This window comes from Thioalkalivibrio thiocyanoxidans ARh2, assembly GCF_000385215.1.
GTDB classification, from domain to species: Bacteria; Pseudomonadota; Gammaproteobacteria; order Ectothiorhodospirales; family Ectothiorhodospiraceae; genus Thioalkalivibrio; species Thioalkalivibrio thiocyanoxidans.
In genome coordinates this window covers 1-113980 of the sequence record NZ_ARQK01000060.1, presented here as the reverse complement: position 1 = coordinate 113980, position 113980 = coordinate 1, and the positions used below count along the sequence as shown (strand labels likewise).

106 protein-coding genes and 1 riboswitch are annotated in these 113980 nt (G+C 65.9%); of the genes, 32 read left to right on the top strand and 74 right to left on the bottom strand.

Translation table 11 applies throughout. The features are described 5' to 3' along the window. Positions 1-529: 529 nt before the first annotated feature. Positions 530-1987, top strand: a complete 1458-nt coding sequence (locus G372_RS14100; RefSeq protein WP_081621277.1) for an SH3 domain-containing protein — start codon at positions 530-532, stop codon at positions 1985-1987. 279 nt (positions 1988-2266) lie between these two features. On the opposite strand, the gene G372_RS14510 is transcribed toward G372_RS14100, so the two are convergent. The 4 genes from G372_RS14510 to G372_RS0112265 form a co-directional block, all read right to left on the bottom strand. Beyond that, positions 2267-2473 (bottom strand): hypothetical protein, encoded by a 207-nt coding sequence (locus tag G372_RS14510; RefSeq protein WP_019624327.1) that lies wholly within the window; start codon positions 2471-2473, stop codon positions 2267-2269. A 76-nt stretch (positions 2474-2549) separates the two neighbouring features. Further along, a complete protein-coding gene (locus G372_RS14505) occupies positions 2550-2738 on the bottom strand; it encodes a hypothetical protein (RefSeq protein ID WP_244263207.1) in 189 nt (62 codons plus the stop codon). A 15-nt stretch (positions 2739-2753) separates the two neighbouring features. Further along, entirely contained in the window at positions 2754-3860 is a 1107-nt protein-coding gene (locus G372_RS0112270) for a replication initiation protein (protein ID WP_019624328.1), read from the bottom strand. A 457-nt stretch (positions 3861-4317) separates the two neighbouring features. Next, a complete protein-coding gene (locus tag G372_RS0112265) occupies positions 4318-4554 on the bottom strand; it encodes a type II toxin-antitoxin system HicB family antitoxin (protein ID WP_019624329.1) in 237 nt (78 codons plus the stop codon). Between the two features lie 188 nt (positions 4555-4742). On the opposite strand from G372_RS0112265, the gene G372_RS0112260 reads away from it, so the two are divergent. After that, positions 4743-5177 carry a carbon storage regulator gene (locus tag G372_RS0112260; protein ID WP_019624330.1) on the top strand — a complete coding sequence of 145 codons (435 nt, stop codon included), beginning with the start codon at positions 4743-4745 and terminating at the stop codon, positions 5175-5177. 2724 nt (positions 5178-7901) lie between these two features. On the opposite strand, the gene G372_RS0112255 is transcribed toward G372_RS0112260, so the two are convergent. The 7 genes from G372_RS0112255 to G372_RS0112220 all read right to left on the bottom strand — a co-directional run bounded on the left by G372_RS0112255 (position 7902) and on the right by G372_RS0112220 (position 16755). Beyond that, entirely contained in the window at positions 7902-9743 is a 1842-nt protein-coding gene (locus G372_RS0112255; protein ID WP_019624332.1) for a UvrD-helicase domain-containing protein, read from the bottom strand. Further along, entirely contained in the window at positions 9740-11728 is a 1989-nt protein-coding gene (locus G372_RS0112250; RefSeq protein ID WP_026340391.1) for an ATP-dependent nuclease, read from the bottom strand. Before G372_RS0112250 ends, G372_RS0112255 begins: the two co-directional genes overlap by 4 nt. Positions 11729-12093: 365 nt before the next feature. Then, positions 12094-13338, bottom strand: a complete 1245-nt coding sequence (locus G372_RS0112245; protein ID WP_019624334.1) for a type II restriction endonuclease — start codon at positions 13336-13338, stop codon at positions 12094-12096. Beyond that, complete coding sequence (locus G372_RS0112240; RefSeq protein ID WP_019624335.1) at positions 13335-13841, bottom strand: very short patch repair endonuclease; 507 nt, start codon at positions 13839-13841, stop codon at positions 13335-13337. Before G372_RS0112240 ends, G372_RS0112245 begins: the two co-directional genes overlap by 4 nt. Beyond that, a complete protein-coding gene (gene dcm / locus G372_RS0112235) occupies positions 13838-15148 on the bottom strand; it encodes a DNA (cytosine-5-)-methyltransferase (RefSeq protein WP_019624336.1) in 1311 nt (436 codons plus the stop codon). Before dcm ends, G372_RS0112240 begins: the two co-directional genes overlap by 4 nt. A 129-nt stretch (positions 15149-15277) precedes the next feature. Further along, positions 15278-15490, bottom strand: coding sequence for a hypothetical protein (locus G372_RS0112230; RefSeq protein WP_020008873.1), 213 nt, complete (start codon positions 15488-15490; stop codon positions 15278-15280). A gap of 236 nt (positions 15491-15726) precedes the next feature. After that, on the bottom strand, positions 15727-16755 hold the full coding sequence (locus G372_RS0112220) for a tyrosine-type recombinase/integrase (protein WP_019624339.1): 1029 nt from the start codon (positions 16753-16755) through the stop codon (positions 15727-15729). 203 nt (positions 16756-16958) lie between these two features. Here G372_RS0112220 and G372_RS0112215 point away from each other — a divergent pair, with 203 nt between their 5' ends. Continuing rightward, positions 16959-17285, top strand: a complete 327-nt coding sequence (locus G372_RS0112215; RefSeq protein WP_020008872.1) for a hypothetical protein — start codon at positions 16959-16961, stop codon at positions 17283-17285. On the opposite strand, the gene G372_RS0112210 is transcribed toward G372_RS0112215, so the two are convergent. Further along, positions 17193-17960: an arylesterase gene (locus G372_RS0112210; RefSeq protein ID WP_019624340.1), complete on the bottom strand. Its 768-nt coding sequence runs from the start codon at positions 17958-17960 to the stop codon at positions 17193-17195. The two genes, G372_RS0112215 and G372_RS0112210, sit on opposite strands and share 93 nt — an antisense overlap. Here G372_RS0112210 and G372_RS0112205 point away from each other — a divergent pair. Further along, positions 17959-18669, top strand: a complete 711-nt coding sequence (locus tag G372_RS0112205; protein ID WP_018864434.1) for an ABC transporter ATP-binding protein — start codon at positions 17959-17961, stop codon at positions 18667-18669. The two genes, G372_RS0112210 and G372_RS0112205, sit on opposite strands and share 2 nt — an antisense overlap. Next, positions 18666-21188: an ABC transporter permease gene (locus tag G372_RS0112200; protein ID WP_026340392.1), complete on the top strand. Its 2523-nt coding sequence runs from the start codon at positions 18666-18668 to the stop codon at positions 21186-21188. Before G372_RS0112205 ends, G372_RS0112200 begins: the two co-directional genes overlap by 4 nt. Positions 21189-21213: 25 nt before the next feature. On the opposite strand, the gene G372_RS0112195 is transcribed toward G372_RS0112200, so the two are convergent. Next, positions 21214-22095: an undecaprenyl-diphosphate phosphatase gene (locus tag G372_RS0112195; RefSeq protein ID WP_019624342.1), complete on the bottom strand. Its 882-nt coding sequence runs from the start codon at positions 22093-22095 to the stop codon at positions 21214-21216. A 257-nt stretch (positions 22096-22352) separates the two neighbouring features. Here G372_RS0112195 and G372_RS0112190 point away from each other — a divergent pair, with 257 nt between their 5' ends. Together G372_RS0112190 and G372_RS0112185 are read left to right on the top strand one after the other, a co-directional pair. Next, positions 22353-22784, top strand: coding sequence for an Rrf2 family transcriptional regulator (locus tag G372_RS0112190; protein ID WP_018864437.1), 432 nt, complete (start codon positions 22353-22355; stop codon positions 22782-22784). Positions 22785-22807: 23 nt separating this feature from the next. After that, positions 22808-24481, top strand: a complete 1674-nt coding sequence (locus G372_RS0112185; RefSeq protein WP_019624343.1) for an ExeM/NucH family extracellular endonuclease — start codon at positions 22808-22810, stop codon at positions 24479-24481. Here the strand turns inward: G372_RS0112185 and G372_RS0112180 are convergent. The 11 genes from G372_RS0112180 to G372_RS0112130 form a co-directional block, all read right to left on the bottom strand. Further along, positions 24478-25422, bottom strand: a complete 945-nt coding sequence (locus G372_RS0112180; RefSeq protein ID WP_019624344.1) for a mechanosensitive ion channel family protein — start codon at positions 25420-25422, stop codon at positions 24478-24480. The genes G372_RS0112185 and G372_RS0112180 overlap by 4 nt on opposite strands. 9 nt (positions 25423-25431) lie before the next feature. After that, complete coding sequence (locus G372_RS0112175; RefSeq protein ID WP_018864440.1) at positions 25432-26238, bottom strand: hypothetical protein; 807 nt, start codon at positions 26236-26238, stop codon at positions 25432-25434. A 57-nt stretch (positions 26239-26295) separates the two neighbouring features. Then, positions 26296-27381, bottom strand: a complete 1086-nt coding sequence (locus tag G372_RS0112170; protein WP_019624345.1) for a PA0069 family radical SAM protein — start codon at positions 27379-27381, stop codon at positions 26296-26298. Continuing rightward, positions 27378-27740, bottom strand: coding sequence for a DnaJ family domain-containing protein (locus G372_RS0112165; protein ID WP_019624346.1), 363 nt, complete (start codon positions 27738-27740; stop codon positions 27378-27380). The genes G372_RS0112170 and G372_RS0112165 overlap by 4 nt, the downstream gene beginning before the upstream one ends. A gap of 3 nt (positions 27741-27743) precedes the next feature. Then, positions 27744-28235 carry an O-acetyl-ADP-ribose deacetylase gene (locus tag G372_RS0112160; protein WP_019624347.1) on the bottom strand — a complete coding sequence of 164 codons (492 nt, stop codon included), beginning with the start codon at positions 28233-28235 and terminating at the stop codon, positions 27744-27746. A gap of 7 nt (positions 28236-28242) precedes the next feature. Further along, entirely contained in the window at positions 28243-28707 is a 465-nt protein-coding gene (locus G372_RS0112155; protein ID WP_018864444.1) for a hypothetical protein, read from the bottom strand. Positions 28708-28831: 124 nt separating this feature from the next. Then, positions 28832-29869, bottom strand: coding sequence for a dihydroorotase (gene pyrC / locus G372_RS0112150; RefSeq protein WP_019624348.1), 1038 nt, complete (start codon positions 29867-29869; stop codon positions 28832-28834). A 52-nt stretch (positions 29870-29921) separates the two neighbouring features. Beyond that, positions 29922-30191 (bottom strand): DUF167 domain-containing protein, encoded by a 270-nt coding sequence (locus tag G372_RS0112145; protein ID WP_018864446.1) that lies wholly within the window; start codon positions 30189-30191, stop codon positions 29922-29924. A 5-nt stretch (positions 30192-30196) separates the two neighbouring features. Then, positions 30197-30943, bottom strand: coding sequence for a class I SAM-dependent methyltransferase (locus G372_RS0112140; RefSeq protein ID WP_018864447.1), 747 nt, complete (start codon positions 30941-30943; stop codon positions 30197-30199). Between the two features lie 72 nt (positions 30944-31015). Beyond that, complete coding sequence (locus tag G372_RS0112135) at positions 31016-32017, bottom strand: chorismate transformation FkbO/Hyg5 family protein (RefSeq protein ID WP_019624349.1); 1002 nt, start codon at positions 32015-32017, stop codon at positions 31016-31018. 56 nt (positions 32018-32073) lie between these two features. After that, a complete protein-coding gene (locus G372_RS0112130) occupies positions 32074-32931 on the bottom strand; it encodes an alpha/beta hydrolase (RefSeq protein ID WP_019624350.1) in 858 nt (285 codons plus the stop codon). Positions 32932-33049: 118 nt separating this feature from the next. Between G372_RS0112130 and G372_RS0112125 the strand changes: the two genes are divergently transcribed. Both G372_RS0112125 and G372_RS0112120 read left to right on the top strand, forming a co-directional pair. After that, entirely contained in the window at positions 33050-35251 is a 2202-nt protein-coding gene (locus G372_RS0112125) for a RelA/SpoT family protein (RefSeq protein WP_019624351.1), read from the top strand. A 289-nt stretch (positions 35252-35540) separates the two neighbouring features. Then, entirely contained in the window at positions 35541-35831 is a 291-nt protein-coding gene (locus G372_RS0112120; RefSeq protein WP_019624352.1) for a GIY-YIG nuclease family protein, read from the top strand. Positions 35832-36078: 247 nt separating this feature from the next. Here the strand turns inward: G372_RS0112120 and G372_RS0112115 are convergent, their stop codons facing one another. The 6 genes from G372_RS0112115 to G372_RS0112085 form a co-directional block, all read right to left on the bottom strand. Then, a complete protein-coding gene (locus G372_RS0112115; RefSeq protein WP_019624353.1) occupies positions 36079-36462 on the bottom strand; it encodes a flagellar protein FliT in 384 nt (127 codons plus the stop codon). 49 nt (positions 36463-36511) lie between these two features. Further along, positions 36512-36925 carry a flagellar export chaperone FliS gene (fliS, locus tag G372_RS0112110; RefSeq protein WP_019624354.1) on the bottom strand — a complete coding sequence of 138 codons (414 nt, stop codon included), beginning with the start codon at positions 36923-36925 and terminating at the stop codon, positions 36512-36514. Between the two features lie 41 nt (positions 36926-36966). Next, positions 36967-38316: a flagellar filament capping protein FliD gene (fliD, locus tag G372_RS0112105; RefSeq protein WP_019624355.1), complete on the bottom strand. Its 1350-nt coding sequence runs from the start codon at positions 38314-38316 to the stop codon at positions 36967-36969. A 458-nt stretch (positions 38317-38774) separates the two neighbouring features. Continuing rightward, complete coding sequence (locus G372_RS0112095) at positions 38775-39011, bottom strand: flagellar protein FlaG (protein WP_019624357.1); 237 nt, start codon at positions 39009-39011, stop codon at positions 38775-38777. 263 nt (positions 39012-39274) lie between these two features. Then, on the bottom strand, positions 39275-40690 hold the full coding sequence (locus G372_RS0112090; protein WP_019624358.1) for a flagellin: 1416 nt from the start codon (positions 40688-40690) through the stop codon (positions 39275-39277). A 529-nt stretch (positions 40691-41219) separates the two neighbouring features. Next, the gene (locus G372_RS0112085; RefSeq protein ID WP_026340394.1) at positions 41220-41843 is read right to left on the bottom strand and encodes a YIP1 family protein; all 624 of its coding nucleotides are present in this window, start codon (positions 41841-41843) and stop codon (positions 41220-41222) included. Between the two features lie 83 nt (positions 41844-41926). On the opposite strand from G372_RS0112085, the gene G372_RS0112080 reads away from it, so the two are divergent. Continuing rightward, positions 41927-42322, top strand: a complete 396-nt coding sequence (locus tag G372_RS0112080) for a PIN domain-containing protein (RefSeq protein ID WP_026340395.1) — start codon at positions 41927-41929, stop codon at positions 42320-42322. Positions 42323-42339: 17 nt separating this feature from the next. After that, positions 42340-42549, top strand: a complete 210-nt coding sequence (locus G372_RS0112075; protein ID WP_018864461.1) for a hypothetical protein — start codon at positions 42340-42342, stop codon at positions 42547-42549. Here G372_RS0112075 and cobS read toward each other — a convergent pair. The 8 genes from cobS to bluB all read right to left on the bottom strand — a co-directional run bounded on the left by cobS (position 42546) and on the right by bluB (position 49935). Continuing rightward, positions 42546-43316 (bottom strand): adenosylcobinamide-GDP ribazoletransferase, encoded by a 771-nt coding sequence (gene cobS, locus G372_RS0112070; RefSeq protein WP_019624361.1) that lies wholly within the window; start codon positions 43314-43316, stop codon positions 42546-42548. The two genes, G372_RS0112075 and cobS, sit on opposite strands and share 4 nt — an antisense overlap. A 211-nt stretch (positions 43317-43527) precedes the next feature. After that, positions 43528-44100, bottom strand: a complete 573-nt coding sequence (locus G372_RS0112065; protein WP_019624362.1) for a histidine phosphatase family protein — start codon at positions 44098-44100, stop codon at positions 43528-43530. Beyond that, entirely contained in the window at positions 44097-45158 is a 1062-nt protein-coding gene (gene cobT / locus G372_RS0112060; RefSeq protein ID WP_019624363.1) for a nicotinate-nucleotide--dimethylbenzimidazole phosphoribosyltransferase, read from the bottom strand. The genes G372_RS0112065 and cobT overlap by 4 nt, the downstream gene beginning before the upstream one ends. A gap of 144 nt (positions 45159-45302) precedes the next feature. Beyond that, positions 45303-45824: a bifunctional adenosylcobinamide kinase/adenosylcobinamide-phosphate guanylyltransferase gene (cobU, locus tag G372_RS0112055; RefSeq protein WP_019624364.1), complete on the bottom strand. Its 522-nt coding sequence runs from the start codon at positions 45822-45824 to the stop codon at positions 45303-45305. Continuing rightward, positions 45821-47308 carry a cobyric acid synthase gene (locus tag G372_RS0112050; RefSeq protein WP_019624365.1) on the bottom strand — a complete coding sequence of 496 codons (1488 nt, stop codon included), beginning with the start codon at positions 47306-47308 and terminating at the stop codon, positions 45821-45823. Before G372_RS0112050 ends, cobU begins: the two co-directional genes overlap by 4 nt. Further along, positions 47305-48264, bottom strand: coding sequence for a threonine-phosphate decarboxylase CobD (gene cobD, locus G372_RS0112045; protein ID WP_019624366.1), 960 nt, complete (start codon positions 48262-48264; stop codon positions 47305-47307). Before cobD ends, G372_RS0112050 begins: the two co-directional genes overlap by 4 nt. Before the next feature lie 52 nt (positions 48265-48316). Continuing rightward, positions 48317-49219 carry an adenosylcobinamide-phosphate synthase CbiB gene (cbiB, locus tag G372_RS0112040; protein WP_019624367.1) on the bottom strand — a complete coding sequence of 301 codons (903 nt, stop codon included), beginning with the start codon at positions 49217-49219 and terminating at the stop codon, positions 48317-48319. After that, positions 49216-49935, bottom strand: a complete 720-nt coding sequence (bluB, locus tag G372_RS0112035; RefSeq protein WP_019624368.1) for a 5,6-dimethylbenzimidazole synthase — start codon at positions 49933-49935, stop codon at positions 49216-49218. Before bluB ends, cbiB begins: the two co-directional genes overlap by 4 nt. A gap of 96 nt (positions 49936-50031) precedes the next feature. Beyond that, positions 50032-50233, bottom strand: a riboswitch (cobalamin riboswitch). Between the two features lie 155 nt (positions 50234-50388). Between bluB and G372_RS0112030 the strand changes: the two genes are divergently transcribed. The 5 genes from G372_RS0112030 to G372_RS0112010 are packed head-to-tail and all read left to right on the top strand — an operon-like array spanning position 50389 to position 54424. After that, positions 50389-51282: a cobalamin-binding protein gene (locus G372_RS0112030; RefSeq protein ID WP_425274054.1), complete on the top strand. Its 894-nt coding sequence runs from the start codon at positions 50389-50391 to the stop codon at positions 51280-51282. 6 nt (positions 51283-51288) lie between these two features. Then, positions 51289-52260: a FecCD family ABC transporter permease gene (locus tag G372_RS0112025; protein WP_019624370.1), complete on the top strand. Its 972-nt coding sequence runs from the start codon at positions 51289-51291 to the stop codon at positions 52258-52260. After that, a complete protein-coding gene (locus G372_RS0112020) occupies positions 52260-53114 on the top strand; it encodes an ABC transporter ATP-binding protein (RefSeq protein WP_019624371.1) in 855 nt (284 codons plus the stop codon). Before G372_RS0112025 ends, G372_RS0112020 begins: the two co-directional genes overlap by 1 nt. Positions 53115-53126: 12 nt before the next feature. Continuing rightward, the gene (locus tag G372_RS0112015; RefSeq protein WP_019624372.1) at positions 53127-53516 is read left to right on the top strand and encodes a hypothetical protein; all 390 of its coding nucleotides are present in this window, start codon (positions 53127-53129) and stop codon (positions 53514-53516) included. Positions 53517-53575: 59 nt separating this feature from the next. After that, positions 53576-54424 carry a pirin family protein gene (locus tag G372_RS0112010; protein WP_019624373.1) on the top strand — a complete coding sequence of 283 codons (849 nt, stop codon included), beginning with the start codon at positions 53576-53578 and terminating at the stop codon, positions 54422-54424. A 157-nt stretch (positions 54425-54581) separates the two neighbouring features. Here the strand turns inward: G372_RS0112010 and glpK are convergent, their stop codons facing one another. The 17 genes from glpK to rnhB form a co-directional block, all read right to left on the bottom strand. Continuing rightward, a complete protein-coding gene (gene glpK, locus G372_RS0112005) occupies positions 54582-56099 on the bottom strand; it encodes a glycerol kinase GlpK (protein ID WP_019624374.1) in 1518 nt (505 codons plus the stop codon). 49 nt (positions 56100-56148) lie between these two features. After that, positions 56149-56535: a VOC family protein gene (locus G372_RS0112000; RefSeq protein ID WP_026340397.1), complete on the bottom strand. Its 387-nt coding sequence runs from the start codon at positions 56533-56535 to the stop codon at positions 56149-56151. Next, positions 56532-57032, bottom strand: a complete 501-nt coding sequence (ispF, locus tag G372_RS0111995) for a 2-C-methyl-D-erythritol 2,4-cyclodiphosphate synthase (RefSeq protein WP_026340398.1) — start codon at positions 57030-57032, stop codon at positions 56532-56534. Before ispF ends, G372_RS0112000 begins: the two co-directional genes overlap by 4 nt. After that, positions 57029-57778, bottom strand: a complete 750-nt coding sequence (gene ispD / locus G372_RS0111990) for a 2-C-methyl-D-erythritol 4-phosphate cytidylyltransferase (RefSeq protein WP_019624377.1) — start codon at positions 57776-57778, stop codon at positions 57029-57031. Before ispD ends, ispF begins: the two co-directional genes overlap by 4 nt. Continuing rightward, positions 57771-58178 carry a cell division protein FtsB gene (ftsB, locus tag G372_RS0111985; RefSeq protein WP_018864479.1) on the bottom strand — a complete coding sequence of 136 codons (408 nt, stop codon included), beginning with the start codon at positions 58176-58178 and terminating at the stop codon, positions 57771-57773. The genes ispD and ftsB overlap by 8 nt, the downstream gene beginning before the upstream one ends. Positions 58179-58328: 150 nt before the next feature. Then, positions 58329-59606 carry a phosphopyruvate hydratase gene (eno, locus tag G372_RS0111980; protein ID WP_018864480.1) on the bottom strand — a complete coding sequence of 426 codons (1278 nt, stop codon included), beginning with the start codon at positions 59604-59606 and terminating at the stop codon, positions 58329-58331. Positions 59607-59689: 83 nt separating this feature from the next. Continuing rightward, complete coding sequence (gene kdsA / locus G372_RS0111975) at positions 59690-60532, bottom strand: 3-deoxy-8-phosphooctulonate synthase (protein WP_018864481.1); 843 nt, start codon at positions 60530-60532, stop codon at positions 59690-59692. Positions 60533-60625: 93 nt separating this feature from the next. Further along, complete coding sequence (locus G372_RS0111970) at positions 60626-62293, bottom strand: CTP synthase (protein WP_018864482.1); 1668 nt, start codon at positions 62291-62293, stop codon at positions 60626-60628. 95 nt (positions 62294-62388) lie between these two features. Continuing rightward, a complete protein-coding gene (locus G372_RS0111965) occupies positions 62389-64065 on the bottom strand; it encodes a PP2C family protein-serine/threonine phosphatase (protein WP_018864483.1) in 1677 nt (558 codons plus the stop codon). Beyond that, on the bottom strand, positions 64062-64934 hold the full coding sequence (locus G372_RS0111960; RefSeq protein WP_019624378.1) for a GGDEF domain-containing protein: 873 nt from the start codon (positions 64932-64934) through the stop codon (positions 64062-64064). Before G372_RS0111960 ends, G372_RS0111965 begins: the two co-directional genes overlap by 4 nt. Continuing rightward, the gene (locus tag G372_RS0111955; RefSeq protein WP_019624379.1) at positions 64931-65323 is read right to left on the bottom strand and encodes a DUF1987 domain-containing protein; all 393 of its coding nucleotides are present in this window, start codon (positions 65321-65323) and stop codon (positions 64931-64933) included. The genes G372_RS0111960 and G372_RS0111955 overlap by 4 nt, the downstream gene beginning before the upstream one ends. Continuing rightward, positions 65323-65916, bottom strand: coding sequence for a SiaB family protein kinase (locus G372_RS0111950; RefSeq protein WP_018864486.1), 594 nt, complete (start codon positions 65914-65916; stop codon positions 65323-65325). Before G372_RS0111950 ends, G372_RS0111955 begins: the two co-directional genes overlap by 1 nt. Continuing rightward, positions 65909-66613, bottom strand: coding sequence for a substrate-binding periplasmic protein (locus tag G372_RS0111945; protein ID WP_018864487.1), 705 nt, complete (start codon positions 66611-66613; stop codon positions 65909-65911). Before G372_RS0111945 ends, G372_RS0111950 begins: the two co-directional genes overlap by 8 nt. A 169-nt stretch (positions 66614-66782) precedes the next feature. Next, positions 66783-68015 (bottom strand): tRNA lysidine(34) synthetase TilS, encoded by a 1233-nt coding sequence (tilS, locus tag G372_RS0111940; RefSeq protein WP_196800078.1) that lies wholly within the window; start codon positions 68013-68015, stop codon positions 66783-66785. A 34-nt stretch (positions 68016-68049) separates the two neighbouring features. Further along, the gene (locus G372_RS0111935; protein ID WP_018864489.1) at positions 68050-69015 is read right to left on the bottom strand and encodes an acetyl-CoA carboxylase carboxyltransferase subunit alpha; all 966 of its coding nucleotides are present in this window, start codon (positions 69013-69015) and stop codon (positions 68050-68052) included. Between the two features lie 154 nt (positions 69016-69169). Next, positions 69170-72649 (bottom strand): DNA polymerase III subunit alpha, encoded by a 3480-nt coding sequence (dnaE, locus tag G372_RS0111930; protein WP_018864490.1) that lies wholly within the window; start codon positions 72647-72649, stop codon positions 69170-69172. Beyond that, positions 72646-73251, bottom strand: a complete 606-nt coding sequence (gene rnhB / locus G372_RS0111925) for a ribonuclease HII (RefSeq protein WP_018864491.1) — start codon at positions 73249-73251, stop codon at positions 72646-72648. Before rnhB ends, dnaE begins: the two co-directional genes overlap by 4 nt. Positions 73252-73399: 148 nt before the next feature. Between rnhB and G372_RS0111920 the strand changes: the two genes are divergently transcribed. From G372_RS0111920 to lpxB, 3 genes are read left to right on the top strand one after another with little or no spacing between them, the layout of a single operon-like run. Continuing rightward, positions 73400-74413: a Gfo/Idh/MocA family protein gene (locus tag G372_RS0111920; RefSeq protein ID WP_018864492.1), complete on the top strand. Its 1014-nt coding sequence runs from the start codon at positions 73400-73402 to the stop codon at positions 74411-74413. Continuing rightward, positions 74410-75507: a DegT/DnrJ/EryC1/StrS family aminotransferase gene (locus G372_RS0111915; protein WP_018864493.1), complete on the top strand. Its 1098-nt coding sequence runs from the start codon at positions 74410-74412 to the stop codon at positions 75505-75507. The genes G372_RS0111920 and G372_RS0111915 overlap by 4 nt, the downstream gene beginning before the upstream one ends. A gap of 21 nt (positions 75508-75528) precedes the next feature. After that, positions 75529-76683, top strand: coding sequence for a lipid-A-disaccharide synthase (gene lpxB / locus G372_RS0111910; protein WP_019624381.1), 1155 nt, complete (start codon positions 75529-75531; stop codon positions 76681-76683). An 11-nt stretch (positions 76684-76694) separates the two neighbouring features. Here lpxB and lpxA read toward each other — a convergent pair whose 3' ends face one another. From lpxA to rpsB, 13 genes are all read right to left on the bottom strand, one after another. Further along, entirely contained in the window at positions 76695-77477 is a 783-nt protein-coding gene (gene lpxA, locus G372_RS0111905) for an acyl-ACP--UDP-N-acetylglucosamine O-acyltransferase (RefSeq protein WP_019624382.1), read from the bottom strand. Further along, on the bottom strand, positions 77474-77932 hold the full coding sequence (gene fabZ, locus G372_RS0111900) for a 3-hydroxyacyl-ACP dehydratase FabZ (RefSeq protein WP_018864496.1): 459 nt from the start codon (positions 77930-77932) through the stop codon (positions 77474-77476). Before fabZ ends, lpxA begins: the two co-directional genes overlap by 4 nt. Before the next feature lie 54 nt (positions 77933-77986). After that, on the bottom strand, positions 77987-79018 hold the full coding sequence (lpxD, locus tag G372_RS0111895; protein WP_019624383.1) for a UDP-3-O-(3-hydroxymyristoyl)glucosamine N-acyltransferase: 1032 nt from the start codon (positions 79016-79018) through the stop codon (positions 77987-77989). After that, entirely contained in the window at positions 78993-79532 is a 540-nt protein-coding gene (locus tag G372_RS0111890; protein ID WP_018864498.1) for an OmpH/Skp family outer membrane protein, read from the bottom strand. The genes lpxD and G372_RS0111890 overlap by 26 nt, the downstream gene beginning before the upstream one ends. Positions 79533-79549: 17 nt before the next feature. Beyond that, positions 79550-81892: an outer membrane protein assembly factor BamA gene (gene bamA, locus G372_RS0111885; RefSeq protein ID WP_038070587.1), complete on the bottom strand. Its 2343-nt coding sequence runs from the start codon at positions 81890-81892 to the stop codon at positions 79550-79552. A 32-nt stretch (positions 81893-81924) separates the two neighbouring features. Continuing rightward, the gene (gene rseP, locus G372_RS0111880; RefSeq protein ID WP_018864500.1) at positions 81925-83286 is read right to left on the bottom strand and encodes an RIP metalloprotease RseP; all 1362 of its coding nucleotides are present in this window, start codon (positions 83284-83286) and stop codon (positions 81925-81927) included. Then, positions 83283-84488: a 1-deoxy-D-xylulose-5-phosphate reductoisomerase gene (gene ispC / locus G372_RS0111875; protein WP_019624385.1), complete on the bottom strand. Its 1206-nt coding sequence runs from the start codon at positions 84486-84488 to the stop codon at positions 83283-83285. The genes rseP and ispC overlap by 4 nt, the downstream gene beginning before the upstream one ends. A gap of 22 nt (positions 84489-84510) precedes the next feature. Next, positions 84511-85344, bottom strand: coding sequence for a phosphatidate cytidylyltransferase (locus tag G372_RS0111870; RefSeq protein WP_026340399.1), 834 nt, complete (start codon positions 85342-85344; stop codon positions 84511-84513). Then, a complete protein-coding gene (uppS, locus tag G372_RS0111865) occupies positions 85337-86089 on the bottom strand; it encodes a polyprenyl diphosphate synthase (protein WP_019624387.1) in 753 nt (250 codons plus the stop codon). The genes G372_RS0111870 and uppS overlap by 8 nt, the downstream gene beginning before the upstream one ends. A 14-nt stretch (positions 86090-86103) precedes the next feature. Further along, on the bottom strand, positions 86104-86661 hold the full coding sequence (gene frr / locus G372_RS0111860) for a ribosome recycling factor (RefSeq protein ID WP_019624388.1): 558 nt from the start codon (positions 86659-86661) through the stop codon (positions 86104-86106). Beyond that, entirely contained in the window at positions 86654-87391 is a 738-nt protein-coding gene (gene pyrH, locus G372_RS0111855) for a UMP kinase (protein ID WP_019624389.1), read from the bottom strand. The genes frr and pyrH overlap by 8 nt, the downstream gene beginning before the upstream one ends. 122 nt (positions 87392-87513) lie before the next feature. Beyond that, the gene (tsf, locus tag G372_RS0111850; RefSeq protein ID WP_026279036.1) at positions 87514-88383 is read right to left on the bottom strand and encodes a translation elongation factor Ts; all 870 of its coding nucleotides are present in this window, start codon (positions 88381-88383) and stop codon (positions 87514-87516) included. Positions 88384-88495: 112 nt separating this feature from the next. Then, positions 88496-89278, bottom strand: coding sequence for a 30S ribosomal protein S2 (rpsB, locus tag G372_RS0111845; protein WP_019624390.1), 783 nt, complete (start codon positions 89276-89278; stop codon positions 88496-88498). A 294-nt stretch (positions 89279-89572) separates the two neighbouring features. On the opposite strand from rpsB, the gene map reads away from it, so the two are divergent. Together map and glnD are read left to right on the top strand one after the other, a co-directional pair. Then, entirely contained in the window at positions 89573-90358 is a 786-nt protein-coding gene (gene map, locus G372_RS0111840) for a type I methionyl aminopeptidase (RefSeq protein ID WP_018864508.1), read from the top strand. A 4-nt stretch (positions 90359-90362) separates the two neighbouring features. Next, on the top strand, positions 90363-93044 hold the full coding sequence (gene glnD, locus G372_RS0111835) for a [protein-PII] uridylyltransferase (RefSeq protein WP_019624391.1): 2682 nt from the start codon (positions 90363-90365) through the stop codon (positions 93042-93044). Between the two features lie 34 nt (positions 93045-93078). On the opposite strand, the gene G372_RS0111830 is transcribed toward glnD, so the two are convergent. Beyond that, on the bottom strand, positions 93079-93840 hold the full coding sequence (locus G372_RS0111830) for an OmpA family protein (protein ID WP_019624392.1): 762 nt from the start codon (positions 93838-93840) through the stop codon (positions 93079-93081). Next, positions 93837-94940 carry a hypothetical protein gene (locus G372_RS0111825; RefSeq protein ID WP_019624393.1) on the bottom strand — a complete coding sequence of 368 codons (1104 nt, stop codon included), beginning with the start codon at positions 94938-94940 and terminating at the stop codon, positions 93837-93839. Before G372_RS0111825 ends, G372_RS0111830 begins: the two co-directional genes overlap by 4 nt. Before the next feature lie 278 nt (positions 94941-95218). Here G372_RS0111825 and G372_RS0111820 point away from each other — a divergent pair, with 278 nt between their 5' ends. From G372_RS0111820 to hpnC, 8 genes are all read left to right on the top strand, one after another. After that, on the top strand, positions 95219-95611 hold the full coding sequence (locus G372_RS0111820) for a DoxX family protein (RefSeq protein WP_018864512.1): 393 nt from the start codon (positions 95219-95221) through the stop codon (positions 95609-95611). 242 nt (positions 95612-95853) lie between these two features. Further along, complete coding sequence (locus tag G372_RS0111815; RefSeq protein WP_019624394.1) at positions 95854-98664, top strand: bifunctional diguanylate cyclase/phosphodiesterase; 2811 nt, start codon at positions 95854-95856, stop codon at positions 98662-98664. Between the two features lie 88 nt (positions 98665-98752). Continuing rightward, the gene (gene wrbA, locus G372_RS0111810) at positions 98753-99373 is read left to right on the top strand and encodes an NAD(P)H:quinone oxidoreductase (protein ID WP_019624395.1); all 621 of its coding nucleotides are present in this window, start codon (positions 98753-98755) and stop codon (positions 99371-99373) included. Positions 99374-99480: 107 nt separating this feature from the next. Beyond that, on the top strand, positions 99481-100818 hold the full coding sequence (locus G372_RS0111805) for a TRZ/ATZ family hydrolase (RefSeq protein WP_019624396.1): 1338 nt from the start codon (positions 99481-99483) through the stop codon (positions 100816-100818). Positions 100819-100829: 11 nt separating this feature from the next. Continuing rightward, positions 100830-101573 (top strand): bifunctional 2-polyprenyl-6-hydroxyphenol methylase/3-demethylubiquinol 3-O-methyltransferase UbiG, encoded by a 744-nt coding sequence (gene ubiG / locus G372_RS0111800; protein ID WP_425274053.1) that lies wholly within the window; start codon positions 100830-100832, stop codon positions 101571-101573. Continuing rightward, the gene (gene gph, locus G372_RS0111795; RefSeq protein ID WP_019624398.1) at positions 101570-102256 is read left to right on the top strand and encodes a phosphoglycolate phosphatase; all 687 of its coding nucleotides are present in this window, start codon (positions 101570-101572) and stop codon (positions 102254-102256) included. The genes ubiG and gph overlap by 4 nt, the downstream gene beginning before the upstream one ends. Then, entirely contained in the window at positions 102241-103578 is a 1338-nt protein-coding gene (locus G372_RS0111790) for a DNA recombination protein RmuC (protein WP_019624399.1), read from the top strand. The genes gph and G372_RS0111790 overlap by 16 nt, the downstream gene beginning before the upstream one ends. Before the next feature lie 5 nt (positions 103579-103583). Further along, positions 103584-104462 (top strand): squalene synthase HpnC, encoded by an 879-nt coding sequence (gene hpnC, locus G372_RS0111785; protein ID WP_019624400.1) that lies wholly within the window; start codon positions 103584-103586, stop codon positions 104460-104462. Here the strand turns inward: hpnC and hemN are convergent. Continuing rightward, complete coding sequence (gene hemN, locus G372_RS0111780; RefSeq protein WP_019624401.1) at positions 104459-105844, bottom strand: oxygen-independent coproporphyrinogen III oxidase; 1386 nt, start codon at positions 105842-105844, stop codon at positions 104459-104461. The genes hpnC and hemN overlap by 4 nt on opposite strands. 182 nt (positions 105845-106026) lie before the next feature. Between hemN and hpnD the strand changes: the two genes are divergently transcribed. Genes hpnD through G372_RS0111765 form a run of 3 tightly spaced genes read left to right on the top strand, consistent with a single transcriptional unit; the run spans position 106027 to position 109038 of the window. Beyond that, the gene (gene hpnD, locus G372_RS0111775) at positions 106027-106884 is read left to right on the top strand and encodes a presqualene diphosphate synthase HpnD (RefSeq protein WP_019624402.1); all 858 of its coding nucleotides are present in this window, start codon (positions 106027-106029) and stop codon (positions 106882-106884) included. A gap of 13 nt (positions 106885-106897) precedes the next feature. Further along, positions 106898-108232 (top strand): hydroxysqualene dehydroxylase HpnE, encoded by a 1335-nt coding sequence (gene hpnE / locus G372_RS0111770; protein ID WP_019624403.1) that lies wholly within the window; start codon positions 106898-106900, stop codon positions 108230-108232. Further along, entirely contained in the window at positions 108229-109038 is an 810-nt protein-coding gene (locus G372_RS0111765) for an SDR family NAD(P)-dependent oxidoreductase (RefSeq protein ID WP_019624404.1), read from the top strand. Before hpnE ends, G372_RS0111765 begins: the two co-directional genes overlap by 4 nt. Positions 109039-109185: 147 nt before the next feature. Here G372_RS0111765 and G372_RS0111760 read toward each other — a convergent pair whose 3' ends face one another. The 3 genes from G372_RS0111760 to G372_RS0111750 form a co-directional block, all read right to left on the bottom strand. Further along, positions 109186-111462 carry a YgiQ family radical SAM protein gene (locus G372_RS0111760; protein ID WP_026340401.1) on the bottom strand — a complete coding sequence of 759 codons (2277 nt, stop codon included), beginning with the start codon at positions 111460-111462 and terminating at the stop codon, positions 109186-109188. A gap of 260 nt (positions 111463-111722) precedes the next feature. Beyond that, positions 111723-112121 carry a globin gene (locus G372_RS0111755; protein ID WP_018864526.1) on the bottom strand — a complete coding sequence of 133 codons (399 nt, stop codon included), beginning with the start codon at positions 112119-112121 and terminating at the stop codon, positions 111723-111725. A 113-nt stretch (positions 112122-112234) separates the two neighbouring features. Continuing rightward, the gene (locus tag G372_RS0111750; RefSeq protein ID WP_019624406.1) at positions 112235-113791 is read right to left on the bottom strand and encodes a glutamate synthase-related protein; all 1557 of its coding nucleotides are present in this window, start codon (positions 113789-113791) and stop codon (positions 112235-112237) included. Positions 113792-113980: the final 189 nt, after the last annotated feature.

Below are 113980 nucleotides of genomic sequence, written 5' to 3'. Positions count from 1 at the left end.
TACTAGAAGCCCCGGGGCCGCTCCCACGATTAACACCACTCATTTCGCGGTAGCTCATGCGAGCTCGTTTGCGAATCTACACACCGGTTCCACTCCGTGTAGCTCCCTATCTCGGCACCGAGCAGCCGCGTGCGACCCCCAGGACGCTTAGGCCCGGCGAGCGAGCGGCGGGCGGAGAGCACGGTCAACCTAGATGCTGACCGGAATGAGGCGGCCCTAATGGCCTCAACCGTCACAACCCAACGCAAAGCCAGCACTCAAGGACCGCAGACCCAATCCGCGACGCACCCCCGCTCGGCGCATCCTCCGTCTTGCGACCCACACCCTCCTTTGGAACAATACCCCCTGACCCAACCGCTAACGGGTTCTCAAAAACGACCGACGGGGACCCGACTCAGGACCAGACACACAATCTCGTCCTGCTCACCAACCTCTAAAGCCTTTAGCGCGGACTGCCTTCCCAAGCCAGACAGTCTCTTGCACTCAGGGGCGCGGATGCCCGTCTAAACCTATCTCACGGACGAAACCAATGAAACGACTTTACATCCTCACAATTGCGCTTCTGCTCCCAGGAGTCGGCCACTCCACCTACTTCCAAGCACTCGCCGCCTACAACCAAGGGGATTACGAGTCTGCCTACGCACTTTACAAGGAAGGTGCCGAACAAGGTATCGTATCGCCTCAACGAAAACTCGCAGAACTATACCGAGACGGGAAAGGCGTCGAGCGTAATTACTCGCGTGCGGCCTATTGGTTCACCAATGCGGCTGAACAGGGCAGCACGCAAGCTCAATATCAACTGGGCCTCCTATACGCTCGCGGTGATGGAGTGGATAGAAATGATCAGACTGCCGTGCATTGGTTTAGGAAGGCTGCAAACGAAGGGCTTGCAGATGCTCAGTTTCACCTCGGGCTCGCGTACGACTTGGGGTTTGGAGTTGATGAAGACGCTTCCGAGGCCATGAACTGGTATCGACGCTCCGCGGAGAATAGGTTCGTCGACGCAAAATACAACCTCGCGCACGGCTATCAACACGGAAAAGGCGTGACCCAAGACCTGTCTAGGGCCATCTACTGGTACGAAAAAGCCGCAGAACGCGGGCACACGAGCTCACAACTGAACTTAGGCATTTTATACGACAACAATGACCACCTCGAAGACCATTACGCGCGCGCTGCGACTTGGTATCTGAAAGCTGCTGAGCAGGGCGACCCTTCTGCCCAGAACAAGCTTGGCGAGGCCTATTTTTTCGGCCGCGGCGTCGAAGAAAATCACTCCGAAGCAGCTCGCTGGTTCCTTAGTTCAGCTAACAAAGGGAACACCGCCTCACAATATAACCTTGGTGTCATGTACAGCCGTGGCATCGGCGTCCGCGAGGATCCCGAAGAGGCCGCTCGCTGGTATAACCTCGCAGCCAAAGAGGGCCAACCGGAAGCGAAAAACAATCTTGGAGTGGCATATTTAAATGGGGTCGGAGTCGAACAGAATTCGGCTTGGGCCTTATATTGGTTCGCCTTGGCGGCGCAAGCTGGAAATCAAAATGCAGAGACAAATATCGAACGACATCTACGGTCTTTTGATGAAAATCTCGCTGTTAGACAGATCTCACCATCCGCAGCCAACATACGAGCGGGGGGATCCACGTCTTATGAAGTGATAGCCCAAGCGGCCAGAGGAACCAAGGTACGTATACTGGATACAGTTGACGGGTGGCATGAAGTTTACCTGAGAAGCGGGCACACGATTGGGTGGGTCTCTCCTTCAGTGCTCGAAGCCCTGCCACGCTCACAGCCTCGGCAAACCTCACAATCTCCGAATTTTCCACCCAGACCTGCCTCGCAACCAGGCAGAACGGTATGCAACACACGCTGCAACAATGGAGATTGCTTTCGTACTTACGATGATGGTCGGCAAGTTCGATTCCAGGCTGAACGTCGCTATAACGCGATGACCAGGCAGTGGGAATGGGATTCGGGAAGTTGCTGAGCGCGATTAGACCATGTTTCACGCTAGCTGAATTGTCGATAGTCTTTGCGCGTGGATTCGAGGAAGTAGGTGCAAGAAGAGCCGACAATCTCCTCCTCAAATGAAGCGGTCACCCCCATTCACGCTGGGATAGTCGTGGAAGCCGTGGTGCATCAGCCCGCGATCGAAGGCGTTGTACGGCGGACCCGGATTTTCTGCGAGATCGTAGGGCGGGGGGTGTCCGGCATCAGGGGGGCGAGATTTCGGTTGCTTCTGATCCTTGGCATTCTACGTTTGTGCCTAAGCCAAGCTCCCGAGCCTGAGGGCCCTTGGATCCATCCGCGCGGCGGCGGCCAGGTCGTATTCGATTAACTCGTGGATGTAGGAGGCGTCGGCCGCGCTCTCAACGGGGATACCATGCCCCGGAGTATCCGTAAAGTCGTCGATGTCCGGGCTGCGCTGGGTCAGGTCCAATGCCTGGTGCGCCTGGCGCAGACCGTCCAGCACCTCGTAACGATCCGGGACGTACAGGAGGCCCAGGGCAGCCCCTGCGGCTAGAACGATCCGTTGGCGCAGGGGTAGCTCATCCGGGCTGGCGTGCGTCTCTACACGGCCGTCCTCGCAAGGCGTAGTACCCCATCGGCACCAGGCGGCCACGGGTGAATGCCACGACGCCCAACAGCGGCGGGCGACGGGTGCGGTCAACTTGGATGCTGACCGGGATGCGGCGGCCTTGATGGCCCGCCAGGGTTTCGGTGTATTGCAGCTTCATGGCTGTGTCCTCCACTCATTGCTCCGGGCGGGATCGGTGGCCAAAAACAGCCGCACGCAGGTCTTCGGGCTCGTTTTCTCGCTGCTCCGCCATCTGATTAGCCGTCCTGACCGCACTCACCCGGCCTTCCGGTTTCTGCGATCCCGCACCTCCGAATCGGCCGGCTCGCTCCTTCTTCCATTGCAGCTCACGGCGAACCCAGTTCCGCCAGGTTGCGAGCCAATCCACTTTCCGCGCCTCCTCACCCGCTTCGCTGCGCCAGTGATCCGCGAACATCTCACCCATCTCCTCAATGTCGGCGTCACTCAGGCGGATTCGTTTGGCCTTGCCCTGCTCGGCTGCCCACTCCCGCCACTCAGCGGGCAGCACCCAGTCGTCCGGCAGGTAGGTTGCCGCTGGCAAGAGAGACGGCGAGGAGACTCTGCTGTCGGATTTCGATTCCTTCCTGCGGAACTCGAACAGGAAATGGGTGATCCGACGTCCCGACTTCCGCTGATCCCAGCAAACCCACAGCGGCGAGTGCTCGTTGATTTGGTCGACGGCTGGCTGGATCACCCATCGTTTGAGGTCCTTGGTCGCTGGGTACCTGCCCTCCAGCTGGAAGGCCTCGCGTAGCCAGTCGATGGAGACCTCGCGTTTGCCCGCAGTCCGCCACTGACACAGCAACTCGTACAGCCGGATCGCGTAGGCACTGTTCAGCTTCGCGACATCGCCAAGGGCGTAGCGGGTGAACTGCTCAGTGAGCTGCGTCAAGTAGGGCAGGATCGGCCTGCTGAAGCGCAGCGATACGGTGCCTTGAGCCTCCTGATAGACCACTTCCTGGACCCAGCGGGTCAGACGCACCTTCGCGGCGCCCCCTCCGTTGGGAGCGTCGTGCAGGGTGACCTCCCGGCGGTACAGCCGTCCTGACGCGGCTCGGAGGTGCTGATAGGCGCGGCCAACGCTCACTCCGGCATCCTGGGCGACTTGCTGGGCGCTGATCGTGTAGAGCCGCTCATCAGTCAGCGGCTCGTCCCGCCGCACCTGAGCGATACACCCGAGGATGATGCGCTGCTCGTATACGCTCAGGCGGTAGGACGCCTCCACCAGGGCGTTGCTTTTATAGACCAGTCTTTCGTCCATGCGGCCTCGTATTTAGGGAGCAATTATTCCTCCTCCCTTTATACCACCCATCCCTCCCTATCTTCACCACCGTTCCCTCCCCTTTAACCACCTTTTTCTCCCCTACTTAACTGGCAATACCCGTTAATTCAAATACCTATACGCATTAAAAAGGGAAAAGGACATAAAGCGTTAATGCGCGCTCTCGCTCCACATCATCCGGCGTACGGAGGGTGTTTTTGTCCACCTATCGACGGTGTATCTGCCTACCACAAGCGGAGCGGCTGTCCAGGGCCGCAGCGCAGCGAGGACACGGGCTGCCCGGAGGGCGCAGCGGACCCTGTACTGGCACGCAGCGACCTTACGCTACCCAGTGGGGTGCGGGACTTGGCCCGCACCCCTGCCTCGCGGCGAGCGGCTCCCTCGCCCTGCGGCGAGGGCGGGGGGAGTGGGTGGAGATGGCTCGGATCGCACGGTGTCAGTCCACGTCCACCTCCACGATGGTCTCGCCATCGCGTGTGAGGCTGGGTGTAGGGATCGGACGACCCTCCGTGACGTAGCCCGCGAGGGCCACGCGGAGGGCATCCCCCATCTCGCGCAGCGCCTCCTCTTGGGATTCTCCGTCCGTCAGGGCCTCCGGCACGTCCCGGCAGGTCACTAGGTAGCGCCCCGCCTCGTCGCGGCTTAGGCGTACGCCGTAGCTCATGTAGCGCATGTGGTGTCCTCCCCGCTGTCTCGGCCATCACCGAACCACTCGCGACGGATCGGCGCGACAAGGATGAAACTTCATCCTAGAATCCGATATTTATACTAAATCTGTACCTTGATGCCCGCGCCCGCAGACGATAGCGTAGTGCCGTGGATGCAGTAGCCCACGACAGATGATCACACGGAGATAGTGACATGACGGCTAACCAGCAATCCGGCCGTACTGACGGCCGCACCACCCTCACCTTGACCCGCCGCGCAGGCGAAGGCTTTTGGATCGGCCCGGACGTGCACGTGACCTATGCCCCAGTCGGCTCCTCTCCCCGCCTCGGAATCGAAGCGCCGCGCGATATGCCGATCGTCCGCGCCTCGATCCTGTCGCAATCCGACCAGGATGGGGAGGCCATCGCCGGCGGCGAGGCCCAGGCCGGGCCGCCCTGCTACACCGATTGTGCCGGGTATCTCGTGCTGGGTATGTCGCGTGGTGAGTCCGCTGTGATCGGTCGGCCTGGACTCGACTACGACGTGAGCGTCCTTCGGGTCTCGGGCGGCACAGCACGGATCACGGTCACTGCGCCGGCGGAAGTGACGATCCTGCGCGATGAGCTGGTCGACGACAGGGCTGCATAGCCCCACCGCAGCCAGAAGAAGGCCCCAGCCTTTTCCGGTTGGGGTCTTTTCTTGCATAACGGAAACGCAGGCCATCCCTCGATTTTATCCATGACTCGGCCTGCGCGTTAAGAATTCGATATATCCCACTCCAGGCAATGCCTGGAGTGGGAGAACGGCCCGCAGTCAATGGCTACGGGCGTGGTCGTCATGTGCAATCGCACATCTATGTCGTATCGACGTCGTACATCATGGTATATCCTCCATATCGGTCACATTGGAAAAAATAAGGCCGCCAAGCCTCACTACACTCTTGTTGAGATCGGGGGCCAACCCGATCCCAATGCTCACCACACGTCACGCTCGAATACGGAACGTGACACCCATCCGCCAGGATGGGGTACTACACCATCGTGCTACCTCTCGCTTTCGGCCTCCGGGTGCCAACCCGGAGTGTTTTACTTTCCTCTCGGGAAAGTAAAACTCCCACGCTCCTTTCGGGAACGCGGTTCATTGCCTGATCGCGGAACGCTCTCGGGGCGTCGGGGATTTTCGGAGTCGTAAGCTCCGCGCCGGTGTATGCCACTACACCGACCCCCTCGGCCCTTTGCCCGGTTATCCCGGGGCGTCAGTACTGCCACCGCCTAGATCCTCGTCATCTGATGTCTACCATCTCCGGGCGCATCCCCCGGATTTCCCTGGCCCAATGCTCCACAACGGCTCAGGTACGTACATCAGACTTTGAATCGCCGCAGGTCACTACCCTAGTCGGCTGTGACAGCTCCACACAGCGCCTGTACGGCGCAGTTACACGTTTACGCTCCCGCCTGCCCCCAATGCTCCCCGGAGCGACCCGGATCACATTGAGGTACACCGCCGCCCCTACGACACTCGTCGTATGGCGGCGACGCCAGCATCACTACTGGCGTGGACGGCCCACGTGTGTGGCACTCGTTGCGCGGTTTCCCGCACCCCGAGGAGAGGACTGATTACCTCTTTTCGCCCCGGGCAGGGTCACGCGGCATTTCCTCCGCGCGCCCGTGTCCCGGTCGCCCAACATCGGTACATCGATGTCACGGATGGGATAGACCAGTGGGGTTACTCCGGCTGGCAGGCCGGGATTAGTCCACTGGGCCTCCCTCGCACCCGGCGAGCCCAATTACGGGCAAACGGGCGCTAAGTAGCACTGGACACCGGTTGGCGGCCGACGTCCTGGGGATTGGCAGTCCCCGGGGGCCATACGGCCCGTGATGTATGTGTGGCGTGGCTGGCGTGGTGAGGTTGGCGGCCTCCTCCACCGCTCCCTATGGGAGCCGCCGAGGAGACCGCCAACGCTCTGCCAGCCGCGCGGTGCCTTGCCAATATCGCGGTCGCCCACCGAGTCCCGGTGGCCGACTCTGGCTGCGGCGAATGCGCAGCCTCCGTGTACTTGGTGTTGGCGGACAAAAAGAACCCGCCAACCGTCGTACATAGGAACATTAACTGCATAATGCTGTTGCCGTGCTACATTGTTTTTGCATCAATACCTTAGCCCGATCCAATCCAACCATCGGTGAATTACAATGCACAACGCACTTCCTCTCCCAATGAAAACGGAAACAGTAGTCAGACCATCGGCCAAGACCCTAGAGGAACTACGCAAGTCACTCCTCCAACGACAGTCGAAGTAACTGTTAAAGTTACAGTTACAGTTACAGTTACAGTTACCGTTACATAAACTGTGACCGCCTCAATGACCGGCAGCGCAAGCGATCGACCACTGAAATACAATGTAATTAGTTAGGTAATAAACTAGGTGATGAATCCGCCAATAACGCTGATAGAATCCTAGAAACACACCCGAACAGCCGGAGGCATGATGCGTCACCTATATCCATCTCAGGCCGAGGCCCAGCGGGCCATCCTGCGATCCATCGGCAGGGGGTATCCGCTGTACACCACGGGCGTGGTGCGCGAGGACAAATGGGATCGACTAGTCGCGAAGTTCCGGCGCCTCTACGAGGTCGATATATCCCCTGCTGCCCGTCAGCACCGCAAACGACGAGGCCGATGCGCCGCACTCCTGATCGGAGCTGGGCTGCCGCCGGATGATCGGGGCGAGATGATCCGCTGGGTGCTGCTGGTCACCGAGGCCGGAACCGGCCGGGTGAAGGACGAAGAAACACTGTGTGACGCTCGCTCAGAGCGTCTGACGTGGGGCGATTATGTGTGCATGTACCTGACCCGGCCCCGACAGCATGGCGGCGGAGCCCGCTGGACGTGGTGCCTCACGCCACAGGCCGAACGTGACTGCGCTAACTACCTGGCCGAGCTTGCCCAAGCCGCTGGGCGCAACGGCGACCCCAAGCGTCTACGTGCCTACGTGGACACCCTACTCCGCCGCCCAATGCACTCAGGCGTACGAACGCAGGCAGCTAAGATGCTGAGGCGTGCGCGGAAGGTATGGGCAAAGCACTCTGGCGCTGTGCCCTGGCCCTGCCATACACCAGAGGACCTGCCGTGTTTTGGGCGATTCCGCACGACAGACGTGTGAGGGACGCTAGGGTCCAAGGGACATTCCAGCATCTAAGGAAGGCCTGAATGAAATCATCTAGGCTTACTTAACGCCGGCGTAGCAACTGGCGAGGTTCCCAGATTGCTTCGGAGTCCACTACCGACGGTGGCCGGTTCCAACAGCACATAGATGCACCGCCGCCAAACGCCGATAGATCTGCATTCCCCTAACTCGAATTAACGGCCGCCGGATCAAAAGCGCACTCTCCGAACTCCACCGGGGAGGAGGATTCTCTCCAACCACCCAATGGGTTGGCCACGCTCAGCGCACAGAGTAAAGAATGCCCTTTGCTTCGCGCGCGTGAAGGCCACAAAGAACGATTTTAGCTCTTCAGGGCGATCAGGCGTAAGGCTCCACCACGTCCGGTTGTCAAGGCCGTAGAAGATGATCGTGTGGAACTCGAGGCCCTTGCTCTTGTGGATCGTCATCAGGGAGATTTGACCGAAACCCTCGAATTCATCAAGAGCGCCTGACCACGTCTCGGCGTGCTGCAGGGAATCCTCTAGGAGCAGCCTAAACCCATTCCAGACGCGATAGAAATCGGGTTGCCTCTTATAAGAGGGAAAGGCCCGCCGCAGGACCTCGGCCCCAACGAAATCAAGAGCCGACTGCGCGACCTCACCTGCGGCGCCAGGGACAGGATCACGGCCTCTCAGGGTTCGCCGCATCTCGCGTACGAATGTCTGTAGACGCTCTTGAAGGAGTTGCTGTCCCGCTTCATCGCCGTGGTCGACCGCTTCGAGATGTTGCAAGTCCAGCAGCGAAGCGTTCCAGCTTTCGGGGCTCCGCCCACTAGCGCCAAGGCGTATAAGCCGCAGGAGGATTTGCGTCATATCCTCGCCAAGCAGGTCCTGAATGGCGATATCGCCAACGTTGCGAGCGACATTCCGCAACCTTAGCCCCCGGTTCGCAAATGCTTGGGAAAGCTCGCCCTCAACTTGGTCGGCGCGCATGCGGACAAGAATGGCGACATCGTGGGCCTCGACATGGCCTGCCTGCACCTCGCGTTCGACCCAATGTGCGAGGTAATCGCTTTCTTGCTCCTTCGTCGCAAATTCCCAGATGGCGCAAACGTCGCCATCCACCCGCCGGTTGCCTCGTGCTTCCGGCTCCTCAACAGTCGGATCAATCCTGCTCGCGACGAGATGTTGAATCTGAACGAGGTCCGCGTGCGATCGCCAGTTGCAGATCAGAGATATGCGCTGCGCCGCAAAGCCCTCTTCGAACTTCGCGAAGGCTTCTGGCATCGCTCCGGCCCAACCCATAATCCGCTGCTTGTCGTCGCCAACCGCCGTGAAGACGGCTTCGCTACCACCAAATGCTGTGTACAGGAGTTCAAACTGCGCGAAGGTGGTGTCCTGAAACTCATCAAGAAAAATGACGGGATAGGTGAGCTGTAGCGCCTTCAGTATCGAGTGGTTCTTCCGGAGCAACAATTCCACAAGGCGGTTGATCATCGGAAACGAGAGCCGAACACCGTTCTGTTCATCATACTGAGCCTGCCAGTAGGTTGCGACAGCTCGTTGCAACTGAGAGCCTTCATTGGCGATCGGCAGTCGCTCCCTAGCTATCGCATGCTCGAACTTGTCAGTCCTCACGCCATGGAACCCATGCGAAGTCAGAAAATCGCTGTAATCCCGCCCGTATGGCATCACAATTCGGTAGTCCGAAGGAGGACGATACGCATCGGGAACCGCCGCACGAAACCGGTCCAAAAGGCTCTTCGCGAATGCGTCGAAGGTGTAGGAGTTGAAGCGCCGCGCCTGTTCAGGTGGACATCGCGTGGCTACCCTCTCCGCGAGATTGCCTGCCGCATCACGCTTGAAGCTGATCGCAAGTATGCGTTTGGGCGCAGGGCAGAGCCCTGTCTGGAGAAGGTAAGTTGCTTTCTGCGCGAGAAACTCTGTCTTCCCCGCGCCCGCGCCTGCCGTTACCAGCACGCTCCTCTCGGTCTCCCGCAACGCTTCCCATGCGCGCGGCTCGAGGTACTCAACGCCTTGCGCACTCCAGTCTCCGGGGCGCACTCCACTCATGTATCATTGCCCTCAAGCCCGAGCCTTTCCTTCACATGCTCGATGAGTGCCTTGAGCTCGGCGGGTGCATCCTTGGAAAGTTCGTCTGGCTCGATCCGAGCAAGGGCCGCAATATGGGTCTCGGGCTTGCTCCTGCTCAGGAATAGGTAGGGGTACCATTTGAACCTATCATCATATGTCTCATCGTAAAGATCAGGATTGCCGCCAGTCTTGAGCGTCACGGCCTTCTTGTCACTAGTAGCAGCGCGGCCGCTGCGCGGCCCGCAGCCTCCAGGATGCGGGTGCTGATAGGCTTCCGGGAACGCACTAAGCATCGCAAAATCGATATCCAGCGGAAACGAAAGGAATACGCCCTCTTCTCTTAGGGCCTGAAGCCAGGCGTGCCCCCCGCCCTCGTCCAGCAAATCGCCGTCCGCCACATTATCCAACTCATCAGGATCGATATTTCCAGCCTCGGCCAGCGAATTCGAGATAAGGTCGTTGCCGAGTCCCTTCAGCTTTTCAACAATATCAGCCAAAAGGCGAGCACCGCCGTGTGAACGGCCACTATCGAGGTCCAGCAGGGTCGCATGGGGGATGTCGAGATCATTGAGAAGCCGCCAGAAGTGGCTGACATAACGCCCGCCTAGGGGGACGATCGGCACAAATGAGGGGTCGAGCTGAACACCCATGGCATCCGCAACGCGCGGGATCACAAGGCGCTCGGAATCTCCTTCGCCAAGGATGACGAAGCGGGCGAAGTAAAGCTCCGGATAGGCCCTGATGGCAAGCCGGACATACTGCCTTGCTTCGTCCTCGCCTCCCGGCATCGTGAGCCGACGGACATTGGACGATCGGCGCAGCCGGTTTAAGCGGAAATAGCGTACCTCCTCCGGTTCAATGCGGCTGAGAATGGCTGGCGAATGGCTAGACAGGGCTACTTGGGCGGACGGGAGCACGCCGATCTCCCGAGCCAGCGTGACGATGCGTGAGAGAAAGAACGGAGACAGGCTGTTCTCTGGCTCTTCGATCGCAAGGAAGGTAAGACTCGTCCGCCTGAGCTTATCCTGATGGAACGCGCCTTCGCCGGCAGTTGACGCGAAAAGGTCCTTCTCGACTTCCAGAGTCGCCGCGGTAAGAGCGATATGAAAAAGCGAACGCTGCCCGTCACTGAGTTCACTGAGGGCGCGCTCCTGTCCGGACTCGTCGGGAGCAAGCGCAAACTCCGCTTTGCGAACCAGTTCCTCGAACCGGCTCTCGACTAAGCGCAGGGTCGGTTGAGTGTCGGTATCCGCCTCATGCACCTGCCGCCAACGTTTTGTGAGCTTATCTAGGACAGCGCGTGCGGGCTCCTCGCGCTCGAACCGCTCCTGAATCGCTTGGACGCTTTCTGCGCTGCGGTTGCGGAATTCCCCAGACCATCTTGCGGCCTGCCACAACCGCCCCTTTAGCAATGCCGTCACCTGCGTCTCCGCATCCCGGACAGCCGGGACATAGATGAGCTGGATCGAGCTCCGCTCCACAGCCTGCACTCGCTTGCATTCATCCCATTCAAATTGGTCATCGAGCGCAGTGATCCAACGAAGGTCCTCGTCTATGCTGCCCTCCGGCGTGCCGTCGTCCGTCCATGTCGCATGAAGCCTCATCCTCGCCTTGAGAGGAGCACTTGGTCCGGAAGCCGCCATTTGCAGGAAGAACTCTGGAACGGCGTCCTCAACATCGCCATCGTCCAGACCCTCCAGCTCGGGGAACGCTAACAATACGTCAATCGACAGGGTTGCTCCCGACTGGAGCTCCTGCTGATCTTCGGTAATATGAAAATCCTCCCTCCGAACCCTTCGACCTGCGTTCGTAACACCAAAAAGACGTGAGATTGCTTGGAAGGCGGCTGTCTTGCCGGAACCATTGCCACCGACAAATGCAGTGGCGCAACCCTCCAGAGCTATCTTTGTGCCTGAAGGACCAAAACACCGGAAATTGTGTATCCAGATTTCTTCAATTTTCATCCATACCCCCTCAAATCTATACAAAACCGGAAGACAGAGATCGATACTGGCCCCAAATCGCCACTGAGCCCCAGCTCCCGCTACGTGTCGGTAGAGTTCGTAGCCCGCATGCGCGGGCCGTTAGCGAGGCACAGTTGCATCTACGAATAGTGGCGTGCGGGCGCTGCTTGGCCACTCAAGGGGTTGAGGGGCCGTTTTCGGCGATCCGCTTAAGGAAACCGTCCCCTACCACTCGCTCGCGGTTTTCTATCGACCTAGGAAAGGATGCGGTCGTTGATGCGCGTCTGAGCGGTGACAGCAGTGATATCCATGCCCGGCTCGATTTCCGTCGCATGGAAACACGATCTCGTCAACAGCTCGCCACATCACCCTATAGTCCCGCCGCGCTCACCAGCAGACTTGACGCGATCGATAAACTCCCGCAGCTCAATAATCTGATCTCGCTGGGCTACCGAATAAGACGAGTGGACAGCTTCTGGAACCACGAGCTGCAGGTTGTGAGCCAGCATCTCATCCGTATGCGTCTTGGTGATCCCCGGTTCAAGGGTGGCAAGGTACTTTGTCCTCAGTCGTTTCCCCTCCGCCAAGACCTGCCGCCAACGTTCCTTGCAGGTGGTCTTCGCTCCAAGCAGGAAAAGCCGGGACGCCGGAAAAGCAGGGTCGTGGTATTCGGAAAACCCCGGAAAGAGGAAATCCGGCCGGGACTTATTCTCAGTAACCCGCTTGGCGCCGCCCTTCTCGAACCGCAGGCAGTGTGCCGTGAAGAGTGCCGAGAGATGGTTCTCGAACGCATGCCCCATTCGTGACTTTCGGCGGTTATGGACACTTAGGGAGAACCTGACGAATTCGTCAACGTCCCCGTGGAAACCCTGCTCCAACCGCTCCAGAACAACCTCGCGCTCATAGGCCCGAAAGAGGGCTTCTTCGCGCTCCATCCACGCGAGGAGCGTGTCATCAGGCTGTCCCAGTGGGTCGCCACGACTGAGCTCCCTAGCCAGCGATGAGAATTCCGCCGTCGAGGGGAACCGGTCGGGAAAACGCTCGAGGACGATTTCTAGATCCCCAGTGGCGTCGTCCGGTTGGATCGAGGCGACGCCGATCTCCTCGAGGAGTAGCTTAAGCGGCAGGGTCAGCGCTGACGCCGGCATCGATGCGGCCTGGAACCGCTCGCCCAAGTCCCCGAATCCGAACACGTGCCGGATCTGCGATTCGACTTCCGACTCACCGGGCGCGAATACGATCAGCAGGGACCCATCACGCGCCTTGGCAATGACCATGAGGTCGCCCTCGGCGATCCGGTCCGTAACGGCATTGCTCCGGTAATAGAGCCGGTATTCGGGGGTGCGACTGGGGTTCTTCCATCGGCAGTCGTACCAGGATACCGTGTCCTCCACGATCTCGGGGGGCGTGTCTTCATCGTCCTCGAGATAGGCCATGACCGTATCGAACCGGAGCACCTCATCCTTCGCCGGCTCGCCCAGATAGCGCCTGAAGCCAGCGCTCGGCAGGCCTCCGATCTCATGCTGGTTCGATTTGTCCGGCTCGGCGTCCACGGCACTCAGCCATTTGGCCGCGGCCCCCTCGAAAAGCTCCGATATCGAATCGATCACCCTGCGTCCTCCCTGCGGGCATCACTTCCTGTACCGCGTTCCGTTAAGCGCGAAAGCCCTCGGATCTCGTGTCGGCCGGATCTCCCATTCAGCCATTCCGTCACCTGCTGCAGCAGGTCTTCCGCCGCGAGCCGGTCGCGGCCCCGCATCGCACATTCCCAGACCTCGAGCACGCGCCACCCCATGTCGAGAAGCGTGGTCCTGTTTCTCCGGTCCCGCTCTCGGTTCTTTGCGATTTTCTCTCGCCAGAACTCCTCGCGCGTTGACGGCATCTGGAAGAGGTGACAGTCGTGGCCATGCCAGAAGCAGCCATGAACGAATATGACCGCTGAATATCGAGGGAAAACCAGGTCGGGGCGGCCCGGAAGCTCTTTAGCGTGCAGCCGGTAACGAAAACCCTTCGCATGCAGCGCACGCCGTAGCCAAAGTTCCGGCTTGGTGTCGCTCCCCCGCACCCGGCTCATCAGCCGGCTGCGTGCCTCCGTCGTGAGCCGGTCGGTCACGCCGTATCCCGGAACTCCATGGGCAATTCGGCCTGCTCGCTCTCCTCTTCGGAACGGATGTCCGCAAGGATATGGGGAACCATCGCGGAGGCGATCTCGCGGATGACGGGCACCACCACGGAGTTCCCGAACTGACGGTACGCCTGGGTGTCACTGACCGGGATCTGGAAGTCGTCCCCGAAGCCCATCAGGCGCGCGCACTCCCGTGGTGTGAGACGGCGCGGTCGGGCTTTGCGCCCCCGGTCCACCAGAATCTCGGACCCGTCCTTGTGATAGCGAGCGGAGAGCGTGCGCGCGGTGTCGCCCGGACCGACCTTGCTGTAACCAAAACCGTTGCCGGCGCGTTCATGCTTGGCGCGGTAATCCTGCAGATACTTCCAAAGCTTCTCGCTGAGCGTGTATTTGGAGCCGACCTTCGCCTTCGGGCCCTCCGTATAGGGTGGTTCCGCAGCTTCCGACCCATCCTCCGGATGCAGGATCTCCCGGAGCGTCCTGGCATCAGGCCGAGGGAAATCCAGCTGGTTCCAAGTAAAGGGAGTGTCCTTCCGGAAACCGACCATATAGATCCGCTCACGATGCTGCGGAACGAACCCCTTGCCATCAATGATCCGGTCGTGGACCTGATAGCCCAGCTCGTCCAGCACCTTGCGGATTACTTCATAGGTCCGCCCACCATCGTGACTGCGCAGGTTCTTCACGTTCTCGAGCAGAAAGGCTCGGGGCCGCTTGACCTCGATAATCCGCGCAACGTCGAAGAACAGTGTCCCCTGCGCCTCGCACAGGAAACCATGATCCCGACCGAGACTGTTCTTCTTGGAGACGCCCGCGAGCGAGAACGGCTGACAGGGAAAACCGGCGAGCAGAACGTCATGTTCCGGAATCTGCTCCCCAATTGACCGACTGTTCTGCTCCGCGTCGTCGGATACCGCAGTAATCTCCCGGATATCGGTCTGGATCTTCTCGTCCTCATTTCCGAAATTGGCCCGGTAGGTCTGCAGTGCGAATTTGTCCCATTCACTGGAGAAGACACAGTGGCCACCGGCCCCTTCGAATCCTTGACGGATGCCGCCGATGCCAGCAAACAGATCGATGAAGGTGAACTGCCCACCGGAAGAAGCGCGTAATGGGGCCCGCTGTCTGAGAACCTGACTCAGAGCCGGTTCCCAATGGGCCGGCATGGGAACCTCTCCCCTTTCCCAACGACGAACGGTCCGCTCATCTACCCCGAGTTCACGGGCCACATCCGCCCGCGTGGTCAGGTCAAGCGCAGAGCGGAGCAGGTTTGTTGGGGTATCGGAGGAGTGCATGGCGGGCCTCTCTGGGAATCATTCCGGACATCATGCCCGGTTACCGTCCCGCCTGTCTAGCGGGATTACACCTGCAAGCGGAGCTGAATCCCGCAGCTTCGAGCACCGCTCGAGATCAGGGCACTGGCTTCAGTGCCGGGTACCCTGAAACAAAGTCGCCCGCTCGTCTTCGCTCAGAACGAAGAAATCCTCAATCCTGCCATTGAGCGTGATGCCATCCGCCCACGTCAGACCAACCTGGCCCGGCCCCTGACCAATGAAGTATTGCCCCAGGTGATCCTTGTGGACTGGGTAGGAGAGTGTTTGCCAGAAAACCCACTCACCGCGATCCACGGCGTCCATTACTTCCTTCCCCGACCTGAACAGCCCGTATCTGAATGGCACCGCCCTATCCTCCACCTCAATCCCTGCGGAGCCTCCCACGCCCCGGGGCACACAAATCAAGTCTTCACTTGCTGCCAACCAGCCTCTCGGCCACCCATCCCACCACCATGAACACCCCGTACGCAGCCACTACGGCCAGCGTGGTCCATATGATGGCGATCGATAATGGTGACATGGCAAACCTCCCTGCCCGCCTAGCCAAGCCGCTCCACCAAGTCGTCAGCCCGCAGGTGCGTGTAGCGGCGCAGCATCGCGAGGTCAGTGTGTCCGGTGATTGCAGAGACCTCAACGATCGACAGGCCCCGCTCGAACAGGCGTGAGGTCGCCTCGTGGCGGAGGTCGTGGAAGCGCACACCTACGAGCCAATCCGCCTCGGGGGTGGCTCCAGCCGCCTCCTGCGTCTCGACATGGCGCGCCCGTGCCGTCTGCACCGCGCGGGCGAACGCCCGGCTGGCCGCGTCAGGTGTCAGGCCCCAGACCCGCCCTGACAGTCTGCGCGGTATCGCAGCGAGCTCATCCCGCGCTCTCGTCGAGAGGGGGACATCGCGGGCTTGGCCGTTTTTGGTGTCCGGCAGGTGGACCACCCGTCGGCGAAGATCAACGCGCTCCCAGGTCAGGCCGGTCAGCTCGCCGCGCCGCATGGCCGTCTCGACGGCCACGCGGCAGAGGCTCGGCAGCTCCCGTGACCCGGTAACGGCCAGGATCGCATCCAGTTCGGCGTCCGACACCCTGCGCTCGCGACCGCGCCCCGCCGGGGGAAGACGCACACGATCCATCGGTGCGCCATGGGGTATATGGATGCCCCAGTCGGTCATCGCCACCCGATAAATACGCCCCAGCAGCCCCAGCTCCTTTCTCACTTGGTCGCCAGAGACGGTCTGTAGCCGACGGTCCCGGTACGCCGCGATCCGGTCGGGCGTGAGCGCGATGAGCGAGTGCGGCCCCCACTCGTCGATCAGGCGCGTGAGGTCGGAGGCGATCTGCCGACGGGACTTTTTCGTGGGGAGGATCTCGCGCGCGTAGCGCTCGCACGCATCGGCCACCGTGGTCCGTTCCCCGTCGGTGCGCGGCAGGAACTGGCCGGTATCCATCTCACGCTCGGTCGCCCTCGCCCACTTCGCGGCGTCCTCGCGGGCGCTGAAGGTCTTCGTGATCGAGGGCTGACCCAGACGGCGTATCTGGGCCTCCCATTTGCCGGTCGAGCGTCGTCGGATGGTGGCCATTTTTCGGCCTCACTGTGGCAGGATTGTGGCAAGAGCCTACAGATTGCCCGATATACCCTGCTATTGCTAGACACCCCTCCCCCCTCCTAAGGGGCAGGTCGCAGGTTCGAATCCTGCCGGGGACACCACCCTTCTCTCTACGCCTCTCTGTGGCCAGGCCGAGCGGGCTGGTGTCGGCAGGGAATCCGCCGTAAGGTAGTCCAATGGCGACACTGACCATGGAACAGACCGAGCAGCTGGTCCATCTCCTGGCTCCGCTGATCGGGGTGCAGGGGGAAGTGGACGGCCGCATGGTGGAACTGGTCGAGGTCCTCGACGAAGGCCCCCGCGGCGAGCCCGGTGTTGCGCTGATGGAGACCGGCCTGGACCGCCCGATTCAGACCAACCAGTACGGCGACCCGCTGTCACGGCACTCGCTTGTTCGCACCCTGCCGCTGCTATCCGAGGTCGAGCGCGATGTTCATCCGGTACTGCGTCAGCTCCTCCCCGAGGACGTCCTGACGGATCTGCGCCGGGCGCTCGGAGACTGAAACCGCGTCGTCCAGACAGGCCTCTATCCCGCGCATCATGGGCTCCAGATGGGGCCATACGGCCTCCAGCATGTAGGGCTGCGCCTCGGGCGTCGGGTGAATCCCGTCATCCATAATCATCCCGTCGCGCAAGGCGATTTCGTGCAGGAAGAACGGCTCGAACACCAGCCCGCGTTCCCGAGCCAGATCGGTGAAGACGGCCTCGAAGCGCTGGGTGTACTGCGGGCCGTAATTGGGCGGGATGCGGATCCCGAGCAGCAGGGCCTGGGCGCCCGCCGTGTCGATCACCTCCAGCATCGCCTCCAGGTTGTCGCGCATGGCACGTGGCGAGAGCCCGCGCAGGCCGTCGTTGCCCCCCAGCGCCAGAATCACGAGATCGGGATTCTCCCGTTCCAGGACCTCCGGCAGGCGTTCGCGTCCCCCGGCCGTCGTCTCGCCACTGATCGAGGCATTCGCGACGCGCCAGGGATGGTTGCGCTCGCTCAGACGCTCCTCCAGGAGCCCCACCCAGCTTTCGGTGTCACTCATGCCGTAGGCCGCGCTCAGGGAATCGCCGAACACCAGCACCTTCGCGGGTTCTTCCCCCGAATTTTCCGCACTGATGGAATTCGCAAGGCCAAGCGGACTCCATAGCAACGCGAGCCACGCAATAATGACCAGGGAATAACGCCACATGGATGCATCCTCATCTTCGGTTCTGGAAGCCCGTGACCTGCAACAGCGGATCGCCGGGCCCAGCGGTGTACTCGATATCCTGCGCGGGATCTCGCTGTCGGTTCAGGCCGGCGAGACCGTCGCGATCCTGGGTGCATCCGGGTCCGGCAAATCCACGCTGCTCGGACTTCTTGCAGGTCTGGACGCTCCAAGCGCCGGAGAAGTTCGCCTGCTGGGGCAAACGATCAGCGAACTGGACGAGGATGGCCGCGCGGCCTTGCGCGCCGGCCGTGTCGGCTTTGTATTCCAGTCCTTCCAGCTGCTCCCGGCGCTGACCGCCTTCGAGAATGTGCTCCTGCCGCTGGAGTTGAACCCCGAGCACGAAGGGCGCTCGCAAGTCGAGATCTCGGCGTGGGCCCGGGATGCGCTGAAACGCGTGGGACTGAGCGAGCGAGAAGCCCATTACCCGCACCAGCTCTCGGGAGGCGAACAGCAGCGCGTCGCCATCGCCCGCGCCATCGTCGACCGACCCGCCGTGCTGTTTGCCGACGAGCCCACAGGCAACCTCGACGGCCAGACCGGTGGACGCATTATCGACCTCTTGTTCAGCCTCGCGCGGGACCCCGACCACGAGGACCGGCGCACGGCGCTGATCCTGGTGACGCATGACGCCGATCTCGCGCAGCAATGCGATCGTATCCTCCACATCCAGGACGGCATGCTCGCATGACAGGTCTGTTCGGGCGAGGCGGAATGCGCACATGGGTTCGTGGCGTCTGGCGCGAATGGCGCAGTGCCGAGCTGCGTGTGCTCGCGACAGCCCTGGTCGTCGCCGTGGCCGCCGTGGCAGCGGTCGGCTTCTTTACCGACCGCGTGGACCGGGGCATGGCGCAGCAGGCCACCCTGCTGCTGGGGGGTGACATGGCCGTGGTCGGCAATGACCCGATACCCGAGGAATGGCTGGCCGAGGCCGAGCGTCAAGGCCTTCAGACCGCCCGTACCGCTGCGCTTCCCAGCGTCCTGTTCACGCCCGATGATGACTCCCGCCTGTCCGCCCTGCGCGCGGTGGATCGGGACTGGCCCCTGCTGGGCGAGGCCCTCGTACGCAGCACCGCAGACCGGGATCCCGAGCCGTACACGCGGGGGCCGGAACCCGGCACCGCATGGCTCGAGGGTGCCCTCCTGCAGGCCCTGGAGCTTGAGGTCGGCGATACCGTCGAGGTTGGCGAACTGGAACTGGAGATAGCCGGCGAGATCGTGCGTGAGCCGGATCGCGGGAGTTACCTGCTGGATATTGCCCCTCGGCTGATGCTCGCCTTTGACGATCTCGAGATCAGCGGGCTGATCGCGCCTGGTAGCCGGGTGCGCTACGAACTCTTTGTGACCGGGCCGGCAACCCAGCTTGAGCGCTACCGTGACTGGATCGAGGAACGCCTGGAGCCGGGCCAGCGCCTGCGCGGCCTTGATGACGCCAGCCCGGAGTTGCAGGTCGCGATCGAACGGGCGGAACGCTTCCTCGGCCTGGCCTCGTTGATGGCCGTCCTCCTGGCAGGGGCCGCGATCGCGGTCGCGGCCCACCATTTTGCCCAACGCCGGGCCGACCCCGCCGCTGTCATGCGCGCGCTGGGGGCCAGCGGACGAAGGATCCTCCGACTCTACTTCGGCCATGTCCTGCTCATTGCCCTGGTCGCGAGCAGCGTAGGGCTGATCATCGGGTTCGGGGCGCAATTTGTCCTGTCCGCACTGCTTGGGGAATGGCTTGCGGGGGACCTGCCACCCCCGGGGGCGCGGCCGGTCGCGGCTGGCTTCGGTGTCGGTCTGATCACCGCCATCGGCTTCGCCCTGCCCGCGTTGCTGCGCATTGGCCGCGTGCCGCCCCTGCGGGTACTGCGCCGCGACCTGGGGCTCCCGCCCGCTTCCGTCTGGCTGTCCGGACTCCTCGCCCTGCTGACCTTCGGCGCGCTGCTGTACTGGCAAGCGGCCGACCCGCAGCTGGCCGCGTGGGTCCTGCTCGGGACCGCAGGCGCCTTGCTCGTACTCGGGGCGCTGGGGCTGCTGATGGTGCTGGCCCTGCGCCCGCTGCGCGACCACGGGGGCATGGCACTGCGTTTCGGGCTTGCCAACCTCTCCCGGCGGGGCGGACTGAGCGCCGTGCAACTCGTGGCCTTCAGCATCGGCATCCTCGCGCTGCTGCTGCTGGCAATCGTGCGCGTGGATCTGCTCTCCGCCTGGGATGCGAGCATCCCCGAGGACGCCCCGAACCAGTTCTTCGTCAATATCCAGCCCGGACAGGAAGAGGCTTTCGCCGACCGGATCGAGGCCTCCGGGCTCGAACGTCCACAAATGGACCCGATGATTCGCGGGCGCCTGATCGCGATCAACGACCAGCCGGTCCAGCCCGATGACTTTGACGACGACCAGACCCGGCGCCTGGTCGATCGCGAGTTCAACCTCTCCTACGCGGAGGAGCCGCCGGCGCACAACCGCGTGATCGAAGGCCACTGGTTCCATCACGGCCCGACCGGCGAGGCGGCCGACGATGTGTGGTCGGTCGAGGCCGGACTGATGGAGCGCTTTGGCCTGGAGACCGGCGACAGCCTCACCTTCCGGGTGGGCGGGCAGCCCGTGCGCGGGGTCATCGCCAATGTCCGCGAGGTCGACTGGGACAGCTTCCGGGTCAATTTCTTTGTGATCGGGCCACCCGCCCTGCTGGGCGACCAGCCGCGCACCTACATCACCGCGCTGCATGTGCCGGAGGGCATGGGGGCGGAGCAGAACCGCTGGCTGCGCGAATTCCCGGCCGTCTCGGCGATCGACGTCAGCGCGATCATCGAGCAGGTCCGCGATGTGATGGATCAGGCCACACGCGCGGTCGAGTATGTCTTCCTGTTCACGCTGCTCGCGGGGCTCACCGTACTGCTCGCGGCCGTGCAGGCCACCCGCGACGTCCGCCGTCGCGAGACCGCCCTGTTACGTGCACTGGGGGCCCGACGCCACCACATCCGCCGGGCGTTGCTGGCCGAGTTCGGCAGCCTGGGCTTTCTGGCCGGGTTGCTGGCCGCCATCATCGCCACCGCCGTCGGGGCCCTGCTGGCCTGGCAGGTGTTCGAGTTCGACTACCGCATCAACCCCATGACGTTCGTCTTCGGGATCGTCGGGGGGACCCTGGGCATCGCGCTGGCCGGCTGGCTGGGCACACGCAGCGTACTGCGCCAGGCGCCACTCGGGGTCCTGCGCGGCCCCGAGTGATGCGCCAGCCGACCCGGACAATCCATCAGTGGCCGTACATGATGTCCACGTCGAGGAAGCCGAACAGCACCAGGGCCGCCAGCGCCCAGACATAAAAGGAAAAGACCTTCAGCCGTGCGCGATAGAGGAAGAACAGGACCATCTTCAGGGAGATCACGCCGACCACCGCGGAGACCACGAAACCCACGATCAGCGGGGTCCAGCTCAGATCCCCCAGTCCATTACCGCTGTTCCACACATCCAGCGACTGAACGGCAGTCGCGGCCAGGATCGTCGGGATGGCAAGGAAAAAGCTGTATTCCGCAGCCCAGCGCCGCTTGAGGCCCGAGAACAGCGCAAAGGTGATGGTCATGCCGCTGCGGCTGAGGCCCGGTACCAGCGCGAAGCCCTGGGCCACACCAATGATCGTGGCGATCTTCGGCCCCAGCTTGCGCAGCCCCAGCGGGCGGCGGCTCAACCGATCGGTCCACCACAGCAGGATGCCGGTCAAGGTAAGGGTACCGGCGATCAGCGTCGGATTGGCGAACACGTGCTCGAAGCTCGCCTTCAGCGTTAAGCCGATCACGGCGGTGGCGAACACCGACAAGCCACAAAGCAGCGCCAGGCGCAGGAACAGCATCTCGCGGCCCGCGCTGCCGCCCGCCGAGGCCCATTGCCAGCTCTCGCGGGCGATCCCGCCGCTCAGGCGCCAAAGACTCTGGCGGAACACATAGATGATCGACACCAGCGTGCCGACATGCACGACCAGATCGAACAGGATCATCTCCGGGCTTTCCGGCGGTGGCAGCGGCTCGCCACTGAGGATCAGCCAGTGCTGGGTAAGCACCAGGTGCGCGGTCGAACTGACCGGCAAGAACATGAATATTCCCTGCACGACCCCGAGCAGGGCGGCGACCCAGACTGTCATTCCAATTCCGCTTTCATCCCCAAGGCGGGCGCAGTATACGGAAAAGGCCTGCCAAACGTTGTTACCGGGTTCGCGGTGCGCCACTCCACTGCATACCGGGGCCTTGCTTGTTTTTGCACTACGCCGGCCTTATTGTCCCTTTATCCGTTCACATAACCGTATATCTGGCAGCCGACCAACCGAACCCGTGTTGCACACGAGAACCCACGGGACCTGGCGAGCGCCGACAAGGCCTGCAAACCGCCAACGAGTCACCCATGCAACTAACCCGCTTCACCGACTTTTCCCTGCGCGTCCTGATGTACCTGACGGTCCAGCCCAGCGACCAGCGCGTCACCGTCACCGAGATCTCCGAACGCTTCGGCATCCCGCGCAACCACCTGGTCAAGATCGTCCATCAGCTCGGCCAGAAGGGCTACCTGGTTACCCGCCGCGGCAAGGGAGGCGGCATCTCGCTTGCGCGCGACCCCGAATCGATCAATATCGGGGCCGTCGTCCGCGACATGGAACCCAACCTCAATGTGGTCGACTGCGAGAACCCGATGTGCCCGATCCTGCCCGGCTGCCAGCTGCGCGGGGTGCTGGACGACGCCCGGGACGCCTTTCTCGCCGTGCTCGACCAATACAGCATTCGGGACGTTACCCAGTCACCCGACCACCTGCGGTCCCTGCTACGCTTTAGCGCCTGACCCGCAATATTGAGGACGCCGCCATGGACCGGCACGTGACCTCCATTCGCCGCACACTCGCCAGCGTGGTCCCGCGGGTATTGGTCGTAGCTTTCGCACTGGCCGTGCCATCCGCGCATGCGCTGGCGCCCGCGTGTCCCCCCGACCGCACCAGCCTCACGACGGACGAGTTGCTGGCCGAACCACCGGCGGACGCTACATCCGTCGTGCTGGAGGGCATCGTCACCGGCGTCTTCATGGGCGCCGATGAACTGGGCGGCTTCTACCTGCAGAACGACGTGGCCGACACGCCGACCGGGGTGTTCGTCTACGCCCCCCGCCAGGAGCCGGTAAAACCCGGCGATCGACTGCGTGTCGAGGGCCGCTTTGGCCATCACCACGGCCGCCCCCAGCTCGCCCGCATCGACGACATCGAGACCTGCGGCAGCGGGCGGCTGCCCGAGCCGGTGGCGCTCGAGCTCCCGCGCGACGCCCAGCGCCTGCAGGACTTCGAAGACGTACGCGTGCGCTTCGGTCAGACCCTGACCGTCACGGGACACCATGAGCTTGAGCGCTACGGCAGCCTGACGCTCTCCGCCGAAGGACGCCTGTGGCACCCGGGCCAGACCGGCCAGTTCGACGACCACGACCATGCCGAACGCCGCATCGTGCTGGACGATGGCAGCTACCGCGCCCGCCCGGAGCCGGTCCCCTACCTCGACGACCGGGGCACACGCCGCGTCGGCAGCCAGGTCACCGGCCTGACCGGCATCCTGACGCATGCCTTCGATGCCCACCGCCTGCACCCGACCGAAACGCCACAGTGGGAGGGTGGTAGCCGTCCCGACCCGCCCGATCCGGCGACAGACGGCGCACTGCGCATCGTCACCGCTAACATGGAGAACGACTTCATCACGCTGGGCGAACGCGGCGCGGCCAGTCGCGCCGAACGCCAGCGGCAGGAGGCCAAGCTGAATGCCGCCCTGCTCCCGTTGAAGGCCGACTTGATCACGGCCATCGAGCTGGAAAACCGGCCCGCCGCGCGCGAACGCCTGATCGAACGCCTGAGCCAGCAAGGCGACACCACCTACCAGGCCGTCCGCCATCCCGCGCCGGGGACGGACGCGATCAAGGTCGGCATTACCTACCGTGCCGATCGTCTGGAACTGCTGGATGCCGTCGCCGATCAAGACCGCGTGCATCATCGTCCGCCACTGCTCGCATGGTTCGGCACACCGGAAGGCGAAGCCCTGTTCGGGGTCGTGGCGGTGCACTTCAAGGCCAAGTCCGGATGTCCTTCCAGCGGCGACGTGGATCGTGGACAGGGCTGCTGGAACGAGCGGCGAACGGCCCAGGCCCAACGCCTGGCGCAGTGGATCGAACAGGAACGTCGCGACGAGCTGCCCGTGATCGTCGCCGGCGACCTGAACGCCTACGCCAAGGAAGACCCGATCCGTGTACTACGCGAGGCGGGGAAACGGGATCTGGTACATGCCGAGCCCGACCGGGCCTACAGCTATGTCTTTCGCGGCCAGTCCGGGCAACTGGACTACCTCCTCGGCCCGGAGGGGATCGCCGAACGCGTCGGTGAAGCCGGCTCCTGGGCGATCAACGCCGACGAACCGGCCTTTCTCGGCTTCGACGGGAGCCAGCCCGCCGAGGGGCCATGGCGCGCCTCGGACCACGACCCGGTCTGGATGAACCTGCGGGTCGACTAGTCGCGCGTCGAGTGCCGCTCGGCCTCTGACGCTCCCGCGTCGGTCTCCGCCTCGCCGGCCTTCTCGTCCATCTTCTCGGCGGCCTCGGTCTCCTCGTCGCTCAGGTTGTCCCGGATCACCCGCACGGGGATCGGCCCGCCATCGATATGGCTCAGCGTGCGCTGCGGGAACGGGATCTCGATGCCTGCCTCGTCGAGCGCGGCCTTCACCTGCATGTGCATGCTGTTGCGCAGATCCAGGAAATTCTCCCGCCGCGCCCATACGGACAGCTGAATCTTCAGCGCGGAATCCCCGTACTCGAGGAAGATGAACAGCGGCTTGGGCTCCTCCAGGCAGACCGGGTTGCGGTCCGCCACATCCATCAGGATGTCGCGCAGTACCTTGAGGTCAGTGCGGTAGGCCACCCCGATCTGCATGTCCAGACGACGAATCGGGAAGCGCGTCAGGTTGGTGATCTGCGACTTCACCAGGCTCTCGTTGGGTACTCGCACCAGCAGGTTGTCGAACGTACGCAGCTTCACCGACAGCAGGTCGATGGACAGCACCTCCCCCGTTGCGTCCCCCACCTTGATGAAGTCGCCGACCGAGAAGGGCCGCTCCCCGATCAGGAACAACCCCGAGATCAGGTTGGACGCCGAGGTCTGCGAGGCAAAGCCCAGGGCCACCGTCAGGATGCCGGCCGCCCCCAGCAGCACGGTGAGATCGAAGCCCAGCTCGCGCAGCCCGGAGACCACCGCCAGGACCAGGATCACGTAGAAGCTGATGCGGCGCATCAGCATGATCTGCTGGGCATCCATGTGCCGGCCGAAGGCCCGCGTCAGGCTGCGCGAGACCAGTCGCGCCAGGATCAAACCAACAATGATGTACAGCGAGGCCCGCAGCGCAGCGAGAAAGCCATCGCTGGTCAGGAAGTCCATGGTGCCTTGCATCCAGCCGTCCATCCTGCTCTCCTACTGGAACAGGGCGCTGAACGCCCGCACCATCACATGCCGCCCGCCCACCTCGCGCGGCTCGGCGATCCGCTCCGCCCCCTCGGCCTCGGCGGGCGGCCCGGCGTCGATCTTCATCGCCGCCATGTCCTGGTCTTCCTCGCGCTCCATGCGTACCGCCGGGGTCCACAGGCGGTTGTGCCGATCGGCATAGACCGGGAGACGCGGCACCGGCAGGTTCACCCGCTCCAGGAACAGCGCATCCAGTGCCTTGTTATGGATCGTCAGTGGCGTGACCACGCGATGCGGGCGCTCCGGGACATCCTCCAGTGCGAGCCGCGCCTGAGTGCGCGTGGCATAGCACAACTCTCCTTCGACCGTATTGGGGCCGAACCAGGTATCCGAAGGCACATAGACCGGGAATTCGTGCGCCCGCGCATCGCCCAGGTAGAACTGGACCCAGGCAGGCGAACTGAGGAACAGCGTAACCCGGCCCTGGGCCGGCACATAGAACGGGTTTTCCGGTCGACTGACCATCGGACGGTCGGCCAGCGCGATCCGCAATTCCGGCTGTGTGTCGCCGGTGGCCCCGGCAAAGCGCAGCCGCTCGGACAATGACTCGGGCCACTCGGCATCGGTCGGCACCTGAATGTCCAGGGTGGAATCGGCGGCGTCGCGCGGCCGGTCCAGCCCCAGGCGCCATTCCGCCGGGGTATGCTCAAGCCAGATATCCAGCGGCCCGACGGACCAGCGCCCGATCCGCCCCTGTGGCAACGACCAGCGCCCCCACCAGGTCGGCCGCTTCCCTGTCTGGTCCTTGTCGGTCATCCCTGGTGATGTCCTGTGTCCGCTACCGATGTTCTCCGCGACCACTGTAGCGCACTCCTAAAACAGATCCATCTGCGGACCACGGTCGGCCTCCGGTGCCGCTGGCGGGCGAAAGTGCGTGGTATCCAATTCCGCCAGGCGGCCGGCGAGACCGGCCCGGCGTCGGGCGAGGCGAAAGCGCTGGCGAAGCAGCGTTGCATAGGGGCCCGCCCCGACCATCCGGTGACCAAAGCTCGAATCGTACAACTGGCCGCCGTGCGCTTCGCGCAGGCGCTGCAGCACATGATCCGCCTTCAGCGGGTGATGGGTGCGCAGCCAGTCCTCGAACAACGGCGCCACCTCCCGCGGCAGGCGCAGCAGCACGTAGCCGGCGCTGGTTGCCCCGGCCTCGCGCGCCGCATCCAGCAACGACTCCAGCTCGCCGTCGGTGAGTACCGGGATCAGGGGTGCCACCAGCACCGCCACCGGCACCCCGGCCTCGCTCAGTCTGCGCATGGTCTCCAGACGTCGCTGGGGGGCCGCCGCGCGTGGCTCCAAATGGCGCGAAAGCGCCCGATCCAGCGTGGTCACGGAGATCGCCACCTGCACCAGGCCCCGCTCCGCCATGGGTCCGAGCAGGTCCAGGTCGCGCTCCACCAGCGCGGACTTGGTCACGATGGAGACCGGATGTCGCGCCTCGGCCAGCACCTCGAGGACCTCCCGCGTGATGCGCCACTCGCGCTCCACCGGCTGGTAGGCATCCGTGTTGATGCCCAGCGCCAGGGGCGTCACGCGATGTGCGGGCCGTGCCAGTTCGCGGCGCAGGCAGTCGGCCGCGCCCACCTTGGCAAACAGCCGGCTCTCGAAGTCGAGCCCCGGCGACAGCCCGACATAGGCATGTGCCGGCCGCGCGAAACAGTACGCGCAGCCGTGCTCACAGCCTCGGTAGGGATTCAGGGACAGCTCGAACGGAACATCCGGCGACTGGTTCCAGGACAGCACCTTGCGCGGGTGTTCCGGCGTGACCTCGGTGCGCAGCGGCCGGGGCTCTTCGTCATCGCCCACCCAGCCATCGTCGAACGGTTCGCGGTGCGTGGTCTCGAAGCGCGCAAGGGGCTGGATCGTCGCGCCGCGGCCACGAACCGCTCCATCGCGCTCATTCATCGTAGCCGCTCGCAGAGCTGGCGAAAGTAGCCAGACTCGGAGATCAGGCCGCGCCCCTCGCCCGACTGGTTCAGCCGATCCAGCAGTACGCGCAGCCGCCGGGCGGCCCGGTCACGCGCGGCGGCATCGTCGGCCGCTTGCAGCAGGGCCTCGGCCGAAGCGATCTCGCCGCGCAGGCGCACGGCCTCCGGCACATACCCCGCGTTCTTCATCACCCGGAACGCCATGCGCAGCTCCTCCGGCACATCGCGGTCATCGTCGAGTTCCAGTGGCCGCCCCGCCCCGGGCAGGTCATCGAACTCGCCCCGCCGTGCCGCATCGGCGAGCTTCGCCTCGACTTGCGCCTCGGAGAGCAGCATCCGTCAACGCCCTAGCCGATCGAGGTAGACATCCGCATCGGCCGCACTGAACGCGCAGACCAACAGGCGACGAAACCGGTCCTCCCGCTCCCGCAGCTGTTCCAGCGCGATATCGGCCGCGCGGTCCTTGGGAAACCGGTAGACGCCCGTACTGATCAGCGGAAAGGCCACCTCGCGCAGACCATATTCGATCGCCAGTTCCAGGCTTGAGCGGTAACAGGAGGCGAGCAGGCGGTCCTCGCCCGCCTGGCCGCCCTGCCACACCGGACCGACGGTGTGGATCACGTATTCCGCCGGGAGGCGGAACCCGGGGGTAATGCGCGCCTCGCCGGTGGGGCACCCGCCAATGGCCCGGGTGGCCTCCAGCAGCTCGGGCCCGGCCGCGCGATGAATGGCCCCGTCGACCCCGCCACCGCCCAGCAGGCTCTCGTTGGCGGCGTTGACGATCGCATCCACCTCCAGGGTGGTGATGTCGCCCTGTACGACCGAGATCATGGCTGCCCTATGCCGGCACCATCCAGAGCGTCAGCGACAGCAGGATGGCCGTCATGCTCAGACCAATGATCGGAAGCATCATGACCCCCGCAAGCGCCTCGCGCCGGAACAGGCGGAACGCCATCCCCACAAGCGTCAGGGCCCAGCCGAACGCGACGAAAAACGCCAGCGCAAAGACCTCGGTGCTCCACAGCACGATCAGCGCCACTGGCAACGCCAGGTTCAGGAAGACCACGCCCAGCTCCTGCGACCCGGCGGCACGCCCTGCGGTCAGTGCGTAGCCGTAGGCGGCCCAGACCATCACCATGCCAAACCCCAGTGCGCCTGCGGCCGGCGACGCCAGCGGCGCGCGCAGGATCGCGGCACCATGCGGTTCCAGGTTCACACCCAGTGCAATGATCAGCAGGGCCACACCCACGCTGATCAGCAGCCAGAACCACAGGGTTCCGCGTTGTACATCCGGCTCGGTCATGTACCCTCCTTGGGAGTCGCCGCGCGAGGCAGGCATCAATCGGTTTCTGTACTACGGGGGACCACAGCCAGTCCTGGAGGTTCGCCCCGGCACCCATGCGCACCGGTGCGACCCTGTGGCGCAATCAGTGCCGTGCCAGCTGCCAGGCGACCGACTCGCCCGCACGCAGCGGCACGCCAGGGTCATGGCCGAACAGCACAGCCTCCGGAACGGTCCAGTCCACCCGCTCCAGCGTGATCGTGTCGGTGTTGCGGGGCAGCCCGTAGAAATCCGGCCCGTGGAAGCTGGCAAACCCCTCCAGCCGGTCGAGCGCATCCACCGAGGCGAACGCCTCGGCATAGAACTCGATCGCGGCATGGGCCGAGTAGATACCGGCGCAACCGCAGGCCGATTCCTTCGCATGCCGAGGATGCGGGGCGCTATCCGTGCCCAGGAAAAAACGAGGATTCCCGCTGGTAGCCGCGCGCAACAGCGCCTGACGATGGCGCTCGCGCTTCAGGATTGGCAGGCAGTAGTAGTGCGGGCGGATCCCTCCGGCGAACAGGGCATTGCGGTTGTACAGCATGTGCTGTGGCGTGATGGTCGCCGCGATGTTAGCCGGCCCCGACTCCACGAATGCCACACCGGCCTCGGTCGTGGTGTGTTCCAGGACCACTCGCAGCTCCGGAAATTCGCGGGTGAGCGGCTGCAGATGGCGGTCGATGAACGCGGCCTCGCGGTCGAAGATGTCCACCTCCGGGTCGGTCACCTCGCCATGCACCAGCAGCGGCAGATCCACCCGCTGCATCGCCTCGAACACCGGGTAGCAACGCTGGATGTCGGTCACGCCACTGGCCGCATTGGTCGTCGCCCCGGCCGGATACAGCTTCACACCGTGGATAAACCCGCTGGCCTTGGCGGCCTCAATCATTCCGGGCGTGGTCGCCTCGGTCAGATAAAGCGTCATCAGAGGCTCGAAATCCGCCCCTTCGGGCAAGGCCGCGAGGATACGCTCGCGATACTCGGCAGCCGCCTCCACCGTCGTCACCGGCGGCTTGAGGTTCGGCATGATGATCGCGCGGCAGAACCGCCGGGCAGTATCCGGCAGCACACTGGCGAGCACATCGCCGTCGCGCAGGTGCAGGTGCCAGTCGTCGGGTCGGGTAATCGTCAGTCGATTCATCGGGTCGGACTCGTCTCGAGGCGCCGCTGCCAGCCACCGGCGAGGGCGCTTGTTACGGTGAATGGGATGGTAACGCGCGGCGCAGTTCCGCCTCGCTGTAACCCTCGATCGCCACGGTCTTGTCGCGCGCGGCGGCGCCCGCCACCACGCGTACGTCCCGGGCGGTACAGCCCAGCTGCTTCGCCAGCAAGGCGCAAACGGCCTGGTTGGCTCGCCCCTTCTCGGGCGGGGCCTGGACCTGCAGCTTGAGGGTGTCGCCCATCCACGGGCCGATCGAGTTGCGCTTGCTGCCCGGGGCAACCTTGACCCGCAGACGCGCCACCCGCCTTAATCCTCCGGGCGCGTCGCCAGGTAGGCGCTGAACACACCCAGCTGCACCTCGCGCTGGACATCCATAAAGCCCACGTCCTCCAGCACGCCCATAATCCTTTCCGGCGGGACACACTCATTGATGGTATCCCAGAAATAGCGCATCAGAAGATGCCCGTCCGGATCACGCGTCAGCATGCGACTGAGGAAGGGGATGAAGTCCCGAAAGTAGAATCGGGCCATCTTGAACTGGCGCTCCGTGCTCGGCCGCGAAACCTCCAGAATCATGCAGCGCCCACCCGGCTTGAGCACTCGAAAGTACTCGCCGAACAGCTCGTGCAGGTCGCGCACGTGGCGTAGGCCGTAGCCCATGTACACGCGGTCGAACTGCTTGTCCGGCAGCGGCAGCTGCTCGCCCAGGCCCTCGATAAAGCGCGCCTTGATCGAGCGTCGGGCCACATCAATCATGCCGCGGCTCGGGTCAACGCAGGTGATGTTCTCGTCCCCGACCACCTTGCGCACCTCGCGCGCCACCGGACCCGTCCCCGTGGCCACGTCGAGGATATCCATGCCCGGTTGCAGACCTGATTGCTTCAGTGCGTAGCGGCGATAGGCCTGCCCGGTACCGAGAAACCCCCAGCGCAGGATGCGATCGTAATGCGGCGCGGTACGATCGAACAGGTCATCAACAAAAGCCCGTTTCTCCGACTCGTCGCCGTAATAGTCCTTCAGTACCGGATGCGGCTCGTAGCCCGGCTCACTCATCGATATACCCCCCAAATGCGCGCGCCGCGCGCCTGTTGTTCTTCCCTGCCCGCGCGAGGCGGGTCCTGCGAATTACCCCTGGCGGTACAGCCCCTCGATCTCCACTAGCAGCTCGCTACGGCAGATATCGCCATGCAGCATCAGAATATCGACGTCTTCGCCCAGGCACTGCCGCAAGTGGCCCCACGCGCGCGCGCCGTCGGCGCGATGGCGCAGATAGACCTTCAGCATGGAGAGGTCGCCCGGGTCACGCAGGGCCACGGAACCCTCCTCGGAGGCGGCCTCCAGCAACACCCCGATGTTGCGCAGACTCTCGTCGATCTGCGCCTCGAGGTCGCCGGGATGCCGACTCTCGTGGCCCACGATACTGGCGGTCCCGGAGATAAACAGCTCCGCGGCCCCGCCCTCGTCCTGGCTCATCCGCGCCCTCGCAAACGACGGACTGCGCGGGCCGTATTGTCGCGGATAGCGAAACGCGCTGACCTGGCGCGGGTTCTCGATGCGCAGCGTGGTCTCCCGCGTCGCGATGAAGTAGATCAGCATGCCGTCGACGTGCGTGCCGATGGCGGTCGCCGCCGGCAGGTCGCGTTCGAAGTCCGGCAGGGCCTCGAACACCCGAGCGCGCCCGGCGCAGAAACTTCGATAGCGCTCTTGCCCGTCAACTGACTGGTTGATCGCGGGGAAGTAGTTCCAGGCGCGCACAAGGTGACCGAACCCCCGGTCCCGGCAGGCCTCGAGAATGGCGCGATAGGCCTCCTCGGTAATGGCCTCGGGGTCCTCGTCGGCGCCATGCGGACGATACCAGCAACCGACCAGCCGATCGCCGGCCTGCGCCAGCATCAGCTCGTCCACCTGCTCGGTGCGTACCGCGCCCGCCGCATACCACAGCTCGGGGGCCACCTCGGTGCCCTCCGGGATCTCCATCGGCTCGAGCCCCAGAGCGATATCGATCCCGTCGGGGCGCAAGGTGGCACCGGTGACACCACCGAAGCGCAGCGCGAGCACCGGCGAGGCACCCGGGCCTTCCTGCCGACTGATGGCGAGCCCTGGCGGGCCCAGTTCAAGCTGAGGCATTCACGCGTCCATGCCGTTGGAGACGGGCACAAAAGCCGAGGATTCTAGCACTACGCCTACTCCTCGTCCCCTTCCGTGCGCTCCGACGGGCGCAGCTCCAGCCCGGCGTCCTCCAGGAATTCGCGCAAACCTTCCATGTACCGCTCGCCGGTCGCGCGGTAGGCGTCGTTATGGCCGCCTTCCAGCGCCATCAACCGCGCCCCCTCGCCACTCGCATCCAGCAGACGCTCGGCATGCGCAAACGGCACGATCTCGTCCTCGCGCGCATGGCTGAACAGCAGCGGCGCCTCGATCGCCCCGACCCGGCCCAGCACATCGTATTCATGCCGGATCAGCGCACGCACGGGCAGCCACGGGTACACCTCCGCGCCGAGATCGGCCGCCGAGGTAAAGGCCGCCTCCAGAATCACCGCCGCGGGATTCTTCGTTTCCGCCAGGCGCGCCGCCACGGCTGCCCCCAGCGATCGCCCGAACAGCACGATCTCATCCGGCTCGTATTCCAGGTGATCGCGCAGCCAGTGCCAGGCCGCGCGGGCGTCCTGATGGGTCCCCTCCTCGTCGGGGCGCCCCTGGCTCTTGCCGTAGCCCCGGTAGTCGATGATCAGTACCGCCAGCCCCAGGTGATGGAACTGCTCCAGCGACTCCAGGCGGTGGCCGATATTCCCCGCGTTGCCATGCAAGAAGAGCAACACCGGTGCATCGTCTTCGGGGCCCGGGAGGTACCATCCGTGCAGCCGGACGCCATCCTCGGTGTCCAGCGCTACATCCTCGTAGTCCAGACCAACATTGGCCGGATTGCCGACCACATTGCTGCTCGGCATGTAGATCAGCCGATCCTGCGTCAAGTAGATCAGACCCACCACCAGGGCATATCCGACCAGCAGGATCAGCACCAACTTCAACAGGTTCATCATGCCCCGATCGTGACCGGGCACGCGGGCATTGGCAAGCCAAACCGGACACCGGTCACACAACTTGCCCTCGCGCCTGCGCTTTGCCCCGCCAAAGCCTGGCGTACAATACGCAGCCATCATGCGTCACTCACTGCTCACCACCACCGACCTGCAGGGCCTGGACCGCGCCCAGCTGGTCGCGCATTTCGCCGAGCCCAACGGCGATGCGGCATCGACCCGCAAACTGACCGATGCGCTAGGCCTGGCCATCGCCTCGGTGGATGACTCCGGTCTCGAGGCGCACCCCCTGGATGTCGCCGAGACCCTGCGCCACCTCAATGTGGACCGGCAGACCATCACCGCCGCCCTCCTGGTCAGCGCCTTTCTGGCTCGGCAGATCAACGCACGCGAGCTCCAGGAACGCTTCGGTAGTTCCATCGCGCGCTTGACCGCCAACGTCGCCGAACTGGTCAGCCGTCGCTTCGAGGCCCCTGTGGGGCGCCCGGAACAGGCCGAGCGCCTGCGGCGCATGCTGATGGCGATGGTCGATGACGTGCGCGCGGTGCTGATCAAGCTCGGCTACCGCGTGCAGCACCTGCGCCTGGCCGCCAAGGAACCGGACGACAGCGCCCGCGTGCTCGCGCAGGAGACGCTCGACGTCATCGCGCCACTGGCGAACCGACTGGGTGTGGGACAACTGAAGTGGGAGATGGAGGACCTGTCCCTGCGCATCCTCGAACCCCAGACGTACCGCGAGATTGCCAAGGGTCTGGAGGAGAACCGGACCGAGCGCGAGGCCTACGTCGAACGCTTCGCTCGGAGCCTCCGCGAGCGCCTCGCCGCCGACGGCATCGAGGCGCGCGTGTTCGGGCGGCCCAAGCACATCTACAGCATCTGGAAAAAACTGCAGCGCAAGCAGACCTCGCTGGACGAGCTCTACGACCTGCGCGCCACCCGCGTGATCGTCGACGAACTCGCCACCTGCTATACCGTGCTGGGCATCGTGCACAACGACTGGCGCCACCTGCCCAGCGAGTTCGACGACTACATCGCCAACCCCAAGGACAACGGCTACCAGTCGCTGCACACCGCCGTGGTCGGGCCAGAAGGCAAGGTCGTGGAGGTGCAGATCCGCACCCGCGAGATGGACGACTTCGCCGAACTGGGGGTCGCCGCACACTGGCGCTACAAGGAAGGCGGGCGCGAGGACCAGGCGCTCAACCGTGCGATCAGCAGCCTGCGACAGCTGCTGGAGGCCGCCGACAACTCCGACCAGAACCTGCTCGACGAGATCCAGAGCGAGCCGCTGCACCAGCGCGTGTTCGTGCTCACGCCCCAGGGCGAGGTGATCGACCTGAATCAGGGCGCCACCCCGCTCGACTTCGCCTACGCCGTGCACACCGAGGTGGGCCACCGCTGCCGGGGCGCCAAGGTGGACGGGCACATCGTCCCGCTCACCTACAAGCTGAAATCCGGCGAACGCGTCGAGGTGCTGACCACCCGCGAGGGCGCCCCCAGCCGCGACTGGCTCAACCCCAATCTCGGCTACCTGAACACCGCCCGCGCCCGCTCCAAGGTACGCACCTGGTTCCGACAGCAGCACCAGGACGAACACCTGGCCACCGGCAAGCACCTGCTCGACCGCGAATGCCAGCGCCTCGGCTGCGGCCCCAATCTGGACCGCACCGCCCTCGCCGAGGCCATGAAGTTCCAGACCTTCGACGAGCTGCTGATCGCGCTCGGCGCTGGGGATATCACCACGAACCAGATTGCCGGGCGCATCTCCCAGCAGCTGCGCGAGCAGCGTCAGGCGGAAAAGGCCCGGGCCGAAGAGGCGGCTCCATCCCGACCCACCGAACCGCGCCGGGAAGAACGCATCCAGGACGACGAGATCCGCATCCGCGGCGTCGGCGGCCTGCTGACCTCCCGCGCGCGCTGCTGCAACCCGCAACCGGGCGACCCGATCGTCGGCTTCATCACGCGCGGCGCCGGCGTCTCCGTCCACCGCAGCGACTGCGTCAACATCCTGCGCATGCCGGAGGAGAAGCGCGGCCGCCTGATCCCCGTCTCCTGGGGCGACGAACCCGAACGCGAAGCCATCACCCTCGAACTCGAGGCCCACGACCGCGCCGGCCTGCTGGGCGAGGTCGGCAACGCCTTCTCCGACAGCGGCATCAACCTGCTGCGGGTGAACACCCGCACCGACCCAAGCGACCGCAGCGTGCTGATGGAACTCGAAGCCGAAATCAGCGACCTCGGCGAACTCAGCACCCTGTTCGACCGCCTGCAATCCCTCAGCAGCGTCCTGTCCGTCCGCCGCGTCCCCAACCCATCATCCTGACGCGCCCACAACACCCAACCGCCCCGCCCGACACCGCCGAACCCCAGCCAGCCCTGCCGCATTCCTCCAAAACCCCGTCATCCCGACCGCGGCCCTCCCAACCACGTCATCCCGGCCGTAGCGAAGCGGAGAGCCGGGATCTCCAGCGCCAGACCGACCCCAACGGTCTGCCCAAACCCCGGCGCCAGAGATCCCGGATAACCGCAACGCGGTTTCCGGGATGACAGCGTCCTCATCGACGAGAACATCTATGGCACACTCAAACCCTGGCCTCGCAAGGACGCGAACCATGGAGAGACACCCCGCCGTCTATATCCTCACCAACCGCCCCCACGGCACGCTCTACACCGGCGTCACGAGCAACCTGCCCGCCCGCATCACCCAGCACCGGCAGGACCTGGTACCCGGCTTCACTCAACGCTACCGCCTACACTTCCTCGTCTGGTTCGAGCAGCACGCCCAAATGGACGAAGCCATCCTCCGCGAAAAGCAGATCAAACGCTGGCACCGCCCCTGGAAAATCCACCTCATCGAACGCGATAACCCTACCTGGCAGGACCTCTACGAAGGCCTCTTCTAACACTGCCATGACCCGCGGTCGCCCCACCGTCATCCCGGCCGCAGCGCAGCGGAGAGCCGGGATCTCCGCGTCAGACAGAACCCAACGGTCTGCCCAAGCCCAACGCATGAGATCCCGGATAACCGCTTCGCAGTTTCCGGGATGACGAGAGGGGGGTCACGAGGGCAAAGACTCGAACCGAACGCTGAGCAAGTAGCGACCTACCTCGGCCGCATCCGGGACATCAGGTACCGATTGAACCTGCGATTCAGCCGCCGGGCTTCATCGGCCCGGAGCGCATGGAATTACGGCGGGTGTTCTCGTAGGCGTTCGTGCCCTTGCGCCCCGCTCGCAGCTCACGCAACTGGCGGCTGGCATCGCCGCGGCGTTCGGCCAGGATCGGGACGGTTTCTTCATAGAACGCCGACAGGCGCTCCAGGGCGCTGCGCAGGGCATCGCCCGTGTCATCACGCAACGGTACGGGCTCCTCGCCAAAGGCGCGCTCGACCAGCACACGCGCCTTCAGGTCCAGCTCTTCCAGGCGATCCCAGTCTTCTTCGCGGATAGCCTGATCCATCAGGCCGCGTACGGCCTCCACCGCATCCTCCAGCGTTGCACCGGAGTCCTCTGTACCCGCATCGTTTGTCGTCATGATCGGCGCACGACACCACGCGGCAGGTGCACGGTCAAGTGCAGCGGCCTCAACCGGCCTTGCGCTGGCGTTCCTCGGGCGGAATCTCGTCCCAGCCGGCCTTGATCTCGCGCAGCAGCTTGGCCACCTCGTCCAGCGCCGCCGGATCGTTCTGGGCATTACCTTCCAGCAGACGACGGCTCATGTACTGATACAGCGCATCCAGGTTGCCGGACAGTTCAGGGTTGTGCTTGTGGTCCAGCACCGAACGCAGTGACTCGACGATGTCGATCGCCTTGCCGATCTTCTCGCCCTTCAGGCTCACGTTGCCCTGCTGCATCGCGCCCTTGGCGACCGCAATCCGCTCCAGTGCACCCTCGAAAAGCATCTGGATCAATCGGTGCGGATCGGCCACCTGCGCCTCGGCCAGCGCGCCGGACTGCCGGTACTGGTTCACCCCTCGATTCATGCCCGGTCCGTACATCTGCGTTTCTCCGTTATCCATTCACCGCCTGGCGGCAGTTATCAACGAGAGTTGTTGTTCGCCAGCGGCATGTTCGCCAGCTGGTTGGTCAGGTAATCGCCCGTGCTCTGCATCTTTGCCACCATCTGGTCCATTCGCGAAAACTGGCGGACAAGACGCTGTTCCAGCTGCTCCATGCGCGCGTCAAGGTCCTCGCGTTGCGAGCTGATCCGGCTCAGTTCGCCCTGCAGCCCATCGGTACGCGCCGCAATCAGGCCATCACGCCCCGTGAAGCTGTTCGCAATCCCTTCCATCTGGCCGCTGATGTCGCGCACCACGTCGGCTACGGTTTCGAAACCGTCACGATCCAGCGCCTCGTTGAACCGGCTGGAGTCGAAACTCAGAGTGCCGTCGCGGTTGGAAACGATGCCCAGCTCGGCGAAGGTCGAGGCCGTCGCTTCCGGCACCTGAGCAGTGCCCATCAAGGCGTTGCCGAGGCGGCTGCGGATGTTGCGCACCGTGCTGTCGCCGGTGAGTACAGAGTCTTCGTCCGATTCCGGATCAAAACTCGTCAGCTGGCTGGTCTGCCCCACCAACGCGTTGTAGTTCTCGACAAAGCCCTCCAGCAACTCCTGGAGTTCGTCGCGGTCTTCCTCGATCGAAACCGTGGTCGGCGCCCCGCCGGAGGTACCGGTCAGCTCGATCTCCACCCCATCAATCGCGTTGTCCAGGGTATTGCTGGCGCTGTTGATCTCCAGACCGTTGATGAACGCGCGCGCATCCTGCGCGGCACGCGCCACCTCGGTGTTTTCCAGCCGGCCCAGCCCTTCGGCCGTGCCCCCGGTTACCGAAACATCAATCGTGTTCGCCGCCCCGGTCTCGTTCGACTCGAAGACGAGCCGGGCGCCGTTCTCGTCGTTCACGATGGACGCCGCAACACCCGCGCCGGACTCGTTGATCGCGTCGCGTACATCGCGAAGGGACATGCCCTCCTCGATATCCAGCGTAACGTCGTTATCGCCCACCTGAATCGTGAGTTGCCCGGCCCCCACTTCTTCATCGCCATCGGCGAACGCGCCCGATGCGGTGGCACGAATCTCCGCCTGGGCCAGCTGCTCCACCTCCAGCGAGAAGCTCCGGTTCTCGGCCGTGCCATCCGTGCTGACGCGGGCGACACTCTCGTCGCCCACCGACACCACCTGTTGCGGCTCGAAGCCCGACAGCGAAGACAGCGATGAACCCACCTGATCAACGCTGCTGGTCAGTTCCCCGAACGCCGAAATCTGCGCCTCGACCTTCTGCTCGCGGCGATCCAGACGCTCCTCGCGCGGTGCGCGCTCCGCGTTGACCAGATCCCCGACGATCTGATTGAGATCCAGCCCGGAACCTACACCCAGTGAACTGATTGCCATCGTCCTTCCGCTCCTCGGCACCCGACGTCTCGGGCCCCATGCACGTGCTTGTACTCGCTATTACGACAGCCTAGCCCAAACCTTGAGCCCGCCGCAGGAAAACCGGCTCAACATCGGCATACCGCGCCCCGACTTGATCCCCCGGAAAATCCCGTCATTGCGAGCGAAGCGAAGCAATCTCCAGAATCTGGCACCAACATCCCAGAGCCCCAACCCCGTCATCCCGGAAACTGCAAAGCATGTATCCGGGATCTCCCACCGTGTGGCAAACCCCGCCGCCCGGGATAAAGCCACCTCCAAAGATCCTGGCTCTACCCAGCGCTTCGGCCGGGATGACATGAAGGGCGTGCTCGAGAAGGGGCGAGGCAGTCAAAGCCAGACGCCGGAACGAAAAAAGCCGGGCCCGCTGCCGGGCCCGGCTTAACAACACATCACGCTTGCAGATGTAACAACGGCCGTCAGGCCTTGTCCGCCAGCCCCGTGCCACCGAGCTCCTGCTCGGTCTGGAACTGTTCCACCAGGGCCAGTACGGCCTCCGGCGGAATCTGGCGGATCACCTCTTCGCGTTCTCCATCCATCACCGTGATCACCGTGCGGCCGCTGCTGTCGTCCACGCTGAACTCCAGCGCCCGCTTGGTGGATTGCAGGTAGGAATTGATCGACTCCACCACCTGGTTGACCTCCGCCATGTCCATGGCCTCGATCGCCGGTCCGGTGGAACCAGGAGCCGAAGATTCCGTGCTACTGCCCGTACGCGCGACGGCCTCCGGCCGCCCCTCGCCACGAACAAGACCCGCACCGAGACCCGGGGCCTTGGCCCCCTCGCCCCCGCGCGGGTTCACTGCCACCAGCGGTGATGTGATACTGCCGATTCCATCACTCATATCGCTGTCCTCTTCAGAAGGGGAGGATGGCGCTCTCGCCATCCTCCCTCAACCAGAAGCCCGAGTGATCGAGCTTACTGCAGCAGGGCCAGCACGTTCTGCGGAACGGCGTTGGCCTGCGACAGCACCGACGTACCCGCCTGCTGCAGCACCTGGGCGCGGGTCAGCTCGGCGGTCTCGGAGGCAAAGTCGGCATCCATGATGCGGGACCGGGCGGCCGACAGATTCTCCGAGGAGATCTCCAGGTTGGCGATGGTGTTCTCGAAGCGCACCTGCACCGCACCCAACTCGGAACGCAGCGTAGAAATCTGCTGCAACGCCAGGTCGACCGTACCAATCGTCTCCGTGGCGTCCTCGCGAGTCGCAACGCTCACATCATTCAGCGTCCGGGTTTCTTCATTGTCATTGTCAAACCCCAGTTCGCCTGCGGCGTCGCCGCCCACTTCAATCCCGGTGCCGATCGCGGCTTGCAGGTCGATGCCCTGAACAAATTCGGCGGTGTCTTCATCAGCGTCAAGGTCACCAATCGCCAGACCGGTACCATCACCACCAGTATCGGTCATCTCGATGGTAAAATCTGAGTCGGAGGTAAAGACCAGATCACCGTCGACGTTCTCAGCCGTCACGCCAGTCGTGCTCGATTGAGCGTTGATAGCGGCGACTGCATCATCGATATCAGAGCCTCCGTCAATGACGATCTCGGTACCGTTAATTTCGATCGTCGCGTCATGGTCACCCGGGTCGCCATTAGGCCCAGTGAAGCCCAGCGCTTCCGTCACAACAGGACCACTACTCCGCTCGGCGGTTACACCGGTGTCGTCGGACATGGCATTAATCGCTGCAACGATGTCGTCGAAGCTGGAGATATCGCTCAGATTGATTTCTTCACCGTTAATCGTAAGATCATCCGTGAGTTCGGAGAAGTCCGAGCCGTTCGACAGCGCCGCGGCATCAATCGCGACACCATCCATCACGTCTGCCCCAAGTTCAGAACCTCGGGCATCAACGCCATCCACCGAGATCGTCTGGTTCTGGTTCGCGCCTACCTGGAAAACCAGGGTTTCGAGCGCACCGTTCAGGATGTTTTCACCGTTAAACTCGGTGGAATTGGCTACCCGGTTGATCTCTTCAACCAGCTGGTTCACCTCGTTGTTCAGCGCCTCACGGTCCGAACTGGAGTTCGTGTCGTTCGCCGCCTGAACCGCGAGCTCGCGGATACGCTGCATCGCGTCGCTCACGGTACCCAGCGCACCTTCTGCAGATTGGGCAAAGGAAATGCCGTCATTCGCGTTGCGCGCTGCCTGGTTCAGGCCACGGATCTGGGAGGTGAAGCGCTCGGAAATCGCCAGACCGGCCGCGTCATCCTTGGCGCTGTTGATACGCAGGCCCGAGGACAGACGCTCCAGGCTCTGAGCCAGCGCGCCCTGGGAGTTGTTCAGGTTGCGCTGCGCGTTCAGGGAAAGAACGTTGGTGTTGATTACTTGGGACATGATCGCTCTCCTGTAGAGTCGTTCGTCACCGCCTCGGGCGGTTCTGGTGAACGGGCCGATCCCCGCTCTCAGGACCCTTAACGACCTCCCCCACAGAACCTTTAGCCTTTCGCCTCAATTTTTTTCACCCCCGGCAAATCCTTGCCACCCGGCCCACCGCACCGCCTTCCGGCGCCACCCCGATTCCGCCCCCCAGATCGTCATCCCGGCCGCGGCGAAGCGCAGAACCGGGATCTCCGACGCCGGGAATCCCCTTCAATTCCCAACGCCGACATCCCCGATAGTCACGCTGCGGTTTCCAGGGCGGCCGCGGTAGGACGGAAAAGAGAAGGCGCGCGGCGTAACGGAAACGCAAGCACGAAATCCAGCCCAGCCATTGTGGGAAGCCAATGCCAGATTGCCCCCTGTAGGAGGCGAGCCCTCTCGCCGATTGAGGTGTCCACGAAAATTAGACCAGCACAGGGCTGGCCAACACCCCATCGCCCAGAGGGCTGGGCTCCTACAAGTGTTATCCGGCGAACGAGGGATCTCAGATCAGCCAGGTGGTGCCGATGCGGGTCTCGGGCGTGGCACCGGGGATCAGGTCCATCAGCAGCCAGCCGAAGATGAGGGCGATGAAGGCGCCGCAGAAGACGGTAGCCACGAACAGGCCAATGCGGTTGCCGCGGCGCAGTCCGAGGACGCCGCGCAGCGACCAGTACAGCAGCCACAGGCTGTAGAGGATCAGCAAAAGCCCGATGGTGTTGCCCCAGGGCCAGGGAAAGGCGGCGGCGACCTTGCCCACCCAGGCGGGCAGCAGCCCGATGGTCACCGCCAGCATCGCCCGGTCCGGATGGGAGTAGCCCTGGAACAGTTCGGTCAGATAGTGCGCCGACCAGGCCAGGCCCAGCACGCCGATGCTCATCGCCAGCACGCTGTAGACGCCGAAGCCCCATGCGCCCGGCATCGCCTCCGGTGGCAGCCCGGTCGGGATGATCTGGTACAGCCACTGGCTGACGATCACGCTGACCACCAGCACCGGGAACGCCAGGCGCAGAAAGGTCTGCCACCAGGGCGGTGGCTCGATCGCCTGCGCATCGCGCACGGCGCACCGCGGGTTCATGAGAGTGCGCAGTGTCAAGCGCATTGGCTTCAATCGAACACTCAGGGTCATGCCTGGAGTATGTGGCAAAAACATGACCGTTCCGTGACAAACGGGCACCTGCCTGATGGTGTCAGTTTTGCTACCATATGCTCATGAAGGTGGTGTTCGATACCAACGTCTTCGTCGGCGCCTGCATGGGCATCGGCCCTGCGAACCAAACCATACGTGCATGTATCGAAGGGCACGTGACGCCCGTTATGGGCACCGCCTTGTTCCGGGAATACGAGGATGTGTTGGGTCGTTCGGAGCTTTTTGAAGGGAGCCTGCTGGATATTTTCGCGGCCCGGTGCCTATGGTCACGAATCTACTTTGGATGGCGACCTAACCTCCGTGACGAAGGCGACAACCACCTGATTGAACTCGCGGTAGCAGCCGGTTGCCACATGATTGTGACGCGCAACCAACGCGATTTTGTCCAGATGGAGCTGCAGTTTCCGGAGATTCGTATCCTCGAACCCGCCGAACTGCTGGAGGTAATCCACAAATGACAGCTTTAACCGTACGTTTGCCTGACGAAAAGTACGAGCGACTGAAGGCGCTGGCACGCGAACGCGGCACTAGCGTGAACCGCCTTGTGGACGAGATGGCCACACTGATGATTGCCGAACACGACGCGGAAACCCGTTTCCGGGCTCGGGCCCTGCGCGGACAAGGCCGGGAACAGGAAGGGCTGGCGCTGCTGGACAAGGCGATGGGAGGACCCTCGCCACATTAGTGGCTAAGGGTCAGCACCAGAATCACGAGGGTCAGGGTCTCCACCAGCTCCAGCGTGGCCCCGGCCGTATCGCCGGTGAAACCGCCCAGCCAGTGTCTCAGTACGCGCGTTGCAACCCACAGCGTCAGCCCGGCGGCGACCAGGGCCGGTATCACCCCCCAAAGGCCGGAGAGCAGGCCCAGCACCAGCACCACCGCGGCCGAGCCGCCGACGACGCCGATGGCGGCGCTGCGTGGAAGGTGCTTGGCCATGTCCGCGCCCAATCCGACGGGGTTCACGTAGGGGGTGGTCAGAAACAGTACCGGCGGCACCACGCGCCCCAGCAGCACCGCGAGCAGCAGCGCGACCCAGGCACCGGTCTCGACCACCGCCACCAGCGCCGTACCTTTCAGCAACAGGATCAGGACCAGTGCCGCGACCGCCATCGGCCCGCAGGCCGGGTCCTTCATGATGGCCTGGGCCCGCTCCGGATGGCGTTGCCCGCCGACCCAGGCATCCACCGTGTCCGCCAGCCCGTCCAGGTGCAGCGCGCCGGTCAGCGCGACCCAGAATGTCAGCACCAGCGCCACGACCAGCAACACCGGCGCCCCGGGGATCGCGGCAAGCCCGATCCCCACCAGCACCAGAACCAGACCCAGGATCAGCCCCACCAGCGGATAGGCCAGTACCGAACGGCCGAGATCCTCGGGCCGCGGCTCCTGTGCCGGCGTCGGCAGCCGCGTCAAGAACTGCAGTGCCAGCCAGAAGGGGGCTAATACCGAGTTCATTGCACCCCTCCGTCCATTCTTGCTGTAGGAGGCCAGCCCTCTGGCCGATGGGGCGTTGGCATACTCCCAATCGCCCAGAAGGGTACCAATATCAGTTTCATACGCCCCCTTCCGCCATTCCCACGTGTAGGAGGCCAGCCCCCTGGCCGATGGGGCTTTGGCATATTTCCAATCGGCCAGGGGGCTGGCCTCCTACAGGTCTCCTGAGCGATCACGAGGGGACCCCTTCACGCTGGCCCGGTTCGACCACGTGAAGCGAGGCCAACGGGACTTCGATCGACAATAGTTTCTCCAACGGCCAGCCCTCCAGGTGGGCGCGCAGCAGGCGGATGACGCCGCCGTGGGTAACAACGAGGACACGACCGCCCGGCGCCACTACGCTCTGTTCCCATCCGGCCAGCACCCGGTCGCGGAAGCTTCCGAGGTCTTCGCCGTTGGGTGGCGGGCAGCCGAACGGGTCTTCCCAGAACCGGCCCAGCGCCTCGGCGTCCGTCTGCATCAGGGCCTCGGCCGTTTGCCCCTCCCAGTCCCCAAAATGTAGCTCTTGAAGGCGTGGATCGCACTGCACGGGGAGCCCGGCCGCGCGGGCAAAGCCTTCAGCCGGGAGCCGGCAGCGCTGCAGCGGCGAGCACACGACACGATCCCACTCGCCGGAGGACTCGAAGGCCGCATGCATCGTCCGCTCGCCTTCCGGGGTCAGCGGATCATCGCAGCCGCGCCCGCGAAAGCCGGTGCCGATCGTCTCGCCGTGGCGCAACAGGCCGATCCGGGCTGCAGCGGTCATGGGGTATCGCCCGAGACGCCGGCCTCGGCGAAGGTCGCCATGCCGGCATGCAGCTCGCAGGCCAGGCGCAGCAGAGGCACGGCCGTGGCCGCCCCGCTGCCCTCGCCCAGGCGCATGCCGAGATCCAGCAGCGGCTCGGCCGCCAGTGCCTCCAGCAGTCGCTGGTGCCCCGGCTCCGCCGAGCTGTGGGCATAGAAGAACCAGTCCGCCGTGCCCGGGCACAGCCGCTCGGCCACCAGCGCCGCCGAGGTGCTGATGAAACCATCCACCAGCACCGGCAGCCCGATCTGCGCCGCGGCGATATAGGCGCCGGCCAGCCCCGCGATCTCGAACCCCCCCAGACAGCGCAGGCTGCCAAGTGCCTCGCCGCGCACCGCGGCGTGGGTGCGCAGCGCCTGCTCGATCACCTCGGCCTTGTGGCGTACGCCATTCGCGTCCAGGCCCGTGCCCGGCCCGGCCAGATCGACCGGCGGCAGGTCCAGCATTGAGCAGGCGAGTGCAGCCGCAGCGGTCGTGTTGCCGATGCCCATCTCGCCGCCGATGAACAGTTGTGTGCCACTCCGCCGCGCGCGCTCGGCACACTGGCGGCCGGCGTTCAGCGCGCGTTCCAGCTGCGCCGGCGTCATCGCGGGTTCGCGGGCCAGGTTTGCGGTGCCGGGGCCCAGGTTCAGCTGCTGCACACCGCTGACGGCCGGTGGCTGGGCCACGGTACCCAGGTTGATCACCTCGATGGACGCGCCCAGGTGCCGCGCCAGCACCGAGATCGCGGCGCCGCCGCTCGCGAAGTTCGCGACCATCTGTGCGGTCACCGCCTGCGGGAAACGCGAAATGCCCTCGGCCACCACACCGTGATCGCCCGCGAACACCGCGACATGGACGCGCTCCAGCGTGGGCTGACCCACGCCCTGCATGGCGGCCAGGCGCTCGGCGATTGCCTCCAGCCGCCCGAGCGAGCCCGGCGGCTTGGTCAGCTGGGCCTGCCGCTCGGCGGCCGCCTGGCGCGCCTCGGCGCTCAGGGGTGCCGGCGGCACCTGCAGCCAGTCACAGTCTTCGGTCACGCGCTCTCCTTATTGGGTCAGGCTTCGCGGGCAAGCCCGCTCCCACAAGCAAATCCTCCCCCAAAAGGGCATGTGCGGCAGCCCTGTGGGAGCGGGCTTGCCCGCGAATCCCCGTCATCCTGGCCGCGGCAAGGCACGCCCGGGTCACAGAGAGTCACCCTTAAGCACATGCGGGAGGCCGGCGACGGTCAGGACGACGCGGTCCATCGCCGGGGCCAGGCGCTGGTGCAGCCAGCCCGCCTCGTCGGCGAAGCGGCGGGACAGCGGGTCCATCGGGGTGATCCCCATACCGGTCTCGTTGGAGACGAACACCAGCGTGCCCGGCAGCTGCGGCACGGTGGCGATCAGGGCCTCGCGCTCGCGTTCGATCAGGGCCTCGTCCTCGGTGCACAGGAGCTGGGTCAGCCACAGCGTCAGGCAATCGACCAGCAGGCATTCATTCGGCCTTGCGGCCTCTTCCAGCGCGGCGGCCAGGCCGGTATCGGCCTCGATCAGGCCCCAGTCCCCGGGACGGTCCGCGCGGTGGCGCTCGATGCGCCGCGCCATCTCGGCGTCGTCGGCACGCGCGGTGGCGATGTAGGTCACGTCCAGGCCGCTGGCATCAGCCAGCTGCTCCGCCAGCCGACTCTTGCCGGAACGCACGCCGCCCAGTACCAGCGTCTTCATGTCACAGGCTCCGTGTTCCCTGCCCGCAGCAGCGCGAGGATGCGCTCCAGGTCCAGATGCGCCTCCAGAGTATCGGCCAGACGTTCCAGGCCGCGCTCGCGCGCGGTCGTCAGGTCTTCGCCGTGCTCCGTCCCCGTGCTCATCCCGGCCCAGCGCAGCAGCAGCTCGGCCGCGGCACGTGAGTCGAACACCCCGTGAACATAGGTCCCCGCGACCGCGTCGTCCTCGCTGCGCGCACCGTCCGGGCCATGCTGTAGCTCCAGCAGCGGCCGCTCCAGTCCGGGGCCGGTCGTCACACCCGCATGGATCTCGTAGCCCTCCACCCGGGCCTCCTGCCCCAGCATACGAGCCCCGTGAACCCGCTCCAGGTGCTTTTCGGGTGCGAGGCGCGTCTCGATGTCCAGCCAGCCGAGCCCCGGCGTGGAGCCGGCCCGCCCCTCGACACCGTCAGGATCGTGCACGGCCCGACCCAGCATCTGGAAGCCACCACAGATCCCGAGCACCTTGCCGCCATAACGCACATGCCGCTGCAGCTCGCCTTCCCAGCCCTGCTCGCGCAACCAGGCGAGGTCGTCGCGCACGGCCTTGGACCCCGGCAGGATGACCAGGTCCGCCGGCTGCAGCGACTCGCCCGGGCCGGCGAAGCGAAGATCCACACCCGGGTGCAGGCGCAGCGGATCGAAATCGGTATGGTTGGAGATGCGCGGCAGGGCCGGCACGACGACCTTCAGGGCATCCGCACGCTTCTCCGGCACCGCCTCGCGCGGCAGCGCGTCCTCGGCATCCAGGTACAGCCCGTGGAGATACGGGATCACGCCCAGCACCGGCTTGCCGGTCTCCTCCTCCAGCCAGTCCAGCCCCGGCTGCAGGAGCGCCACATCGCCACGAAAGCGGTTGATCACGAAGCCCTGCACCCGCGCGCGTTCGGTCTCGCTCAGCAGCGCCAGCGTGCCCACCAGATGCGCAAACACGCCGCCGCGGTCGATATCCGCGACCAGGATCACCGGACAGTCCACCGCCTCGGCAAACCCCATGTTGGCGATGTCGCCTGCGCGCAGGTTGATCTCCGCCGGCGAGCCCGCGCCTTCCACCAGTACATGCGCGTACTGCGCGGTCAGCCGTCGATGCGAGGCCAGCACGGCCTCGCGAGCGACGGGCTTGTAGTCGTGGTAGGCACGGGCATCCAGCTCGGCCGCCGGGCGGCCGTGGATGATCACCTGCGCCCCCTGATCGGAGCTGGGCTTGAGCAGCACGGGGTTCATGTCGGTGTGCGGCTCCAGGCCGCAGGCGGCGGCCTGCAGGGCCTGGGCGCGCCCGATCTCGCCGCCGTCCAGGGTGACCGCGCTATTCAGCGCCATGTTCTGCGGCTTGAACGGCACCACCGACAGCCCACGGCGATGCAGCACCCGGGCCAGCCCAGCCACCAGCACGCTCTTGCCGGCATCCGATGTGGTGCCCTGCACCATGAGCGTTGTGCCGGTCATGCCTGCTGCAGCCCCGTTTCCAGCCGCTGCCACTCGGCCTCGCTCCCTGGCAGGCCGAAGCGCAGGCTGGCCGGGCGGTCGAAACGACGCACGAGGATGCCCTGACGCGCCAGCGCATCCTGGATCACCTGCGCACGTTCGGTCCGGCACCACTGGAACAGCGGCGTCCCGCCCGCCGGCGGCAAGCCGGCGTCCCGCAGCAGTGTCTCGAGCCGGCGCCCGGCCTCCTGCAGTCGCCTGCGCGTCTGGGTCTGCCACGCCCGGTCTTCCAGTGCCTGCTGCGCCACCCACCGCGCGGGGCCCGGCACGCTCCACGGCCCCAGCAGCTCGGCGATACGCCGCAGCCACCCATCCGGGGCCAGCACGAAGCCGACCCGCGCCCCGGCCAGACCGAAGAACTTGCCCAGCGAACGCAGCACGAACAGCCCCTCGCGCGGCGTATAGCCGGCCAGGCTCTGCTCGGGCGTGGTGTCCATGAAGGCCTCGTCGACCACCAGCCAGCCGCCGCGTGCGGCCAGCATGCGGTGCCAGTCGAGCAACGTCTCGGGGTCGAGATACACGGCGGTGGGGTTGTTCGGATTGACGAGCACCAGTACGTCCAGCGTGGCCGCTGCCCCGGCGAGCTCGTCTTCGGTCAGCTCGACCACTTCGTGTCCGGCGGCCCGCCAGGCACGGGCGTGCTCGTTGTAGCTCGGCTCCAGCACCCCGACACGCGCACGCTTCCCGCGCAGCCGTGGCAGCGCCTGGATCGCCGCCTGGGAACCGGCGACCGGCAGCAGCGATTCGGCGCCGTAGTACGCCCGGGCCGCGGCCTCCAGCCCGTCCTCGTCCTCCGGCAGGCGCTGCCAGGCCCCGGCGGGCACCGGCCCGACGGGATAACCCTGCGGGTTGATCCCCGTGGACAGGTCCAGCCACTGCGGCGCGGGGATGCCGTAATGCGCCGCCGCCGCACGCACACCGCCCCCGTGGACCTGCTCCAGCGGCCCGCTCGCGGATTCGGTTGTGGCGTTAGACGAATACAAGAATCAGTACTCCTGTTGCGATGGCCACTAGCCAGATCGCCAGCGCGCGATCCACCAGCCGCAGCGCGGCGTCGATGGTGCCCGGGCCGGGGGCGGCCCCGGCACCGAGAACCGGCCGTTCCTCGATACCCCCGGCATAGCGTGCCGGGCCGCCCAGTGTCACCCCCAGCGCCCCGGCCCCGGCGGCCATCACCGGCCCCGCGTTCGGGCTCTTCCAGCGTCTGCCCTGGTCGCGCCAGCAGCGCAGCGCCGTGCGTGTCTGACCGGCCAGCGCATAGGCCAGGCTGGTCAGGCGCGCCGGGACCCAGTTCAGGATATCGTCCAGCCGCGCCGCGACCCGCCCGAAGCGCGCATGGCGCGGCGTGCGGTAGCCCCACATCGCATCCAGCGTGTTCACCAGCCGGTAGACCACGACACCCGCCGCGCCGGCCACCAGGAACCAGAATACCGTCGCGAACACTGCGTCGTTGCCGTTCTCCAGCACCGACTCCGCCGTGGCCGCACGAACACCCGACGCGTCCAGCTCGGAGGTATCACGGCTGACCAGCATGCCGACCGCCTGTCGGGCGCCGGGCAAGTCCCCGGCCCGCAGGGCATCGGCCACCCGACGGGCGTGCTCCTCCAGCCCGCGCCCGCCGAGCGCCAGCCACAGCACGGCCAGTTCCACCAGCCAGCCAGCCGGCAGACGGCTCAGCCACCAGGCCGCGAGCCCGAAGGGCACGACCAGCGCCAGCACCCAGAAGCCGCCACGCCAGACCGAGTCCGCATGGGCGAACCGCTCCACGCCGGCTGCCAGCGTCCCGAAGCCGGCCAGTGGATGGCCGCGCCGCGGATCCCCCAGCAGCCGATCCAGCACCAGCGCGGCGACCAGCAGTGCAAAGGTGGTCATGCGCGGCGTCGAGCCGCGCGCGGCGCATCCGCACTCGAATCCCGTTGTTCCCAGCGATTCTCGAACACCAGTTCGTCCAGCGGCCGCCGCTGGTCCCAGCCCTCGGTTTCCAGCATCGGCCGCTCGTAGAACGCATCCACATGACCCAGGCACAGGATCGCGATCGGCCAGGCCCCTTCCGGCATCCCCAGCTCCCCGGCCAGCCAGTCCGGGTCGAACAGGGAGACCCAGCCCATGCCCAGGCCCTCGGCCCGGGCCGCGAGCCACAGGTTCTGGATCGCACAGGCCGCCGAGCACAGGTCCATCTCCGGGATCGTGCGCCGGCCCAGCACGTAGCGCTCGCGCCCGTCGGTCAGCGCGACTACCAGCAACTCCCCGGCATCGCGGATGCCTTCGAGCTTCAGCCGGTGCACCTCGGCCGCGCGCTCGCCGCAGGCCTCGGCCGTGCGCGCCTGTTCCGCCGCTACATGGCCATGCAGCGATTCGCGCAACCGCGCGTCTGTTACCCGCAGAAAGCGCCAGGGCTGCATGTAGCCCACGCTGGGCGCCTGGTGCGCGGCCTCCAGCAGGCGCCGCAGGGTATCGGCGTCCACCGGGTCCGGGCGGAAATGCCGCATGTCCCGGCGCTCGCCGATCACGCGATAGACCGCCGCGCGCTCCGCCGAGGCGAACGCGTTGGGATTCTCTTCTGACTGGTTGGGGTCTGGGGCCGTCATGAGCTTCCGTCGAGGCGACGGCACGGCGAAGACACGAAGGAACAGGCATCAAGCAAGCACGCCTGCGCCCTCGACCGTTGCCCGCCGCACGGTCGCAGGATGAATCACCGCCAGGCCGGTCTCCGGGCTCGCGAGCGTCGGACAATGCCGATCGGCGGACGCCTTCCCGGGCACAGGACCCAGTGGCCAGTCTGCCGAGCGATTTACCGCTCGCTTACCGTTGCGGGGGCAGCACCGGACTTGCACCGGCTTCCCGTTTCACCTGCCAACTGCAGGCACCTGACGAAAGCGGAGCATGATACGCGCTCAGGGCGCCCCCGACCAATTTGGGCACCAAACCATCTTGCCCTTGCTGCTATGATGAGACGCTTTCGCTGGCCGCGTCCCGAACCGGAATCACCGTACTTTTTACATTACGAACAATCGACAACCATCGGATACTCAATGCTTTTAATGGTCTCTAAAAGCCAGCTGATAGTTCTTGTCGCGATGCTCCTGTCCGCGGCGCCGGCACTGGCCGAAACGATCACAGTGACCGACGATGACGATCGCGAGGTCACGCTCGACCGGCCCGCTGAACGCATCGTCAGCCTGGCCCCGCACATCACGGAAGTCCTGTTCGCCGTCGGTGCCGGAGACAAGCTGGTGGGTGTCACACAGCACAGCGACTTCCCGCCGGAGGCGGAGGAGATCCCGCGGGTTGGTGGCTACAGCCGCGTCGACCTGGAACGCGTGGTCGAAATGGACCCGGACCTGGTGGTCGCCTGGCGCAGTGGCAATTCCAGCTCGCAGGTCGAGCGCCTGCGCGACCTGGGGCTGAACGTCTATGTCTCAGAACCGCGCAGCTTCGAGGGCGTCGCCTCCAGCATGCGTCGCATGGCCCAGCTCGCCGGTACCGACGAACGCGGCGAAGCGGCGATACAGGCCTTTCTCGACGAGATCGAGACGCTGCGGCGCGACTATGCCGACCGTGACGCGGTCCCGCTGTTCTACCAGGTGTGGGAACAGCCCCTGATGACGGTCAACGACGATCACCTGATCGGCGAGGCCATCCGCCTGTGCGGGGGCAAGAACGTGTTCGGCCACCTGGACCGCCTGGTGCCGCGCATGGACCGCGAGGCCGTGATCGAGGCCGATCCGGAGGTGATCATCGGCGGCGGCATGGGCGAAGACCGGCCGGACTGGGTGATTGCCTGGGAACAATGGGAGGACATGACCGCGGTGCAGCGCGACAACCTGTTCTTCATCCCGCCGTCGCTGCTCCAGCGTCACACCCCGCGGATTGCCGAGGGGACCCGGCTGATGTGCGAAGAGCTGGAACGGGCCCGTTCACGCCGGGACGACTGACCAGCCGTGACGCGCTCCTTCCTCCTCGCCACGGGGGTCCTGCTCCCGGCGTCGCTGCTTACGATCCTGATCGCGCTGGCCTATGGCAGCGTCGCCATTGCCCCCGGCGACCTGCTCGCGGTGATTCAGGGCGAAGGGAGCCGCCTGCACAACACGCTGATACTGGACCTGCGCCTGCCACGCGCCCTGGCCGCGTTCGCCGCCGGCGGGCTGCTGGGCGTCGCCGGCGCCTTGATGCAGGTGTTGCTGCGCAATCCGCTGGCCGATCCCTATGTGCTGGGACTCTCCGGGGGTGCCTCCGTCGGTGCCCTGCTGGCCATGCTCGCCGGCCTGTCGATGTTTTCGGTCTCGGTCGCCGCCTTCGCGGGTGCCTTGCTGTCCACGGTGATCGTGTTCGGCCTCGCACACGGCACCGGCAGCTGGACCCCAACACGGTTGCTGCTGACCGGCGTGGTCGTGGCGGCCGGCTGGGGGGCGGTGATCAGCTTCCTGCTCGCCGTGAGCCCGACCGCGGAGCTGCCCGGGATGCTGTACTGGCTGATGGGCGATGTCTCCCACGCCCGCAACCCCTACCCCGCCTGGGGCGTGCTGGTGCTGGTCGTACTGCTGGCCCTGCCCCTGGGGCGGACGCTGAACGTGCTGGCGCGGGGCCCGATGCAGGCGGCCGCACTGGGCGTGGCCGTGCGCCCGGTGGAGTGGACGATCTATGTCGCGGCGGCACTGATTACGGCCACCGCGGTAATGCAGGTCGGCGCGGTCGGCTTTGTCGGGCTGATCGTGCCGCACATGCTCCGGCTGGTGTTCGGCAACGACCAGCGCGTGATCCTGCCCGCCTCGGCGCTCGGCGGCGGCATCCTGCTGACACTGGCCGACACCCTCGCCCGGACGATGATCGCCCCGGAGCAGTTGCCCGTCGGCGTGATCACCGCGATGCTGGGCGTCCCCGTATTCCTGTTCCTGCTGTACCGGAGCCGCTGATGCCGCCGCACACTGCCGACCCCCAACGTCATGGCGATCCCCGCGCGTCCGGCACCGAGAGCGTGCACGAGGCCCCGGGGCCCGACACCCTGCTGGCCACCCACGATCTGGTTATCGATATACCGGAACGCGCCAGCGGCGCGCCTCTGGACCTGACCATCAACCCGGGACAGTGCTGGGGCATCCTCGGCCCGAACGGCGCGGGCAAGAGCACCCTGCTGCACACCCTGGGCGGGCTGCGCGCGGTCCGCGCCGGAGAGATCCATGTGCAAGGCCGTCCGCTGCCCGAATACTCGCGTGCACATCTGGCGCGCGAGCTGGGCCTGGTGTTCCAGAAGCACCACGACGGCTTCCCGGCAACGGTACTGGAGACGGCCCTGATCGGCCGCCACCCCTACCTGCGGCCCTGGGACATCGAGACCGCCGAGGACTACGCCCAGGCCCGTGCGGCCCTGGTCCGGATGGACCTGGCCGAGCTCGAGCACCGCCTGGTGGACACCCTGTCCGGCGGCGAGCGCCAGCGCCTGGCCATCGCCACCGTACTAACCCAGAACCCGCGGCTCCTGCTGCTCGACGAGCCCACCAGCCAGCTCGACCTGCACCATCAGGTGGCGGTGCTGGACCATATACGCGGCATCGCCCGGGACGACCGCGCCGCGATCCTGGTGCTGCACGACGTGAACCTGGCGGTACGCTACTGCGATCACCTGCTGCTGATGTTCCCCGACGGCAAGGCCTGCTGGGGTCCGACGCGGACGATGCTGGTACCGTCCGCGCTGGAGCGGCTGTACAACCAGGCGCTGAGCACCGGCGAGATCGATGGCCAGCCGGTCTTCATGCCGAACATCCCGTAACGAGGACGCCCCGTGGAATTCTTTCGCACCCTGCCCCTGCGGGCTGGCACCGATTCCCTGCAGGCCGAGCTGACCGTGCCGGCCCTGCCCCGGCTTTGCCCCGCTATCGACACGCTTGTTGAGGATGCCGGGCCGGATGCCGGCATCGTCTACTGCCTGTGGGGCGAGTTTCGTGTCCGGCGCGAGTGCATCAATGGCGGGGTACGCTTCAGCCTGCCGGGCTGCCCGAACGCACTCGCCTGGACCCTGACGACCGGGCATCCGCCGACCCCGGAGGCGGTCATGCTGCACCTGACCATCAACCGCCAGGAACACGACCCGGATTTCGTCGAGAGCCTTGAATTCTTTGCCGATAGCTGGCTGGAGCTGACATCGCTGCAGCCGCCCCATGACGGGCCCTGAATGCAATTTTCTTTTGCCTTTATGGTCGGTATGGTTGCAGGGTTCATCAAGGAGATGTCATGACCCCCACACCGCCGGACAGCGTACGCACAGCCCACCCGACCCAGGACGGCGCGGGTGTGAAGATTCGCCGCATCCATGACTTTGGCGGCGGCCTGGACCCCTTCCTGATGCTCGACGAGCTGAAAGCCAGTTCGAAGGAGGACTACATCGGTGGTTTCCCCTCCCACCCGCATCGCGGGTTCGAGACGCTGACCTACCTCGTCCACGGCGGCCTGACCCACGAGGATTCGATGGGCAACCAGGGGCGTGTGGAGGCCGGCGAGGCCCAGTGGATGAGTGCCGGGCGCGGGGTCATCCACTCCGAGATGCCCCTGCTGGATTCGGACGGGCTGCACGGCTTCCAGCTCTGGGTAAACCTGCCGGCGCGGCGCAAGATGGACCCGCCGCGCTACCGCGACGTGCGCGCCGACGCGATGCGCCACCTGCCGGAAGATGACGGTCCGCTGCACTTCAAGGCGATTGCCGGCTCCTGGCAGACCAGCGCCGGGGATACCGAAGGTCCGCTGGAACAGATCGGCGAAGGCGCGGCCATGGCGGATCTGAGCCTGCCCGCCGGCTACCGCCTGTCGCTGGCCGTCCAGCTGGACGACCGGGTGCTTGCCTATGTCTATGACGGCGAGCTCACCGGGCTGAAGACGGGCCAGCTGGGCACCTGGAGCGGGCAGACGCAGATCCACCTGATCGCACGGCAGGATGCGCGGGTGCTGCTCTTCAAGGGCCGCCCGCTGGGCGAACCGATCGCCCACTACGGCCCATTCGTGATGAACACCTCGGACGAGATCGAGCAGGCGATCAGCGACTACCAGTCCGGCCGGCTCGCGGCCGAGCCGGCCAGCATCGGCTGATCCGGCAGGGTCTGACTCTGGGAGGACCTTTCGCGGGCAAGCCCGCTCCCACAGTGATCTGGGGTACGCTGCCTCTCGAAGCCATCGCCCCCTGTGGGAGCCGCCTTGGCGGCGAAGCCCCTGCCCACGCCAGCCAGCCCCCCGGACCACCCGCCCGCTAGTCGGTCGCCTCGTGGTCGTCCTCGCGCGCCCACCCCATCGTGCGTTTCACGGCCTTCTTCCAGCCCCGGTAGTAGCGATCGCGGGTGGCCGCATCCATCTGCGGCTCGAATACCCGGTCCAGCTGGCTCTTCTGCGCCAGTTCATCGCGCGTCCAGAAGCCCACGGCCAGCCCGGCCAGATAGGCGGCCCCCAGGGCAGTCGATTCCGTGACCACCGGGCGCTCGACATTCACCCCGAGCATGTCGGCCTGGAACTGCATCATCACGTTGTTGGCGACCGCACCGCCGTCGACGCGCAGGCCCTTCAGCGCGATGCCGGAGTCCTGCTCCATCGCGTCGATCACGTCCTTGGTCTGGTAGGCCAGCGAGTCCAGCGTGGCGCGGGTGATGTGTTCCTTGCGCGTGCCGCGCGTCAGCCCGAAGATCGCCCCGCGGGCATACATGTCCCAGTACGGCGCACCGAGCCCCGCGAATGCCGGGACGACATAGACGCCGTCGGAGTCCTCCACCTTGCTCGCGTAGTATTCCGAGTCCTCGGCGGAGTCGATCAGCTTGAGCTCGTCCCGCAGCCACTGGATCGCGGCACCGGCAATGAAGATGGAGCCCTCCAGCGCGTACTCGACCTGGCCGTCGACGCTCCAGGCGACGGTCGTGAGCAGACCCGAGTGCGAAGTGACCGGCTCGGTGCCGGTGTTCATCAGGAGAAAGCAGCCGGTGCCATAGGTGTTCTTGGCCATGCCGCGATCGAAGCAGGTCTGCCCGAACAGCGCCGCATGCTGGTCGCCGGCCACGCCGGCGATGGGGATCTCGTGGGCCCCAAACATCTCGGTGCCCGTATGGCCCAGCACCTCGCTGGAGCCCCGGACCTCGGGGAGCATGGCCCGCGGGATCTCCAATTCGTCCAGCAGCGTGTCATCCCAGTCCAGCTCGTGGATGTTGAACAGCTGCGTGCGCGAGGCGTTGGAGACATCCGTCACGTGCCGCTCGCCGCGGGTCAGGTTCCAGATCAGCCAGGTATCCATGGTGCCGAACAGCAGCTCGCCGCGCTCCGCGCGCTCGCGCGCACCGTCCACGTGATCCAGCAGCCAGCGCAGCTTGGTACCGGAGAAATAGGCATCCACCACCAGCCCGCTGCGTTCCCGGATGGTCTCCTCCAGCCCGCGCGCCTTCAGCTCGTCGCAGAAACCCGCGGTGCGCCGGTCCTGCCAGACGATCGCCGGGTGGATCGGCTTGCCCGTCTCGCGGTCCCAGACCACGGTGGTCTCGCGCTGGTTGGTGATGCCGATGGCCGCCAGCTGGGACGGTTTGATGCCACGGGTCTCCAGCACCTCGCGCGCCGCCCCGATCTGGGTGCCCCAGATCTCCATCGCGTCGTGCTCGACCCAGCCGGGCTGGGGGTAATGCTGGGTGAACTCGCGCTGGGCCACACCAATGATCGACGCCTCACGATCGAACAGGATCGCCCGGCAGCTGGTCGTGCCCTGATCCAGGGCCAGGATGTACTCGCCGTCCATGTTCCCTCCTCGTGCAGCGGGGGTTTCGGCGCGGCGCACCCGCGCGGTGTCAGCCCGCCTCGATCAGTTCGACGGTGTTGCCATCCGGGTCGCGGACGAACGCGGCCGGTCGCCCGGACTGGCTGCGATCGGCCGGGTGCCCGGCGTTCTCCAGGCGTTGCAGTAAGGTGTCCAGACCACGCACGCGCAAGGCCAGGTGGCGATCGCGACCGCCGCGCACGTCGCGTTCGGTAGTGTCCGGATTGGGTACGCCAAGCAGGTGCAGGGTCTGCCCGCCGCCCAGGTCATACCAAAGCCCCGGAAAGCCGAGATCCGGACGCTCCACGGGGCGCAGCCCCAGGATCTCGCCATAGAACCGCGCGGACGCCTCCAGATCGGCGATCACGACACTGACGTGATCGAGACCCAGCACACTGGGGGATCGAGCCGCCGTCATACGTGCATCAGCCCCGAAGAAGGCTCCAGCAGCACCACCGCCTGCGCCGCAACCCCTTCTCCGCGCCCGGTGAAGCCCAGGCGCTCGGTGGTCGTCGCCTTCACATTCACGCAATCGGCCGCAAGCCCCAGGTCCGAGGCGATATGGTCCTCCATCGCCGCGACATGCGGGGCCATCTTCGGCGCCTGTGCGATCACGGTCGCATCCACGTTCACCGGACGCCACCCGGCCTCCTGGACGCGGCGCAGGGTCTCGCGCAGCAGGTCGCGGCTGTTCGCCCCGCGAAAGCGCTCGTCGGTATCGGGAAAGTGGCGGCCGATATCCCCCAGGCCCGCGGCCCCAAACAGGGCATCGCAGATCGCGTGCAACAGGACGTCGCCATCGGAATGCGCGACAAAGCCGTGATCGAACGGGATACGCACACCGCCCAGGATCAGATGATCGCCCGGCCCGAAGGCGTGCACGTCGAAGCCCTGCCCCACGCGCATGCGGCTCATGGCCGGAACCCCCCGTCCAGACGCCCCTGCTGCATCAGGTACAGCTGGGCCAGCTCCAGATCCTCGGCCCGGGTGATCTTGATGTTCATCATCGAGCCCTCGATCAGACGCGGACGGGCGCCATGCCATTCGATCGCGCTGGCCTCATCGGTAACCGGGTGTCCGGCCTCGCGCGCGGCCCGGTTGGCCTCCCGCAGCATGCCGAGACGGAACATCTGCGGTGTCAGCGCACGCCAGACGCGCTCGCGTTCCAGCGTGCGCTCGACCCGCCCATACTCGTCGCTCCACTTGACCGTGTCGGTGCTGGGTGTGGCCAGCAGACCGCCGACCGGGTCATCCCGCAGCGATTGCAGCAAATGGTCCAGGTCCGCGCGTGGCAGGCAGGGGCGTGCCGCATCGTGCACCAGTACCCAGTCGTCGGGGGAGGCCCGTTCCTGCAGAAAATCGAGTCCGTTCTGGACCGAGTCGGCCCGCTCGGCGCCGCCGGCGACGCGAAACAGGCGGCCCCCCGCCAACGGGAGATCCAGCGCGTCCGGGTCCACATCCGGCCCCAGCACCAGCACCACGCCGCGAATGCGCGGGTGCTCCAGGAAGATCGACAGGGTATGCGACAGGATGGTGCGCGGCCCCAGCGTCAGGAACTGCTTGGGTCGATCGGAGCCCATGCGCCGGCCCACGCCGGCCGCCGGGATCAGGGCCCAGTAGGCGGGTTCCGCGGAGGGGTTGTTGGTGTCGGGATCAGCCATCAAACGGATCCTCGGGTGGCAGCGTATCGGTTGCCGGCTCGCGTTCGCGGTCCGGGATCTCGGCGGGCCCCGGGGACACATCCCGCGCCGGGTCTGGCAACGGCTCCGGCACTGGACGCCGGTCGTCGTCCTCGCCGACCACAAAGAAGAAGATTTCGTCTTCGCGGATCATGCCCAGGTCGCGGCGGGCGCGCTCTTCCACTGCATCGGTGCCGGTACGCAGGTCCTGTACCTCGGCCTCCAGCGCCTGATTGCGCTGTTCCAGCTCGGCATTGGCCGCACGCTGCTCCTCTACCTGCTCCCGCAGGTCGCGTACGTCGCGCCAACTACCCTCTCCCAGCCACAGCGGCCACTGCAACAGCAGTAGCAGCACGGCCAGACCGATCAGCAACCAGCGCATCAGCGATTCCTGCGGCCGGTCGCCACGGCCAGCCGCCAGGGAGAGAGTCGAGCTTCCATGCCCGGCATTCTAAGTCCCCTTGGCGGCCGGGCACAGGAACCGCCCCGCAGGCTGCGCACCCTGGCCGTGGCAAACGAGGCAACCGCGGCCCTATCGCCGGATGTTGAAGGCATCCATGCCGGGATAACGCGCCCGGGACCCCAGATGTTCCTCGATCCGGATCAGCTGGTTGTACTTGGCCACGCGATCCGAGCGCGAGAGCGAACCGGTCTTGATCTGGCCAACCCCGGTGGCTACCGCCAGATCGGCGATGGTCACGTCCTCGGTCTCGCCGGAGCGATGCGAGATCACCGCCGTGAACTTCGCCTGGCGCGCCAGCTCGATGGCCTCCAGGGTCTCGGTTACGGTGCCGATCTGGTTCAGCTTGATCAGGATCGAGTTGGCCACCCCCTTGTCGATCCCTTCCTGCAGGATCTGCGTATTGGTCACGAACAGGTCGTCGCCGACCAGCTGCACGCGGTCACCGAGACGCTCGGTGAGGACCTTCCAGCCATCCCAGTCGTCCTCGCCCATGCCGTCCTCGATGGTCAGAATCGGGTACTGGTCGACCCAGTGGGCAAGGTACTCGCAGAACTCGTCGGCGGAGAAGGCCTTGCCCTCGGAGTCGAGGTGGTAGCGGCCGTCGCGATAGAACTCGGAGCTGGCACAATCGAGGCCCAGCCAGATGTCCTGCCCGGCCTTGAAGCCCGCCTTGTGGATGGCCTCGAGGATGACCTCGATCGCGGCCGAATTGGACGGCAGATCGGGGGCGAAGCCGCCCTCGTCCCCCACGCCCGTCGCCAGGTTGCGCTGACCCAGCACCTTCTTCAGGGCATGGAACACCTCGGCGCCGTAGCGCACGGCCTCGCGCACGGAATCCGCACCCACCGGCAGGATCATGAACTCCTGCATGTCGACGCTGTTGTCGGCATGGGCGCCGCCGTTGATGATGTTCATCATCGGCACCGGCAGCAGATTCGCCTGCTCGCCACCCATGGCCTCGAACAGCGGCTGCTCGCGATCCGCCGCCTGCGCGTGCGCGGCCGCCATCGACACGGCCAGCAGCGCGTTCGCACCCAGGCGCGACTTGTTCTCGGTGCCGTCCAGCTCGAGCATGCGGCGGTCCACCGCCGTCTGGTCCAGCTCCATGCCGCGCAGGGCGTCGCGGATTTCGCCATTCACATGGCCCACGGCCTTCTGCACGCCCTTGCCGCCATAGCGTGGCTCGTCGTCACGCAGCTCCAGTGCCTCGCGGGCCCCGGTGGAGGCCCCCGATGGCACCGCCGCGCGCCCCATGGCACCGGAATCCAGGACAACGTCGGCCTCGACCGTCGGGTTGCCCCGCGAGTCGATGATCTCGCGGGCGTGAATCTCCGCAATCTGGGACATGCTCTCTCCTTGAAAAATAAACCCATCCGCCTCGACAGTTGGAAGCGGAAGTTAAACGAAACTCTTAAATCTGTAACCGTGCCTCAGCCCAACCCGTACTCGGCCTCGGCAAACGGCTGTGCCTTGGTGGCGGCATCCAGCGCCTTGAGCGTGCTCAGCAGCTCCGCCATGCGCGGCAGCGGCCAGGCATTGGGCCCGTCCGAGAGCGCGCGCTCCGGGTCCGGATGGGTCTCCATGAACAGACCCGACACCCCGGAGGCAACGGCCGCCCGCGCCAGCACAGGGACGTATTCGCGCTGCCCGCCGGAGCTCGCGCCCTGCCCGCCCGGCTGCTGGACCGAATGCGTGGCGTCGAACACCACCGGGCAACCGGTCTGGCGCATCTGGGCCAGACCCCGCATGTCCGAGATCAGCGTGTTGTAGCCGAAGGAGACGCCGCGTTCGCAGACCATGATCTGGTCGTTCCCCGCCTCGCGCGCCTTGTCCACGACGTTGCCCATATCCCAGGGCGCGAGGAACTGGCCCTTCTTGATGTTCACCGGGCGCCCCTGACGCGCGACGTTCTGGATGAAGTTCGTCTGCCGGCACAGGAACGCGGGCGTTTGCAGCACGTCCACCACGGCCGCGACCTCGTCCAGCGGGGTGTCCTCGTGGACGTCGGTCAGCACCGGAACCCCCAACTGCCGCTTCACCTGCTCCAGGATGCGCAGGCCCTCTTCGATCCCCGGGCCACGGAAACTCTTTGTCGACGAGCGATTGGCCTTGTCGAACGAGGACTTGTAGACAAACGGGATACCCAGCTCGTCGGTGATCGCCTTGAGCGTGCCCGCGGTGTCCAGGGCCATCGCCTCGGATTCGATCACGCAGGGGCCGGCAATCAGAAAAAAGGGCCGGTCAAGGCCGACTTCAAAACCGCAAAGCTGCATGCTCTGTCCTGTAGGGCAGCCGGTACCCTCCCGGGGGTCGGCCGCGAAGCGTCATAGTGACGACGTGCCCGAGAGACGCTTTTCCGCGTCTCTCTACTCCGTCAGCGCCGTCGTGGTCTCCGGCTCGCGCTCGTCCTGATAGGTGCGCGCGGCACGGATAAACCCGGTAAACAGCGGATGCCCGTCGCGCGGGGTCGAGGTGAACTCCGGGTGGAACTGGCAGCCGATAAACCACGGGTGGTCCGGCAGTTCCACCGCCTCGACCAGCTCGCCGGACTCGGACACGCCGGAGATGCGCAGCCCCGCCGCCTCCAGCCGTTCGCGATAGGCATTGTTGAACTCGAAGCGGTGGCGATGGCGCTCGCTGACCTCTTCGCGGCCATAGGCCTCCGCAATCCGCGAACCCTGGGCCAGTCGCGCGGACTGTGCCCCCAGGCGCATCGTGCCGCCGAGATCGCTCTCGGCATCGCGCCGCTCGATGCGGCCCTCTCGGTCCTGCCACTCGGTAATGAGGGCGATCACCGGGTGCGGGGTGTCCGGGGCAAACTCCGTACTGTGCGCACCTTCGAGACCGGCCCGGGCACGCGCGAATTCGATCACCGCCACCTGCATACCGAGACAGATACCCAGGTAGGGCACGCCGTGCTCGCGCGCATAGCGCACGGCCGCAATCTTGCCCTCCACGCCACGCTCGCCGAAGCCGCCGGGCACCAGGATCGCATCCAGGCCTTCCATCTCGCCCTGGATCTCGGCATCGGCCCCTTCCAGCTTTTCCGAATCGAGATAGCGAATGCGCACTCGGGTCCCGACCTGCACGCCGGCATGGGTCAGGGCCTCGTTCACGGACTTGTAGGATTCGGTCAGATCGACGTACTTGCCAATCATGCCCACGGTGACCTCGGATTCCGGGAACTCCATGGCGTTGACCACGTGCTTCCAGTCCGACAGGTCGGCCTGCGGGGCCTCGATATGCAGCTTGCGCAGCACGATGTCGTCCAGCTTCTGCGAATGCAGCCACAGCGGGATCTTGTAGATGTTGTCCACATCCACCGCGGAGATGACCGCCTTCTCCTCGACGTTGGTAAACAGCGCGATCTTGCGCCGTTCCCCCTCCGGGATCGGATTGGTAGCCCGACACATCAGGATGTCCGGCTGGATCCCGATCGAGCGCAGTTCCTTGACCGAGTGCTGGGTGGGCTTGGTCTTGATCTCGCCGGCTGCGGCAATAAAGGGGACCAGGGTCAGGTGCATGAACAGGGCATTGTCGTGCCCCAGCTCCACGCCCATCTGGCGAATGGCCTCGAGAAACGGCAGGGACTCGATATCGCCCACCGTACCGCCGATCTCGATCAGCGCGATGTCGGCATCGCCCGCGCCCTCGCGAATGGAGCGCTTGATCTCGTCGGTGATATGCGGGATCACCTGCACCGTGCCGCCCAGGTAGTCGCCACGGCGCTCCTTGCGGATCACGTTCTCGTAGATCTGGCCGGTGGTGAAGTTGTTGCGCCGCGATGTCCGCACGCGCACGAAACGCTCGTAGTGTCCCAGATCGAGGTCCGTCTCCGCGCCATCGTCGGTCACGAAGACCTCGCCGTGCTGGAACGGGCTCATGGTACCCGGATCGACGTTGATATAGGGGTCGAGCTTGAGCAGCGTCACCTTGAGGCCGCGCGCCTCCAGGATGGCCCCCAGCGAGGCGGATGCAATGCCTTTGCCCAGAGACGAAACCACGCCTCCGGTAATGAATACATAACGCGTCATGCGGGAAACCTGGCTAGGGAAACACTGACCCCGCCACAAAAGGGCTAACGGGCGGCTGAAATCGCCCGAAATGCTACCAGAGACCCCCTGCAGGCTCAATCGGCCGCGGCATTGCGAACCGCAGTTTCCGCATTGGGATCAAGCGGACGAAAGGCGACCAGGGTCATGTCATCACGACGCGGTTCGCCACCGCGGTAGTCCTCCAGCACCCGGACCACGGAGTCGATCTTGGTGGTCAGGTCGCGCGCGGATTTATCCGCCAGCACATGGCGCAGGCGCCGGCGCCCGAACAGCCGCGGCGGCTCGCCCCCGACATGGTCGTGGGCCCCGTCGGTAATCAGGAAGAACTCCATACCGGGCTCCACCGACACTACGTGATCCACCGGCTGTGCGGGCGCGAGGCTGCGATAGCCCAGCCCCCCGCGCACACCGCGAATCTCTTCCACCTGCCCCGCACGATCGATGATCAGCGGCAGCCCCACCCCGGCGAAGGTCAGCGTGCGGGCATCCGGGTCGTAGACACATACCGCCGCCTCCAGTCCATCGTCGGAATCCGAGTCCTGGCCATCCTGACGCAGCCGCGAGCGTACCAGGCGATCCATCTCGCGCAGGATTGCGGCCGGTTCCAGGAGCCGGTGCTCGTGCAGGATACGGTCCAGCGCGGACGCCAGCACCAGGGTAATAAAGGCCCCGGGGACTCCATGTCCCGTACAGTCCGCCACCACCAGCACACTGCGACCGTCGATGGCCTCCAGCCAGAAATAGTCGCCGCCCACCAGATGCAGCGGCTCCCAGTAGACCTGCACCTCGTCCAGATCGCCGTCCAGGGCGTGCTTGTCCGGGAGCATGGCCGTCTGAATGCGCCGCGCATAACGGATGCTCTCCACCACCAGACGGTTGCTGCGTTCGAGTTCGCGATTGGCCTCGTCGACCCGCGCCAGGGCCCGCTCCGTCTCCTGCTTCTCGGCTTCCAGCTCGCGGGTCCGTTCGACCACGCGACGCTCCAGGTCCTCGTTCAGCGCCTTCAGCTCGCTGCGCGCCCCATCCCGGGCATCCAGACCCTGCTGGAAGGCGTTCAGGAGCCGATCCAGGGAACGGTCCAGCGCCCCCAGCTCATCGTTGGCGTGATGCCCCATGTCCGGGCGCGGCCAGTGGGCTGGCCGGTCAGGATCCGTGCCCGCCACGGCCCGGGAGATGCGCAGCATCGGCCGCAGCATCAGGCCGTAGAACAACAACACGACGACCAGCGAGACAATCACCGCCTGCACCACGCTGGTGACCACGCTGTTCCGGAGACGCTCGACGAGGGCGGCGCCCAGCACATCGGGGGCCAGCTCCACGCGCAGCGTTCCCACGGCACCATTGGCCTCGCGCAGATCCGGGTGGATCAGCTCGCGTTCGTGCCGGCGATCATCCCCGAACAGGCGCTCGCCCAGCCAGGAGGCACCGCCACCCTCGCGCTCCACCTCGGCCAGGGTACGGCCGAAATCGTCGAGGATCTCGGCACGGTGGATCTCGTCAAAGGCCTGCAGGCCAGCCACCAGCGACTCCGCCTGATCGGCATTCAGCTGATAGGCCGCCTCGGCCGCCGGTGGGGCCACCAGCCGCTGCAGCCGGTCGATCTGTTCCAGGGTGTCGGCGTGAAAGGCCCGCGAATCGGCTGCGATCACGTAGGCACTTGCCAGCAGGCTCAGTGCCAGCGCAGCCAGCAGGGTCGCGAGCGCCAGCTTCGCGACCAGACTGCGGCTGCGTACCGGGCCGGCCTCCGTCATGCAGGCTCGCCGTGAAACTGGACCTCGACTCGGTTACGACCTTCCTTCTTCGCGCGGTAGAGCAGATCATCCGCCGCGGCGACCAGCGCACCGGCATCCGGCCAGCGCTCGGTCGTGACCACCAGACCAATCGAGACCTCGAGGTGCAGCGGCTGGTCTTTCCAGCGCGGGATCGTCGCCTCGACACTGGTACGGATGCGCTCCGCCAGACTCATGGCTTCATCGAGATCCAGGTCCGCGGCAACCACCAAAAATTCCTCCCCGCCCATGCGCCCGGCGTACTGATCGGCACCCAGCTCCTCACGCAGGATGTCGGCGAAGCTCTGCAGGGCGTAATCCCCGGCCGCGTGACCATGGGTATCGTTCAGGGCCTTGAAGTCATCGAGATCCAGCATCATCACCGCGAGGGAGCGCGACCGCTCGCCCACCGTTGCGGCCAGCCCCTCGACACAGTCCATCACCCGGCGCCGCGAGAACAGCCCGGTCAGCGCATCCTCGAGCGCCAGGCGCTCGAGCTCCGCGGTCAGGCGTTCGCGCTCGCGCACCTCGTCGGACAGTGCGCAGTTGAGCTGTTCCAGGTGCGTGGCCTGCTCGCGCAATTGACGGTTCGCGGCCTGCAGGTCCAGCTGCATGCGGTCGCTCATGCGCATCATGCGCCGCTGCACGCGATAACTCTCGGAATAGGCCTTGGCCAGCATGCGCACGCCCTCGGCCACATCATCCAGCGCCTCCAGCATCTGCTCGGAGCGCTGCATGATCTGCTTCTCCTGCTCGAACAGCGAGAAATCGGCGAGACCTTCCGTCTCGTCGCCTTCCTGGCTCGCGGGTGGTTCCGGCGTGCGGTGGTCTGGATCGCGGGAGGCGTTCATGACGTCGGACACATGCGGTAGTCGGCGTGGGCAAAGTCTTCGGAAAAGTCCTCGCCGAACTCTTCCATCGTCTCGTCGTCCTCGTGGTAGCACCAGTTGATGCGCACGCCCATGCCGGCCTCGGCGGCCTCTTCGAGGATCTGAAAGAGGTTCATCAGGGCCTTCGCGGTCGAGCTGTTGAAGTAGATCATCTCGACGCTGAACTCCAGCGAGTCGCTAGCGCGCGCCTCGACGGCCTGTCGCAGCCCCTGGGTCAGGGGACCATAGAAGCTCGCGGCGTCTTCCGGGTAGGACTCGCCGGCAATGCGGTACTGCCCCGCCGCGAAATCGAACAGGACCTCCGGCGTGCGGTCCGTTGCCTCGTGTCGAATGGGTTCCATGGCTGCCATCAGATGTAGGCCTTCAGTACAAAATAGGAATACTCGTCGGAGAGGTGCTCGAAATCGAACTGGATCGGCTCGCTGGCACGGCGCGCGATCTCGATCAGCCCGATGCTGCCCCCCTTGCTGCCCTCGTCCGGCGGCTCGCGCAGCTTTTCCTTGTAGAAGCGCCGCAGGGCCTCCGAGTCCATGCCCTGCAGCTCGCTGAGCCGCCCACCCAGAGTATCGGCGTCCTCGCGGGCGATGATATTGCCGCAGATCACGAAAAACCGGCCTTTCTCGGACCCGACCGTGATCATGCCGGAGCTGAGTTCCACCGGCGGTTCCGCATCGTGCTCGATGCGTTCGGCGGAGTAGCGGATGATGTTCTGCACCTGTTCGACGAACACCGAAAACACCCGGTTCACGGTCTTGTTGTCGGTCGACTCCAGCCGGATCTTCTGGCGCAGGGCGTCACCCAGCGCCTTCAGGATGCCTTCGGAGATATATCCGGTGAACGAGAAGATGATGCCGCGCCGGGTCATGTTGCGCTGAAAGCCCAGTACCTCCTCGGCAATCAGCCCGTTCCCGCCGGTTTCGCGCTGTGTGGCCAACTCAGTCATCCGCGTCTCCGTTTTGGTCGAGTACGTCGCTGACGATCGCCGCGTAGCGGCCATCCTCGCGCATGGCGTCCAGTGTGGCCTGGAGCCGGTCAAGCCGGTCGCGATCGGTATCCGGGTGGCAGGCCAGCGACATCACCGTGTCGTTGAAGGCAAACAACGAGCGCAGCTCGCCGATACCCTCCAGACGGGCATACCAGGGCGCGAGGTGCTCGCCACTGACCCAGACATCGATGCGGTCGGCCGCGAGCTTGCGCGCGTTCAGCCGGTCGTTGGGGGCGGTATCCACCTCGATCCCGTGCGACTCGACATATAACGCGACGGCATCATCGCGGTAACCGCCCACCCGGTAGTCATGCAGATCATCCAGCGACTGCACCTGGACATCCGAACTTCCCAGGGCAAACGCATGCCACTGATTGTCGACCAGGGGCCCTACCCACTCGAACAGGTCTTCGCGTTCCGGGGTGCGCGTCGTGGAAAACACGCAGGTATCGGGATTCGACCGCGCCTCGGCGTAGGCGCGGCTCCAGGGCAGCAGCCGGATCTCCGCTTCGATCCCGGTTTCCTCGAGCAGCTGATGCATCACGCGCACGGAGATCCCGTCGAGCTCGCCATCCGGCGTCTCGAAATTGAATGGCGGATAACTTTCGGTGGTCAGGTTGAGGGTACCGGCCTGCGCCGATGCCGCGGCCAGCACCGCGACCGCCAGACCCTGGACACAGCCTACGACCCGCCGACTGATAAATCTCACACTCGGGGCCCCTGAAAAGCGTGACAAAGTTCAAGCATTGGCCTTTACGATCGCCCCGTCAACTGCAAGGTGAACACAGGTTCCGGGGAGCGCCGGGTTCACAGACGCGCACCGGTCAGAGGCCCAGGCCTCCATCGGGCCAGAGAATGGCCACGACGTATCCATCCCGCCGCCGTCTGACCAGGGGCAGGTGTTCACGCACCCATGGTGGCACGCCCCGCTCCTGCAGCAGCTTTTTCAAGGGCCGTCGGCCCGCTGGCGTCACCACCGTTTCGCCCCCCTGGCGAAAACCGACCTCCAGCTCCTCTTCCGGCCCTACATCCAGCGCCTCCAGCGACTTGCGTTCCAGCACGCGCCCGTTCGGGAGCGTCAGATGCGCCTGTCCTGATGGCCAGTGGATCACGTCGACTGGCGCGGGGCGTGTCACATCCGGGGATTCGGCGTAAATCATTCCCCGGTAGACACCCATCCAGCCATCCGCCCAGCGCAGCTCCGGACTGCGGTCCGGCCCATGGGTTTCCAGTTGCCGGCCGAATTCCTCCAGGCGTGCATGCCCCGGTGGTCTCAGCCCCTGTGCGCGCAACCACGCCCGCATCCGCGCCCGGCGCCCTGCCGCATCCAGACCCGCCAGCGCAGCAACGGGCAACGGGGAATCATCGGGAAGCTGCTCCTCCAGGCCCGCCAGCCGGTCGACAGCCTCCTGCTGCCAGCGGGCACAGCGCGCGAGGGAGGCATGGACAGGGAACCGTTCCGCCAGACGCGGGAGGATCTCGCGGCGCAGGAAGTTACGATCGAAACGGGCGTCTTTATTGCTCGGGTCGTCGTACCAGTCGAGACCTGCCACCCGCGCGTAGTCCGCGATGGCCTCGCCCGGGACCTCCAGCAGCGGCCGCCCGAGCCAGGTATCCCCTTCACGACGCATGGTCCGCATGCCCTGCAGGCCGTCCGGACCGCTCCCGCGCAACGCGGCCAGCAGGAAGGTCTCGGCCTGGTCGTCGGCATGCTGGGCGGTCAGGATCAGGTCCCGCTCTGCCAGGCCCTCGCGCAGCGCCGCATAGCGCGCACGGCGGGCAGCGGCTTCCGGTCCCTCGGCGGCGTCATCGACAACGGTCACCTCGCGTACGGTTAGCGGGACATCCAGCGTTGCGGCAACGCGCACACAGAACGCCGCCTGCGCATCGGCATCCGGTCGCAGACCGTGATTCACATGCCAGGCCTCAAGCCCTGGAGGGCGCAATTGCGCGAGCGCGTGCAGCAATACGGAGGAGTCGCGGCCACCGCTGAAGGCGACGCGCAAGGCACCAGAGCCGGAGTGATCCTGCAGGAAGGCCCGAACGGCGGCCGTCACCGGGTGGGCGCGACCCGGCACCCGGCCCGGTGTCTCAGGAGGCGGCTTCCTGGAAGGCACCGTAGTCCATCAGGCGGCGGTAACGCCGATCCAGCCGCTTGGCCGGGTCCAGCGCCTCGAGGCCATCGAGGGTTTCCAGCAGCGCCGAGCGCAGGTGCGCCGACATCGTCTCCGGATCGCGATGGGCGCCGCCCAGCGGCTCGGGAATGATCCGATCGACCAGACCCAGATCGTGCAGCCGCTGCGAGGTGATACCCAGCGCCTCCGCCGCCTCGGACGCGCGGTCCGCGCTCTTCCAGAGGATAGAGGCACAGCCCTCCGGCGAGATGACCGAGTAGGTCGAGTACTGCAGCATCAGCGTGGCATCCCCGACCCCGATCGCCAGTGCGCCGCCGGAGCCGCCCTCGCCGATCACGGTCGCGATGATCGGGGTATCCAGCCGCGCCATCACCATCAGATTGCGGGCGATCGCCTCGCTCTGGCCGCGCTCTTCGGCGCCCACGCCCGGATAGGCGCCCGGGGTGTCGATGAACGTCAGGACCGGCAGCCGGAAGCGCTCGGCGGTCTCCATCAGACGCAGGGCCTTGCGGTAGCCTTCCGGCCGCGGCATACCGAAATTGCGATAGACCTTCTCGCGGGTCTGGCGCCCCTTCTGGTGCCCGATGATCATCACCGGGCGCCCGTCGAGACGGGCCACGCCACCGACGATCGCCGGATCATCCGCATAGGTCCGGTCGCCGTGCAGCTCCTCGAACTCGTCGAACAGCTGCGGGATGTAGTCCAGGGTATAGGGCCGCTTGGGATGACGGGACATCTGCGCCACCTGCCAGGGGGTGAGCTTGGCGAAGATGCTCTCGGTCAGTGACCGGCATTTCTCCTCCAGGCGCTGGATCTCTTCCTGGATGTTGACCTCGGCGTCGTCACCCACATAGCGCAGATCCCGAATCTTGGCTTCCAGTTCGGCAATGGGCTGTTCGAAGTCGAGAAAATCCGGATTCATGCAGGGTCTCGCGTCGGCAATAGAGTAAGCGCGGAATTGTAACCAATTGCCCCGCACTTCGCTGCCGGTTCGAGACCGACCGAGACACGGACCGACGAGACCTGTGGCCTGATGCAGCGGTCTCGGGCACCCGGTTTCGCCCGATCGGGGGCCTTCAGCGGCCGTACAGGACCTGGGCCTCGCAACCAGGGCCCAGGGTCTGCTGCAGGTTGCGCAACAGCCGCTCGTCCGGACGAATGGCCCAGCCCTCGGGCAGACTCAGCTCGGCCTCCAGGCCATCCCGGCGGTAGCACAGGTGGACTCGGCACTGGCCATTGCGATGCTCTTCCATCAGGCCGCGCAGGTTCTGCACCTGCTCGGCGCGCACCCCCTCCAGGCACAGGTGCAGCGCCCGCGCCCACTGCGCCCGCGCCTCGTCCAGCGTGTACACCGCCCGGGCCCGCATGCGGATGCCGCCGGCATAGTCATCCAGCGCCACCGTCCCTTCCGCCACCAGGAGGGTGTCCGGCTCCAGCCGATCGCGGTAGGTATTGAAGTCGTCGTTGAACAGCACGATCTCCGCACGACCACTGCGGTCGTCCAGGGTCGCGATACCCATGCGGCCATTCTGCGTGTTGCGTACCCGCACGCCCACGACCAGACCCGCGATACGCACGGTCTCCTGGCGCCCACGCCGCCCCTGCTGGCCGCTGTCATCGGGCCGCTGCTCCAGCTTCGCCTCCAGATCCGCGAACGTACTGCCCGTCAGCCGCTTGAGCTCGGCGCGATAACGTTCGACCGGGTGCCCGGTCAGGTACAAACCCAGCGTCTCCTTCTCCCCGCGCAGGCGGTCGTCATCCTCCATCTCCGGGAGGGTCTCGCTCTCGGGGACCACGGCCGCCGCCGGATCGCCAAACAGATCCACCACGCCCAGGCTTGCGTTGCGCTCGGTCTGTTCCGCCGCGGCCACCGCGGTGGGGATGTCGTTCAGCAGCGTCGCACGGTTCGCGCCGATCGCATCCAGCGCACCCGCACGTACCAGCGTCTCCAGCACGCGCTTGTTCAGCTTGGACAGGTCCACGCGTTGGCACAGGTCGATCAGCCCGTGGAAGGGCCCGTCCGCCGCACGCGCCTTCAGCAGCGTGTCGATCGCGGACTCGCCCACGCCCTTGATCGCGCCAAGGCCATAGACCACCGTCCCGGCATCGCGACAGGTAAAGCGGTAGTCCGACTGGTTGACGTCCGGCGGCAGGACCTCCAGCTCCATATTCCGGCATTCCTCGATCAGGCCCACGACCTTGTCGGTGTTGTCCATATCCGCGGACAGCACCGCCGCCATGAACGGCGCCGGGTAATGCGCCTTCAGCCAGGCCGTCTGATAGGCGACCAGGGCGTAGGCGGCCGAGTGCGACTTGTTGAAGCCGTACCCGGCGAACTTCTCCATCAGGTCGAAGATGTAGGTCGCGGTACCCTCCTCGACCCCGCGCCCCAGCGCACCCTCCATGAAGATCTGGCGCTGCTTGGCCATCTCCTCGGGCTTTTTCTTGCCCATCGCGCGGCGCAGCAGGTCGGCGCCGCCCAGGGTGTAATTGGCCAGCACCTGGGCGATCTGCATCACCTGCTCCTGGTACAGGATGACCCCGTAGGTCGGCTGCAGGATCGGCTCCAGGTCCGGATGCGGGTATTCCACCTGCGCGCGGCCGTGCTTGCGGTCGATGAAGTCGTCCACCATCCCCGACTGCAGCGGGCCCGGCCGGTACAGGGCCACCAGCGCGATGATGTCCTCGAAGCTGTCCGGCTGCAGGCGCCGGATCAGGTCCTTCATCCCGCCCGATTCCAGCTGGAACACCGCGGTGGTCTGGTAGGCCTTCAGCAGCTTGAAGGTGTCGGGGTCATCCAGCGGGACCGCATCCAGGTCGATACGGGCCTGCGGGTCCATCTTGCGCACGTTCTCGACCGCCCAGTCGATAATCGTCAGCGTGCGCAGCCCGAGGAAGTCGAACTTCACCAGACCCACGGCCTCGACGTCGTCCTTGTCGAAATGGGTCACCAGCGAGCCGCCGTCGTCTTCGCAGTACAGCGGCGAGAAGTCGGTCAGCGCCGAGGGAGCGATCACCACGCCGCCGGCGTGCTTGCCCGCATTGCGGGTAAGCCCCTCGAGCTTGAGCGCAAGATCGATGATCCCGCGCACCTCCTCGTCCTGATCGTACTGCGCCTTCAGGTCCTCGCTCTCGGCCAGGGCCTTGTCCAGGGTCATGCCCAGCTCGAACGGGATCAGCTTGGCGATACGGTCGACAAATCCATAGCCGTAGCCCAGTACACGGCCACAGTCGCGCACGACCGCCTTCGCGGCCATGGTGCCGTGGGTGATGATCTGCGAGACCTTGTCGCGGCCGTAGCGCTCGGCCACGTAGTCGATCACGTCGTCGCGCTTCTCCATGCAGAAATCGACATCGAAGTCGGGCATGGAGACGCGCTCGGGATTAAGGAAACGCTCGAAGAGAAGCTCGTAACGCAATGGATCCAGGTCAGTAATCCCCAGCACATAGGCGACCAGTGAACCCGCGCCCGAGCCACGCCCCGGGCCCACCGGGATGCCATTGTCCTTGGCCCACTGGATAAAGTCGGCCACGATCAGGAAGTAGCCGGGGAACCCCATCTGGCAGATCACGTCCAGCTCGCGCTTCAGGCGAGCGTCGTAATCGGAGCGCTCGGCAAACTGGAAACGCTCCAGCCGGGCCTCGAGCCCCTTCGCGGAGGTCTCCCGCAGGTGATCCTCGACCGTGTATCCCTCCGGCACCGGGAAATCCGGCAGCACCGACTCCCCGAGGGTCAGACTCACGCTGCAGCGACGCGCGATCGCCACCGAGTTCGCCAGGGCCTCGGGGATGTCCGAGAAGCGTTCCGCCATCTCCTCCGGGCTGGCGAGGTACTGGTGCTCGGAGTAGCGCCGCGGGCGCGAGGGGTCATCCAGCGTGGTCCCGTCATGGATGCAGACGCGCGCCTCGTGGGCCTCGAAGTCCTCGGCCTTGAGAAAGCGCACGTCGTTGGTTGCCACCACAGGCAGGTCAAACTGCTCCGCCGCCGTCAGGGCCTGCTCGATCCAGGCCTCCTCGCCCGGGCGCTCGGTGCGCGTCAGCTCCAGGTAGAAGCGCCCGGGAAAGCGCCGCTGCCAGGGCTCGAGGTCATCAGGGGTCAATGCGCGCGCGACCCCGGAGCCGCTCACGAACAGGCCATCGATGCCGCCGGACAGCGCGATCAGCCCCTCGGCCGCGCTGTCCAGCCATTCGGCGTCGATCCTTGGGATGCCCCTTTCCTGGCCTTCCTGCCAGGCGCGCGAGATCAGTCGAGTGAGGTTGCGGTAGCCGGGATCGTTCTGCGCGAGCAGGGTCATGCGTGCCACGCTCCCGTCCGCGCGGGCGTCCCGCACCAGCAGATCGGCCCCGATGATCGGCTGCACGCCCTGGGCGATAGCCGCCCGATAGAACTTCACCAGTCCGAACAGGTTGCAGTGATCGGTCACCGCGACGGCGGGCATGCCCTTCTCCGCGACCGCCGCGACCAGCGGTTTCAGGCGCACCAGCCCGTCGATCAGCGAGTACTCGGAGTGCACCCGCAGGTGCACAAAGCCGGGGTCGTGCAATCCACTGCTCATGCCTCTTCCCCCGCAACAGCGGCCAGCGCCCGCGCCACCGGCCCAAAGCTGCGACGATGCTCTGCACATGGCCCAAGGCGCACCAGCGCGTCGCGATGGTAGGCGGTCGGGTAGCCTGCGTGGCGATCAAAGCCGTAGTCGGGATAGCGTTCGTGCAGGGCCGTCATCTCCGCGTCGCGCGCCACCTTGGCAATGACCGAGGCCGCGCTGATCGCCGCCACGGAGCCATCCCCGCCGACAATGGCCTCGGCGCTCCAGGGGCCCTCGGGCGTGAAGCGGCCGTCAACCAGCAGGTGATCGGGCGCCTGCGACAATGCGGCCACCGCGCGCTGCATCGCCAGCAGGGTCGCGCGATGGATGTTCAATGCGTCAATCTCGGCCGCCTCGGCCCGGCCCAGTGCCCAAGCCACGGCCCGTTCGCGAATCTCGAGATCCAGCGCCTGGCGGCGCCGCGCCGAAAGCTTCTTGGAATCGGTCAGCCCCGGGGCAGCGAAGCCCTCCGGCAGGATCACTGCGGCGGCCACCACCGGCCCCGCCAGCGGGCCACGTCCCACCTCGTCGACCCCCGCGACCCAAGCGTTTGCCACCCTGTTTGCGGACATCGAACCCCCGGCCGGGTTTAGGGAAACACCGAAACCCGTGTTTCCCTGGACAATAGCGGGAATGGATCGCGGACATGCGCCGTCCGGGCGATCCGTTACAATAGCGCCGGAAATCCTAGCACACGCCCTACGAACCTCGAGCCCGCCCATGTCCCAGAATCCCCTGCGCTGCGCCGCGATCGGCGTCGGTCACCTTGGCAAATGGCATGCCGCCAAGTACGCCGCCCTGCCCGAGACCGAGCTGGTCGCCGTGGCCGATGCCGACGCCGCCACTGCCGAGCGTGTCGCCGCCGAACATGGCTGCGCCGCGGTCACCGATCACCGCGAACTGCTCGGCCGCGTCGATGCGGTCTCCATCGCTGCGCCGACCACCCTGCACTACGACATCGCGCGGGACTTCCTCGACACCGGATGCCATGTGCTGGTCGAAAAGCCGATCACCGCGACGCTGGAGCAGGCCGAGGCCCTGAACCAGCTCGCCGAAGCCAAAGGGGTCGTACTGCAGGTCGGGCATCTGGAGCGCTTCAATGCGGCCCTGCGCCGTCTGACCGACGATCCACTGCATCCGCGCTTCATCGAATCGCACCGCCTGGCGCCCTACAAGCCCCGCGCCACGGACGTCTCCGTGGTGCTGGATCTGATGATTCACGACATCGACATCATCCTGTCCCTGACGGATTCGCCGCTGACCGAGGTCCGCGCCTCCGGCGCCCGCGTACTCACCCAGGACATCGATATCGCCAACGCGCGGCTGGAGTTCGCCAACGGCTGCGTGGCCAACGTGACCTCTTCGCGTGTCAGCAACAAGTCCGAGCGGCGCATGCGCATCTTCCAGTCGCACGCCTATGCCTCGGTGGACTTTCAGAACCGCATCCTGTCGCTCAACCACATCGGCGCGCCCGATCCGGAGACCGGTGCCCCGGAGATCCACCGGGACGAGAGCGTGTTCGACGAGGCCGATGCCCTGCTCGCCGAGATCCGCGCCTTCGTGGCCGCGGTGCGCGGCGAAGGGCCCGTCGTGGTCAGCGGTCGCGACGGCCAGCGGGCCCTGGCCACTGCCGAGCAGATCACCAGGCTCGTCTACCAGAACCTCAACGTAATGGGCCAGGCCGACGGCCCCCACAGCCACCTCGAAACCACCCCCACAGGAGTCAAACCGTGATCCCGATGGTCGACCTGCAGCGCCAGTACCAGAGCCTGCGCCCCGAAATCGATGCCGCGCTGCAGGAGGTCCTGGCCGGGGCCCGCTATATCCTGGGTCCCAATGTCCAGGCGCTGGAAGACGAACTGGCACGCTATCTCGGGGTGGACCATGCGATCACCTGCGCCTCGGGGACCGACGCGCTGCATCTGGCCCTGGCCGCCGCGGGCATTGGCCCGGGCGACGAGGTCATCACGACGCCGTTCACCTTCATTGCCACCGCCGAGGCCATTCGCTATGTCGGGGCCGACCCGGTGTTCGTGGACATTGATCCCGACACCTTCAACATCGACCCGGAACAGGTCGAGGCCGCGGTCACAGAACGGACCAGGGCGATTATCCCGGTGCATCTGTTTGGACAGCCGGCCGACCTGCCGCGGCTGCAGACCATCGCGGAACGCCACAAGCTGCTGATCATCGAGGATTGCGCCCAGTCCTTCGGCGCCGCCATCGATGGTGCGCAGACCGGGTCCGCCAATGCCTTTGGCTGTTTCTCGTTCTTCCCCTCGAAAAACCTCGGGGCCTTCGGCGACGGCGGCCTGGTCACCACCAGCTGCCCGACCTCGGCCGAAGCCCTGAAGCGGCTGCGCAACCATGGCTCCAGCGAGCGCTACTACCACGACGAGGTGGGCTACAACAGCCGTCTGGACGAGATGCAGGCGGCGATCCTGCGCGTGAAACTGCCGCACATCGACGAGTACAACGCCCAGCGCCGACGCGTCGCCGCCAGTTACCGCAAGGGGCTGGAGGGCCTGCCGGTCCAGACCCCGCACGAAGACGGGATCGGTACGCATGTCTACCACCAGTACACGCTGCTGACCGATCATCGCGACGCGATCATGCAGGCCCTGAAGGCGGCCGAGATCGCGCACGCAATCTACTACCCGGTCCCGCTGCACCAGCAAAAGGCCTTCGTGGATCTGCCAAACCTGCCGGCCAGTCTCCCGGTCACGGAATCGGTCGCGGCGCGCTGCCTCTCCCTGCCGGTCTTCCCCGAGCTCGAAGACGAACAGATCGAGACGATCTGCGCCACGATCCGGCGCGCCCTCGCCTAGTCGGGGGAAAGGCCCGGCCCCATGCAACGCCACGTGGTCATCTGCGCCGGAGAGAGCTCCGGCGATGCCCTGGGTGCCGGACTGGTTCGCGAACTGGCGGCCATCGAGCCCGGGCTGCACTACTCCGGCATGGGGGGCGCACAGATGCGCGCCGCAGGTGTCGAGACGCTCATCGACGTCGAGGAACTCGCGGTCGTCGGCCTCGTCGACGTACTGGTGAACTACCCGCGCCTGCGCCGCCTGTTCCGGCGCATGTGTGCCCACCTGGAGAAAAACCGCCCGGACCTGCTCGTCCTGGTGGACTACGTCGAGTTCAACCTGCGCCTGGCCGCCCACGCACGGCGCCTGGGTATCCCGGTCCTGTTCTATGTCAGCCCCCAGCTCTGGGCCTGGCGATCCGGGCGTATCCGCCGTATTCAGCAGTGCGTGGACGCGATGGCGGTGCTGTTCCCCTTTGAAACCGACATCTACGAGCGCGCCGGCATCCCGGTACGCTACGTCGGCAACCCGCTGGTGGACCGGGTGCACGCGCCCACGCTGCGGCTCGGTGAACGCCTGAACATAGCCGACGGTGAGCGTGTGATCGGGCTCCTGCCGGGGAGCCGCAGCGGCGAGCTCAAGCGCCACTGGCCCCTGCTCGTCGAAACCGCACGGCGCATGCACGGGGAAGAACCCTCGCTGCGCTTCGTGGTGGCTCTGGCACCGGGCGTAGACGCCCCACGCCTCGAGACACTCGCCCGGCATGAAGACCTGCCCCTCGCCTTTGTCTCCGGGGAGGACGGCACGCATGCACTCATGGCGGATGCCGATCTCCTGTTGATCGCATCGGGCACGGCCACGCTGGAGGCCGGCCTGCTCCAGGCACCGATGCTGGTGTTCTACCGCATGGGCAGCCTCAGCCACGCGGTCTTTTCGCGGCTGGTCCGGCTGGAGAACATCGCCCTGGTCAATATCGTGGCGGGCGAGCGGCTGGTCCCGGAGTACCTTCAGCGCGCGGCCAGCCCCGAGCGTCTCGCGACGGATGCGCTAGCCCTGCTTCGGCACCCGGAGCGTCTGGGCGCAATGCGCGAATCGCTGTCCAGGGTCCGTGAACGCCTGGGAGAAGGCGGGGCCGACCGCCGCATCGCCGAGATGGCACGGGAGCTCCTCAACCAGGGGCGTCTGGTCGAACACTGACAAAACGGGTGTCAGTGCGGCCGCCCTCCGCGCAGGATCCCGCGCTGGCTGTCGCGCACGAAGCCGATCAGGTTGCGCACCTCCGGGACGTCCGTCTCGTCGAACATCGTCTCCAGGTGCCGTTCACGCCCGGCACGACCACGCATGCCCAGGATGAACACGCGATGCAGCGCCTGAATCGCCTCGTTGGAGAAGCCATTGCGGCGCAACCCGATCTTGTTGATCCCGATCAGCCGTGCGTAGTTGCCGCTGGCCAGGCAGTAGGGCGGGAGGTCCCGGTTCAGCGCCGCCCCCATACTGGTGAAGGCAAAGGTGCCCACACGGCAGAACTGATGCACCAGGGTAAAGCCACCCAGCGTCACGTTGTCCTGGATCTCGACATGACCGGCCAGCGAGGTCGCGTTGGAGAAAATAATCTTGCTGCCGATGGTGCAGTCGTGCGCGATATGCACATAGGCCATGATCAGGTTGTCATGCCCGATCACGGTCTCGCCCAGGCCCTTCTCCGTGCCCCGGTGCAGCGTGACCGATTCGCGGATCACGTTGCGATCCCCGATCACCAGCCGCGTGGGCTCGCCCTTGTAGCTGGTATCCTGCGGCTCCTCCCCGATCGAGGAGAACTGAAAGATGCGGTTGTCGCGTCCAATCTCGGTCGGACCGCGGATCACCACATGCGGCCCGACTCGGGTACCGCCCCCGATCCGGACATTCGGGCCAATGACGCTGAATGGCCCCACCTCGACCGAGGAGTCGAGCTCCGCACTCGGGTGTACTTCGGCCCGCGGGTCGATCACGAGGGAATTTCCTGCCCCGAGCACATCAGCTGGGCGTTGGCACAGACGTCGTCGCCCACGCGGGCAACCGCATCGAAGCGCCAGATGCCGCGCACCGTGCGCTTGAGATCCACGCGCAGGTGCAGCTGGTCGCCGGGCACTACCTGACGCCGGAAACGTGCCTCGTCGATCCCCACAAACAGATAAAGCTGCTGCTTGTCCTGGTTCTCGTTGCGCGCCTCTTCGGTCTTGAACGCCAGCAGCCCCGTGGCCTGAGCCAGTGCCTCGAGGATCAGTACTCCCGGCATCACCGGCTTGACCGGAAAATGCCCCTGGAAATAGGGCTCGTTGATGCTGACGTTCTTGATACCGGCCAGGTACGAACCGGCTTCCCATTCCAGCACCCGGTCGACCATGAGAAACGGATATCGATGCGGCAGATAACGCATGATCTCCTGGACGTTGAAATCATCCACGCGGCATTCCTTTGTTGTTGGTTCTGATTAGCCGAGACTACAACGCCGGCAGGATCATGCACCCCGGGTTCGGGCGAGCCGACGCAGTCGCGCCAGCATCCGATTCCACAACCGGGCCTCCTGGTGAGGGACGCCGGATGCATATTCACCAGGCCGATCTATCGAGCGCGTGACGAGTGTCATCGCGTGCAGCGTGACCCGGTCCGCAATGGCCAGATGGCCGAGAATCCCCACCCCGCCGCCAATGGCACAATGCGCACCGATCCGAGCGCTGCCCGCAATGCCCACGCATCCGGCAATGGCGGTATGGTCGCCAATCTGAACGTTATGGGCAACATGAACCAGGTTGTCGATCTTGACCCCGTTGCCGATCCGCGTGGACTCCAGCGCCCCTCGGTCGATGGTGGAATTCGCTCCGATCTCCACATCGTCGCCCACACGCACATCGCCCAGCTGCTCGATCTTTTCCCAGGTCGCATCGGGCGTCGGCGCGAACCCGAAGCCATCCGCACCCAGCACGGCCCCACTGTGGATGATTGCGCGCCTGCCCACTTTCACGTCATCCAGCAGGCTGACTCGGGGATGCAGATAGCTCCCTTCCCCCAGCTCGACGCGCGCGCCCAGCACACTGTTTGCGCCAATCACCACGCCCGCACCGATCCGGCAACCGGCGCCAATCACCACACCGGGCCCCACCTCCGCATCGGCGGCAATACGGGCATCCGGATGCACACGCGCACTCGGATCGACACCGGGGGACACCTCGCGGCGCCCGGCACCAAACCAGCGTGACGCCTGCCCGTAGGCGCGATAGGGATCATCGACGGCAATCCACGCACGCACGGGCGTCCTCAAGGCCCCGGTGCCCGACCTGGGCACCAGGACGCAGCCGGCTGCGGTCGCTTCCAGCGCATCGCGGTAGCGTTGTGGATCCGCGACAAAGGCCACATCCGCCGGCCCGGCTTGGGCGAGTGTCGCCAGACCCCGCAGCGGGATATCGGCCGAACCGTCGAGCTCGCCGGCCAGATACTCGGCCAGCTCCCCGGCGGTGATCGCCCGCTCAGTCGTCGCGCTGCATTGCGGCAAGGATATCGTCCGTGATGTCGACCCGGTCACTGGCGTAGAGCACGTTGCGTTCGGTCAGGATGACGTCGATTTCGCGTTCGCGCGCCAGTTCCACGATGGCATCGTTGATTCGCCGCTGCAGCCGGGAAAGCTCTTCGTTGCGGCGCACGTTCAGATCCTCGCTGAAGCTCTCCTGTGCGCGACGGAACTCCCGCGAACGCTGGGAAAACTCGCGCTCCAGATCGGCCCGGTCGGAGGGGTCCATCATGTCCCCGTCGCGCTCCAGCTGATCGCGCATGCGCTGCAGCTCTTCGCGCTCGGCCACCAGTTCCGCGTCACGCGGCGAGAACTCCCGTTCCAGTTCGCGCATGGCCTGCTCGGCCTGCGGCGAATCCTCCAGGATACGGTTCATCGTCACGAACGCGACGTTCTGGGCCCCCGCCTGTGCCGGGAGCGCCAGCCAGCCAGCCAGCAACAGCACGGCGGACAGCGCGAGGGAGACGCCGCCCTTCATGGTCCCACTGCGCTGACTCATGCCCTTGCTCCTCACACTCAGAAGGATGCCCCCAGCAGGAACTGGAAGCGCTGAATATCGTCTTCCGGCTGGTCGTTCAGCGGCTCCGCCACGCTGAAGCTCAGCGGCCCCACCGGCGAGAACCAGGTAATGGCAAACCCTGCGGAGGCCCGCAGCTCACCGGCATCCCAGTCGCCGGGATCGTTGAATACATTACCCGCATCGACGAAGGTACTCATGCGCACCGCATCGTTGTCGGCCGCGAACGGCATCGGGTAGAACAGTTCCCCGGATATCGTGGTGCGGAAGCGCCCGCCATACGGGTCGTCGTTGGAATCACGTGTCGCGTTTCTCAGCTCGCCATCGAACTCGCGCAGCTCGCGCTGGTCGCCGAGGCGATTGTCCTCGTAGCCACGCACCGACCGGATTCCGCCGGCGAACAACCGTTCATAGAACGGCAGCTCGGACCCGCCGTAGCCATCCGCATAGGCGATCCCGCCCGAAAGACTGAACGAATAGCGATCCGACAGCCGGAAGATCTCCTCGCCCGAATAGGTCAGCTTGTAGAACTCTCGATCACTGCCGGGGATCGCGAGTTCCAGGCCAACGCGATGGCGACGTCCCTGGGTCGCGAACGTGGTGCTGTCCCGGGTGTCGTGGATGTAGCTGGTCTCGATCTTGTAGAAATTCGCGGAGCTGCCGAATTCGTCGACCTCGGCGAAGATCTCGTCCGGGCTCCCCCGCCGTCCATCACGGTCGACCGTGTCGATATCGATATGTTCGAAGCCGGGCACGATCCGGATGCGGTCGAACTCCGACAGCGGGATCCCGTAGCTGACATCAAACCCGTAGCGATTCGAGGAGTAACGGGAGATGTTCGCCTCCTCGGCGTCGATCTTCCGGTAGAACACGGAAAAGCCACGGCTCGCACCCGCCGGGGTGTAGTGCGGGTTGGTCACGCTCATGCGGAAGATCTGGTTCACCCGGCTGGTACTGACCTCCGCATTGAAGCGATTGCCGGTCCCCAGGAAGTTGTCCTGCTGCAGCCCCGCGGTCAGCAACAGTCCCTGGTTCTGCGAGAAGCCCGCCCCAAGCGTGAGAGCGCCCGACTGCTGCTCGGTGACCGTGATATTGAGGTCGACCTCGTCATCGGTTCCCGGCACCCGCTGCGTCTCCACGTTCACGCTCTGCACGAACGGCAGGCGCTGCAGCCGCACACGGGAGCGCTCGATCAGGGCCCCGTTGTACCAGGAGCTCTCCATCTGCCGCAGTTCGCGGCGATAGACGCGCTCCTCGGTGTTCTCGTTCCCGGTGATCTGAATGCGGCGTACATAGACGCGCGGGCCCGGGTCGATGAAGAACGTGATTTCGACCTCGCGACTGTCCTCGTCGACATCCGGTACCGGGTTCACGTTGGCAAAGGCGTAGCCGTCCTGCATCAGACGGTTCGTGATGCGCTCGGCGGACTCCGTCACCTGACTGCGCGAGAAGGGCTCGCCGACATCCACATCGACCAGTTCCTCGAGCTCCTCCTGCGACACCACGAAGTCGCCAGCCAGGTCGAAGCCGGTGACCGTGTAGCGCTCCCCCTCGTCCACGTTAATGGTGATGAACAGGTCCCGGCGGTCGGGCGTAAGCGTGACCTGGGTCGAATCGATGTCGAATTCGAGGAAACCCTCGTCCAGATAGTGCGAACGCAGCTGCTCGAGATCACCCGACAGCTTCTCGCGGGAATAATGATCCCGGCGGCTGAAGAAGGCCCACCAGCGGGGCACGCCCGACTCGAAGCCGCGGGTCAGGTCGCGATCGGTAAAGCTTTCGTTGCCGACCACGTTGACCTGCTGGATGCGGGCCACCGGGCCCTCGGCGATGTCGATCTCGATATCCACGCGATTGCGCGGCAGGTCGATGATCTCGACATCCACCTCGACGTTGTAGCGCCCGCGCGCGAAATACTGCTGACGCAGTTCGCTCTCGATCCGGTCCAGCATTGTCCGGTTGAATACGCGGCCGCTGCGCAGCCCGGCCGACTCCAGCGCCTCGCGCAGCCCTTCGTCCGGGATGTCGCGGTTCCCGGAAAAGTTGATCTGGTTGATCGCCGGGCGCTCGGACACAATCACCACCAGCACATCACCGCGCCGGGCGATCTCCACGTCATCGAAGAACCCCGTCTGGAACATCTCGCGGATGAGCTCCGGGCTCTGGCTTTCATCGAAGGTGTCGCCTACTTCGACTGGCAGATAGCTCAGTGCGGTGCCCGCGGTAATCCGCTCCAGCCCCTCGATCTCGATGTCCTCGATCTGGTAGGTCTGTCCCCAGGCCGTACCCGCCAGACCCATGAGGCCAACCAGGGCCACTGCTCTCAAGCTGTTTCGCGACATGCTTTCCGCCAATCAAAAGGGCTGTTTCGGGCTCACCCGAACAGACGTGTCAAATCGTTGTAGAGGGCCAGCAACATCAATGCGGCGATCGCGAGGATACCGAACTGCTGCCCGATGATCTGGGCGCGCTCGGACACCGGACTCCCTTTTACCGCCTCCACTGCGTAATACAGCAGGTGGCCACCATCCAGCAGCGGGATCGGCAGCAGGTTGATGATCCCCAGCGACACACTTACCAGCGCCAGGAATCCGAGAAAGGCCGAAATCCCGATCACTGCCGTGGTGCCCGCAAACTCGGCTATGGTAACCGGTCCGCTGATGTTTTTGACCGACGCCTCGCCGGTCACCATGCGCCACAGGATACCCACCGTCAGGATCGAGACATCCCAGGTACGGACCACTCCCGAACCCAGTGCCTCCACGGGACCCTGGCGCACCAGCACCGCCATCTCGCGCATCGCCGGCTGATCCGGATCGACCCCGGCGCCAATGCGTCCAATGGTCTCGTCATTGATGGCGACCGCCTCCGGGGTCACCCGCAACTCGACCGCCTGGCCATCGCGCTCCACACGAACGACTTGTTCACGCTCCGGGCTGGCCTGGATACGACGCACCCAGTCATTCCAGTCGTCGATCGCATCGCCGTCCACCGCGACAATCCGGTCACCGGCCTCGAACCCCGCTGCCGCTGCCGGGCTCCCGGACTCCACCTGGCCAATCCGCGGCTCCAATGCCGGGCGATAAGGCGCCAGCCCTACCTGCTCCAGGAACTGGCCCCGTCCCAGGATTGCCTGACGGTCGCTCAGATCCAGCGCACGCTCCACCTCGCGGCCGTCGCGGTCGCGCACGAGAACCGGCACCGTATCACCCCGAACGGCATGGTCAAGCAGGCGCAGATTGGTCTGCTCCCAATCCTGCACGGAGCGCCCATCGATCGCGACAATCTCCTCGCCGCGCTCCAGCCCGGCCACGGCCGCCGGGCTCTCCGGGGTAACCTCGCCAACCACCGCACGTACACCGCCCACGCCAATCATGAACATGGCAGCGTAGGCGACCATGGCAAACAGGAAGTTCGCCAGCGGCCCCGCGGACACAATGAAGGTGCGCGCCTTGAGCCCCTTGTTGTTGAAGGCCCGGTCGCGCTCCTCGGGCGCCACTTCACCCTCGCGCTCGTCGAGCATCTTCACATACCCCCCAAGGGGCAGCGCCGCCACGACAAACTCGGTGCGATCCCGCCCGAACCGGCGGCTGAGCAAGGGGCGTCCGAAGCCGACGGAGAAGCGCAGCACCTTGACCCCCATCGCGCGCGCCGCCAGGTAATGCCCGTACTCGTGTACGGTGACCAGCACGCCGATGGCCACAGCGAACGCCAGCAGGCTGGTCAACAGCGTCATGACACTGCCTGGCGCTGCAGACGCCCGATCTCGTGGCCGGCATGGGCGCGCGCCTCGGCATCAGCGGCCAGCACGCGCTCGAGGGAATCGGCTGCCTGCGTCGGCTGGCCCTCCAGCGTGCGCTCGATCACCACCGCGATGTCACTGAAGGCCAGCCGACCCGAGAGGAAGGCATCGACCGCCACCTCGTTTGCCGCATTCAGTACCGCTGTGGCCGTACCGCCCCGCTCCATGGCACGGTAGGCCAGCCCCAGTGCGGGGAACCGCTCGCTTTCCGGCTCGCGGAACTCCAGCGGGCCTACGCTCAGCAAATCCAGTGCCGAGACCCCGGAGCCCACCCGATCGGGCCAGGCCAGCGCATGCGCGATCGGTGTGCGCATGTCGGGGTTGCCCATCTGCGCAAGGACCGAACCATCGTTGTAGGCCACCATCGAATGCACGATGCTTTGCGGGTGCAGCACCACCTGTATCGCTGATGGCTCCACCGCAAACAGCCAGCACGCCTCGATCACCTCCAGGCCCTTGTTCATCATGGTGGCGGAGTCGACCGAGATCTTGCGTCCCATTTCCCAGTTCGGATGGGCGCAGGCCTCATCCGGCGTAATGCCGCCGAAGGTGTCGAGCGGACGGTCCCGGAACGGGCCGCCGGAGGCGGTCAGCCAGATCCGCTCGACGCCGTGCGGGGTCACCGCATCGGCACAGACGTAACCGGTGGGCAGGCACTGGAAAATGGCATTGTGTTCGCTGTCGATTGGCAGCAGACAGGCACCGGAACGGCGCACGGCCTCGATCAGCAACGCACCGGACATCACCAGCGCCTCCTTGTTGGCGAGGAGTACGCGCTTGCCTGCCTCGGCCGCGGCGAGGGTCGGCAGGAGTCCGGCCGCCCCGACTATGGCCGCCATTACCGCGTCCACCTCCGGCGCCGCCGCCACCTCGGCCAGGGCCTCCGGCCCTGCCCGCACCTCGGTCGTGCAACCGGCCTCTTCCAGCTCGCGCTGGAGCTGGGCCGCGGCCGACGCCTCCGCCACCACGGCGATCCGGGGCTGCACCTCCAGGCACTGTGCCTTCAGGCGCTCGACATTGTGATGCGCGGTCAGCGCATGGACCTGGAAGCGGTCGGGCTGGCGTGACACCACATCCAGCGTACTGACGCCGATGCTGCCAGTGGAACCGAGGATGGTGATCCGCATGGGGGTCATAACGTGCTACACCTGCGAGTTTTCATGCCGCGGGCCCAGGGACGGGCAACAAGGCCAGCCACAGTAGTCCGGCGAGAAAGATCGGGGCCGCCGCAATCAGGCTGTCGACCCGATCCAGAATACCCCCGTGGCCGGGTAGCAAGGAACCGCTGTCCTTGGCGCCCGCCTGGCGCTTGAGGATACTCTCGAACAGGTCTCCCACCACCGACACCAGCGCAATCAGCACCGACAGCAGAACGAATACCAACGCATCCATGGGCACCAGCCCCCAGATCCCGGCTACCACCACGGACAGGGCCAGTACGGCGACCAGCCCCCCGAGCAGGCCCTCGCGGGTCTTCCCCGGGCTGATATCGGGTGCCAGGGGACTGCGCCCGAAGGCCTTCCCGGCGAAGTAGGCCCCGGTATCAGCGAAGCCCACCAGGACGATGAGGTAGACCACCAGCCAGGGCGCCAGCGCGTGCAGCCAGACCAGGGACATCCCGGACGGTACCAGCGCCAGCACCGCGGCGACCGTCAACAGTTTGGGCCGCGGACCGCGCCCGCCGTCCCCCGGGCGGTAAAACGGCAGGGCCAACACAATCAGCAGCCACCACAAGACCGCAAACATGAGGACCAGAAGATGCAGCGGCTGCGCCAGCGTCATCCCCAGTGCTGCCAGCGGCACCACAACCAGCAGCGCCAGTACCGCGCGTTCCCAGGCCGCATGCAGACCAGTCAGCTCGCCCCATTCCCAGGCGGCCAGGCCCGTCACTGCAGCAATCAGGGCCAGCACCGCCCAGTTCGGGCCGAATGCGATCAGCGCCAGTGCGGGCAGGCCGACGGCCGCGGCTGTCGCCACTCGGGTCTTAAGCACCGGAGGCCTCGCTTGGGGCACGGTGCCCAGCGGGCACACGGCCAAAACGTCGCTGCCGTCGGCCATACCAGGCCAGACTGCGGTCGAAGTCGCTCTCGCCCACATCCGGCCAGTAGGTTTCGATAAACAGGACTTCGGCGTAGGCCGCCTGCCACAGCAGGAAGTTGCTGATGCGCTGTTCCCCGCCAGTACGAATCAACAGGTCCACATCGGCCAGCCCGGCGGTGCTCAACTCGGACGCAAAGGCGACCTCGGGATCGCCATCGGCCTCCGGCCCGCCTTTCGCCATCCATCGCTCGGCGGCCTGAAGGATGTCCCAGCGACCCCCATACCCCAGGGCCACCACCAGACACATGCCATCGTTGCCGGCCGTGGCCTCCTCGGCCTCCGTCATCCGACCCTGCAAGGTTGGGGGGAAAGTCGCGCGATCACCGATGAAACGCAGCTGAATGCCACGTTCCACCAGCTCGGGAAGCTCCGCCTCGATCGCCGAAACGAAGAGTTCGAAGAGTGCCTCGACTTCGGTCCGAGGGCGTCCCCAGTTCTCGCTGCTGAATGCGAACAGCGTCAGCGTGCGAATCCCGTGCTCGGCATAGAAGCGCACGGCCCTGCGCGTGGCCTCCAGGCCTTCGCGATGCCCTGCGGAACGATCCAGCCCACGCGCCTGGGCCCAGCGCCCGTTGCCATCCATGATGATCGCAACGTGACCGGGGAGCACGGGGTCGGTGGTGGGGGTAACCGGCATGGGGAGGTGGCCGGTCAGACTTCCATCAACTCGGCTTCCTTGTCCTCAAGCAGTGCATCGATCTTCGCAATGTGATCATCGGTGAGCTTTTGCACCTGTTCCTGTGCCTTGTGCTCGTCGTCTTCCGAGATCTCCTTGTCCTTCACCGCCTGCTTGAACGTGTTGTTGGCGTCGCGCCGAATATTGCGTATCGCGACACGCGCATTCTCGGCCTCGGCCCGGACCACCTTCACCAGGTCACGGCGCCGCTCTTCCGTCAGTGCCGGCAACGGCACCCGGATCACCGTACCCATGCTGGCCGGATTCAGACCCAGGTCCGAGGTCATGATCGCCTTCTCCACCTTGGCCACCATGTCCTTCTCGTAGGGCACTACCGCCAGCGTGCGCGAGTCCTCGGCATTGATATTCGCGACCTGATTGATCGGGACTTCCATCCCGTAGTATTCGACATGCACATGCTCGAGCAGACTGGGGTGCGCACGCCCCGTCCGAATCTTGGCCAACTCGTGGCGCAGCGCCTCGACGCTCTTGTCCATGCGCTCGCGTGCATCCTTGATGGTGGCTTCAGTCATCTCGGGATCCCTCGACCAGGGTGCCCACCGGCTCGCCCATCACCAGCCGCCGGAGGTCCCCTTTTGCAAACATGTTCATCACGCGGATCGGCAGGCCGTTATCGCGGCACATGACCAGCGCGGTCGTGTCCATCACGCCCAGCCGGCGCTCCAGCGCATCGTCGAACGTCAGGCGCTCAAAGCGCCGTGCATCCTTGCGCGTCATGGGGTCCGAATCATAGACCCCGTCCACCTTGGTGGCCTTGATCATCAACTCGGCGTTGATCTCGATGGCGCGCAGCGCCGCGGCGGAATCCGTAGTGAAGAACGGGTTACCGGTCCCCGCGGCGAACACCACGATCCGGCCCTTCTCCAGATGGCGCACGGCCCGACGCCGAATATAGTCTTCGCAGACCTGATTGATGCGGATGGCCGACATCACGCGGGAGAACCGCCCCGCGCGCTCGATCGCATCCTGAATCGCCAGGGCATTGATCACCGTCGCCAGCATGCCCATGTGGTCGCCCGTGACCCGATCCATGCCCCCCTGGGCAAGTCCGGCGCCACGGAAGATATTGCCGCCTCCGATCACGATGCCGACCTCGACACCCATGCTCGAGAGTTCCGACACCTCTTCGGCGACCTGCGCCAGGACATCCGGGTCCACCCCGTAGGATTGCTGCCCCATCAGGGCCTCCCCGCTCAACTTCAGAAGGATGCGCCTGTACGCGGGTTGCCTGTCCTGACTCATTGGGCTCCTTTATCGGGCTCGGGTCCTGCGCCTGCCATGTGTATAGCCGGATGCCGGCCGGGGTCCGGTACGAGCGCGGCCCGCGCCCGCACCGGGAGTCTACGCCAAAGCGATCCGGCGAATCAGGCCCCGCGGGCCTGCGCCATCACTTCTTCGGCAAAGTTCTCTTTTTTCTTCTCGATGCCTTCGCCCACCTCGTAGCGCAGGAAACCGGTCACCGAGGCACCCTTCGATTCCAGAAGCTGGCCAACGGTCTGGTCGGGATCCTTCACAAACGGCTGGCCGACCAGGGTGATCTCGCCGAGATACTTGCGAATGCGGCCTTCGATCATCTTCTCGATGATGTTTTCCGGCTTGCCGGACTCCTCGGCCTGCGCCTTGAAGATCGCCCGCTCCTTGTCGAGCAGATCCTGCGGCACGCCGGATTCATCCACGCACACCGGCTTGGAGGCGGCGATATGCATGGCCACGTCCTTTGCCAGGGCCTCGTCGCCCCCTTTCAGGCTGACCACCACGCCAATCCGGGCGCCGTGCTGGTAAAAGCCCAGGGCGTCCGCGGCCTCCAGACGATCGAAACGGCGCACCTGGACGTTCTCGCCAACCTTCGCGATCAGCTGGGTCCGGTGTTCCTCGAGGGTCTGACCATCGACGGATTCCGCCATCAGGCCTTCCACATCGGCCGCGCCAGAGCTCAGCGCAACCTGGGCGCACTGTGCAGCAAAGGCACGGAAGTTGTCGTCGTTACCGACGAAGTCGGTCTCGCAGTTGATCTCCACCAGCACGGCCTTGTTGCCCTCGGTGACGATCTCGACGCGACCCTCGGCGGCGACACGGCCGGCCTTCTTGTCCGCCTTCGCCATACCGGACTTGCGCATGGCCTCCACGGCGGCCTCAAGGTCACCGCCGGTCTCGGTCAGTGCCTTCTTGCATTCCATCATGCCGGCGCCGGTGCGCTCGCGCAGTTCTTTCACTTGAGCAGCAGTAATCTGCATCGGGATGTACTCCTGAAAAATTCGTCAATCAGGCCGGCTGCGCAGCCATCCGCAGCCGGCCCCTGGTTCAGTCGGCCCGGTCGCGATCACGCACCCCGGGCCCGCAGCGGGTTCAGGCCGGGTTGGCCGGGGCCGCTTCACTCGATTCGGAACCGCCGTCGGTCGCGGTGTCTGCACCCGCGAACTCGTCCTCGGACACGCCACCGGTGGATACCGCGCCCTTGGCCTCGATGATCGTATCGGCGATGGCCGCCACGTACAGCTGGATCGCGCGCATCGCGTCATCGTTGCCGGGAATCACGTAGTCCACGCCTTCCGGCGAGTGATTGGAATCGACCACCGCAACGACCGGAATACCGCGCTTCTTGGCCTCGGCCACCGCGATCTTCTCGTAGCCGACGTCGATCACGAACATCGCGTCGGGCATGCGGTTCATGTCCTTGATGCCGCCCAGGCTGCGTTCGAGCTTGTCCTTCTCGCGGCGGCGGGTCAGCGCTTCGCGCTTGTTCAGCACCTCGAAGCTGCCATCCGCGTCCATGGTCTCCAGGTCCTTCAGGCGCTTGATCGACTGCTTGACCGTGCTGAAGTTGGTCAGCATGCCGCCCAGCCAGCGGTGGGAGACGTACGGCATGCCGCAACGGCGCGCCTCTTCACCAACCACTTCACGCGCCGAACGCTTGGTCCCGACGAACATGATCTTGCCACCGTCCGCGGCGATCTTGCCGAGGAAGTTCAACGCATCGTTGAACATCGGCAGGGACTTCTCGAGGTTGATGATATGAATCTTGTTGCGTTCCCCGAAAATGTACGGGGCCATCTTGGGATGCCAGTAGCGGGTCTGGTGGCCGAAGTGCACACCGGCTTCCAGCATCTGTCGCATGGTCACGAGGGACATAAGGTTTCTCCTGTAACGGGTTGAGCCTCCACGCATCCCGATCTGAAACCCGAGCACGAGACCAAAGCCTCCTGGCGGGCACCCGACAGACCGTGTCGATGCGTGTGTGGATTAAAGGTTCGCGAAGCCGCCGACTGCCGACCGCTTCCCAGCCCCGCCGAATTGCCAGCGAGGCGCGCGCTTTATAGCATAGGTGGCTGACTCGAACCAACTATCCGGGCCCTGTATGGCGCCGTGTCGCGGGCTCCGAAAGCCACCGCGCGACACCCCTCACAGGTCTCGACCGGAGCCCCCATGTCCGTAACCATCAAGACCCCCGAAGAGATTGAACACATGCGCGTCGCCGGCCGCCTGGCCGCCGAGGTGCTGGAGATGATCGAGCCGCATGTGCAGGCCGGGGTCACCACCGGCGAGCTGGACCGCATCTGCCACGACTACATCGTCAACACCCAGGGCGCGATCCCGGCGCCGCTCAATTACCGGGGCTTTCCCAAGTCGATCTGCACTTCGGTCAACCATCAGGTGTGTCACGGCATCCCGGGTGACCGCAAGCTGAAAAACGGCGACATCCTCAATATCGACATCACGGTGATCAAGAACGGCTTTCATGGCGACACCAGCCGCATGTTCGTAATCGGCAAGCCCAGCATCCAGGGGCAGCGCGTGATCGACGTCGCCCGCACCAGCATGTATCTGGGTATCCAGCAGGTGCGTCCTGGCGCCACGCTGGGCGACATCGGGCACGCCATCCAGACCTACGCGGAAAGCCAGCGCTGCTCGGTGGTGCGCGAGTTCTGCGGCCACGGTATCGGGCGCGGCTTCCACGAAGATCCGCAGGTACTGCACTACGGCAAGCCGGGTACCGGGCTGAAGCTCGAAGAAGGCATGTGCTTCACCATCGAGCCGATGATCAATGCCGGGCGCCGGCATACCCGGATCCTCGCCGACGGCTGGACCGCCGTCACGAAGGACCACAGCCCGTCCGCGCAGTGGGAGCACACCCTGCTGGTGACCGCAGACGGCTACGAAATCCTGACCCTGCGCAAGGACGAGACACCACCCCAGGAACTCGCGGCCTGAGCCCATGAGCACCCTGCCCGCCGGCGGCACCCCCAACGAGGCCGACACCCCGGCGTTCTCGCCCGACTGGGGCGAGGACTACCAGCGCCTGAGCCGCAACCCCGGCAACATCGGCCTGTTCCGCGATCGTCGGCGGGCGATCCTCGAACAGCAGTACCAGGGTTTTCGCGACGGCATGCCGATCGAGGACCTGATCCTCGGCCACGCCCGGCGCATCGACGAGATGCTCAAGCTGATCTGGGCCCAGCAGGGCCTGGCCGACGACGACCGCCTGTGCCTGGTCGCGGTCGGCGGTTACGGCCGCGGCGAGCTGCACCCCGCCTCCGACATCGACCTGCAGATCGTGATCGACGGCACCACGGACCGCGCGGTATTCGACCGGATCAGCGCCTTCGTCACCTTCCTCTGGGATATCGGCATCGAGGTCGGCCACAGCGTGCGCACCATCGAGGACTGCACCCGCGAGGCCCGCGACGACATCACGGTCGCGACCAACCTGATCGAATCGCGTTACTTGAGCGGCAATCTCGGCCTGTTCAACGATTTTCGTGCCGCTATCGACTCCGATCGCATCTGGGACTCGCGCAGCTTCTACGCCGCCAAGCTCGCGGAACAACAGGCCCGGCACCGCCGCTTCGGCGAGACCGGCTACCGTCTGGAACCCAACGTGAAGGAGGGCCCGGGCGGGCTGCGCGACATCCAGATGATCGGCTGGGTGACCAAGCGCCACTACGGTGCCGAACGTATCGAGGAACTGGTGTCGCTGGGCTTCCTGCGCGAGGGCGAACTCCACGAGATGCTGGAGGGCCAGAGCTTCCTCTGGCGCGTACGCTTCGCGCTGCACATGCTGGCCGGGCGCCGCGAGGACCGGTTGCTGTTCGACCTGCAGCGCCAGCTGGCCAACACCTTTGGCTTCGTGGACCAGAACCACAACCGTGCGGTCGAGCAGTTCATGCAGCGCTATTTCCGCACCATCAGCGATCTGGAGCGGCTCAACGAACTGCTGCTGCAGCACTTCAACGAAGCCATCCTCGACGATCCCAGGGACCTGCAGGACCCGGTCCGCATCCATCAACGCTTCCAGGTCCGCGGCGGCTATCTGGAGGCGGCACACGACCAGGTCTTCATGATCTACCCGCCGGCCCTGCTGGAGGTCTTTCGCCTGCTGCAGGAGCACCCGGAGATCCAGGGCATCCGCGCGTCGACCATCCGCCTGATGCGGGCCCACCGACACCTGATCGACGGTCATTTCCGCCGCAACCCGGTCTGCCGCGCCCTGTTCATGGACATCCTGCGCGCCCCCCGCGGCATTACCAGCCAGCTGCGCCGCATGAACCGCTACGGCGTGCTGGGCAACTACCTGCCGGCCTTCGGACGCATCATCGGGCGGATGCAGTACGACCTGTTCCATGCCTACACGGTCGACGAGCACACCCTCAACGTCGTGCGCAACGCGCGCCGACTGGCCCTGCCCGAATTCGCCCACGAACAGCCGCTCGCCTACCGCATCTACACCGAGCTGGAACGACCGGAACGGCTCGTACTGGGGGCCCTGTTCCATGACATCGCCAAGGGTCGCGGCGGCGACCACTCGGAGCTGGGGGCCCACGATGCCCTGCACTTCTGCCAGCAGCACGGCCTGTCGGACGAAGACGCGGGGCTGGTGGCCTGGCTGGTGCGTTCCCACCTGCTGATGTCGCTCACCGCCCAGCGCAAGGACATCTCCGATCCGGATGTCGTGCTGGCCTTCGCCCGCGAGGTGCGCACCCGCGACCGCCTCGACTTCCTGTACCTGCTGACCATCGCCGACATCCGCGGCACCAACCCGGAGCTTTGGAACAGCTGGAAGGACTCGCTGCTGCAGACCCTCTACCACGCCACGCGCAACGTGCTCGAACGCGGGCTCGACGCGGCCCCGAACATGGACGCGCAGATCCGCGAGACCCGCGGCGAGGCCCTGCAACTGCTCGAGGACAGGGGCTTCGGCACGGGCGAGGCCGAGGCCCTGTGGGACGAACTGGACGACGAGTACTTCCTGCGCCACTCGGCGGACGAGGTCGCCTGGCACGGACAGGCGCTGCTGCCGCTACAGGCCGACGAACTGCCGCTGATCCTGGTGCGCCCCAAGACCTCGCGCGGCAGCACCGAGATCTTCGTCTACGCCGAAGACCATCCCTACCTGTTCGCCCGCATCACCAGCGCACTGACCCAGCTGGGCCTCGACATCGTCGACGCCCGTATCATCACCACGGCCGGGGGCCGTACGCTGGACACCTTCCTGGTGCTGGAGAGCGGCGGCGGCCAGACGGTGGATGCCGGCTACCGCAGCGACGAGATTCGTCAGTACCTCGCGAACGAACTCGCCCGCACCGATGGCGAAAAGACCCCGGTGAGCCGCCAGCTGCCGCGCCGCCTGAAGCATTTCGACGTCGATACGCGGATCGAATTCGAACCCGCCTCGGGCGGGCAGGCCACGCGCATGCGCCTGCGCGCGCTCGACCGACCCGGACTGCTCTCGACCATCGGCCACGTCCTGGCCGAGCACGCGATCGATGTACGCACGGCCCGCATCGCTACCGCCGGAGAGCAGGTGGAGGACAGCTTCCTGCTGGAATGCAACGACGGCGGGGCCCTCTCCGAGGACCAGCAGGAGTCCCTGCGCGCGGCCCTGCTGGAACGTATCTGACGGACACCCGCGTCACGAGTCCGCAGCACAACGGTCAGGGCGAACGCGCCTCCAGCGGCACCGGCGACGGGCGGGCCTCGGCGTTGCCCAGCAGACGCGCCTCGAAGTCCGTCAGCACGCTGAACTCCACCCGCCGCGAGGCCTCGCGGTCTTCCCGTCCGTCCTCGTCCAGCACCCGCCGCGAGGAGGACAGGCCCACCGCCGCGACGCGCGAGCGGAACCAGTCATCCTCCTGCAGGGGTTCGAGCCGGTAGGCATGCTCGAGCACCGCCCGGGTACGGCGCTGGCTCAGATCCATGTTGCCGAAATAGGCATCGAGCGCATCGTCGCTCCCCGCCCATTCGCTGGAGGTATGGCCCTCGATGCGCACCTCGCGGATCACGTCCGCAAACGGGCGCAGCTGCTCGGCGTAGCGCGGCATGAAGTCGTCAAGGATCGCCTCGAAACGCGGGCGGATACTCGCGGAACTGCGCTCGAACAGCACCTCGGGCTCGCGAAAGCGCAGCGTCAGGGTGTCGCGGTCGAGTTCCGCATTCCAGCGCGGCAGATCATCGCGAAACTCCTCCTCCAGCACCGAGTAGATCGCTGCGCGCAACGCGGCGGCCTCGTTGCGCACCTCGACATGGGCCGCGCTGGAGCGCTCGACCTGCACCATGTGCAACAGTGCCAGGAACAGGAAGATCATCATCAACGCGGCCATCAGGTCCGCCACCGCCAGCCAGTGCGAGCCCTGATCCGCCTCGTGGGTTACGCCGCCAGCGCGTGCACGGCGTTGCAGCCACCAGCGCAGGATCACGACCGCGCCCCCACGGACTCCGTCGGGTTCGCGACCCCCATCGCGAACGCCTCGCCGCGCCAGCGCGACTCGGCCGCGCGCCCGGACTGCACGGCGTTCTCGATGCTCTCCAGCATCGCCTCGAGCCGCGCATCCATCGCCGGGAAGGCCTCGGTGGCCCGGTCACGCAGCGCCGCGATGGCACTCAGCAGGGCCTCCAGCTCCACCGTCTCCCGGCGCAGACTGGCCAGCGTCGCATCCTGCTCCTCGACATGCCGGGTAATCTTCAGCGCCTGCCCGGTCAGGCGCTCCAGCGCACCCTCGCTCTGCTCGACGCCCTCGCGCGCCTGATCGAACGCCCGGTGCAGGGTATCCATCTGCTCGCGGTAGCGATCCTGCCAGTCCACCAGCCGCGCCACCGAGTCATCCAGCCGGCGAAAGTTCTCGCCGAACTGCTCGCCCAGGCGATCATTGAAGTCGCGAATGACCTGCTCCAGCGCGGCCACCAGATGCCCGCTGCTGAGCTCGCTCATACGATCCGCCAGCCCCTCCAGGCTCTGCTTCAGCTCGTGGTGCTGACTCTGCAGCCGCTCGTCCAGGCGGCGGTCCATCTGCTGCACCGCCTGCAGCAGGGCGCGCGTCGCATCACGCTGCTCGGCCAGCACGCGCTCGGGGTCAGCGCTGGCCTGGGGATCAGCCGCGTCGTCCGGTGCCTCGACCGGGGCCGGCATCATCACCTGCAGCACGCGCAATACCGATGCCAGGAGGATCCCGACGATGCTGGTCACGAATGCGAGCTTGAGACCCTCCAGCAGGGCCGGGATACTCGCCTCCACCCGCGCCGCGTCGAAGTCGATCAGCCCGATCGCCACCCCGAGGAACGTCCCCAGCACGCCCAGCGTGGTCAGCAACCCCGGCGCAGCGCCCTGAAACGCATTCGCCCGGCGCAGCGTCAGCGCCATCAGCGCCGCCAGGAACAGCGCGAACAGCAACAACGAAAAGGCCCCGATAACGGTGAGCGGGGTCAGCCCCTGCAGGGTAGCGAGCAGCGCTTCGGCTACCCGGTCGAAAATGGTCATCTCGATTCCTCCGGCCGCGCCCGTCGGCGCGGTGATCTGCATGCAGGAACACCCGTATGCAAAATCAACGCCATCGTGCTCGCCGGTGAAGAAATCCGGCTGATCGGACGGCCCATATCGAGATTCCGTCAGCTGCAGCGACCTTGAGACCCGCCAATGCGCCAATTACTTGACGCACAACGCCTTGCCCGGCGGACAAGCGGGGCCACCCAGGCGCTGACGGGTCCCTGAACGCCTCGCCCCGGATGATCTAGACTCCCGCCCAATGCCACCGCGCACGAGCCGCCACGCTCTGCGAGCCACCAAAAGGGGAGACACCAATGGGCAACCTGCTGGACGACAGTGGAAAGCTGATCCTGCGACTCGCTCTGGGCGGCATGATCCTGCTGTACGGGATCGACAAGATCTCCGGAGGCGTCGGCCACATCGAGGGGATGCTGGCCGACGCCGGGCTGCCCGGGATCCTGGCCTATGGCGCCTACATCGGCGAGGTGCTGGCGCCCGTCCTGTTGATCATTGGCCTGTATGCCCGCATTGGCGCCGGACTGATCGCGGTGCATATGGTCTTCGCCATCGGGCTTGCCCATGCCGACGAAGTCGTCCAGCTGACGCAGCACGGCGGATGGGCCATCGAACTACAGGCCATGTTCCTGTTCGCTGCTATCGCCCTTGTCCTGACCGGTCCGGGCCGTCTCGCCATCAACCGTTACTAGGTGTGGAGTCTCACGAGGTTGTCGTCAGGTAGGCCGAGCACGCTGAGGGGGACACCCGCGGCCACGCCCCCAAGGTCTGAGGAAAATCAGTCTCCCTTCAGGTAGGATGACCGACCTTGTAGGCGCTGAAACCCGGTCTATACGGGTACCTCCGGACGGTCCATGGTGCGACTCCTTCCTGCATTCAAGCTGCACGGCGTCATGCCGGTTCGCGCCCGCTCCGGCGGGCTGGCGAGGCCTGCGTGCGCCTGAACGTCGCGTGGCAGATCATTATCGGGACCGTCGCGATTCAGGTCGCGATGGTCGCCGTGCTGCTCTTTAGTGGAATCACTCAGGTCCAGCAGAATCAGCAGGAGGTCCTGGAACGCACGGCCGAGCAACAGAGCCGGCTACTGGAATCGGCCCTGACGCACGGCCTGGCCGATGGCGACTCCGACATGCTGCAGGGCCTCCTGGACCGGCTAGGCGACGACTCCAGCGTCCTCTACTCCATCGTCCTTGATGCCGATGGTCGTCCGGTGGCCTCGGTCGGCGTCGCCCCGGATGAACTCCCCACGCCCGAGGCCCGCGTGCGCAGCGAGGCCGGCCAGGTCGAGATCGCGCGCAGCATCGAGCTGGACGACCACCACCTCGGGACCGTGGTCGTGGGTTATTCGACCGAAGCCATCGACCAGCTGTCGGCAAGCCTGCTGGAGCGCAATGTCCTGCTGGCGCTGGGGGTCCTGGGCCTTTCCATCCTCGCGGCCATCGTGTTCGCCCTGATGACGACCCGGCGGCTGCGCCTGCTCCTGCAGGGCGGCAAGGCCCTGGAAGCCGGGCGCCTGGACCACCGGGTACCGATCGCTTCCCGCGACGAGTTCGGCGATCTCGCCCGGACCTTCAATGACATGGCGGCCCATCTGGGCACAACACAATCGACCCTGCAGCAGCAAAACCAGCAGTTGAATCGCTCCGTGGCCCGACTGGAATCCATGCTGGGCGGGGCCAACGCGATCCTGTGGGAGGCGAATCCGGACACCCACGAATGGGAGTTTGTCGCCGGCGACACGCGCAAACTGCTGGGGTTTCCCTCGCGCAACCTGGGGCGTGGCGAACTCCGGGCCCGGCACATCCACCCGGACGATCTGCCCCGCGTCCGCGAAGCCACACGCGAACCAGGCGTGGAGCCGAAGGTCGTGGATTATCGCTTCGCCCATCGCGACGGACAGTGGATCTGGCTGCGCGACATCCTCTCCTGGGCCGAAGATTCGGACAATCGGCGGAGCCTGCGCGGCCTGACTCTGGACGTGACCGCCCACCGGCGCGCCACGGCGGCCCTCCGGGAGAGCGAGAACCGCTACCAGGACGTGGTCAACCACATCTCCGAGGTCATCTTCCGTACCGACGCCGAAGGCCGCTGGACGCTGCTGAACCCGGCCTGGGAGGCCCTGACCGGCTTCCCGGTAGAGCAGACGCTGGGACAGCCGATGTGTGCCTATGTCGATCCTCTGGACCGCCACGATGCGGAGGCCTTCTGTTCCACACTGCTTGAAGGCGGCACCCATGCCCAGTCCGAGGAGATCCGCCTGCGCACGCACGACGGTGGATATCGCTGGGTCAGCATCTATGCCAGTGCGCGTTTCGATGACGACGGCCAGGTCATGGCGACGTTCGGCACCATGATGGACATCTCCGATCGCAAGAAGGCCGAAGAAGAGATTCGTCGCCTTGCCTTCTTCGACGAGCTGACCGGGCTTCCCAATCGCACGCTGCTGCATGACCGACTGGGCCAGGCACTCGCCAATACGGCACGTACCCGCCACCACGGCGCCGTCCTGTTCATTGACCTGGACAATTTCAAGGACATCAACGATACCCTGGGGCACGCGGTCGGGGACGATCTGCTGCGCCAGGTCGCCCAGCGCATGTCCAATTCCGTGCGCGAGGCCGACACGCTGGCGCGCCTGGGCGGCGACGAGTTCGTGATCATTCTCAATGATCTCCACCCGGATCCGTCACAGGCCGCTACCGAAGCGGAGGCCGTTGGACGCAAGCTGATCACCCTGTTGCGCGACCCCTTCGAGCTTGCCGGCCAGAACCGGCACATCACACCCAGCATCGGGGCCACCCTGTTCAGTGGCCACAGCCTCGGCGTCGAGGAGGTCCTGAAGCAGGCCGATCTGGCGATGTATCGAGCGAAGAATGCCGGCCGCAATACCGTGCGTTTCTACGACCCCGAACTGCATCGCGCCGTGGAGGCTCGTTTCGAGCTCGAAAGCGAGCTGCGCGAGGCGCTCGACCAGGATCGGTTCACCATCGCCTACCAGCCTCAGGTCGAGGCCGATGGCCATGTAATCGGTGCCGAGCTGCTGCTGCGGTGGCCCCATCCGCAACGCGGCGAGATCGCCCCTGCCGAGTTCATCCCCGTCGCGGAACAAACCGGGCTGATCGTACCCATCGGGCGCAAGGTCCTGCGCACCGCCTGTCGCCAACTGGCCGCCTGGCGAGATACTGCGCCATTTTGCGAGCTGACCCTCTCGGTCAACGTCAGCGCTCGACAGTTCCGCCACACGCAGTTCGTCCACCACTTGCGCGAGATGCTGCGCGAAACCGGCGCTCCGCCCAACCGACTGAAGCTCGAGCTGACCGAAAGCATGCTGCTCGAGGACGTGGACACGGTAATCACCCACATCGACGAGCTGCGGACGCTGGGTGTCGAGTTCGCGCTGGATGATTTTGGTACTGGCTATTCCTCCCTCGCCTACCTCAAGCAGCTGCCGCTGTCCCAGCTGAAGATCGACCAGTCCTTCGTGCGCGACGTACTGGATGACCCGAACGACGCCGCAATCGCGCAAATGGTGGTCAATCTCGCCCATACCCTGGACCTCGACGTGATTGCCGAAGGTGTCGAAACCGCCGAGCAGCGGGCCTTCCTGTTCGGCCTGGGCTGTCGCCACTTCCAGGGGTATCTGTACGGCTACCCCGGCGACCTCAAGGGACTCGAACAGGCTGTGCTCGAGGCGTCTGCCGAACACCAGAAGACCATCCACCAGGTCAACCACAATTCGAATTAATCGAACTATAACGCCATAATAAAGCCATTTTCGTTCGCTTTGATGGGACTTACTCTGGGGGTATCTTCGAACCCGCGAGGTCCTTCCCATGAGCACCAAAGTCCTGATCCTGTACTACTCCACCTGGGGCCACATCGAGCAGATGGCCGAGGCCGTCGCCCGCGGCGCCCGCGAGGTCACCGGCACCGAGGTCACGATCAAGCGCGTCCCGGAACTGATGCCCGAGGATGTGGCAAAACAGGCCGGCGCCAAGCTGGACCAGGCCGCTCCCATCGCCAAGCCAGAGGAACTGGCGGACTATGATGCGATCATCATCGGCACTCCGACCCGCTATGGCCGCATGTGCGCGCAGATGGCCAACTTCCTCGACCAGACCGGCGCGCTGTGGTTTGGGGACAAGCTGGTCGGCAAGATCGGCTCCGTATTCGGATCCACCGCCTCGCAGCACGGCGGCCAGGAGACCACACTGGTCTCGACCATCGTCAACCTGATGCACTACGGCATGACCATCGTGGGACTGCCCTACAGCGAGAAGCGCCTGCTCGACATGAGCGCGATCAGCGGCGGCACACCCTACGGTGCCACCACCCTGGCGGACGGCGACGGCTCGCGCCAGCCGAGCGAGAACGAACTCGCGATGGCGGCCTCCCAGGGGCGGCACGTCGCCGAGGTCACTCGAGCCCAGGTCCTGGGACGCCAGGCCCAATAACGGATCTGACACCCGGGGAGACACTGAGCAGTATTTCCCTGACGGGGCGGCCTTCGCCGCCCCTTTGCGGTAACATGCGCGGCCGAATTCCCTCGATCTAGCCTCCCATGTCGACAACCCGAATCCTGGTTCTCAGTGCCTCGCAGATTCTGCCGGTGATCCCGCGCGACACGGTGCTCGTCGATCACGCACTGGTGATTCGCGACGGCATCATCGAGACCCTGCTGCCGCGCGAAGAAGCCCTCGCGCAGTACCCCGATGCCGAACATCTGCACCGCGAGGGCCATGCCCTGATCCCGGGCCTGGTCAACGTGCATACCCACTCCGGCATGAGCCTGCTGCGCGGGCTGGGCAGCGACCGCCCACTGATGGACTGGCTCAAGCGCTACATCTGGCCGGCCGAAGGGCGCCTGCTGTCGCCCGAGTTCGTGCGCGCGGGCACGCGCCTCTCGGTCGCCGAGATGCTGCGCGGCGGCACTACCTGCTTCAGTGACATGTACCTGTTCGTCGACGATGCCGCGCGCGTGGTCGACGAAACCGGCATCCGTGCCGCACTGGGGTTGACCGTGTTCGACTTCCCGACACCCTGGGCCCAGACGACGGACGAGTACTTCCAGCGCGGCGCCGAGGTCGTGGAGAACTGGCAGCACCACGACCGCATCCACTACACCGTGGCGCCGCACGCCCCCTACACCGTCGGCGACGAGAGCCTGCAGCGCGTGGCGGAGCGTGCCCGCGAGCTGGCCGTCCCCATCCACATGCATGTGCACGAGACCGCCGGCGAGATCGCCGATGCCGAACGCGACCACGGCGAGCGGCCGCTGGCCCGGCTGGCACGCCTGGGCCTGCTGGACCAGCCGTTCATCGCCGTGCATATGACCCAGGTCAGCGCACAAGACCGCGATTTGCTGCAAGGGCGTCCGGTGTCGGTCGCACACTGCCCGGAATCCAATCTCAAGCTCGCCTCGGGCTTCTGTCCGGTCGCCGAACTGCTGGACGCCGGCATCACCGTGGGCCTGGGCACCGATGGTACCGCCTCCAACAACGACCTCGACATGAACGGGGAGATGCGCACGGCCGCGCTGCTGGCCAAGGGCGTCAGTGGCGACGCCTCGGCCCTCCCCGCCACCGCCGCACTGGAGATGGCCACGCTGGGCAGCGCCCGAGCGCTGGGCCTTGCCGACCGCATCGGCACCCTGGAACCGGGCAAGCAGGCCGACGTGGTCAGCATCGATCTCCGCGCCATCGAGCTGCAACCCGCCCACGAACCCGCCGCCCAGATCGTCTATGCCTCCACCCGCGATGCCGTGACCGACGTCCATGTCGCCGGACGGCCATTGCTCAGGGACCGGGAACTGCTTACGCTGAACCTGGACGAGCTCCAGGCCGAGGCCCGCGAATGGGGCGCGCGCGTGCTGGAGATCCAGCGCGAACTGGCCGCGTAATCGAGATGACCATGACCCGCGAATCCCAAAGCAGCACTGGCGACAACGTCGATCACGCCGAACTGCACAAGTTCACGCATCGGGCCCACGAGTGGTGGGACCCGAACGGCGCCTTCGCCACCCTCCACGCGATCAACCCCCTGCGCCTGGAATGGATCGACCAGCACGCCGATCTGGCCGGCAAGAAGATCCTGGACGTCGGCTGTGGCGCGGGCATCCTGTCCGAGGCAATGGCGGTACGCGGCGCGCACGTGACCGCACTCGATGCCGGGGCCGAGCATCTGGAGGTCGCGCGCGAGCACGCACACGACTCCGGGCTGGAGATCCACTACCTGCACACGACCGCCGAGGCCCATGCCGAGCATCATGCGGGCGACTACGACGTGGTCACCTGCCTGGAGATGCTGGAACACGTGCCCGATCCCGAGGCGGTCATCGACGCCCTGGTCCGGCTGGTACGCCCCGGTGGCTGGCTGTTCCTCTCGACCATCAACCGCACCCCCCGCGCGTTCGCCGAGGCGATCGTCGGGGCCGAGTATGTACTGCGCCTGCTGCCCACCGGCACACACGAATACAGCCGCTTTATCCGGCCCTCGGAGCTGGGCGCGGTCCTGCGCAAGCACCGCTTCGAGGTCATCGACATGACCGGACTCACCTACTCGCCGCTGTCCGGCCGCTATCGCCTGGTCCCGCGCACGGACGTCAACTACCTGATGGCCGCGCGCCGCCCGGACAACGACAGCGAGACCCCATGAGCGGCGAAATCCGCGGGGTCCTGTTCGACCTGGACGGGACCCTGCTCGACACGGCCCCGGACATGCACGCCGCGCTGACCGTGCTGCTGGCCGAGAACGATCGCCCGCCGCTGCCCTTCGAGGCGGTGCGCAATCACGTCTCGCACGGCTCCCAGGCCCTTGTGCAACTGGGCTTTCCGGATGTCGACACCGCGCACCGCGAGACCCTCAAGCAGCGCTACCTCGAAATCTACGCCCGAGATCTGTGCATCGACACCAGCCTCTTCCCCGGGCTGGACCAGGTGCTGGACGCCTGCGAGGAGCGCGGCTGGCCGCTTGGTGTGGTGACCAACAAGCCCGCCTGGCTGACCGAGCCGCTCCTCGACGCCCTGGACCTGACGCCCAGGCTCGCCGCGATCGTCAGCGGCGACACCCTCCCGCAACGCAAGCCGGCCCCCGAACCCATGTGGCTGGCCGCACGCCAGACGGGGCTCCCGCCCGAACAGCACTGCTACTGGGGCGACGCCGAACGCGATATCGCGGCCGGTCGCGCCGCCGGCATGTCCACGCTGATCGCGCGCTGGGGCTACATCGACGCCACCCAGGACCCGGACCGCTGGGGCGCCGATGGCGCCCTCGATCGCCCGAATGACTTCTGGCGCTGGCACCAGGCCAAGGCAGGCCCGCAATGGCTGGCGAGCTGACCGCACTCCCCCTCACCGCCTGGACCGCCCTCGGTGCCGCCCTGCTGGTCGGGCTGGTGCTTGGCTATGCCCTGGCCGGCCTGCGCCTGAATCGCCGCCTGGGCGATCTGCAAACGCGCAATGCCCGCCTGGAGGCCGAACTCGAAGCCGCGGAACAGCGCCGCGAAGACCTGCGCCAGAGCTTCGAGACCGCACGCCAGGAACTCGACCGCTCCTTCTCGGCGCTGGCAAGCGAGGCCCTGGAGGCCAACTCCAACCAGTTCCTGCGCCTGGCGCAGTCGATCCTGTCGCAAAAGCTCAGCGAGGGCCAGAACGAGATCGAGCGCTCGGAGAACAAGGTCGAGGCGATGCTCAAGCCGATCCGCGAGACGCTGGGCAAGACCGAGGCCGAGATCAACGCGATGGAGCGCTCGCGCGCGCAGGCCTTCGCCGCGCTGAACGAGCAGATCCAGCGCCTGAGCTCGGACAACGCCACGCTCCAGCGCGAGGCCCACAACCTGGTACAGGCCCTGTCCCGCCCCGGCGTGCGCGGGCGCTGGGGCGAGCTCACCCTCAAGCGTGCGGTGGAGCTCGCGGGCCTCTCGGCGCACTGCGACTTCACCGAACAACCGGCGCTGGACGGCGACGGCGCCCGCCAGCGCCCGGACCTGCTCGTGCACATGCCCGGCAACCGGGCCCTGGTCGTGGATGCCAAGACACCCCTGGATGCCTACCTCGACGCGGTCGCCGCAGCCGACCCGGAGCCGCGCGCAGCGGCCTTCAAGCGTCACGCCCAGCACCTGCGCTCGCGCGTCACCGAGCTCTCCAGCAAGCAGTACTGGGCCAGCGTCGAGCAGTCCCCCGAGTTCGCCGTGCTGTTCCTGCCCGGCGACCCGTTCCTGGCCGCCGCGCTGGAACACGAACCCGGCCTCCTGGAATACGCACTGGAGCGCCAGGTGCTGCTGGCCACCCCGAGCACGCTGATCGCCCTGCTGCGCACCGTCGAGTACGGCTGGCAACAGGCGCAGCTCACCGAGCACGCGCTGGAGATTCGCGACCTCGGCGCGGAGCTCTCCCACCGTCTGGGCACCTTGACCGAGCACCTGGCGCGCCTCGGCAAGGCGCTGGACCAGAGTACCGACGCCTTCAACAAGACCGTAGGCAGCCTGGAGCGCCAGGTCATGCCGAGCGCCCGACGGTTCCAGGAGCTGGGTATCCGCGCGCGCAAGAACCCGGAGGCGCCGGATACCCTGAACAATCGCGCCCGTCAGCCCGTCGACGCGAACCTCCCGGACGACGACCCGGACGTCGACACCGCTCCGGACACGGGCTCGCGGGACTGAGCCGCATGGCGGACCGCCCCGACATCCGCGCCGCGTACCGCCACTGCCGGCGCCGCGCGGCCGCGCACTACGAGAACTTCCCGGTCGCCTCCTGGCTGCTGCCCGCGCGCCTGCGCGGGCCGGTCGCCGCGGTCTACTGCTTCGCCCGCGATGCCGACGACCTCGCCGACGAGGACCAGCGCACCATCGACGAGCGGCGTGCCGACCTGATCGCAATGCAGGAACGCGTGCAGATCCTCGAAGACCCGGCCGCGGAATCCGAGCCAGAGTGGATCGCGCTGGCCGATGCGCGGCAGCGCTTCAGCCTGCCCGCCGCCCCGTTTGTCGATCTGGTCGACGCCTTCATCCAGGACCTGGAACAGACCCGCTACGCCACGTTTGGCGAGGTCATGGAGTACTGCCGCCGCTCCGCCAACCCGGTCGGGCGGCTGATGCTGTACCTCGACGGGAATCCGACCGAGGAGATGATCGGCTACTCCGACGCGGTCTGCTCCGCGCTGCAGCTGATCAACTTCTATCAGGACCTGCACCAGGACATCACCGAGAACAACCGGATCTACCTGCCGCAGGACGAGATGGCGCAGTACGGCGTCAGCGAGGAGATGATCGCGGCGGGCCAGACGACCTTCCCGCTACGCAACCTGATGCAGTTCCAGTACGCCCGCGCCGACCGCCTGCTGCGCGCCGGGGCACCGCTCGGCGGCATGCTGCGCGGACGCATGGGCCTGGAGATCCGCGCGATCATCAACGGCGGCGCCCGCGTACTCTGGCGCCTGCGCCAGCAGGACGACGTCTTCGCCCGCCCGCGCCTGCGCGCCCGCGACGCCTGGATCATCCTCGCCCACAGCCTCCGCCCCCGCCGCCGCAAGCGCGGCGCTAGCTAGACGACCTTCGAATAGCGCCGTTCTTCGCGGTTCAGGTAGGCGTCGAAGGCCATGGCGATGTTGCGCAGCAGGAGTCGGCCGCGTGGCTGGACCTCCAGGCAGTCGCGGCCGATGGTCACCAGGCCGTCGGCCTCCATCTCGGCCAGGCGGTCCAGGGCATCGCCAAAGGTCTCCCGGAAGTCGATGCCGAATGCGGCCTCGATGCCGCCGAAGTCGACTCTGGAGTGGCACATCAACTCGCTGATCACGGCGCGCCGCAGGCGATCGTCCTCATTCAGCTCGAGGCCGCGGAACACGGGCAGCTGACCCGACGCCAGCCGTTCCTGATAGGCATCGACCTCGCGCAGGTTCTGGCTGTAGCTGTCTCCGATCTTGCCGATGGCGGTCGGCCCCAGCGCGACGAGATCGTATTCCGCGCGCGTCGAGTAGCCCTGGAAGTTTCGCTGCAGCGTGCCCGCGCGCTGGGCGATCGCGAGTTCGTCATCGGGCAGCGCAAAGTGATCCATGCCGATGTACACATACCCCGCGTCGGTCAGACGCTGGATAGTCATCTCGAGGATCGCGAGCCGCTCCGTGGCCGGCGGGAGATCACCGTCGCGGATCTGGCGCTGCGTCTTGAACAGCTCCGGCAGGTGCGCGTAGTTGTACACGGCCAGCCGCTCCGGACGCAGGTCCAGCACGCGGTCCAGTGTCGCGGAGAACGTGTCCACCGTCTGCAGGGGCAGCCCGTAGATCAGATCCAGGTTGGTCGACGTAAAGCCATGCTCGCGCGCCTGGCGTACCACCTGCGCGGTGACCTCGAACGGCTGGATGCGGTTGACGGCCTTCTGCACGGCGGGATCGACATCCTGCACCCCGACACTGATGCGATTGAAGCCCAGCGACGCCAGGAGCGGCAGGGTGCCGGGACGCACAGCACGCGGATCGATCTCGATTGAGAACTCCCGCTCCGGGCCCGTCTCCAGCGTGAAATGCCGGCCCAGGGCCTCCATGACCCGGGTCAGGTCGTCGTCGGACAGATAGGTCGGCGTCCCGCCCCCGAAGTGCAACTGGCGCACCGGCCGATCGCGATCGAACAACTCGCCCTGCAGGGCAATCTCCTGCTCCAGCGAGTCGAGATAGCTCGTCGCCCGCCGATAATTGCCGGTTATCACCTTGTTGCAGGCACAGTAAAAACACACCGTGTCGCAGAAGGGCACGTGGACATAGAGCGACAGCGGACGCGCCGCCCCTTCGGCATTCGTCACCCGCGCCACCCGCATATAGGCCTGCGCGTCAAACCCCTCGTGGAACTGCGGCGCCGTAGGGTAGGACGTATAGCGAGGGCCGCTCACGTCATAGCGACGCAACACTTCGGGATCGAATACCAGACGCTGTTCCATACGGCTCTCCGCATCGGGAGGGCGGGCCCCTTGCGCCACCCTGACACCATCACCCTACGCGCCCCCCGGCCGGGGCCGGTTGATGTATGTCAAACGTGGCTTCGATCAGCGCCGCCATCCGCATCCCGGCCCCGCTGTGCTAGCCTTGCCGTCCCAAGACGGTACCCCGATCCCGAGCGCGTATGTCCCCCGACGAATATTGCGAGGAGAAGGCCGCGAAGAGCGGCTCCAGCTTCTACTACGCATTCCGGTTCCTGGAGCCCGAACGGCGCCGCGCGATCACCGCGCTGTACGCGTTCTGCCGCGAGGTGGACGACATCGTCGACGAGGTCAGCGAGGAGACCGTGGCGCGCACCAAGCTTCAGTGGTGGCGCGAGGAGATCGAGCGCCTGTTCGACCACCAGCCGCGCCACCCGATCACCCAGGCCCTGCAGCCGCATCTGGCGCCGTTCGATCTCAGCCGCGAGTACTTCGACGAGATCATCGACGGCATGCAGATGGACCTCGACTACGACAGCTACCCGGACTTCACCACGCTGTCGCTGTACTGCTACCGCGCGGCCAGCGTGGTCGGGATCCTGTCCGCCCATATCTTCGGCTTCTCGGACCGACGCACGCTGAAATACGCGCATGACTTAGGGATGGCCCTGCAGCTGACCAACATCCTGCGTGATGTCCACGAGGACGCGATGCGCGGCCGGGTCTACATCCCGATGGACGAGCTGAAAAAGCACGGCGTAAAGCCCGAGGAATTTCAGGTCAATGTCACGGACGACCGCCATCGTGCTCTGTTCGCCGAGCAGGCGGAGCGAGCTCGCCGCTACTACCAGCGCGCCGAGGAGCACCTGCCCGCCGAGGACCGCTACCCCCAGCGCCCGGGCCTGATCATGGCCGCGATCTACCGCACCCTGCTCGACGAGATCGAGGACGACGGCTATCGCGTGCTGGAGCACCGCGTGCGGCTGACCCCGATCCGCAAGCTGTGGATCGCCTGGCGCACCGCGCGCCGCCTGAAGCGCGAATACCGCCGCGCGGGCTGACCCCGCCCGCCCCATGGCCACCGTTCCCGCATCGCATCCGGTCGTCGTGCTCGGCGCCGGCTGGGCCGGTCTGACCGCCGCGCTGACACTTGCCCGGGCCGGCGTCGCGGTCCACCTGATCGAGGCCGCCGCGACCGCGGGCGGGCGCGCCCGCAGCCTGGACCGCGACGGTGCGGAACTGGACAACGGCCAGCACGTGCTGGTCGGCGCCTGTCACGCCACACTGGACCAACTGCGCTCGGTCGGCACCAACACGGATCACGCCTTCGCGGCCCTGCCGTTCGGCCTGCGCATGCATGCACCGGGCCGCCCTCACCCGGCCCTGGCCCTGGAACCGCGCTCGCCGCGCCTGCCGGCCCTGGCCGGTGGGCTGTGGAAGAGCCTTGCGGGTACCCCGCTGCACAGACGCCTCCCGGCCCTGCTGGGGGCAGCCTCGATCCTGCATCGGCCGCTGGACGAGGACCACGACGTACGCGAATGGCTGCAGACGCACCGTCAGCCGGACATGCTGATCCGCCAGCTCTGGGAACCGCTCTGCCTCGCGGTCATGAATACGCCGATCCGAAGCGCCTCGGCGCAGATCTTCCAGAACGTGCTGCGTCTGGCCCTGAACCACGGGCCGGACGACGCCCGGCTCCTGATCCCGACCCGGCCACTGGGATCGCTGTATCCGGAACCCGCCCTGCGCGAACTGCGCGAGCGCGGTGCCACGATCGAGACCGGTCGGCGCATTGTGGCCATCGAACCCGGGGGTCCCGAGGCCCGCTACCAGCTGCGCGACCGTAACCATCGCGTCACCTATGCCAACGCGGTGATCCTCGCCACCGCGCCCAGCGCAGCCGCTCGACTCCTGCCCGCAGCCCCCGAGCTGCAGCCCCACCATCGGGCGCTGATGGCCATGGGCGAGCGCAGCATCTGTACGGTGTATCTGCGCTACCCCGGCCCGGTCCTGGAACGCCCGCCGCTACAGGGACTCATCGACCAGCACGGACAATGGCTCATTCCCCGCCGGGTGGCCGGCGAGCCGGACTGGCTGGCCGTCGTGATCTCCACTGCGGACGACCTGCCGGCGATGACGGCGGAGGAGCGCTGGCGTCGCGTCGCGGAAGAACTGGAACGGACCTTCCCCGAACTGGGAATCCCCCAGACCGGTCATGTCGTGTGCGAGAGACGCGCCACGATCGATGCCCGCGTCGATCTGGACGCACTGCGCCCGGTGGCCGGCACCCCCTGGCCCGGACTGTTCCTGGCCGGCGACTATGTGACGCCGGGCCTGCCCTCGACCCTCGAAGCCGCCGTGCGGTCTGGATTAGAATCAGCCCACAAGCTACTGGAGACGCTGCCTTGACCGATCTCGACATCCCCGCCCTGCTGGACTATCGCCCGGAACCGGGTGCCTTCAACGACCGCGTGGTCCTGGTAACCGGCGCGGCCGCGGGCATCGGGCGTGCGATCGCCCAGGCCTGCGCGGCGGCGGGCGCGATCGTCGTGCTGCTGGACAAGGACATCAAAGGACTGGAGAAGACCTACGACCTGATCGAGCAGGAAGGCCACCCGCAGCCGGCCATCTACCCGCTCAATCTGGAGGGTGCCACGGTCAAGGACTACGGCGACCTGGCCGAGAACATCCGCGACTCCCTGGGGCGCCTGGACGGGCTGGTACTGCACGCCGGCTGGGCCGGGACACTGACGCCGTTGAAGGGATACGACCCCGAGCTGTGGTTCAAGGTCATCAACAGCAACCTGCACGGTCCGTTCTTCCTCGCCCAGGCGGTGCTCCCGCTGCTGGAAGACAGCCCGCACGGCAGCTTGGTCGTCTCCACCCAGGACTGCCGCAAGGCCTTCTGGGGCGCCTTCGGCATGGCCAAGGCCGCGCAGGACGCGATGATCGACATCCTCGCGCGCGAGCACCGCAACGAGAAGCACTTCATCCATGTGAACGGCATCGACACCGGCCCCGTGCGCTCGCGCTTCCGCGCCGGCCACTACCCGGCCGAAAACGCCGAGAAGCTGCCACGCCCGGAAGACGTCGTCGGCCCGTACCTCTACCTCCTCGACACCACCGACCCGGAACACACAGGCCTGCACCTGTCCCTGGAGGGCCACGTACCCGAGCCGGCACCCCGCCCGCACCGCCAGCCCCAGGAGGGCTAACCACCGCCCCTGGCCACGCGGGGCTTCGCGGCCAAGGCCGCTCCCACGGGCTTGTTGTGGCCGCCGGGGTCTACCTTCGGGTCTTGCCTTTTGCCTTTGTGGGAGCGGCCTGTGGGAGCGGCCTTGGCCGCGAAGCCCTGACACAGCCTACCCACGCCGCACCCGGCGCTTACCCGGGCGGGATTTGGCCCGGGGCGGGCCCTTCTTCTGGCCGGGCCCGGCCGGGCGGGCGGCGGTCTCCACGCCCTTGTGCTGGGTCTGGAAGGTCTGGCCGCGCTGTTTCAGGGCCTTGCCGCCGCGGGTCACGCGGCCGCCGGTGGCGGCCCTCGCCCCGCCCGTGCCCTGGCCGGTGCCGGCGGGCTGCCAGGTGGGGATCAGGTGATGCTTGCCATTGCCGATCAAGTCCGCACGGCCCATGCGCTTGAGCGCATCGCGCAACAGCGGCCAGTTGTTCGGATCGTGGTATCGCAGGAATGCCTTGTGCAGGCGCCGCGCCCGTGCGCCGCGCGCGACCGGCACCCGATCCCCCGCCTTGCGCTTGATGCCACGCAGCGGGTCCCGCCCGGAGTGCCACATTGCGGTCGCGAGCGCCATCGGGCTGGGCAGGAAGGCCTGCACCTGGTCGGCGCGGAAGTTGTGCCGCTTGAGCCACAACGCGAGGTTCAACATGTCCTCGTCGGACGTTCCCGGGTGCGCGGCGATGAAATACGGGATCAGGTACTGCTCCTTGCCCGCCTGCTTCGAGTACTTCTCGAACATCGCCTTGAAGCGATCGTACGCGCCCATGCCGGGCTTCATCATGCGCGACAGGGGGCCGGATTCCGTATGTTCCGGCGCAATCTTCAGGTAGCCTCCCACATGATGGGTGACCAGCTCCTTCACGTACTCCGGTGACTCCACGGCCAGGTCGTACCGCAGGCCCGAGGCGATCAGGATCTTCTTGATCCCGGGCAGCGCCCGCGCCTTGCGGTAGAGGTTCACCAGCGGCGTGTGGTCGGTATCGAGGTTCTTGCAGATCCCGGGATAGACACAGGACAGCCGGCGGCAGTTGCGCTCGATCTCCGGGTCCTTGCAGGCCAGGCGGTACATGTTGGCCGTGGGCCCCCCGAGATCGGAGACCACGCCGGTAAAGCCGTCGACCTTGTCGCGGATCTCCTCGATCTCCTTGAGCACGCTCTCCTCGGAACGGCTCTGGATAATGCGGCCCTCGTGCTCGGTGATCGAGCAGAACGTGCAGCCGCCGAAGCAGCCCCGCATGATGTTCACCGAGAAGCGGATCATCTCCCAGGCCGGGATGCGCGCATCGCCATAGGAGGGATGCGGCGCGCGGGCATACGGGAGGTCGAACACCGCATCCATCTCCGCAGTGGTCAGGGGGATCGGTGGCGGGTTCAGCCAGACCTCCTTGTCGCCATGGCGCTGCACGATGGCGCGGGCATTGCCCGGGTTGGTCTCCAGATGCAGCACGCGGGAGGCATGGGCGTACAGCACCGAATCGCCCTTGACCTGTTCAAAGGCCGGGATGCGGATGACCGTCTGGTCTCGCGGCGTCCCGCGCGGGATGTCGCGGTGGAAGCGAACGACCCGGGCACCACTCTCCTCGGCGGCACTCTTGGGTTCCTGTTTCGTTTCGGCCTCGGCACAGGTCGACGGCGACACCATCGCGTAGGGGTCGGGATTGGCGTCCACCGGCCCCGGGGTATCCACTTCGCTGGAGTCCAGCTCCACATAGCCGCCCGGCACCGCATCGCGCAGGAACGCCGTACCCCGCAGATCGGTGATCTCCCGCGGGTGCTCGCCGGCCGCCACGCGATGAGCCAGCTCGACCAGGGCGCGTTCGGCATTGCCGAACAGCAGGATGTCGGCACGCGCATCCAGCAGCACCGAGCGGCGCACCTTGTCCTGCCAGTAGTCGTAGTGGGCGATGCGGCGCAGGCTCGCCTCGATGCCGCCGGCGACCACCGGCACGTCCTTGTACGCCTCGCGGGCGCGCTGGGCGTAGACGATCACCGCGCGGTCCGGCCGGTGGCCGTGGACATCCCCCGGGGTATAGGCGTCGTTGGAGCGGATCTTCCGGTCAGCCGTGTAGTGGTTGACCATCGAGTCCATATTGCCGGCGGTGACGCCGAAGAACAGATTGGGGCGGCCTAGCGCGCGGAACGGCTCGGCGGAGGTCCAGTCCGGCTGCGCGATGATGCCGACGCGAAAGCCCTGTGCCTCCAGCAGCCGCCCGATGATCGCCATGCCGAAGCTCGGGTGGTCAACATAGGCGTCCCCCGTGACCAGCACGATGTCGCAGCTGTCCCAGCCGAGGTCGTCCATCTCCTCGCGGGTGGTCGGCAGAAACGGGGCCGTACCGAAGCGCTTGGCCCAGTAGGGCTTGCGCGCAAACAGCGAAGGCGGGAAATCGGGGACAGCGGACATGGACTCGGGCTCCCGGCCGGGGCCGGTGGATTCAAACCCGCGCATTACACGCCGGAAACGCCGCCAGATCAAACGGCCCCGGCGCTTGCGGGGCCGAAAGGGATGCCGGACAAACCCCATCGGCCAGAGGCTGGCCTCCTACAAGCCATGCCCCCAGGCGGCCCGAGGTCAAGGAACACGATAACCAACCCCAAAGCCCTTGAACGCCCCCCTGTAGGAGGCCAGCCCCCTGGCCGATCGTTCGCTCGGCGCGACCGGCCTCAGTAAAGCCTTACGAACAGATCGATCGCCGGCTGCATCGCGCCCCGCCAGCGCTCTTCCAGGCGCGGCTCCCAGCGCGGGTCGATCTCGGCGGCCGTGCGCACCATGCAGTCCAGCCAGATCGGGTACAGATCCGGCTCCACCGGTACACGTCCTTCGCGGGAATGGACCTGCCCCATGCGCTCCATCGTCGATGCCACGAAGCTCTCCCCCTCCGCATAGCTGATCGCCGTCGAGATCGCCTGCCCGAGGGCCCGCTTTTGCTGCGAGAAGTCCGTAGAGGCGAACGCCGCCTTCACCCTCGGGTCGGCCTGCAGGAAGTGTTCGTAAAAGCGCGTCACGAAGTCGCCCGCGCGGCGGCATCGTCCATAACTCTGGTGTACGTCGGAGAAGTCCATGGTCGTCCCTGCCGTAAAGGAGTCGCAAGGATGCAGAATGCGGTGCACGGGCGCATTGAGACAGATCAACCGCCCAGGCTGGCCCAGCCCGTGCCGCACTCGCATCCCTCTCGTCAGGACTTGGGATACACGCCGGCGTACTGAATGCCCGCCAGTTCCGCCAGCCCGCGGTCGAACGTCGTCAGGTCGTTCGGGCCAAAATCCTCCAGACGGTTGTGGCCGCAGGCACGCGCCAGTACACACATCAGCTCCCGCGAGGCCCCCAGGAACCGGCCCAGCCGCTCCCCGCCCTCCCGGGCATCCAGCCGCGCGCGCAGCTTCGGGTCCTGTGTCGCCACGCCCGTCGGGCAGCGGTTCGTGTGGCAGATCCGCGCACCCACACAGCCGACCGCCTGGATTGCGGCATTGCCCAGCGCAATACCGTCGGCCCCCAGCGCCAAGGCCTTCACGAAGTCCGCGGGTGTGCGCAGCCCGCCCGTAACCAGCAGCGTGACCCGGCCACTGGCGCCATTGGCATCCAGGAAGCGCCGCGCTCGGCCCAGCGCCGGGATCGTGGGCACACTGATGTGGTCGCGCAGCAGCGCGGGCGAAGCCCCGGTACCGCCACCGCGACCATCCAGGATCACGTAGTCCGCCCCCGCCTCCAGGGCAAAGGCCAGATCCGCCTCGATGTGATTGGCCGACAGCTTGAACCCGACGGGAATGCCCCCGGTCTTCTCCCGTACCTCGTCGGCAAAACGGCGGTAGTCCGCGGGCGTCTCGAACCCGTCCAGGCTGGGTGGCGAGAGGGCGTCCTGCCCCACGTCGATCCCGCGCACCCGGGCGATCTCGTCACTCACCTTCGCCCCGGGCAGCACGCCACCCACACCGGTCTTGGCCGCCTGGCCGGCCTTGAAATGCAAGGCCTGCACCTTCGCCAGCACCTCGTCGGAATAGCCAAACCGCGCCGGCCCCAGCTCGAACAAATAGCGCGAGTTCTCCGCCTGTTCGGCATCCAGCATCCCGCCCTCGCCGGAACAGATCCCCGTCCCGGCCTGCTCGGCCCCGCGCGCCAGCGCGATCTTCGCCTCGCGCGACAGCGCCCCAAAGCTCATGTCCGATACCAGCATCGGGATATCCAGCCGCAGCGGCCGCTTCGCCTCGGGCCCGATCACCAGCCCCGTCTCGACCGGGGCCCCATCCGGCAGCGGCCGACTGGCGAGTTGCGCCGCCAGCAGCTGCAGGTCGTCCCAGGTCGGGAGCCGACTGCGCGGCACGCCCATCGCCACCGTCGGTCCGTGGTGACCCACCTCGTCCAGCCCCGAACGGGCCATGCGATGGATCAGTTCGACATGCGGCTCCGTCTCGGTATTGCGCGGGTCCGGGGCGTTGTCGCCGTCATCCTCACCGGAGCCCTGATCCGTGTCCGGCTCGGTGCCGATATCGTCCTCGTCGAACTGCTGGTGGGTGCCATCACAGTACGGGAGATTGCCCGACTGCTTGCACTGGCACATTAATGCCTCGCCATCCTCCTCCGGGGTCAAGGCGATCGGCTCCAGCCCCGTCCCCGCGTGCGAGCCGTCACAAAACGGCTGGTCCTTGGATCGCCCGCAGCGGCAAAAGTAATACTCCTTCCCCTTCTTCAACTCGACGCCCTTGGGCTCCACCGCCGCGATCTTCGCTCCTGCCATGATTCGCTCCTTGCTCTTGGGGTACTAGGGAAACACTGATCAATGTACACGCTCGCGCTCGAGTCGCTCTTGCGTGCGAACAAGGCGCGGCGACCGCCGTGCAGTCATTCTGCACAAGGGAGCCGCAACGCCGTTCCCGCGCCCGTTTTTGATAACAACGGGCGGCCGAGCCCCTTCGGGGTTGGCACC

What these genes read in the sequence shown, in the direction of transcription:
- G372_RS0112220 (WP_019624339.1), bottom strand. Translation starts at nt 16,755, where the DNA reads ATGGCCACCATCCGACGACGCTCGACCGGCAAATGGGAGGCCCAGATA.
- G372_RS0111935 (WP_018864489.1), bottom strand. Translation starts at nt 69,015, where the DNA reads ATGAATCCGGATTTTCTCGACTTCGAACAGCCCATTGCCGAACTGGAA.
- G372_RS0112085 (WP_026340394.1), bottom strand. Translation starts at nt 41,843, where the DNA reads ATGACCCTGAGTGTTCGATTGAAGCCAATGCGCTTGACACTGCGCACT.
- G372_RS0112020 (WP_019624371.1), top strand. Translation starts at nt 52,260, where the DNA reads ATGCCGCCGCACACTGCCGACCCCCAACGTCATGGCGATCCCCGCGCG.
- gph (WP_019624398.1), top strand. Translation starts at nt 101,570, where the DNA reads ATGAGCGGCGAAATCCGCGGGGTCCTGTTCGACCTGGACGGGACCCTG.
- G372_RS0111790 (WP_019624399.1), top strand. Translation starts at nt 102,241, where the DNA reads ATGGCTGGCGAGCTGACCGCACTCCCCCTCACCGCCTGGACCGCCCTC.
- pyrH (WP_019624389.1), bottom strand. Translation starts at nt 87,391, where the DNA reads ATGAGTCAGGACAGGCAACCCGCGTACAGGCGCATCCTTCTGAAGTTG.
- dcm (WP_019624336.1), bottom strand. Translation starts at nt 15,148, where the DNA reads ATGCACTCCTCCGATACCCCAACAAACCTGCTCCGCTCTGCGCTTGAC.
- G372_RS14505 (WP_244263207.1), bottom strand. Translation starts at nt 2,738, where the DNA reads ATGAAGCTGCAATACACCGAAACCCTGGCGGGCCATCAAGGCCGCCGC.
- G372_RS0111755 (WP_018864526.1), bottom strand. Translation starts at nt 112,121, where the DNA reads ATGGACTTCTCCGACGTACACCAGAGTTATGGACGATGCCGCCGCGCG.
- G372_RS0112010 (WP_019624373.1), top strand. Translation starts at nt 53,576, where the DNA reads ATGACCCCCACACCGCCGGACAGCGTACGCACAGCCCACCCGACCCAG.
- G372_RS0111920 (WP_018864492.1), top strand. Translation starts at nt 73,400, where the DNA reads ATGTCCCAGAATCCCCTGCGCTGCGCCGCGATCGGCGTCGGTCACCTT.
- G372_RS0112175 (WP_018864440.1), bottom strand. Translation starts at nt 26,238, where the DNA reads ATGACCGACAAGGACCAGACAGGGAAGCGGCCGACCTGGTGGGGGCGC.
- G372_RS0112230 (WP_020008873.1), bottom strand. Translation starts at nt 15,490, where the DNA reads ATGGACGCCGTGGATCGCGGTGAGTGGGTTTTCTGGCAAACACTCTCC.
- G372_RS0112190 (WP_018864437.1), top strand. Translation starts at nt 22,353, where the DNA reads ATGCAACTAACCCGCTTCACCGACTTTTCCCTGCGCGTCCTGATGTAC.
- glpK (WP_019624374.1), bottom strand. Translation starts at nt 56,099, where the DNA reads ATGGACGGCGAGTACATCCTGGCCCTGGATCAGGGCACGACCAGCTGC.
- glnD (WP_019624391.1), top strand. Translation starts at nt 90,363, where the DNA reads ATGAGCACCCTGCCCGCCGGCGGCACCCCCAACGAGGCCGACACCCCG.
- G372_RS0112185 (WP_019624343.1), top strand. Translation starts at nt 22,808, where the DNA reads ATGGACCGGCACGTGACCTCCATTCGCCGCACACTCGCCAGCGTGGTC.
- fliS (WP_019624354.1), bottom strand. Translation starts at nt 36,925, where the DNA reads ATGTACGGACCGGGCATGAATCGAGGGGTGAACCAGTACCGGCAGTCC.
- bamA (WP_038070587.1), bottom strand. Translation starts at nt 81,892, where the DNA reads ATGTCGCGAAACAGCTTGAGAGCAGTGGCCCTGGTTGGCCTCATGGGT.
- G372_RS0112165 (WP_019624346.1), bottom strand. Translation starts at nt 27,740, where the DNA reads ATGCTGCTCTCCGAGGCGCAAGTCGAGGCGAAGCTCGCCGATGCGGCA.
- G372_RS0112180 (WP_019624344.1), bottom strand. Translation starts at nt 25,422, where the DNA reads ATGGACGGCTGGATGCAAGGCACCATGGACTTCCTGACCAGCGATGGC.
- G372_RS0112140 (WP_018864447.1), bottom strand. Translation starts at nt 30,943, where the DNA reads ATGAGTGAGCCGGGCTACGAGCCGCATCCGGTACTGAAGGACTATTAC.
- G372_RS0112135 (WP_019624349.1), bottom strand. Translation starts at nt 32,017, where the DNA reads ATGCCTCAGCTTGAACTGGGCCCGCCAGGGCTCGCCATCAGTCGGCAG.
- G372_RS14100 (WP_081621277.1), top strand. Translation starts at nt 530, where the DNA reads ATGAAACGACTTTACATCCTCACAATTGCGCTTCTGCTCCCAGGAGTC.
- G372_RS0112065 (WP_019624362.1), bottom strand. Translation starts at nt 44,100, where the DNA reads ATGACCGCTGCAGCCCGGATCGGCCTGTTGCGCCACGGCGAGACGATC.
- ispC (WP_019624385.1), bottom strand. Translation starts at nt 84,488, where the DNA reads ATGACCCCCATGCGGATCACCATCCTCGGTTCCACTGGCAGCATCGGC.
- dnaE (WP_018864490.1), bottom strand. Translation starts at nt 72,649, where the DNA reads ATGAGCAGTGGATTGCACGACCCCGGCTTTGTGCACCTGCGGGTGCAC.
- hemN (WP_019624401.1), bottom strand. Translation starts at nt 105,844, where the DNA reads ATGGAACAGCGTCTGGTATTCGATCCCGAAGTGTTGCGTCGCTATGAC.
- cobS (WP_019624361.1), bottom strand. Translation starts at nt 43,316, where the DNA reads ATGAACTCGGTATTAGCCCCCTTCTGGCTGGCACTGCAGTTCTTGACG.
- G372_RS0112260 (WP_019624330.1), top strand. Translation starts at nt 4,743, where the DNA reads ATGACGGCTAACCAGCAATCCGGCCGTACTGACGGCCGCACCACCCTC.
- G372_RS0112155 (WP_018864444.1), bottom strand. Translation starts at nt 28,707, where the DNA reads ATGACCGAGCCGGATGTACAACGCGGAACCCTGTGGTTCTGGCTGCTG.
- eno (WP_018864480.1), bottom strand. Translation starts at nt 59,606, where the DNA reads ATGTCCCAGATTGCGGAGATTCACGCCCGCGAGATCATCGACTCGCGG.
- G372_RS0111970 (WP_018864482.1), bottom strand. Translation starts at nt 62,293, where the DNA reads ATGACGCGTTATGTATTCATTACCGGAGGCGTGGTTTCGTCTCTGGGC.
- ubiG (WP_425274053.1), top strand. Translation starts at nt 100,830, where the DNA reads ATGACCCGCGAATCCCAAAGCAGCACTGGCGACAACGTCGATCACGCC.
- G372_RS0112205 (WP_018864434.1), top strand. Translation starts at nt 17,959, where the DNA reads ATGGATGCATCCTCATCTTCGGTTCTGGAAGCCCGTGACCTGCAACAG.
- G372_RS0112125 (WP_019624351.1), top strand. Translation starts at nt 33,050, where the DNA reads ATGCGTCACTCACTGCTCACCACCACCGACCTGCAGGGCCTGGACCGC.
- G372_RS0111950 (WP_018864486.1), bottom strand. Translation starts at nt 65,916, where the DNA reads ATGACTGAGTTGGCCACACAGCGCGAAACCGGCGGGAACGGGCTGATT.
- G372_RS0112095 (WP_019624357.1), bottom strand. Translation starts at nt 39,011, where the DNA reads ATGGACATGGCGGAGGTCAACCAGGTGGTGGAGTCGATCAATTCCTAC.
- G372_RS0111760 (WP_026340401.1), bottom strand. Translation starts at nt 111,462, where the DNA reads ATGTCCGCTGTCCCCGATTTCCCGCCTTCGCTGTTTGCGCGCAAGCCC.
- G372_RS0112000 (WP_026340397.1), bottom strand. Translation starts at nt 56,535, where the DNA reads ATGACGGCGGCTCGATCCCCCAGTGTGCTGGGTCTCGATCACGTCAGT.
- G372_RS0111955 (WP_019624379.1), bottom strand. Translation starts at nt 65,323, where the DNA reads ATGGCAGCCATGGAACCCATTCGACACGAGGCAACGGACCGCACGCCG.
- rpsB (WP_019624390.1), bottom strand. Translation starts at nt 89,278, where the DNA reads ATGTCCCTCGTGACCATGCGACAGATGCTGGAAGCCGGTGTGCACTTC.
- frr (WP_019624388.1), bottom strand. Translation starts at nt 86,661, where the DNA reads ATGACTGAAGCCACCATCAAGGATGCACGCGAGCGCATGGACAAGAGC.
- G372_RS0111965 (WP_018864483.1), bottom strand. Translation starts at nt 64,065, where the DNA reads ATGACGGAGGCCGGCCCGGTACGCAGCCGCAGTCTGGTCGCGAAGCTG.
- rnhB (WP_018864491.1), bottom strand. Translation starts at nt 73,251, where the DNA reads ATGTCCGCAAACAGGGTGGCAAACGCTTGGGTCGCGGGGGTCGACGAG.
- G372_RS0112200 (WP_026340392.1), top strand. Translation starts at nt 18,666, where the DNA reads ATGACAGGTCTGTTCGGGCGAGGCGGAATGCGCACATGGGTTCGTGGC.
- kdsA (WP_018864481.1), bottom strand. Translation starts at nt 60,532, where the DNA reads ATGCAGCTTTGCGGTTTTGAAGTCGGCCTTGACCGGCCCTTTTTTCTG.
- rseP (WP_018864500.1), bottom strand. Translation starts at nt 83,286, where the DNA reads ATGACGCTGTTGACCAGCCTGCTGGCGTTCGCTGTGGCCATCGGCGTG.
- fliD (WP_019624355.1), bottom strand. Translation starts at nt 38,316, where the DNA reads ATGGCAATCAGTTCACTGGGTGTAGGTTCCGGGCTGGATCTCAATCAG.
- uppS (WP_019624387.1), bottom strand. Translation starts at nt 86,089, where the DNA reads ATGCCGGTTACCCCCACCACCGACCCCGTGCTCCCCGGTCACGTTGCG.
- G372_RS0112120 (WP_019624352.1), top strand. Translation starts at nt 35,541, where the DNA reads ATGGAGAGACACCCCGCCGTCTATATCCTCACCAACCGCCCCCACGGC.
- G372_RS0112030 (WP_425274054.1), top strand. Translation starts at nt 50,389, where the DNA reads ATGGTCTCTAAAAGCCAGCTGATAGTTCTTGTCGCGATGCTCCTGTCC.
- G372_RS0112050 (WP_019624365.1), bottom strand. Translation starts at nt 47,308, where the DNA reads ATGACCGGCACAACGCTCATGGTGCAGGGCACCACATCGGATGCCGGC.
- tsf (WP_026279036.1), bottom strand. Translation starts at nt 88,383, where the DNA reads ATGCAGATTACTGCTGCTCAAGTGAAAGAACTGCGCGAGCGCACCGGC.
- map (WP_018864508.1), top strand. Translation starts at nt 89,573, where the DNA reads ATGTCCGTAACCATCAAGACCCCCGAAGAGATTGAACACATGCGCGTC.
- G372_RS0112115 (WP_019624353.1), bottom strand. Translation starts at nt 36,462, where the DNA reads ATGACGACAAACGATGCGGGTACAGAGGACTCCGGTGCAACGCTGGAG.
- bluB (WP_019624368.1), bottom strand. Translation starts at nt 49,935, where the DNA reads ATGACGGCCCCAGACCCCAACCAGTCAGAAGAGAATCCCAACGCGTTC.
- G372_RS0112270 (WP_019624328.1), bottom strand. Translation starts at nt 3,860, where the DNA reads ATGGACGAAAGACTGGTCTATAAAAGCAACGCCCTGGTGGAGGCGTCC.
- G372_RS0111805 (WP_019624396.1), top strand. Translation starts at nt 99,481, where the DNA reads ATGTCGACAACCCGAATCCTGGTTCTCAGTGCCTCGCAGATTCTGCCG.
- G372_RS0112160 (WP_019624347.1), bottom strand. Translation starts at nt 28,235, where the DNA reads ATGATCTCGGTCGTACAGGGCGACATCACCACCCTGGAGGTGGATGCG.
- hpnE (WP_019624403.1), top strand. Translation starts at nt 106,898, where the DNA reads ATGGCCACCGTTCCCGCATCGCATCCGGTCGTCGTGCTCGGCGCCGGC.
- G372_RS0111820 (WP_018864512.1), top strand. Translation starts at nt 95,219, where the DNA reads ATGGGCAACCTGCTGGACGACAGTGGAAAGCTGATCCTGCGACTCGCT.
- lpxB (WP_019624381.1), top strand. Translation starts at nt 75,529, where the DNA reads ATGCAACGCCACGTGGTCATCTGCGCCGGAGAGAGCTCCGGCGATGCC.
- G372_RS0112090 (WP_019624358.1), bottom strand. Translation starts at nt 40,690, where the DNA reads ATGTCCCAAGTAATCAACACCAACGTTCTTTCCCTGAACGCGCAGCGC.
- G372_RS0112265 (WP_019624329.1), bottom strand. Translation starts at nt 4,554, where the DNA reads ATGCGCTACATGAGCTACGGCGTACGCCTAAGCCGCGACGAGGCGGGG.
- cobU (WP_019624364.1), bottom strand. Translation starts at nt 45,824, where the DNA reads ATGAAGACGCTGGTACTGGGCGGCGTGCGTTCCGGCAAGAGTCGGCTG.
- G372_RS0112250 (WP_026340391.1), bottom strand. Translation starts at nt 11,728, where the DNA reads ATGAAAATTGAAGAAATCTGGATACACAATTTCCGGTGTTTTGGTCCT.
- G372_RS0111960 (WP_019624378.1), bottom strand. Translation starts at nt 64,934, where the DNA reads ATGAACGCCTCCCGCGATCCAGACCACCGCACGCCGGAACCACCCGCG.
- G372_RS0111890 (WP_018864498.1), bottom strand. Translation starts at nt 79,532, where the DNA reads ATGAGTCAGCGCAGTGGGACCATGAAGGGCGGCGTCTCCCTCGCGCTG.
- hpnC (WP_019624400.1), top strand. Translation starts at nt 103,584, where the DNA reads ATGGCGGACCGCCCCGACATCCGCGCCGCGTACCGCCACTGCCGGCGC.
- pyrC (WP_019624348.1), bottom strand. Translation starts at nt 29,869, where the DNA reads ATGAATCGACTGACGATTACCCGACCCGACGACTGGCACCTGCACCTG.
- ispD (WP_019624377.1), bottom strand. Translation starts at nt 57,778, where the DNA reads ATGGCTGATCCCGACACCAACAACCCCTCCGCGGAACCCGCCTACTGG.
- ispF (WP_026340398.1), bottom strand. Translation starts at nt 57,032, where the DNA reads ATGAGCCGCATGCGCGTGGGGCAGGGCTTCGACGTGCACGCCTTCGGG.
- ftsB (WP_018864479.1), bottom strand. Translation starts at nt 58,178, where the DNA reads ATGCGCTGGTTGCTGATCGGTCTGGCCGTGCTGCTACTGCTGTTGCAG.
- G372_RS0112215 (WP_020008872.1), top strand. Translation starts at nt 16,959, where the DNA reads ATGGCGACACTGACCATGGAACAGACCGAGCAGCTGGTCCATCTCCTG.
- wrbA (WP_019624395.1), top strand. Translation starts at nt 98,753, where the DNA reads ATGAGCACCAAAGTCCTGATCCTGTACTACTCCACCTGGGGCCACATC.
- hpnD (WP_019624402.1), top strand. Translation starts at nt 106,027, where the DNA reads ATGTCCCCCGACGAATATTGCGAGGAGAAGGCCGCGAAGAGCGGCTCC.
- G372_RS0111750 (WP_019624406.1), bottom strand. Translation starts at nt 113,791, where the DNA reads ATGGCAGGAGCGAAGATCGCGGCGGTGGAGCCCAAGGGCGTCGAGTTG.
- G372_RS0112080 (WP_026340395.1), top strand. Translation starts at nt 41,927, where the DNA reads ATGAAGGTGGTGTTCGATACCAACGTCTTCGTCGGCGCCTGCATGGGC.
- G372_RS0112170 (WP_019624345.1), bottom strand. Translation starts at nt 27,381, where the DNA reads ATGAATGAGCGCGATGGAGCGGTTCGTGGCCGCGGCGCGACGATCCAG.
- G372_RS0111825 (WP_019624393.1), bottom strand. Translation starts at nt 94,940, where the DNA reads ATGCAGATCACCGCGCCGACGGGCGCGGCCGGAGGAATCGAGATGACC.
- G372_RS0112195 (WP_019624342.1), bottom strand. Translation starts at nt 22,095, where the DNA reads ATGACAGTCTGGGTCGCCGCCCTGCTCGGGGTCGTGCAGGGAATATTC.
- G372_RS0112130 (WP_019624350.1), bottom strand. Translation starts at nt 32,931, where the DNA reads ATGATGAACCTGTTGAAGTTGGTGCTGATCCTGCTGGTCGGATATGCC.
- G372_RS0112210 (WP_019624340.1), bottom strand. Translation starts at nt 17,960, where the DNA reads ATGTGGCGTTATTCCCTGGTCATTATTGCGTGGCTCGCGTTGCTATGG.
- G372_RS0112255 (WP_019624332.1), bottom strand. Translation starts at nt 9,743, where the DNA reads ATGAGTGGAGTGCGCCCCGGAGACTGGAGTGCGCAAGGCGTTGAGTAC.
- cbiB (WP_019624367.1), bottom strand. Translation starts at nt 49,219, where the DNA reads ATGACCACCTTTGCACTGCTGGTCGCCGCGCTGGTGCTGGATCGGCTG.